General features: G+C 60.7%; 97 protein-coding genes and 1 tRNA gene (1 of these 98 running past the window's edge). 50 read left to right on the top strand and 48 right to left on the bottom strand.

Annotated features, from left to right (window positions below):
• A protein-coding gene (gene leuS / locus ACVWYF_RS00490) for a leucine--tRNA ligase (RefSeq protein WP_457063572.1) crosses the window boundary here: on the top strand, positions 1–1,822 show its 3' portion. The gene continues 962 nt to the left of window position 1, outside the view; 1,822 of the gene's 2,784 nt are visible here — the last part of the coding sequence; its start codon lies beyond the left edge, outside the window; the stop codon is at positions 1,820–1,822.
• A gap of 185 nt (positions 1,823–2,007) precedes the next feature.
• The gene (locus tag ACVWYF_RS00485) at positions 2,008–4,590 is read left to right on the top strand and encodes a M14 family metallopeptidase (protein ID WP_457063571.1); all 2,583 of its coding nucleotides are present in this window, start codon (positions 2,008–2,010) and stop codon (positions 4,588–4,590) included.
• 116 nt (positions 4,591–4,706) lie between these two features.
• Here the strand turns inward: ACVWYF_RS00485 and ACVWYF_RS00480 are convergent, their stop codons facing one another.
• From ACVWYF_RS00480 to ACVWYF_RS00470, 3 genes are all read right to left on the bottom strand, one after another.
• Positions 4,707–5,057, bottom strand: coding sequence for an MmcQ/YjbR family DNA-binding protein (locus ACVWYF_RS00480; protein ID WP_457063570.1), 351 nt, complete (start codon positions 5,055–5,057; stop codon positions 4,707–4,709).
• An 11-nt stretch (positions 5,058–5,068) separates the two neighbouring features.
• The gene (locus ACVWYF_RS00475) at positions 5,069–5,242 is read right to left on the bottom strand and encodes a DUF6728 family protein (RefSeq protein ID WP_457063569.1); all 174 of its coding nucleotides are present in this window, start codon (positions 5,240–5,242) and stop codon (positions 5,069–5,071) included.
• A 143-nt stretch (positions 5,243–5,385) separates the two neighbouring features.
• Positions 5,386–6,114, bottom strand: coding sequence for a phytanoyl-CoA dioxygenase family protein (locus ACVWYF_RS00470; RefSeq protein ID WP_457063568.1), 729 nt, complete (start codon positions 6,112–6,114; stop codon positions 5,386–5,388).
• A gap of 86 nt (positions 6,115–6,200) precedes the next feature.
• Between ACVWYF_RS00470 and ACVWYF_RS00465 the strand changes: the two genes are divergently transcribed.
• Positions 6,201–6,674, top strand: a complete 474-nt coding sequence (locus tag ACVWYF_RS00465; protein WP_457063567.1) for a nuclear transport factor 2 family protein — start codon at positions 6,201–6,203, stop codon at positions 6,672–6,674.
• A gap of 7 nt (positions 6,675–6,681) precedes the next feature.
• Here ACVWYF_RS00465 and ACVWYF_RS00460 read toward each other — a convergent pair whose 3' ends face one another.
• Both ACVWYF_RS00460 and ispG read right to left on the bottom strand, forming a co-directional pair.
• Positions 6,682–6,966, bottom strand: a complete 285-nt coding sequence (locus tag ACVWYF_RS00460) for a hypothetical protein (protein WP_457063566.1) — start codon at positions 6,964–6,966, stop codon at positions 6,682–6,684.
• Between the two features lie 12 nt (positions 6,967–6,978).
• Complete coding sequence (gene ispG, locus ACVWYF_RS00455) at positions 6,979–8,973, bottom strand: (E)-4-hydroxy-3-methylbut-2-enyl-diphosphate synthase (protein WP_457063565.1); 1,995 nt, start codon at positions 8,971–8,973, stop codon at positions 6,979–6,981.
• 161 nt (positions 8,974–9,134) lie between these two features.
• Here ispG and ACVWYF_RS00450 point away from each other — a divergent pair, with 161 nt between their 5' ends.
• Together ACVWYF_RS00450 and ACVWYF_RS00445 are read left to right on the top strand one after the other, a co-directional pair.
• Complete coding sequence (locus ACVWYF_RS00450; protein ID WP_457063564.1) at positions 9,135–9,620, top strand: TlpA disulfide reductase family protein; 486 nt, start codon at positions 9,135–9,137, stop codon at positions 9,618–9,620.
• 39 nt (positions 9,621–9,659) lie between these two features.
• Complete coding sequence (locus ACVWYF_RS00445) at positions 9,660–10,265, top strand: thioredoxin family protein (RefSeq protein WP_457063563.1); 606 nt, start codon at positions 9,660–9,662, stop codon at positions 10,263–10,265.
• 133 nt (positions 10,266–10,398) lie between these two features.
• On the opposite strand, the gene ACVWYF_RS00440 is transcribed toward ACVWYF_RS00445, so the two are convergent.
• The 3 genes from ACVWYF_RS00440 to ACVWYF_RS00430 form a co-directional block, all read right to left on the bottom strand.
• Positions 10,399–11,370, bottom strand: a complete 972-nt coding sequence (locus ACVWYF_RS00440) for an NAD(P)H-quinone oxidoreductase (protein WP_457063562.1) — start codon at positions 11,368–11,370, stop codon at positions 10,399–10,401.
• Positions 11,371–11,485: 115 nt separating this feature from the next.
• Positions 11,486–12,406 (bottom strand): PAS domain-containing protein, encoded by a 921-nt coding sequence (locus ACVWYF_RS00435; RefSeq protein ID WP_457063561.1) that lies wholly within the window; start codon positions 12,404–12,406, stop codon positions 11,486–11,488.
• Positions 12,407–12,453: 47 nt separating this feature from the next.
• Positions 12,454–12,819 carry a hypothetical protein gene (locus ACVWYF_RS00430; RefSeq protein ID WP_457063560.1) on the bottom strand — a complete coding sequence of 122 codons (366 nt, stop codon included), beginning with the start codon at positions 12,817–12,819 and terminating at the stop codon, positions 12,454–12,456.
• Between the two features lie 187 nt (positions 12,820–13,006).
• Here ACVWYF_RS00430 and ACVWYF_RS00425 point away from each other — a divergent pair, with 187 nt between their 5' ends.
• On the top strand, positions 13,007–13,549 hold the full coding sequence (locus ACVWYF_RS00425) for a hypothetical protein (RefSeq protein WP_457063559.1): 543 nt from the start codon (positions 13,007–13,009) through the stop codon (positions 13,547–13,549).
• Between the two features lie 166 nt (positions 13,550–13,715).
• Here ACVWYF_RS00425 and ACVWYF_RS00420 read toward each other — a convergent pair whose 3' ends face one another.
• The gene (locus ACVWYF_RS00420; protein WP_457063558.1) at positions 13,716–15,905 is read right to left on the bottom strand and encodes a glutamine synthetase III family protein; all 2,190 of its coding nucleotides are present in this window, start codon (positions 15,903–15,905) and stop codon (positions 13,716–13,718) included.
• A 247-nt stretch (positions 15,906–16,152) separates the two neighbouring features.
• Between ACVWYF_RS00420 and ACVWYF_RS00415 the strand changes: the two genes are divergently transcribed.
• Together ACVWYF_RS00415 and mtaB are read left to right on the top strand one after the other, a co-directional pair.
• Entirely contained in the window at positions 16,153–18,015 is a 1,863-nt protein-coding gene (locus ACVWYF_RS00415; protein WP_457063557.1) for an LTA synthase family protein, read from the top strand.
• 30 nt (positions 18,016–18,045) lie between these two features.
• Entirely contained in the window at positions 18,046–19,380 is a 1,335-nt protein-coding gene (gene mtaB / locus ACVWYF_RS00410) for a tRNA (N(6)-L-threonylcarbamoyladenosine(37)-C(2))-methylthiotransferase MtaB (RefSeq protein ID WP_457063556.1), read from the top strand.
• Between the two features lie 181 nt (positions 19,381–19,561).
• On the opposite strand, the gene ACVWYF_RS00405 is transcribed toward mtaB, so the two are convergent.
• Both ACVWYF_RS00405 and ACVWYF_RS00400 read right to left on the bottom strand, forming a co-directional pair.
• Positions 19,562–20,386, bottom strand: a complete 825-nt coding sequence (locus tag ACVWYF_RS00405; RefSeq protein WP_457063555.1) for a hypothetical protein — start codon at positions 20,384–20,386, stop codon at positions 19,562–19,564.
• Between the two features lie 71 nt (positions 20,387–20,457).
• Positions 20,458–21,699 carry an ABC transporter permease gene (locus ACVWYF_RS00400; protein ID WP_457063554.1) on the bottom strand — a complete coding sequence of 414 codons (1,242 nt, stop codon included), beginning with the start codon at positions 21,697–21,699 and terminating at the stop codon, positions 20,458–20,460.
• Positions 21,700–21,876: 177 nt separating this feature from the next.
• Between ACVWYF_RS00400 and ACVWYF_RS00395 the strand changes: the two genes are divergently transcribed.
• Together ACVWYF_RS00395 and ACVWYF_RS00390 are read left to right on the top strand one after the other, a co-directional pair.
• Positions 21,877–23,142 carry an asparagine synthetase B gene (locus tag ACVWYF_RS00395; RefSeq protein WP_457063553.1) on the top strand — a complete coding sequence of 422 codons (1,266 nt, stop codon included), beginning with the start codon at positions 21,877–21,879 and terminating at the stop codon, positions 23,140–23,142.
• Positions 23,143–23,371: 229 nt separating this feature from the next.
• Positions 23,372–24,169, top strand: a complete 798-nt coding sequence (locus ACVWYF_RS00390; RefSeq protein WP_457063552.1) for a phosphatase PAP2 family protein — start codon at positions 23,372–23,374, stop codon at positions 24,167–24,169.
• A 66-nt stretch (positions 24,170–24,235) separates the two neighbouring features.
• Here the strand turns inward: ACVWYF_RS00390 and ACVWYF_RS00385 are convergent, their stop codons facing one another.
• Positions 24,236–24,541: a hypothetical protein gene (locus ACVWYF_RS00385; protein ID WP_457063551.1), complete on the bottom strand. Its 306-nt coding sequence runs from the start codon at positions 24,539–24,541 to the stop codon at positions 24,236–24,238.
• 250 nt (positions 24,542–24,791) lie between these two features.
• Between ACVWYF_RS00385 and ACVWYF_RS00380 the strand changes: the two genes are divergently transcribed.
• From ACVWYF_RS00380 to fahA, 3 genes are all read left to right on the top strand, one after another.
• Positions 24,792–25,895 carry an Mrp/NBP35 family ATP-binding protein gene (locus tag ACVWYF_RS00380; protein ID WP_457063550.1) on the top strand — a complete coding sequence of 368 codons (1,104 nt, stop codon included), beginning with the start codon at positions 24,792–24,794 and terminating at the stop codon, positions 25,893–25,895.
• A 48-nt stretch (positions 25,896–25,943) separates the two neighbouring features.
• On the top strand, positions 25,944–26,159 hold the full coding sequence (locus ACVWYF_RS00375; protein WP_241935984.1) for a NifU family protein: 216 nt from the start codon (positions 25,944–25,946) through the stop codon (positions 26,157–26,159).
• Between the two features lie 180 nt (positions 26,160–26,339).
• Positions 26,340–27,626 (top strand): fumarylacetoacetase, encoded by a 1,287-nt coding sequence (gene fahA / locus ACVWYF_RS00370; RefSeq protein ID WP_457063549.1) that lies wholly within the window; start codon positions 26,340–26,342, stop codon positions 27,624–27,626.
• Between the two features lie 54 nt (positions 27,627–27,680).
• Here fahA and miaE read toward each other — a convergent pair whose 3' ends face one another.
• The 3 genes from miaE to lpxK are packed head-to-tail and all read right to left on the bottom strand — an operon-like array spanning position 27,681 to position 31,429.
• Positions 27,681–28,277, bottom strand: coding sequence for a tRNA-(ms[2]io[6]A)-hydroxylase (gene miaE, locus ACVWYF_RS00365; RefSeq protein ID WP_457063548.1), 597 nt, complete (start codon positions 28,275–28,277; stop codon positions 27,681–27,683).
• 10 nt (positions 28,278–28,287) lie between these two features.
• Positions 28,288–30,315 carry a putative porin gene (locus tag ACVWYF_RS00360; protein ID WP_457063547.1) on the bottom strand — a complete coding sequence of 676 codons (2,028 nt, stop codon included), beginning with the start codon at positions 30,313–30,315 and terminating at the stop codon, positions 28,288–28,290.
• Positions 30,316–30,370: 55 nt separating this feature from the next.
• On the bottom strand, positions 30,371–31,429 hold the full coding sequence (gene lpxK / locus ACVWYF_RS00355; protein WP_457063546.1) for a tetraacyldisaccharide 4'-kinase: 1,059 nt from the start codon (positions 31,427–31,429) through the stop codon (positions 30,371–30,373).
• Positions 31,430–31,559: 130 nt separating this feature from the next.
• Here lpxK and ACVWYF_RS00350 point away from each other — a divergent pair, with 130 nt between their 5' ends.
• The 14 genes from ACVWYF_RS00350 to groL all read left to right on the top strand — a co-directional run bounded on the left by ACVWYF_RS00350 (position 31,560) and on the right by groL (position 46,160).
• Positions 31,560–32,249: a DUF6992 family protein gene (locus tag ACVWYF_RS00350; protein ID WP_457063545.1), complete on the top strand. Its 690-nt coding sequence runs from the start codon at positions 31,560–31,562 to the stop codon at positions 32,247–32,249.
• 14 nt (positions 32,250–32,263) lie between these two features.
• Positions 32,264–32,953: a uracil-DNA glycosylase family protein gene (locus ACVWYF_RS00345; RefSeq protein ID WP_457063544.1), complete on the top strand. Its 690-nt coding sequence runs from the start codon at positions 32,264–32,266 to the stop codon at positions 32,951–32,953.
• 24 nt (positions 32,954–32,977) lie between these two features.
• Positions 32,978–34,099 (top strand): Nif3-like dinuclear metal center hexameric protein, encoded by a 1,122-nt coding sequence (locus ACVWYF_RS00340; protein WP_457063543.1) that lies wholly within the window; start codon positions 32,978–32,980, stop codon positions 34,097–34,099.
• The gene (locus ACVWYF_RS00335; protein WP_457063542.1) at positions 34,089–34,850 is read left to right on the top strand and encodes a zinc ribbon domain-containing protein; all 762 of its coding nucleotides are present in this window, start codon (positions 34,089–34,091) and stop codon (positions 34,848–34,850) included. The genes ACVWYF_RS00340 and ACVWYF_RS00335 overlap by 11 nt, the downstream gene beginning before the upstream one ends.
• A gap of 82 nt (positions 34,851–34,932) precedes the next feature.
• Positions 34,933–36,519: a tetratricopeptide repeat protein gene (locus tag ACVWYF_RS00330; protein WP_457063541.1), complete on the top strand. Its 1,587-nt coding sequence runs from the start codon at positions 34,933–34,935 to the stop codon at positions 36,517–36,519.
• 55 nt (positions 36,520–36,574) lie between these two features.
• The gene (locus ACVWYF_RS00325) at positions 36,575–37,852 is read left to right on the top strand and encodes an anthranilate synthase component I family protein (RefSeq protein WP_457063540.1); all 1,278 of its coding nucleotides are present in this window, start codon (positions 36,575–36,577) and stop codon (positions 37,850–37,852) included.
• Positions 37,853–38,007: 155 nt separating this feature from the next.
• Complete coding sequence (miaB, locus tag ACVWYF_RS00320) at positions 38,008–39,444, top strand: tRNA (N6-isopentenyl adenosine(37)-C2)-methylthiotransferase MiaB (protein ID WP_457063539.1); 1,437 nt, start codon at positions 38,008–38,010, stop codon at positions 39,442–39,444.
• A gap of 14 nt (positions 39,445–39,458) precedes the next feature.
• Positions 39,459–39,830, top strand: a complete 372-nt coding sequence (locus tag ACVWYF_RS00315) for a type II toxin-antitoxin system HicB family antitoxin (protein ID WP_457063538.1) — start codon at positions 39,459–39,461, stop codon at positions 39,828–39,830.
• 21 nt (positions 39,831–39,851) lie between these two features.
• A complete protein-coding gene (locus tag ACVWYF_RS00310; protein ID WP_457063537.1) occupies positions 39,852–41,150 on the top strand; it encodes a sigma-54 interaction domain-containing protein in 1,299 nt (432 codons plus the stop codon).
• A 31-nt stretch (positions 41,151–41,181) separates the two neighbouring features.
• Positions 41,182–41,667: an LptE family protein gene (locus ACVWYF_RS00305; protein ID WP_457063536.1), complete on the top strand. Its 486-nt coding sequence runs from the start codon at positions 41,182–41,184 to the stop codon at positions 41,665–41,667.
• A gap of 215 nt (positions 41,668–41,882) precedes the next feature.
• Positions 41,883–43,487: a hypothetical protein gene (locus ACVWYF_RS00300; RefSeq protein ID WP_457063535.1), complete on the top strand. Its 1,605-nt coding sequence runs from the start codon at positions 41,883–41,885 to the stop codon at positions 43,485–43,487.
• Positions 43,488–43,514: 27 nt separating this feature from the next.
• Positions 43,515–43,913, top strand: coding sequence for a preprotein translocase subunit SecG (gene secG / locus ACVWYF_RS00295; protein WP_457063534.1), 399 nt, complete (start codon positions 43,515–43,517; stop codon positions 43,911–43,913).
• A gap of 257 nt (positions 43,914–44,170) precedes the next feature.
• Positions 44,171–44,461: a co-chaperone GroES gene (gene groES, locus ACVWYF_RS00290; RefSeq protein ID WP_457063533.1), complete on the top strand. Its 291-nt coding sequence runs from the start codon at positions 44,171–44,173 to the stop codon at positions 44,459–44,461.
• Positions 44,462–44,513: 52 nt separating this feature from the next.
• Complete coding sequence (gene groL / locus ACVWYF_RS00285) at positions 44,514–46,160, top strand: chaperonin GroEL (protein WP_457063532.1); 1,647 nt, start codon at positions 44,514–44,516, stop codon at positions 46,158–46,160.
• Positions 46,161–46,498: 338 nt separating this feature from the next.
• Here the strand turns inward: groL and ACVWYF_RS00280 are convergent, their stop codons facing one another.
• The 5 genes from ACVWYF_RS00280 to dgt form a co-directional block, all read right to left on the bottom strand.
• On the bottom strand, positions 46,499–47,098 hold the full coding sequence (locus tag ACVWYF_RS00280) for a YdeI/OmpD-associated family protein (RefSeq protein ID WP_457063531.1): 600 nt from the start codon (positions 47,096–47,098) through the stop codon (positions 46,499–46,501).
• A gap of 31 nt (positions 47,099–47,129) precedes the next feature.
• Positions 47,130–47,579: a DoxX family protein gene (locus ACVWYF_RS00275; RefSeq protein ID WP_457063530.1), complete on the bottom strand. Its 450-nt coding sequence runs from the start codon at positions 47,577–47,579 to the stop codon at positions 47,130–47,132.
• Between the two features lie 78 nt (positions 47,580–47,657).
• Positions 47,658–48,221, bottom strand: a complete 564-nt coding sequence (locus ACVWYF_RS00270) for a Crp/Fnr family transcriptional regulator (protein ID WP_457063529.1) — start codon at positions 48,219–48,221, stop codon at positions 47,658–47,660.
• Between the two features lie 178 nt (positions 48,222–48,399).
• Complete coding sequence (locus ACVWYF_RS00265) at positions 48,400–49,284, bottom strand: hypothetical protein (protein ID WP_457063528.1); 885 nt, start codon at positions 49,282–49,284, stop codon at positions 48,400–48,402.
• Entirely contained in the window at positions 49,277–50,731 is a 1,455-nt protein-coding gene (gene dgt / locus ACVWYF_RS00260) for a dGTP triphosphohydrolase (RefSeq protein ID WP_457063527.1), read from the bottom strand. Before dgt ends, ACVWYF_RS00265 begins: the two co-directional genes overlap by 8 nt.
• 423 nt (positions 50,732–51,154) lie before the next feature.
• Here dgt and ACVWYF_RS00255 point away from each other — a divergent pair, with 423 nt between their 5' ends.
• The gene (locus ACVWYF_RS00255; protein WP_457063526.1) at positions 51,155–51,757 is read left to right on the top strand and encodes a helix-turn-helix domain-containing protein; all 603 of its coding nucleotides are present in this window, start codon (positions 51,155–51,157) and stop codon (positions 51,755–51,757) included.
• 126 nt (positions 51,758–51,883) lie between these two features.
• Positions 51,884–52,309, top strand: a complete 426-nt coding sequence (locus ACVWYF_RS00250) for a hypothetical protein (RefSeq protein WP_457063525.1) — start codon at positions 51,884–51,886, stop codon at positions 52,307–52,309.
• A 363-nt stretch (positions 52,310–52,672) separates the two neighbouring features.
• Here ACVWYF_RS00250 and ACVWYF_RS00245 read toward each other — a convergent pair whose 3' ends face one another.
• Together ACVWYF_RS00245 and ACVWYF_RS00240 are read right to left on the bottom strand one after the other, a co-directional pair.
• Entirely contained in the window at positions 52,673–54,256 is a 1,584-nt protein-coding gene (locus ACVWYF_RS00245) for a peptide MFS transporter (protein WP_457063524.1), read from the bottom strand.
• 184 nt (positions 54,257–54,440) lie between these two features.
• Positions 54,441–55,334, bottom strand: a complete 894-nt coding sequence (locus ACVWYF_RS00240; protein WP_457063523.1) for an AraC family transcriptional regulator — start codon at positions 55,332–55,334, stop codon at positions 54,441–54,443.
• A gap of 241 nt (positions 55,335–55,575) precedes the next feature.
• Between ACVWYF_RS00240 and pckA the strand changes: the two genes are divergently transcribed.
• On the top strand, positions 55,576–57,201 hold the full coding sequence (gene pckA / locus ACVWYF_RS00235) for a phosphoenolpyruvate carboxykinase (ATP) (protein WP_457063522.1): 1,626 nt from the start codon (positions 55,576–55,578) through the stop codon (positions 57,199–57,201).
• 78 nt (positions 57,202–57,279) lie between these two features.
• On the opposite strand, the gene ACVWYF_RS00230 is transcribed toward pckA, so the two are convergent.
• A complete protein-coding gene (locus tag ACVWYF_RS00230; protein ID WP_457063521.1) occupies positions 57,280–57,456 on the bottom strand; it encodes a hypothetical protein in 177 nt (58 codons plus the stop codon).
• A gap of 65 nt (positions 57,457–57,521) precedes the next feature.
• On the opposite strand from ACVWYF_RS00230, the gene ACVWYF_RS00225 reads away from it, so the two are divergent.
• Entirely contained in the window at positions 57,522–58,235 is a 714-nt protein-coding gene (locus tag ACVWYF_RS00225) for a 16S rRNA (uracil(1498)-N(3))-methyltransferase (RefSeq protein ID WP_457063520.1), read from the top strand.
• 12 nt (positions 58,236–58,247) lie between these two features.
• Here the strand turns inward: ACVWYF_RS00225 and ACVWYF_RS00220 are convergent, their stop codons facing one another.
• The 8 genes from ACVWYF_RS00220 to ACVWYF_RS00185 form a co-directional block, all read right to left on the bottom strand.
• The gene (locus tag ACVWYF_RS00220; RefSeq protein WP_457063519.1) at positions 58,248–59,336 is read right to left on the bottom strand and encodes a hypothetical protein; all 1,089 of its coding nucleotides are present in this window, start codon (positions 59,334–59,336) and stop codon (positions 58,248–58,250) included.
• 179 nt (positions 59,337–59,515) lie between these two features.
• A complete protein-coding gene (locus ACVWYF_RS00215) occupies positions 59,516–60,022 on the bottom strand; it encodes a hypothetical protein (protein ID WP_457063518.1) in 507 nt (168 codons plus the stop codon).
• Positions 60,023–60,111: 89 nt separating this feature from the next.
• On the bottom strand, positions 60,112–60,255 hold the full coding sequence (locus ACVWYF_RS00210; protein ID WP_457063517.1) for a hypothetical protein: 144 nt from the start codon (positions 60,253–60,255) through the stop codon (positions 60,112–60,114).
• Between the two features lie 108 nt (positions 60,256–60,363).
• Positions 60,364–61,077 (bottom strand): hypothetical protein, encoded by a 714-nt coding sequence (locus ACVWYF_RS00205; protein WP_457063516.1) that lies wholly within the window; start codon positions 61,075–61,077, stop codon positions 60,364–60,366.
• 74 nt (positions 61,078–61,151) lie between these two features.
• Positions 61,152–62,021, bottom strand: coding sequence for a cation diffusion facilitator family transporter (locus ACVWYF_RS00200; RefSeq protein WP_457063515.1), 870 nt, complete (start codon positions 62,019–62,021; stop codon positions 61,152–61,154).
• Between the two features lie 47 nt (positions 62,022–62,068).
• Positions 62,069–62,854, bottom strand: coding sequence for an alpha/beta hydrolase (locus tag ACVWYF_RS00195; protein ID WP_457063514.1), 786 nt, complete (start codon positions 62,852–62,854; stop codon positions 62,069–62,071).
• 87 nt (positions 62,855–62,941) lie between these two features.
• Positions 62,942–63,670: a hypothetical protein gene (locus ACVWYF_RS00190; RefSeq protein ID WP_457063513.1), complete on the bottom strand. Its 729-nt coding sequence runs from the start codon at positions 63,668–63,670 to the stop codon at positions 62,942–62,944.
• 90 nt (positions 63,671–63,760) lie between these two features.
• Positions 63,761–64,342: a Crp/Fnr family transcriptional regulator gene (locus ACVWYF_RS00185; protein WP_457063512.1), complete on the bottom strand. Its 582-nt coding sequence runs from the start codon at positions 64,340–64,342 to the stop codon at positions 63,761–63,763.
• A gap of 178 nt (positions 64,343–64,520) precedes the next feature.
• Here ACVWYF_RS00185 and ACVWYF_RS00180 point away from each other — a divergent pair, with 178 nt between their 5' ends.
• The 5 genes from ACVWYF_RS00180 to ACVWYF_RS00160 are packed head-to-tail and all read left to right on the top strand — an operon-like array spanning position 64,521 to position 69,831.
• Entirely contained in the window at positions 64,521–65,180 is a 660-nt protein-coding gene (locus tag ACVWYF_RS00180) for a DUF4159 domain-containing protein (RefSeq protein WP_457063511.1), read from the top strand.
• 60 nt (positions 65,181–65,240) lie between these two features.
• The gene (locus ACVWYF_RS00175) at positions 65,241–65,825 is read left to right on the top strand and encodes a biliverdin-producing heme oxygenase (RefSeq protein WP_457063510.1); all 585 of its coding nucleotides are present in this window, start codon (positions 65,241–65,243) and stop codon (positions 65,823–65,825) included.
• Positions 65,807–68,122 carry an ATP-binding protein gene (locus ACVWYF_RS00170; protein WP_457063509.1) on the top strand — a complete coding sequence of 772 codons (2,316 nt, stop codon included), beginning with the start codon at positions 65,807–65,809 and terminating at the stop codon, positions 68,120–68,122. The genes ACVWYF_RS00175 and ACVWYF_RS00170 overlap by 19 nt, the downstream gene beginning before the upstream one ends.
• A 4-nt stretch (positions 68,123–68,126) precedes the next feature.
• Positions 68,127–68,573 (top strand): response regulator, encoded by a 447-nt coding sequence (locus ACVWYF_RS00165; protein ID WP_457063508.1) that lies wholly within the window; start codon positions 68,127–68,129, stop codon positions 68,571–68,573.
• Between the two features lie 10 nt (positions 68,574–68,583).
• Positions 68,584–69,831 (top strand): sensor histidine kinase, encoded by a 1,248-nt coding sequence (locus ACVWYF_RS00160; protein WP_457063507.1) that lies wholly within the window; start codon positions 68,584–68,586, stop codon positions 69,829–69,831.
• A 54-nt stretch (positions 69,832–69,885) separates the two neighbouring features.
• On the opposite strand, the gene ACVWYF_RS00155 is transcribed toward ACVWYF_RS00160, so the two are convergent.
• The 4 genes from ACVWYF_RS00155 to ACVWYF_RS00140 form a co-directional block, all read right to left on the bottom strand.
• Positions 69,886–70,458, bottom strand: coding sequence for a 1-acyl-sn-glycerol-3-phosphate acyltransferase (locus ACVWYF_RS00155; protein WP_457063506.1), 573 nt, complete (start codon positions 70,456–70,458; stop codon positions 69,886–69,888).
• A 137-nt stretch (positions 70,459–70,595) separates the two neighbouring features.
• Positions 70,596–71,366, bottom strand: coding sequence for a patatin-like phospholipase family protein (locus ACVWYF_RS00150; RefSeq protein WP_457063505.1), 771 nt, complete (start codon positions 71,364–71,366; stop codon positions 70,596–70,598).
• Positions 71,367–71,462: 96 nt separating this feature from the next.
• On the bottom strand, positions 71,463–72,311 hold the full coding sequence (locus tag ACVWYF_RS00145; protein WP_457063504.1) for an MBL fold metallo-hydrolase: 849 nt from the start codon (positions 72,309–72,311) through the stop codon (positions 71,463–71,465).
• A gap of 103 nt (positions 72,312–72,414) precedes the next feature.
• The gene (locus ACVWYF_RS00140) at positions 72,415–73,362 is read right to left on the bottom strand and encodes an acetyl-CoA carboxylase carboxyltransferase subunit alpha (protein ID WP_457063503.1); all 948 of its coding nucleotides are present in this window, start codon (positions 73,360–73,362) and stop codon (positions 72,415–72,417) included.
• Positions 73,363–73,662: 300 nt separating this feature from the next.
• Between ACVWYF_RS00140 and ACVWYF_RS00135 the strand changes: the two genes are divergently transcribed.
• Positions 73,663–73,736, top strand: a tRNA-Asp gene (locus tag ACVWYF_RS00135).
• Positions 73,737–74,274: 538 nt separating this feature from the next.
• Here ACVWYF_RS00135 and ACVWYF_RS00130 read toward each other — a convergent pair.
• From ACVWYF_RS00130 to ACVWYF_RS00090, 9 genes are all read right to left on the bottom strand, one after another.
• Entirely contained in the window at positions 74,275–75,465 is a 1,191-nt protein-coding gene (locus tag ACVWYF_RS00130; protein ID WP_457063502.1) for an alginate lyase family protein, read from the bottom strand.
• A gap of 131 nt (positions 75,466–75,596) precedes the next feature.
• The gene (locus tag ACVWYF_RS00125) at positions 75,597–76,760 is read right to left on the bottom strand and encodes an alginate lyase family protein (protein ID WP_457063501.1); all 1,164 of its coding nucleotides are present in this window, start codon (positions 76,758–76,760) and stop codon (positions 75,597–75,599) included.
• A gap of 347 nt (positions 76,761–77,107) precedes the next feature.
• A complete protein-coding gene (locus tag ACVWYF_RS00120; RefSeq protein WP_457063500.1) occupies positions 77,108–79,567 on the bottom strand; it encodes a glycoside hydrolase family 2 TIM barrel-domain containing protein in 2,460 nt (819 codons plus the stop codon).
• Positions 79,568–79,644: 77 nt separating this feature from the next.
• Positions 79,645–82,305 (bottom strand): glycoside hydrolase family 2 TIM barrel-domain containing protein, encoded by a 2,661-nt coding sequence (locus ACVWYF_RS00115; protein WP_457063499.1) that lies wholly within the window; start codon positions 82,303–82,305, stop codon positions 79,645–79,647.
• A gap of 176 nt (positions 82,306–82,481) precedes the next feature.
• Positions 82,482–83,342 (bottom strand): SDR family oxidoreductase, encoded by an 861-nt coding sequence (locus tag ACVWYF_RS00110; RefSeq protein ID WP_457063498.1) that lies wholly within the window; start codon positions 83,340–83,342, stop codon positions 82,482–82,484.
• Positions 83,303–84,520 (bottom strand): hypothetical protein, encoded by a 1,218-nt coding sequence (locus ACVWYF_RS00105; RefSeq protein ID WP_457063497.1) that lies wholly within the window; start codon positions 84,518–84,520, stop codon positions 83,303–83,305. The genes ACVWYF_RS00110 and ACVWYF_RS00105 overlap by 40 nt, the downstream gene beginning before the upstream one ends.
• Positions 84,521–84,522: 2 nt before the next feature.
• Positions 84,523–85,713, bottom strand: a complete 1,191-nt coding sequence (locus ACVWYF_RS00100) for an alginate lyase family protein (RefSeq protein ID WP_457063496.1) — start codon at positions 85,711–85,713, stop codon at positions 84,523–84,525.
• 66 nt (positions 85,714–85,779) lie between these two features.
• Positions 85,780–87,207, bottom strand: coding sequence for a RagB/SusD family nutrient uptake outer membrane protein (locus tag ACVWYF_RS00095; RefSeq protein WP_457063495.1), 1,428 nt, complete (start codon positions 87,205–87,207; stop codon positions 85,780–85,782).
• A gap of 177 nt (positions 87,208–87,384) precedes the next feature.
• Positions 87,385–90,432 (bottom strand): SusC/RagA family TonB-linked outer membrane protein, encoded by a 3,048-nt coding sequence (locus ACVWYF_RS00090; RefSeq protein WP_457063494.1) that lies wholly within the window; start codon positions 90,430–90,432, stop codon positions 87,385–87,387.
• 315 nt (positions 90,433–90,747) lie between these two features.
• Between ACVWYF_RS00090 and ACVWYF_RS00085 the strand changes: the two genes are divergently transcribed.
• The 4 genes from ACVWYF_RS00085 (at position 90,748) to ACVWYF_RS00070 (ending at position 96,322) form a co-directional block, all read left to right on the top strand.
• A complete protein-coding gene (locus tag ACVWYF_RS00085) occupies positions 90,748–93,549 on the top strand; it encodes a substrate-binding domain-containing protein (protein WP_457063493.1) in 2,802 nt (933 codons plus the stop codon).
• Between the two features lie 253 nt (positions 93,550–93,802).
• The gene (locus tag ACVWYF_RS00080; RefSeq protein ID WP_457063492.1) at positions 93,803–94,825 is read left to right on the top strand and encodes a LacI family DNA-binding transcriptional regulator; all 1,023 of its coding nucleotides are present in this window, start codon (positions 93,803–93,805) and stop codon (positions 94,823–94,825) included.
• A 150-nt stretch (positions 94,826–94,975) separates the two neighbouring features.
• On the top strand, positions 94,976–95,398 hold the full coding sequence (locus tag ACVWYF_RS00075; protein ID WP_457063491.1) for a luciferase domain-containing protein: 423 nt from the start codon (positions 94,976–94,978) through the stop codon (positions 95,396–95,398).
• Positions 95,399–95,452: 54 nt separating this feature from the next.
• A complete protein-coding gene (locus ACVWYF_RS00070; protein ID WP_457063490.1) occupies positions 95,453–96,322 on the top strand; it encodes an NAD(P)H-binding protein in 870 nt (289 codons plus the stop codon).
• Positions 96,323–96,430: 108 nt separating this feature from the next.
• Here the strand turns inward: ACVWYF_RS00070 and ACVWYF_RS00065 are convergent, their stop codons facing one another.
• On the bottom strand, positions 96,431–97,084 hold the full coding sequence (locus ACVWYF_RS00065; RefSeq protein ID WP_457063489.1) for a transposase: 654 nt from the start codon (positions 97,082–97,084) through the stop codon (positions 96,431–96,433).
• 230 nt (positions 97,085–97,314) lie between these two features.
• On the opposite strand from ACVWYF_RS00065, the gene ACVWYF_RS00060 reads away from it, so the two are divergent.
• Positions 97,315–97,623 (top strand): winged helix-turn-helix transcriptional regulator, encoded by a 309-nt coding sequence (locus ACVWYF_RS00060; protein WP_457063488.1) that lies wholly within the window; start codon positions 97,315–97,317, stop codon positions 97,621–97,623.
• Between the two features lie 64 nt (positions 97,624–97,687).
• Here the strand turns inward: ACVWYF_RS00060 and ACVWYF_RS00055 are convergent, their stop codons facing one another.
• Positions 97,688–98,476: an NUDIX hydrolase gene (locus ACVWYF_RS00055; protein ID WP_457063487.1), complete on the bottom strand. Its 789-nt coding sequence runs from the start codon at positions 98,474–98,476 to the stop codon at positions 97,688–97,690.
• A 444-nt stretch (positions 98,477–98,920) separates the two neighbouring features.
• Here ACVWYF_RS00055 and ACVWYF_RS00050 point away from each other — a divergent pair, with 444 nt between their 5' ends.
• From ACVWYF_RS00050 to ACVWYF_RS00025, 6 genes are all read left to right on the top strand, one after another.
• Positions 98,921–102,148, top strand: coding sequence for a SusC/RagA family TonB-linked outer membrane protein (locus tag ACVWYF_RS00050; RefSeq protein ID WP_457063486.1), 3,228 nt, complete (start codon positions 98,921–98,923; stop codon positions 102,146–102,148).
• Between the two features lie 110 nt (positions 102,149–102,258).
• The gene (locus ACVWYF_RS00045) at positions 102,259–103,761 is read left to right on the top strand and encodes a RagB/SusD family nutrient uptake outer membrane protein (RefSeq protein ID WP_457063485.1); all 1,503 of its coding nucleotides are present in this window, start codon (positions 102,259–102,261) and stop codon (positions 103,759–103,761) included.
• A 205-nt stretch (positions 103,762–103,966) separates the two neighbouring features.
• Entirely contained in the window at positions 103,967–106,255 is a 2,289-nt protein-coding gene (locus ACVWYF_RS00040) for a glycoside hydrolase family 3 C-terminal domain-containing protein (RefSeq protein ID WP_457063484.1), read from the top strand.
• 412 nt (positions 106,256–106,667) lie between these two features.
• Positions 106,668–106,985 carry a BON domain-containing protein gene (locus tag ACVWYF_RS00035; RefSeq protein WP_457063483.1) on the top strand — a complete coding sequence of 106 codons (318 nt, stop codon included), beginning with the start codon at positions 106,668–106,670 and terminating at the stop codon, positions 106,983–106,985.
• A gap of 63 nt (positions 106,986–107,048) precedes the next feature.
• On the top strand, positions 107,049–108,278 hold the full coding sequence (locus ACVWYF_RS00030) for an acetate/propionate family kinase (RefSeq protein ID WP_457063482.1): 1,230 nt from the start codon (positions 107,049–107,051) through the stop codon (positions 108,276–108,278).
• Between the two features lie 160 nt (positions 108,279–108,438).
• Entirely contained in the window at positions 108,439–110,832 is a 2,394-nt protein-coding gene (locus ACVWYF_RS00025; protein WP_457063481.1) for a phosphoketolase family protein, read from the top strand.
• 264 nt (positions 110,833–111,096) lie between these two features.
• Here ACVWYF_RS00025 and ACVWYF_RS00020 read toward each other — a convergent pair whose 3' ends face one another.
• Together ACVWYF_RS00020 and ACVWYF_RS00015 are read right to left on the bottom strand one after the other, a co-directional pair.
• On the bottom strand, positions 111,097–111,531 hold the full coding sequence (locus ACVWYF_RS00020) for a BLUF domain-containing protein (protein ID WP_457063480.1): 435 nt from the start codon (positions 111,529–111,531) through the stop codon (positions 111,097–111,099).
• 251 nt (positions 111,532–111,782) lie between these two features.
• On the bottom strand, positions 111,783–112,118 hold the full coding sequence (locus ACVWYF_RS00015) for a thioredoxin family protein (RefSeq protein ID WP_457063479.1): 336 nt from the start codon (positions 112,116–112,118) through the stop codon (positions 111,783–111,785).
• Positions 112,119–112,383: 265 nt separating this feature from the next.
• Here ACVWYF_RS00015 and ACVWYF_RS00010 point away from each other — a divergent pair, with 265 nt between their 5' ends.
• Together ACVWYF_RS00010 and ACVWYF_RS00005 are read left to right on the top strand one after the other, a co-directional pair.
• On the top strand, positions 112,384–114,093 hold the full coding sequence (locus ACVWYF_RS00010; RefSeq protein ID WP_457063478.1) for a PAS domain-containing sensor histidine kinase: 1,710 nt from the start codon (positions 112,384–112,386) through the stop codon (positions 114,091–114,093).
• Complete coding sequence (locus ACVWYF_RS00005) at positions 114,071–115,117, top strand: response regulator (protein ID WP_457063477.1); 1,047 nt, start codon at positions 114,071–114,073, stop codon at positions 115,115–115,117. Before ACVWYF_RS00010 ends, ACVWYF_RS00005 begins: the two co-directional genes overlap by 23 nt.
• The last annotated feature ends 226 nt before the right edge of the window (positions 115,118–115,343 follow it).

Here is a 115,343-nt window from a genome sequence, read left to right as displayed (position 1 = left end):
TCCTGAACATGAGCTGGTGGATGAACTCACCACACCCGCCCAGCGCGCCGCCGTGGACGAGTACATCGCCGCCACCAAGCGCCGCTCGGAGCGCGACCGCCTGACCGACGTAAAGGCCGTGTCCGGCGTGTTCACCGGGGCTTACGCCCTGAACCCGGTGAATAACGAGCCCGTGCCCATCTGGCTGGCCGACTACGTGCTGGCCGGCTACGGCACCGGCGCGGTGATGGCCGTGCCCAGCGGCGACCAGCGCGACTACCTCTTCGCCCAGCACTTCAACCTACCCATCCCCGCCATTTCCGACGCCCAGCAGGGCCTCGACCAGCAGGCCGACCCCACCAAGGAAGGCCGCTACATCAATTCCGGCATCATCAACGGCCTCACCTACAAAGAAGCCACGCCCAAGCTCATCGCCTTCCTCGAAGAAAAGGGCCTGGGCAAAGGCAAGGTGAATTTCCGCCAGCGCGACGCCATTTTCGGCCGCCAGCGCTACTGGGGCGAGCCCATTCCGATTTACTACAAGGACGGCACCGCGTATGGCATCGCCGAAAGCGACCTGCCGCTGGTGCTACCCGAAATCGACGAGTACAAGCCCACCGAAACCGGCGAGCCGCCCCTCGGCCGCGCCCAAAACTGGCTCTATAAGGATAAATACCCCTACGAGCTGAGCACCATGCCCGGCTGGGCGGGCTCGTCGTGGTACTACCTCCGCTACATGGACCCCACCAACGAAGCCCGCTTCGTATCGGAGGAAGCCGAGCACTACTGGGGCAGCGTGGACCTCTACATGGGCGGGGCTGAGCACGCCACCGGCCACCTGCTCTACGCCCGGTTCTGGTACCTGTTCCTAAAGGATTTGGGCCTCGTCAGCAGCGGCGAGCCATTTCAGAAACTGATTAATCAGGGGATGATATTGGGCCGGTCGAATTTCGTGTATCGCATCAACGGCACCAATAAATTCGTGACGCTGGGCAAGAAAGACCAGTACGAAACCACCGCTTTGCACGTCGATGTGAGCATTCTGGAGAATGACATTCTCGACATGGAAGCCTTCCGGAAATGGCGGCCTGATTACAGCGATGCCGAATTCATTACGGAAGACAACGGCACGTACGTAAGCGGCTGGGAAGTTGAAAAAATGTCGAAAGCCAAATTCAATGTCATTAATCCGAATGACTTGATTGGCAAATACGGCGCGGACGCGCTGCGCCTCTACGAGATGTTCCTCGGCCCGCTGGAGCAGTACAAGCCCTGGAACACCAACGGCATCAGCGGCGTGAGCGGCTTCCTAAAGAAGCTCTGGCGCCTCTTCCACCCCGAAGACGGCCCCCTGGCCGTAACCGACGAGGCCGCCACCCCGGCCGAGCTCAAGGTGCTGCACCGCGCCATCCAAAAGGCCCAGGAAGACATCGAGAAGTTCAGCTTCAACACCTCCGTCAGCCTGTTCATGATTACCGTGAACGAGCTCACGGCCTTCAAGTGCCACAAGCGCGCTATTCTGGAGCCGCTGGTGCTGCTGGTGAGCCCGTACGCCCCGCACTTGGCCGAGGAGCTGTGGCAGGAGCTGGGCCACGCGGCCGGCAGCATCTCCACGGCCAGCTACCCCGAGTTCCGCGAAGAATTCCTTGTGGAAGACACCGTGACCTACCCGCTGGCCATCAACGGCAAGGTGCGCGAGCAGATGCAGTTTGCCGCCGCCGCCACCGCCGCCGAGATTGAAACCGCCGTGCTGGCGTCGGATTTCCTGGCGAAGCACGGCGAAGGCAAGTCGGCGAAGAAGGTGATTGTGGTGCCGGGGCGGATGGTGAACGTGGTGGTGTAAATCCCTGCTGAAACTGTTGGCAAGCCCCAGCGGGGCGGCATTCGTTGAACGAGTGTCGCCCCGCTGGGGCTTTTTCATTCTTTTTGCGTTGCTTACTACTGCTATGCCGCCCCGCTGGGACTCATAGACGAGAAGTGTACTTCATCTTTGCACACAACAACATTGGCATTTCATCCTACTTTCTAATGCATCTTTTTACTTCTGGACGACGGCTTCTTGGACTACTGGCTATACTCCTATCAGTCAGCTTCGCCGCCCGCGCCCAAACCACCGATGCCTCCGGCCCGCTGCTCACGCCCGAGCAGTTCCTCGGCTACAAGCTCGGAGCGCAGTTCACGCCCCACGCCGACCTGCTGCGCTACGTGGCCCACATCACCGCCCACGCACCCGGCCGCATGAAGCTTGTGCGCTACGGCAGCACCTACGAGAAGCGCCCGCTCGAAGTGGTGCAGATTGCCAGCGCCGAAACATTCGGAAAGCTCGAAGACGTGCGCCACAACAATCTGCGCCTCGCTGGCCTTGAAAGCGGCAGCGGCCAACGCCAAATGCCCGGCGTGTGCTGGCTGAGCTACAACGTACACGGCAACGAAGCCGTGAGCTCCGAAGCCGTGATGCAGGTGCTTTACGACCTGGCCAACCCGCAGGACCAGCAGATGCAGGACTGGCTCAATAACACCGTCGTCATCGTCGACCCCTGCATCAACCCCGACGGCCACGACCGGTACGTGAACTGGTACAACCGCGTCCGCAACCAGTCAGGCAACGCCGGCCCCGATTCCTGGGAACACCACGAGCCCTGGCCCGGCGGCCGCTTCAACCACTACTATTTCGACCTGAACCGCGACTGGGCCTGGCAAACCCAGCAGGAAACCAAGCAGCGCATCGCCCTCTACAACCAGTGGCTGCCCGAAGTACACGCCGATTTCCACGAGATGGGGCCGAACAACACCTACTACTTCTCGCCCGCCGCCAAGCCCTACCACGCCGACCTCACGGCCTGGCAGCGCAAGTTTCAGGGCGTGCTGGGCGATTACAACAAAGTGGCCTTCGACAAGAACAACTGGCTGTATTTCACCCGCGAAGTCTACGACCTCTACGCCCCCACCTACGGCGACACCTGGCCCAGCTTCAACGGGGCCATTGGCATGACGTATGAGCAGGGCGGCGGCGGCCCCGCCGGCGTGGCGTACGCCCGCCTCGACGGCGACACCCTGACGCTGGCCCAGCGCATCGCGCACCACCACGCGGCCAGCCGCGCTACCATCCAGGCCACCGCCGAGCGGCACGACGACCTGCTACGCGAGTTCCAGAGCTACTTCGCCAACGCCACCAGCAAGCCCCAGGGCGAGTTCAAGAGCTACGTGATGGCGGCCGGCAACGACCCCGGCCAGCTCCGCGCCTTCACCCAGTACCTCGACCGCAACCAGATTCGGTATGGCTACGCCCTCAAGCGTACCAAAACGCGCGGCTTCAGCTACACCAGCGGCAAAACCGGCGACGTCACCATTGAGCCCCGCGACGTGGTTATCAGCATGTATCAGCCCAAATCGACGCTGGTGAAGGTGCTGTTCGAGCCCAAGTCCCAGCTCGAAGATTCGCTCACCTATGACATCACCTCCTGGGCGCTGCCCTACGCCTTCGGCCTGAAATCCTACGCCGTGGCCGGCCGCCTCGATGCCTCAACTGGCGCGACCGCCACCGCCAGCGTGAAGGGTAGCGCCGCTACGGCCGACCGCCCTTACGCCTACCTCGCCCGCTGGAACTCTTTGCAGGACGTGCGCTTCCTTAGCCGCCTGCTGCAACAAAAAGTGAAAGTGCGCTACGCCGAAAAGGCCTTCGAGTCGGAAGGCCAGCAGTACGCGCCCGGCACGCTCATCATCACCCGCACCGGCAACGAAGGCCTCGGGGCGCGGTTCGACCAGCTGGTGCGCGCCCAGGCCGACTCGGCCGGCACCACGGTTATGGCCGTAAAATCAGGCTTTTCGACTACGGGACGCGACCTGGGCTCCAACTCGGTGCATTTTGTGAAGCAGCCCACCGTGGCCGTAGTAGCTGGCCCCGGCGTGGATGCCACGGCTTTCGGTGAGGTGTGGCACTTCTTCGAACAGCAACTGGGCTACCCGCTCACGGTACTCGGCACCGACTACCTCAGCCGCGTTTCGCTTAATAAATACAACGTGCTCATCCTGCCTAACGGCGGCGGCTACGGCGACGTGTACAACGACCGTAACCTCGAAAGCCTCAAAGCCTGGGTGCGTGACGGCGGCCGCCTCATCGCGCTGGAAGGCGCGGCCAAATTCCTGTCCGGCAAAAAGGATTTCCTGCTCAAGCCCAAAACCGCCGATTCCACCGCCATCAAAAAAGACCTCAAGGCCAACCCCTACCGCCTGCTGCGCCGCTACGGCGACGCCGAGCGCGAGGAAGCCGAGGATGCCGTGCAGGGCAGCATCTACCGCGTGCAGCTCGACAACACCCACCCGCTGGCCTTCGGCTACGGCGACACCTATTTTGCGCTGGTCCGCAATCCGCTCAACTACAGCTTCCTGGGTAAAGGAGGCTGGAACGTGGGCGTCATCAAGAAGGACAGCTATTCCGCCGGTTTCACCGGCACCAAAGCCCGCAAGGAGCTTAGCGACACGTTCGTGGTCGGCACCCAGGATTTAGGCCGCGGCTCGGTGGTTTATTTAGGTGATAACCCGCTGTTCCGCGCCTTCTGGCAGGGCGGCAAACTGATGTTTGGCAACGCGGTTTTCCTGGTCGGGCAGTAGCACACGTAGCTTGGACGCTGCAAGTCCGAGCCGCGAGCACAGCGAGCATCTTGCGTATGGATTCGTCCAGTTCCGTATGCTCGCTGCGCTCGCGGCTCAGACTCGCAGCGTCCAAGCTACATTTCCAGCGCCGCTTTTACGACTTTTGGCAATGAAGCCCGCACCAGGTCATACGAGTGGTTAATCAGCTCACGCAACTGGCCCCCAGGAATTCCGGTGCCGATGAGCACCGTGTTCCAGTGCTTCTTATTCATGTGGTAGCCGGGCAGCACATAGTCGTGGACCTCGCGCAGCTCGGCGGCGCGCTCGGGGTCGCACTTCAGATTGATGCTGCCGAAGGTATCGATATCGGTCAGGGCGAAGACTTTGCCGCCGACTTTGAACACCAGCGTTTCGGGGCCGAAGGGCGTCTCTTCGGTTACGCCGGCTTTCAGCAGGCAGTAATCGCGAAAATCCTCGATATTCATCCCGAATTTTCTTACAGCACGTAACGAAACAGCATCACCACCAAGCACACCAGGAACATCGCCAGGCTGAGCTTATTGATGAAGTGCATGGTCTTCATGTTGAAGTTGGACTTGCGATTCGGGTCATTTTTCCGGAAGTAGTAACCGAGGACCGGGCCGAAGTTGAAGAGGTTTTTGCCGTTCATAATCAGAGCAGATTGGGGAGTAGCTAAGGTAACACCCGGCGGGCCAGAAAGATTTGCAACGCGGCATGTATCACCTGCTTTAGCTTGTGCCTGGTTATAACGTTGTGCAGCCGGACCCAATGATGCGCAAGCCGAAGCATGTGCTACAAATCCCGCCGCTCGCGCCAGGCCAGCCCGGCCGGCAGTTCCACCGAGGCAAATTCCAAGTGCATCACCCGGCGCGACCGGTTGCTGGTACTGCGGTTGGAAGCGTGCAGTAGCAGCGGCTTCATCAGCATGGCCCCGCCGGCGGGCACGGCGCAGGTGGTGGCATTCGGCGTGTGGCTGGCAATGGCGGCGGCCGGCACCACGCCGTGTCGGTGCGAGCCGGGCACTACTTTCAGCGCGCCGTTAGTGGCGTCGCAGTTGTCGAGGTGGATGCGTAGAGTCACCACGTTTTCCAGCACCGCCATCGGCGGCTGCACGGAAATACCTTCGGTCTTACTGGTCCAGGGGCCGAAACCAGGCAGGTCAGCACGTTGGTCTACGTTTATCATCAGGTCCTGGTGCCAGGGCACGAGCCAGTTCGAGCCGGCGGGCTTGTCGAAATAAATGGCTTTCACGAGCTGGCAGCCCGCCGGAAACAGCCCGGCCAACAGCTCACGTAGCGCGGTTGAATAAAGCGGCGGCCAGAGGCCTGGAACTTCTTCCAGCAACTCCCGGATGGCAAATACTTCCTGGCTGCGCCGAAAGTTGGGACCATTACCCGCTGCGCTTTCCACAACGCGCAGCAAAGCGGCTACTTCGTCGGGCGCGTAGAAAGTGGGAAGCACGGCAAATCCTTCATCGGCAAACTGCGTGGCCAGCGGACCACGGTGAACGGCTGTTTCCATACGCCCGCAAAGCTACATTCGCCTCGCCGCCGGCTGCGCAACCCGTGCATCTACGGCGCGCCTTTAGCCATCTCAACGCTGTCCCGATGCACAAAATCCCTTCCTCTCTCCTGTTTGCCGGCTTGCTGGCTGCCGCCACGCCCGCCGCCCACGCCCAAAAAGCCCCCTCCGAAACGGAGGCTGTGAAGCAAACCGTCACCGCCTTTTTTGATGGCATGCGGCGCGGCGACAGCACTGCCGTACGCCGCACGCTGGCCCAGGCGGCCGTTTTCCACGGTTTTGGAGGCAAGCCCGGCCAGCCGCCCACGCTGGAAATCGAGTCCATCAATGGCTTTTTAAAGGCCGTGGGCACACCCCACCCCGCCGTCTGGGACGAGCGAGTGCAGTTCGAGCGGGTGTTAATTGATGCCAATTTGGCCAGCGTGTGGGCACCGTATGAGTTTTATCTGGGCAGCAAATTTAGCCACTGCGGCTACGACTCCTTTCAGTTAGTGAAGCTGGCCGATGGCTGGAAAATCGCGCACATTATCGACACTCGGCGTAAGGATAAGTGTAAGTAGCTTCTCCTTAGTCAGCAACAGCCATCACACCACAATTCATTTCTATTGCTCGCTGCAATATCTTCTGCAAAGCAGCAAATTGCTCGCTTTTAGTGGCCTGAACATGCTGTAACTTTTGCTTTGCTTGCTCACTTGACCAACGGAAGTCTTTAAAAAAATCTAGATGTGGTTCAATGATACGAGCATATTGTGCTTGCTCAAACTCCAGCATTCTAATTCCACCAGCATACTCCTCCTGCGTGAAAGAATAGCTGTTAGGCTCTTCGTCTTTGATTAAATAAAAATCAAGCATATAGGCAATCTATTATGCCCCAACCGGCTCCCCCAACAACTCCTTCTCAATCCACCGCCCATCCTCGCGCATGAGCTCAATCAAGTCATCAACTGCCCGTTCTTCGGGTACGGCTTTCTTGATGACTTCCTGGCCGCGGTAGAGGGCAATTTTTCCCTTGCCCACGCCTACGTAGCCGTAGTCGGCGTCGGCCATTTCGCCGGGGCCGTTCACGATGCAGCCCATGATGCCGATTTTGATGCCCTTTAGGTGGTCGGTGCGCTTGCGAATCATGGCCGTGGTTTCCTGCAAATCGAACAGGGTACGGCCGCAGCTGGGGCAGCTGATGTATTCGGTTTTGCTCATTCGGGTGCGGGCCGCTTGCAGGATGCCGAACGAGAGCTGGTTCAGCGTGTCGATGTCGCGCAGCCAAGCTTCCTGTTCCTGCGCGGGCAGGGCATCGGTGCAGAGCGAGATGCCGTCGCCGAGGCCGTCGATGAGCAGGCCGCCCACGTCAGTCGCGGCGTCGAGTTGCGTTTGGGCGGGGTTCTCTACGGTGTAGCAGCGGCGCACCGCCACCGGGCAGGTGATGCCAGCGTTTATCAGCTCGAAGAAGGCCCGGCGCAGCTCCGGCATGGCGTGGGCATTACTGGTTTCCAGGGTCAGTACCACTGTTTGGTCGATGCGCAGGTGCTGGAGTAGCTCGGAAGTGAGCGCGGCCAGGTCGGCCAGCAGGAAGTTGAGCTGCGGGTGGCGCTGTGCGGGCGTAGTGGCTATGTAAGCGTCGGGCGTCATCAGCGGGTAGTGCTCGGGGCGGTGGCCGGCGTCACGCCAAGCGGTGAAGGTCACGATTTCCTTCAGGCCGTTGGGCAGCATGTAGGGCACGGGCCGCTCACCGGTGTAGATATAGTCGGCCCCGAGGTCGCCCATCTGAAACTTGTCGAGGAAGGGCGAATACAGGTGGCCGGCGGCGCGCAGGTCAGCGTATTCGAGATGCGGCAGACGCGACAAATCGGCCACTACGCGCGGCACGTTCTGGCCCCCGAAATTAACCACCTCATGCGTGTGGCGGCGGAAATACTGAAACGGGTTGATGGGCTCCGCGCCCACCAGCGGCCTGATGGGCCGGGCCGTGGCGGCGCGGGCTGTGTAGCGGTCAATCAGCATGCGAGCCACCGGGGCTTCGGCCTCGGGGGCCTCGGTCAGGCTCACGCGTACGGTGTCGCCCAGGCCGTCCTCCAGCAGCGTGCCGATGCCCACGGCGCTCTTGATGCGGCCGTCTTCGGCCTCGCCAGCCTCCGTCACGCCCAGGTGCAGCGGGTAGGGCTGCAGGCCTTCCTCGTCGAGCTTTTGCACCAGCAGACGGTAGGCCTGCACCATCACCTGGGTGTTGCTGGCCTTCATGCTCAGCACCACGTCGTAGTAATTTTCTTCCTCGCAAAGACGCAGAAACTCCAGCGCCGACTCCACCATGCCCAACGGGGTATCGCCGTAGCGGCTCAGAATCCGGTCGCTCAGCGAGCCGTGGTTGGTGCCAATACGCATGGCCGTGCCGTGCTGCTTGCAAATCTGGACCAGCGGCCGGAACCGCTCGCGGATGCGCTCCACCTCGGCCGCGTAGGTAGCGTCGGTGTATTCAATCTCCTCGAATTTCTTTTTGTCGGCGTAGTTGCCGGGGTTCACGCGCACTTTCTCCACGATGCGGGCGGCCAGCTCGGCGGCATTAGGCGTGAAGTGAATGTCGGCGATGAGTGGCACGTTGCAGCCGCGCTTGCGTAGCTCCTTCTTGATTTCCAGCAGGTTCTGGGCCTCCTTCATGCTGGGCGCGGTGATGCGCACGTACTCGCAGCCGGCCTCCACCATGCGCAGGGTCTGCTCCACCGAGCCCATGGTGTCCATCGTGTCCACGGTGGTCATACTCTGCACGCGGATGGGGTAGTCGCCGCCCATGGGCACGCCGCCAATGTTGACCACGCGGGCCACGCGGCGCTTGTATTCGGTGAGGCTGGGGCAATACGTTTTGTTCATGAGCAAAAAACCGGGGGAAGCAGGCGAAAGTTGCGCGGCAGCACAAAGGTAAAGCAGTTCGGGGCGGGGTGTGACGTGGCTGAGCCGCAACTTCTGGCTGCGCTTCGCTGTCTGGTAGGATACGGAGGTGCCCCCTGCCTATGTTCCCGGCCCAGCTACTTATGCTTCTTTCGAAACCCGCGCTGCTCAGCGCCAGCTTGCTGCTGGCAGCTCCGGCGTTCGCTCAAAACGTCGCCGTGCTCAAGTTTCCCGAGCTGCAAAAGCGCCTGGCGCGCCCCACGGACACGACCTACGTGGTAAATTTCTGGGCCACTTGGTGCGGGCCGTGCGTGAAGGAACTGCCCAATTTTGAGCAATTGCGCGTGGCGAATGCCGGCCAAAAGGTGAAGGTGCTACTCGTGAGTCTGGATTACGCTTCGCAGCTCGATAAGAAGGTGAAACCCTTCGTGAAGCAGCGCGGACTGAAATCGGAAGTGCTGCTGCTGAATGAGCCCGACCCCAACGAGTGGATTGACAAGGTGGATGCAAAATGGTCGGGTGCCCTGCCCTTCACGCTCATTTTCAACAACAACACCAAGCAGCGCGTCGCCTTCGAACGCGAGCTTTCAGCCGCTGAGCTCACGGCGGCGCTGAAGAAATTTGAGTAGTTGTTATCTTTCAATATCAACCCGTAACCGTCCCACGCCATGAAAAAGACCCTGTCCCTTCTCGCCCTTTGCTTTGTGCTGCTGAGCGGCTTCATCCTGCGCCCGCTGGCCGAGGGTTACAAAGTGGGTGACAAAGCGGCTGATTTCAAGCTGAAAAACATCGATGGCAAAACGGTGTCGCTGGCCGATAACAAAGCCGCCAAAGGCTACATTGTCGTCTTCACCTGCAATACCTGCCCCTTCGCTAAAGCCTACGAAAGCCGCATCATCGCCCTGAATACCAAGTACGCCCCGCTGGGCTACCCCGTGGTGGCCATCAACCCCAACGACCCGGCCGTGGCCCCTGGCGACTCCTACGCCGCCATGCAAACCAAGAAATACGCCTTCCCCTATCTCGTTGATGAAAGCCAGCAAGTAGCCAAAACCTTCGGCGCGACCCGCACGCCGCACCTCTATATTCTGACCAAAAAGGATGCAGATTTCGTGGTTTCCTACATCGGGGCCATCGATGACAATTCAGAAGATGCCAAGCTGGCCAAAACCAAATACGTCGAGAATGCGCTGACGGAAATCCTGGCCGGCAAGCCCGCTACCACCAATGAAACCAAGGCCATTGGCTGCGGCATCAAGTGGAAACGGGCGTAAGCCAGCAGGACAGGATTAATTAGAACGTCATGCTGAGCGCAATCGAAGCATCTCTACTGCAATAGTAAATGATTACTTCAGCGGTAGAGATGCTTCGATTGCGCTCAGCATGACGTGCTTTCTATTTTCAGGCTCAGCCAACTTCAAGCACAATTTTGCCAATATGCGCGCTGCTTTCCATCAGTTTATGCGCCTCCGCCGCGTCTGTTAACGGGAAGGTTTCGTAGATAACCGGCCGGAATTTTCCGGCTGCAATCAGCGGCCACACATGCTCCTCCACGGCCGCCGCCAGCGCTGCCTTGAAATCGGCCGAGCGGGGCCGCAGCGTGCTGCCCGTGATGCTCAGCCGCCGCCGCATCACCTCCAGCGCGTTGAATTCGCCCTTGCCGCCCTGCATGGCATTCACGAAAACCAGGCGGCCGTCGTCCTTCAGCAGGCGCAGGTTTTTGGCGATGTAGTCGCCGCCAACCATGTCGAGAATCACATCGACGCCTTCGGCTTTCAGCACCTCCTCAAAATCCTGGGTTTTATAGTTGATGGCCCAGTCGGCTCCCAGTTGGCGGCAGGCGTCGCACTTGGCCTCGTCGCCGGCCGTAATGGCCACGCGGCTGCCCAGCGCCTTGGCCAGTTGGATGGCCGTAGTGCCAATGCCGCTGCTGCCGCCATGCACCAGCAGCGTTTCGCCGGGCTGCAAGCCCCCGCGCTGAAACACGTTGTGCCACACCGTAAACACCGTTTCGGGCAGGGCGGCGGCTTCGGTCAGGCTCAGCTCGGCCGGCACTGGCAGGCAGTGGCGGGCATCCACCACGGCGTATTCGGCGTAGCCTCCGGCGGGCAGCAGGACGCACACGGCATCGCCGGAATGCCAGCGGGTTACATCGACTCCGCTGGCTTCCACGGTGCCCGCTATTTCCAGGCCGGGCACCGTGCCGACTACGTCGCCACTGCCGGCATATTTGCCCTGGCGCATTAGCACATCGGGACGGTTTACGCCGGCGGCGTGTACCCGGATGAGCACTTCGTGTGCCGCTGGCTGCGGCCTGGGCTGCTGTTGCAACTGAAGTACCTCGGGGCCGCCGGCCCGCTGGATTACAATGGCATTCATATAGTAGATAGTGCTGGGGCAAGCTGAGCCGCCCAATGAATTGATATGTGCCAGGGCTACTAACGAAAAACGGCTCCGAAGAGCCGTTTTAAGCAATATTTAATTATGCAATACGCTATTTTCCAGCGCCTTCGCGCAACTGTTTCACTTCACGCTCCAAATCCAGGGTGCGGAACATCACCTTGGCTTCGAGGTCGGAATACGCGGTTTCGAGTTGCTGCTGGAGTTCGCGCATGGCCGTTACATCGGTGTTGGTACCCAGCCAGCGTGCCAGCTCACCCTTCTCGTTGCGAATCGGCTCGGCCCGCGTCAGAAACCAGCGGTACTGGCCGTCGTTGCCGCGCAAGGGAAATGTAACCTCAAACGGCTCGCCAGCCGCCCAGGCATTGGTCACAAATTTCACTACCCCATCCACATAGTCAGGGTGATGAACTTTATCCCAGCCCCAGCCCTGCATTTCTTCCAGCGTGGTGCCGGTATAGTCGTACCAGCGCTGGTTGTACCAGTAAATGTGGCCGTCGGGTTTTGCCATCCAAGCCAGCTGGGCCATGTTATCGGCTAGGGTGGTAAACTCTTCCTCGCGCAGCTGTTGGGCTTGCTGGGCTTGTTTCTGGTCCTGAATATCGGTGCAGGTGCCAAACCAGGCAATGATGTTGCCAGCTTCGTCGCGGCGGGGCCTTGCCTGGCCCAGAAACCAGCGGTAAGCACCATCCTGGCCTTTGAAGCGGTATTCAATCTCGTAATCATCACCAGTAGCCAGCGAGTGCCCCCACACTTGGCGGGCGCGGGCCTGGTCGTCGGGATGCAGCAGGTTATTCCACATATTCGGCCCCACGCTGTCGGTCAGCGTGTAACCGGTATAATCAATCCAGCGCTGGTTGAAATAGGTATGAAAGCCGGTAGGGTCAGTTATCCAGACCAGCTGCGGAATTAAATCGGCCAGAAACGTAAACTGCTCCGGGCCAACCAACCCATTTTCAGCAGTTGCGGGAAATGCTGAAGCGGGTAACGGATTAACAGAAGGGGAAATACTCACGAACGAATGGGAAATGAGGGTTCGGAAATAGCTTTTCGAAATGGGAATCAGGCGCGGTCGAGCTGCATCTCCATGCCCGAGGCGAAATACAGATTCAGCTGGCTGCGCAAGCCATCGGCCGAGCGGCGCAGCCGCGTGACCAAGGCACGGGTGGCTTCATCGGGCAGCTCAAAATTGAGGTACGGGCGGTTCATCAGCTCATCGCGCATCACCTCCCAGCTACCCGTCTGGCTGGGGCCGGGCGGGGTTGGCCGGGCCTCCAACTGGCCCGGGGTGAGCACCAACCGGTCGGCCAGCGCCAGCGGACTGCCGGGGTCGTTGCGATTCAGCACGCGGTTGGCTACCTGCCATTCCCCGCCAAAATAATCGTCGGGCAGGTGTTGTAAATTTATATCCAGCAGCAAATCAGACATACAAAGGAAAAAACGCTACTAACGGGCAGCGAAGTAACAAGCAGCAAATGGAAGCGTTAGCTAATTGCCGTAAAAACGGTAAAATTCAGTAGTTACCGCGTCTTTGCTTACCAGGCTGGCTAACCAAACCCGCCTGCGTTGCGTTCCTAACCCGAGCGATTTAGCGCCCAATATTCTGCTTCAACCCATGAAAAAACCACGTTTTCTGCCCTCGCTGCTGGGTGCCGCCCGCTTCACCGGCCTGGCCGCCTGGCAAACCGGCCGCCTGTTCCGGCAGCTGGCCGCCCGCGCCCTCGACAGCGTGCAGGACGTACTGCGGGCCGAAGTGGAAAAAGGCAACCTCAAGCTGGTGGCCGATTTCCTGGCCGATAAAGCCCTGCCCGCCGCCCGCGTCCTGCTCGTCGAGCAAATGACTGTGCGTCTGCTGCTACGTTTAGGCCTGCGCGGTGCCCTGGCTTCTAACGTGGTGGGCTGGGTGCTGCCCTTCGTGATTGAAAAGCTGATTTCTGTAGGCAACAAAAGCGGCTTATTCGATAAGCTGAAGTCCAATCCCACCATCAGCGAAGCCCTCGACAAGCTCGATGAGCTGCGCAACGCCACCTGGAAGATGCTGGTGCCCGACCCCGGCAGCAGCGCCGAAGTGGTAGCCAATGAGGCCAACGATGCGCTAACGCCTCGCCTGCCATTGCTCCTGGCCGCGCCAGTGACCAAGCCTGTTAAAACAGCCTAGCAGCACTACCAACCAGCATACTACAATAAAATCCAAGCAGAACCTGACTGCAAACGATTGCGGGAGATTACCAAAAAAAGCCACCTCACCCGAGATGGCTCTTTCAAAACCGGGGCGCGGCGAGAATTCCCACCCAACACCGGACCCGATTCCGTCCGCTGACGAATTACCGGCTGAACAATAGTTCGCGGTACTTCACCAGAGGCCAGTCCTCGTCGGCCACCATCTGCTCCAGTTTATCAACGGCGCGGCGGATGGGGTCGAATTTTGGTTTTACTTCTTCGCAGTACGCTACGGCCAGGGCGCGGGCGTCTCCGATTTTGTTGGCTTGCTTACGCGCCTCCGTCATGGCGTCGGCGTTGGTTTTGATGGTCGAAACGTAGCGGGAAATGGCTTTAATCATTTCCAGCGTTACCTGGCTGTGCTCGTCGTCGAGGCCGAGTTCGCGCAGGCCGCGCACGTTGTTCACCAGTTTGGTCTGGTACGAAAGCGCGGTTGGGATGATGTGGTTGATGGCCAAATCGCCCATTACGCGGCTTTCAATCTGGATTTTCTTCTGGTATTCCTCCAGCAGGATTTCGTGGCGGGCGTGCAGCTCAATTTCCGAGAAGATGCCGTGGCGGGCAAACAGGTCGGCCGCATCTTCCCGCACAAGGGCATCCAGGGCCTGGGGCGTGGTGGCAATGTTGCTGAGGCCACGCTTTTCGGCTTCTTCCTTCCACTCGTCGGAGTAACCGTTGCCTTCGAAACGAATGTTTTTCGAAGATATTACATACTCGCGGAGAATTTCCACGATGGCCACTTCTTTTTTCTTGCCCTGCTCAATGAGTGCATCCACCGACTGCTTGAAGTCAATGAGTTGGTCGGCGACGATGGTGTTGAGCACCGTCATGGCCGAGGAGCAGTTGGCCGACGAACCCACGGCGCGCAGCTCGAATTTGTTGCCGGTGAAGGCGAACGGCGAGGTACGGTTACGGTCGGTGTTGTCGAGCAGAATGGCCGGAATCTTGTCGATGCCCAGTTTCAGGTAAATGTTGTCGCCCTTATCAAGCGGCAGCTTGGCGGTGCGCTCCAGCTCGTCGAGTACGCCGTCCAGCATCGAACCCAGGAACACCGACATGATGGCCGGCGGGGCCTCGTTGGCCCCCAGGCGGTGGTCGTTGCTGGCCGAGGCGATGCTCGAACGCAGCAAGTCGGCGTAGCGATGCACCGCTTTGATGGTGGTGATGAGGAAGGCCAGAAATTGCAGGTTTTCCTTGGGCCGGCGGCCGGGTGCGAGCAGGTTTACGCCGGTGTCGGTGCTCATTGCCCAGTTGTTGTGCTTGCCGCTGCCATTCACGCCGGCGAAAGGCTTCTCGTGCAGCAGCACTTTGAAGTTGTGGCGCTCACCCACGCGGGCCATCACGTCCATCAACAGCTGGTTGTGGTCCACGGCCAGATTGGCATCCTCAAACGTGGGGGCGCACTCAAACTGATTGGGGGCCACCTCGTTGTGACGGGTCCGCAGCGGAATACCGAGCAGGTTGGCCTCTTCCTCAAACTCCAGCATGAAGCCATGCACCCGGGCCGGAATCGAGCCGAAATAATGGTCGTCGAGCTGCTGGCCTTTGGCCGGCGTGTGCCCAAACAGGGTACGGCCGGTCATCACCAGGTCGGGGCGGGCATCGTACAACGCTTTGTCAACCAGGAAGTACTCCTGCTCGATGCCGAGCGTGGTGTTCACGCGGTTTACGTCTTTGTCGAAATAGTGGCAAACATCCAAGGCCGACTTTTCCAGCAGTGCCAGCGACTTCAGCAGCGGGGCTTTGTAGTCGAGCGCCTCGCCGGTGTAAGCCACGAAAATTGTGGGAATGCAGAGCGTTTTGGCTCCTACCGTCTCGATGATGAAGGCGGGCGAAGTAGGGTCCCAGGCGGTGTAGCCGCGGGCCTCAAACGTGTTGCGGATGCCGCCGTTGGGGAACGATGAGGCATCGGGCTCCTGCTGCACGAGGGCCGAGCCCTTGAAGTTTTCAATCGGCCGGCCGTCCGAATTCAGGTCGAAAAACGAGTCGTGCTTTTCGGCGGTAGCACCGGTCAGGGGCTGAAACCAGTGCGTGTAGTGGGTGGCACCCTTGGCCATGGCCCAGGTTTTCATGGCCGAAGCCACGGCATCGGCCACGTTGCGCTCCACGGTAGCGCCCTGCTTGATGGCGGCCTGGAGCTTTTTGAAATAATCGCCGGGCATGGTGGCCCGCATGGCTTCCAGGTTGAACACGCTTTGCCCGAAGCTGTCGGAGCGACGGGCGGCGGCGGGCTCCACGGTAATGGGGCGGCGCTGATTAACGAGTTCTAAGGCTTTAAAGCGGAGGATGGCCATAGGAATTGACTACCAAACGGGGAAATAGTGAGCTGGATGAGTTCGTATTGTGAGGGCAAAGATAAATGATGAATCATAAATCATGACGACTTACCCTTAATTTTTAACTCTTTTTCTCAGATACCACCTTCTTTTTAGCCAATCGACTTATTTTTTAAGCCTGTTTTTAAAAAGTCAGCTCCTCAACCACAAAACTGGTAATGGCGCAATGTTTTTTGGGCGTACCGTCGGGCTCTATCTTTAGGCCGTGAAAAACCGCTTTGCGTTCCAGCCGCGCTACTTTTTTTTCTGGCTGGTGTTTTTTGAGCTGTGCCGGGGTCTGTTTCTAGGATACCAATACAAGGCGACGGCGCAATTGTCGGTGGCGGAGGTGCTGGGAAGTATGGGGCATGGGCTGCGGCTGGATGCTTCGGCGGCCGCGTATGTGTGTCTGATTCCATTCCTCTTATTTGTGATTGGCAGTCTGCTGCCCCGATTCCACTTGCAGCGGCTGCTGGCGGGCTATTCAGCCATTATTGGCATTGTACTGGCATTTTTGGTTACGGCCGACCTGGAACTATATCGCGTGTGGGGGTTTCGGCTCGATGACACGCCGATTCAATACCTGAACTCGCCGCAGGAAATGGCGGCCTCGGCGGGCAGTGCGCCCATTGGCCTACTGCTGCTGCTGTTGCTGGGCCTGGTGGGCGCGGGCACCTACCTATATAAGGTTGTGGTGGGACGGCTCGCGCCGCTGCCCGCGTGGTTTGGGCGCGGGCGGGCGGCGCTGGCCAGTCTGCTCTACGCCGCGCTGCTGGTGGTGCCGCTGCGGGGCGGCACCCAGCAAATTCCGGTGAACCAGAGCGACGTGTATTTTTCCACCGTGGCCTTCGCCAACCACGCGGCGCTTAATGCGCCGTGGAATATGATAAGTGCCCTGGTACTGCGGGCGGCCGAGCAGCCCATCAAGCCTTTCATGCCCGACAGCACGGCGCGCCGCCTGGTGGGCGGTCTGTATCCGCTGGCCGTGGGTGCGCCAGCCCGGCCCGATTCGTCGGCGCTGGTGCTGAGCGAGTCCCGGCCCAACGTGCTGTTTATCATCCTCGAAAGCTTCACCTCGAAGTTTGTGGGCAGCGTGGGCGGCGAAAAGGGCGTGACGCCCAACCTCGACAGCCTAGCCCGGACGGGAATTCTGTTCAACAACATCTTCGCGGCCGGCGACCGCAGCCAGAAAGGACTCGTGGCGCTGCTGTCGGGCTATCCCAACCAGCCGACGACCAGCATCATCAAGTTTCCACGCAAAACGGAGCGCCTCCCCCACCTGGGGCGGTCGCTGGCGGCGGTGGGCTACCGCTCGCACTATTACTATGGAGGCGAGCTGGCATTTGCCAACATGCGCAGTTACCTGCAAGCGGGTGGCTACGAGAAGTTTACGGAGCGGGCCGATTTCGCTACGGCCGACCAAAACTCGAAATGGGGCGCGCACGATGGCGTGCTGTTCGACCGCATTCTCGGCGACCTGCGCCAGCAGCCGCAGCCGTTCTTCGTCACGGCTTTCACGCTCAGCAGCCACGAGCCTTTTGAGGTACCGATGAAACCGCACTTCCCTGGCACTAGTGAGGTAGAGCTGTTCCGCAACTCGGTTTATTACACCGATTATACTCTAGGCAAATTCCTGCAGGAGGCCAAAAAACAGCCCTGGTACGCCCATACGCTGCTGGTGCTGGTGGCCGACCACGGCCACCAGCAGCCCGGCAACTCGTCTAACCAGAGCCCCGATAAATTCCGGATTCCGCTGCTGCTGGCCGGCGGCGCGCTGCGGCCCGAAGCCCGCGGCCGGGTAGTAAGCACGCTAGGCTCGCAAACGGACGTGGCCGCCACGCTGCTGCACCAGCTGCAACTGCCGGCCACCGCCTTCGTCTGGAGCCGCGACCTGCTGGCTGCGCACAACCCGCCTTTCGTGTACTACTGCTTCAATAATGGTTTCGGGGCTGTTTCGCCGCAGGGCACCATCACCTTCGACAACGTGGGCAGCCACGTTATGGACCGCGACCCCGGCACCCCCGCCAGCCAGCTCCGCCTGGGCCAGGCCATGGAGCAAGTATCGCTGGAAGACTTTGCGCGCAAGTAGAACGCGCCCGGACCGTACCTTTGCGGCACTATGCCTACCCCCCAATCCGTCGCTTTTTATACCCTCGGCTGCAAGCTGAACTTCTCCGAAACGTCGGCCATCGGCCGGCAGTTTGAGGAGAAGGGCTTCCGGAGAATTCCTTTTGAGGCCGGGGCCGACCTCTACGTTATTAATACCTGCTCCGTCACGGACCACGCCGACCGCAAGTGCCGCAAGGTGGTGCAGCAGGCCCTGAAGCACAACCCCGAGGCCTTTGTGGCCATCGTGGGCTGCTACGCCCAGCTCAAGCCGCAGGAAATAGCGGCCATTCCCGGCGTGAGCGCCGTGCTGGGCGCGGCCGAGAAATTTATGCTGGTCGATATTCTGGCCGATTTCCAGAAGCCCGCCGCCGGGCAGCCCGGCGCGGTACACGCCTCGCCCATCTCAGAAGCTACTGAGTTCGTAGCCGCCCACTCCTTCGGCGACCGCACCCGCACCTTCATGAAAGTGCAGGACGGCTGCGATTACACTTGCTCGTTCTGCACCATTCCGCTGGCACGGGGCGGCAGCCGCTCGGGCAGCGTGGCCAGCGTGGTGGAGCGCGTGGAGAAGCTGGCCGAAACCGGCGTGAAGGAAATAGTGCTCACCGGTGTGAATCTTGGCGATTTCGGCCTGCAAGGCCCCGAGCGCGAGCGCCGCGAAGACTTCACCCAGCTGGTACAGGCGCTGGACCAGGTGGCCGGCATCCGCCGCTTTCGCATCAGCAGCTGCGAGCCCAACCTGCTCACCGACGAGATTCTGACCACGGTGGCGGCCTCGGCGCGTTTCATGCCGCACTTCCACATCCCGCTGCAAAGCGGTTCGGATAAGATTCTGGGCCTCATGCGCCGCCGCTACCGCCGGGCGCTCTACGCCCAACGCGTGGCCCGCATCAAGGAACTGATGCCGCACGCCTGCATCGGGGTCGATGTCATCGTGGGCTTTCCCGGCGAAACGGACGCGGATTTTCTCGACACCTACAATTTCCTGAACGAGCTGCCGATTAGCTACCTGCACGTATTTCCGTATTCGGAGCGGGCCGATACACTGGCTCCCACCCTGCCCGGCCGGGTGCAGGACCGGGTGCGGCACGAGCGCACCACGCAGTTGCGCAGCCTTTCAGAGAAGAAAAAGCGGTTTTTCTACGAAGAGCACCTCGGCCTCGAAACCGAAGTGCTGTTTGAAGATGACGTGACCAATGGCCAGATGGAGGGTTTCACGCCCAACTATATCCGCGTGGCCGCGAAATACGACCCGCTGCTGGTGGGCGAAATGAAGCCGCTACGCCTCACCAGCATGAATGCCTTCGGGTTGATGGAAGCAGAGGAAATGGGCATTCTCGTCTGAACCGCAGATTCTGCTGATTAAACGGATTGAACAGATTCTACTTGGGTAGCTTAAAGAGCTTTTTTCGAATACATAAAACAGCGAGGGCTACCCAATGGGCAGCCCTCGCTGTTTTATTTTCATGGTTCTTCAGACGAATGCCAGAATCTGTTCAATCCGTTTAATCAGCAGAATCTGCGGTCTAGACCATGCTCTGCCGGGCCATGGCCAGCATTTCGCGCAGCATAGTTTGCTGCTCCAACAAGTGCTGGTTGCGCATTTCGGACAGGGCCAACTGATGCTGGAGGTGCTGCGCGTGCAAAGCGGCCGCCACATAAACTTCGGGTGCGGATATGCTGGCAACCGGGGCGGGTATTAATGGTGCCGGGACCGGGGCAAGCTGTGGTGTAGCCGATGCCGGCACCTGAGTCAGCGGCTCGCTTGGCGCAGTTGGGACTGGGGCGGCAGACGCAACAGGAGCAGCCCGAGCTTCGGTAGTAGCAGCAGTTTGAGGGGCCACGGGAGGTTCTGCCACGACAGGCGCGGTTGGAACTGGCGCGGGCTGGGGTATTGGAGCCTCATCAGGGACCGAGTCTCCGTTGGCGCGCACGGGCTGATTGGCGGCGGCAGCCAACGCCAGCGTAGCCGCTATTTCGGCAGGCTGAAGCCGGGAGCCGGCCATGCCCGGCCTGGGACGCCGTGCCGCGTGGACCTCCACATCGGATAAATCAATGGGCTCGAAAGCGGCTTCCGGCGCAGGGGCTGCCGCTACGGCTTTAGGGGCGTGCTCGCCGCTGACCAGCATGGGACCGCGGCCCAGCAAAAGCCAGTCTCTGGACACATTTGGATAAATTTCAAAAACCTTGCACAGCAGGTCGTAACCCGGCTTGTTACGCCCATCGATGAGGTGCTGCACCACGCTGGCCGTCTTGCCTAGGGAAATGGCAAAGCTATTTTTGGTCAACCCAAACTGCTGAATGAGTTGCGCAAAGCGCTGGTCGATAGGAACGGAAACGGGCACAGCCATACACTTACACAAATGAGTAGTTGTGCAAATGTATAAGAAATCAGCTTAGTTGGGCCCGATTCGCGGTTCGGCTATTCGTAGCGCAGCGAATCAATCGGGTCCAATGCAGCGGCTTTGCTGGCGGGGTAGTAGCCCGAGGCCATGCCCACCCCCACGCAGATAACCAGGCCTGCCGCCATCCAGCCCCACGGCACCAGGAAGGAACCCGAACCCACGAACTTGGCCACCAGGTTGCCGCCCAGCACGCCGAGCAGAATGCCCATGCCGCCGCCCATCAGGCAAATCACAATGGCTTCCATCAGAAACTGAAACCGGATTTGGCGTGCCGTTGCGCCCAGGGCTTTGCGGATGCCGATTTCGCGGGTGCGCTCCGTTACCGATACCAGCATGATATTCATGAGGGCGATGCTGGCTCCGAGCAGCGTGACGAAGGCAATGATACTGCCGCCGGCCTTCATCTTGCCCGAAATCGAATCCAGGTCGTTGGCCAGCGACTCGCTGCTTTCGACCACGAAGCTTTCCTCCTGGCCCAGCTTGTCGTGCCGCACGGCGCGCATGATGCCGGTGGCCTGGCCCATGATGAAATTGAGGGTGCTGTGCTGGTCGGTGGCCGTTTTTACGTCGTAGGTGAGGGCGCGCTGGCGGGGCATCTGATTGCCGGTTTCGAGGGGCAGCAGGGCAATACGGTCGGCCCCGCCGCCCCCACCGGCCCCGCTGCCGCTTTTTTCGAGCAGGCCCACTATCAGGAAGCGGCGGCCCATGGCGGCCACGTACTTGCCCACCGGGCTCTGCTTCGGGAACAGCTTGGTGCGGATTTCATCGCCGACTATCATCACATTGGCCCCGCTGTTGAGTTCGGCCTGCGAGAAGGTGCGGCCGCTGGCCAGGTTATAGCCTTCGATTTTCAGGTAGTTTTCGTCGCCGGCCACCACCTGCATGTTGGGGTTGGTCTTGGTGCCGTTGGCTTTCATCTCCACGGCCCCGGCGATAAAGGCCGACACGCCGACCTGGGCATCGTCGCCCATGGCCTTTTTATACTGCTTGGCTTGCAGGAAGGTGATGGGCGGGTACTGCTTGGCCTGCACGCCGCCGCGCCGGCCGCGGTTGCTGTAGCCTTTGGCGTGCAGCTCGAAGGAGTTGGCCCCGAGGCTGGCGAAGGTTTCGGACAACGAATTCTTCATCGCATCAATGCCTGTGAGGATGCCCACCAACGCAAACAGCCCGATGCTCAGAATAAGGGCCGTGAGAATGGTGCGCAGCAGGTTGGCGCGGATGGAGCGGAAGGCTTCGCGGACGTTTTCGAAAGGGCTCATGGGCAGGGACTTTGGCCGGCGGGGTGGGCGCTGCTACGGAAATGCGCCCGCCCGTAGCGGGCTGCTACGGCGGCCGCACGGCAGCGCAAGGACGCCAAAGTTCGGCGGCCGACGCTTAACTTGAACCACTGGCGCGGCAACCTCGTTGGTTTGCTGCGTTTCTTTCCCCCAAAAACTATGCTGCTCAAGCGTTTTTTGTTGCTTTTGCTCGTGGCCGTGGCTCCGCTGGCGGCCCGCGCCAACCATGTGTTCATCCCGATGGATAACACCCAGAAAGAGTGTCTGAAGGCCTACGGCGTGGCGTTCTGGCTGCTCCAGCGGGAAGTGCCGGTCGACTGGCTGCTCAATTACCGGGGCGGCTCTTTCGCCTTCGAGAGCACGCCGGGGGCCGAGAACGAGCTGGCCGTGCGCGGCGTCAGCTTTCAGGTAATCAGCGAGGCGCAGTACACCGGCATCCTCCAGGAAATAGCCGACCCCAACGCCAACATGGACGTGATGAAGCTGGAGAAAGTGCCCAAAATCGCGGTATACACGCCCAAAGGCAAGCAGCCATGGGATGATGCCGTGACCATGGTGCTGGCCTACGCCGAAATTCCCTACACCCAGATTTACGACGACGAGGTGCTGAAGGGCGAGCTGCCCAAGTACGACTGGCTGCACCTGCACCACGAGGATTTCACGGGCGAGTACGGCAAGTTTTACGCCACCTACCGCAACTACCCCTGGTACCAGCAGCAGGTGCGCGACGCCGAAGCCGCCGCCAAGCGCAACGGCTTTGCCAAAGTGAGCGTGATGAAGGGCACGGTGGCCACCAAAATGCAGGAATTTATCGCGGGCGGCGGCTTTTTATTCGCCATGTGCTCAGCCACCGACAGCTACGACATTGCCTTGGCCGGCCTAGGCATCGATATGGTAGAAACGATGTACGACGGCGACCCGGCCGACCCCGCCGCCCAATCCAAGCTCAACTTCAACCGCTGCCTGGCCTTCCAAAATTTCCAGCTAGTGCGCGACCCGTACTTCTACGAGTACTCCAACATCGACATGCAGCCCAATGAGCGCGGCCTGGGCGAGCAGAACGACTACTTCTCGCTCTTCACCTACTCGGCCAAGTACGACCCGGTGCCCACCATGCTCTGCCAGAACCACGACAAAACCATCCACGGCTTCATGGGCCAGACCACGGCCTTCCGCAAAAGCCTCATCAAGTCCGACGTCATCGTGATGGGCGAAACCAAGCAAACCGGCGAGGCCCGCTACATCCACGGCACGCTGGGCAAGGGCACTTGGACGTTCTACGGTGGCCACGACCCCGAGGACTACCAGCACCTGGTGGGCGAAGAACCCACCGATTTGGCCCTGCACCCCAACTCGCCCGGCTACCGGCTGATATTGAACAACATCCTCTTCCCGGCGGCCAAAAAGAAGAAGCAGAAAACCTAAGCCGCACCGCCCCACACGCCAGGCCCCAACTTTCAGGAGTTGGGGCTTTTTTATTGAATGGGAATTTCCGGCAGTGCCCGCAAATGCTTTTTTGTAGTGCCTGGCAATTTGCCTTGGCGGTGCTTTACCACTTGTTCGCCCCGCGTGGCACGTCATTCGCCAATTTCTCTTTTATCAAAAAAGGCTGATTAATACTTAACTTTCAGAACCTCATCAATATCCTTGCGCTTTGTTTTCACGCTTAAGCTTATTCCTGTTAATTGTGGGCAACTTGGCTACTCACCCAGCACAGGCCCAGCAGCCCACGAATTTGCCTGCTGATTCAGCCATTTACATCCCCCGGCCCACCAATAAGGCCCGGGCCGTAGTCCTGCGCATTGCCGGGCCATCGGCGCTGGTGGCCTTGGGCGTGCTGGCCCACAGCCCCCGCTACAGCGCGGTGCTCTGCCAGGCCAAGCAGGACGTGCAGGCCGAAACCCAGGAATTTTTCGGCGGCTTCGACGCCCATGGCATCGATGACTACTCGCGCCATGCGCCCCTGGCCCTGGCCTACGGCCTGATGGCCACCGGCCACCACGGCGAGCGCTCGGCCGTGGGCTTCACGCTCATCTACTTGGCTGCCCACGAGTTGGACGAAGGCATCGTGAGCAACCTCAAACGCATCACCGCCGAGCCACGCCCTTACAATGCCCAAGATTTGAGCTCCTTTCCCTCGTCGCACACGGCGCAGGCCTTCCTCACGGCCACTCTGCTGCACGAACAGTATGGCCGCCAGTACCCGTGGGTGAGCGTGAGCGGCTACGCCGTGGCCACCGCCACCGGGGCCATGCGCCTGATGGGCAACAAACACTGGGCTACCGACGTGCTGGCCGGCGCGGCCATTGGCTTTCTTTCGGCCGAAACCGTGTGGCATCTTTACCCCGCTTTCACCAAGATGCTGCCGCCCCGCCTGGCGCACAAGATGCTACTGGTCCCCACCTACGTGCCCGGCGCAGGAGCCGGGGCCGCGCTGGCCTTCCGGCCCTAACTGGATAGTAGCAGTAGTACGCGCATCCGTGGTTCGTATGGTAGTAGCCGTTGGCGGGGCACCCATTTACCGGTAATTCATATTCTGCGATGGTGACGGGGCCGCCAGGGTTGCTGTCATGCACCAGCCCGCCCGCGTGGCGGTGTTGCTGGCCTGCAACTGCACATACAGCTTGTCCGGCGCGGTGGTCATCACAGAATTGGGGCGCAAGGTCAACGAAGCAATTTCTGGCTGAAGACCGGGCAATGCCACTTTGGCCGCCTTGGGCACTATCAGCTCAAATACTACCAGTTGCTCCAGGTTTTCTTCGCATTGGGCGCAGCACACAGCTTGCGTACCGCCAAGTCCAGCATCTTGGTCACGATGTTGCATAAGGATTGCAGGAAAAAGGTGAATTAATAGCAGGCCGGAAAGCAAAGGGACTTTTTTTTGTAAATATGACATATGTCACCCAAACAATCACAATATAAATAAAATAATTTTAATTATTTTATTTATTGTCATAGTCATATAATATTTCAACCTCAATCGCAGGTTTCTGGCAATGTCACGCTTCCGAACCACGCCGGGCCTTCCGGGGTTATCTTTGCGGTACGCTGCCATTTGGCGCATTGCCTCCTCCATGACCATAACCAAAGAAGCCGTTCTCAAAGCGCTGAGCTACGTGGAAGAGCCCGACCTGGGCCAGGACCTCGTGACGCTCAACATGATTGAGAACATTGAGATTGACGGCCTCACCGTCGCGTTTACCGTGGTGCTCACCACGCCCGCCTGCCCACTCAAGCAGCTCATTCACGATGCCTGCGAGCGCGCCATCCACACGATGGTGGACAAGGATGCCAACGTGGTAATTACCATGACCTCGCGCGTGACCACCCTGCGCAACAACCGCGGCGACCTGCTACCCGGCGTAAAAAATATCATCGCCATTGCCTCGGGTAAGGGCGGCGTGGGCAAAAGCACCGTCACGGCCAACCTGGCGGTGGCCCTGGCCGCTACGGGGGCCAAAGTGGGGCTGGTGGATGCCGACATTTCCGGCCCCAGCATGCCCGTCATGTTTGGCGTGGAAGACCAGGCCCCGCACGTTTTTCAAGGTCCAAACGGCAAGAACCTGATTCAGCCCATCGAGAAATACGGCGTCAAGCTGATGAGCATCGGCTTCCTGGCCCCGGCCGAAAGCGCCATTGTATGGCGCGGGCCGATGGCTTCGTCGGCACTCAAGCAGTTCATTACGGAAGTGGACTGGGGCGAGCTCGACTACCTGCTGCTCGACCTGCCGCCCGGCACTTCCGACATCCACCTCACGCTGGTGCAAACCGTGCCCGTGACCGGGGCCGTCATCGTGACCACGCCGCAAAAAGTAGCCCTGGCCGATGCCCAAAAGGGTTTGCAAATGTTCCGCCAGCCCCAAATCAACGTGCCCGTGCTGGGTGTGGTGGAGAATATGGCTTGGTTTACGCCGGCCGAGTTGCCTGATAATAAATACTTCATCTTTGGCGAAAACGGCGGCCAGCGCCTGGCCGCGCAGCACGATGTGCCGCTGCTGGGCCAGGTGCCACTAGTGCAGAGCATTCGCGAAAACGGTGACCAGGGCCAGCCCGCCGTGCTCGACCCCGAATCGGTGGTGGGCAAAATGTTCTCCGACCTAGCCGAAGCCGTGGCCCGCCAGGTAAGTATCCGCAACAACGTGGCCCCTAAAACGGCCGTCGTTCAAATGAACCCCTAACTACCCGTGCAAACGACCATTCCCCATCCCACTTTCGACCATCCGCTGATGCCCCGCATCGAAGCGGCGCTCGACACCCTGCGCCCCTACCTGGCCACCGACGGCGGCAACGTGCGCGTGGCCAACATCACCCCCGAGGGCGTGCTGCAACTGGAATGGGAAGGGGCCTGCGGGGCCTGCCCCATGTCGCCGATGACCCGCGCCGGCCTGGAAGACACCGTGAAAAAGGCGGTGCCTGAAATCACGGCCGTCGAGGCGCGGTAGTTTTTTTCTTGCTTCAGCAGAACGTCATGCGGAGCTGGCCGAAGCATCTCTACCGCGCAAGTAATTAGTTGCTTGCGCGGTGGAGATGCTTCGGCCAGCTCCGCATGACGTTCTGGCTTATCGGCCGCCCTCAACCCACGGCCTGCCCTACTTTTACTGCCCGAAACGTCTCCTGCTTCCATGTCCAACGCCCTCAATTCGCCTTCGCTTCATTCCTGGATTGATATCCACCCCAAAAGTGACTTTCCCATCCAGAACCTACCCTTCGGCGTGTTCGAGGACGATGAGCGCGGACCACATTTGTGCGTGGCTATCGGTGGCTATGTTTTTGATTTGTACGCGGCCAGCCAGTTTGGTTTTTTTGAGGATTTGGAAGAGTTGGGCGATGCCCAGCCGAAAGTATTTCGGCGGAAGTCGCTCAATGCGTTTCTGCGGCTGGGCCGGCCGGCCTGGCGCGCCGTGCGCCAGCGCGTGAGCGAGTTGCTGCGTCACGACGAGCCCCGCCTGCGCGACAACGAGCTGGCCGTGCGCGACTGCCTCCTGCGCCAAACCGAAGTACGGATGCTGCGCCCCGTGAAGCCGGCCAATTACACCGATTTCTACAGCAGCATCGAGCACGCCACCAATGTGGGCACCATGTTCCGCGACCCGGCCAACGCGCTGCTGCCCAACTGGCGGCACCTGCCCATCGGCTACCACGGGCGCACCAGCAGCATCGTGGCGTCGGGCACCGATATCCGCCGGCCCAACGGCCAGCGCAAGGCTCCGACCGAAGACGCGCCTACGTTTGGCCCCAGCCGCCAGCTTGATTTTGAGCTGGAAATGGCTTTCGTAGTGGGCACTGGCACCGAGCTGGGCACTACCGTTCCCATCGACGAAGCCGAAAACCACATCTTCGGCCTGTGCTTGTTCAACGATTGGAGCGCCCGCGACCTGCAAAGCTGGGAATACGTACCGCTGGGGCCGTTTCTGGGCAAAAACTTCGGCAGCAGCATGGCCCCTTGGGTGGTGACGCTGGATGCGCTGGAGCCCTTCCGCGTGGCCGGCCCCGCGCAGGAGCCCGCCCCCCTGCCCTACCTCAGCCAGAGCGGCGCGCACAACTTCGACGTACACCTCGAAGTGGCCCTCACGCCCACCAACGGCCCCGAAACCACCATCAGCCGCGCCAATTTCGGGCTGATGTACTGGAGCATGGCCCAGCAGCTCACCCACCACGCTTCCAACGGCTGCAACCTCGAAGCCGGCGACCTCTACGCCTCCGGCACCATTTCCGGCCCCACGCCCGATTCGCTGGGCTCGATGCTGGAACTGTCGTGGCGCGGCACCCGGCCCGTGCCCCTGGCCGATGGCTCGGAGCGGAGTTTCCTGCTCGATGGCGATACCGTGACGATGCGCGGCTACGCGGAGAAGGACGGTATTCGCATTGGTTTTGGCGAAGTGCGTGGCACGGTACTGCCGGCGCTATAAACTATTGAGTTTTGAGAGTTGAATGCACCAAATGAACTCAATTCTCAACGCTTCTTAGTGCATCCGGTCGTCGCGCACGGGCAAATTGGTCACAATTTCGCCTTCGATTACCAGTAATTCCTGCAACCGCTCTTCTACCAGTTTCGGGTCGCAATATTCTTTGGCCAAATCAACGTAGCTCACGAAATGCGCGGCTTCGGAAACCATCAATTCGTAATAAAATTTACTTAATTCCTGGTCGGCGATATTTTGCCACAGCAATTTAAACCGCTCGCAGCTACGCGCCTCAATTAGCGCCGAAACCAATAGCTGGTCCATGAGCTGGCGCTCGCGGGCACCGCCTTTGCGGACGTGGGCCAGCAGCTGCACCACGTACTCGTCTTTGCGCGGACGGCCGAGGGCAAAACCGCGTTTGCGCAGCTCCAGCAGCACTCGTTCGAAGTGGCTCCACTCCTCGGCCACTAGGTCGGTGAGCTCGTCGACGAGGCGGGTTTTCTCGGGGTAGTGGATAATCATGCTGATGCCGGTGCTGGCGGCTTTCTGCTCGCACCAGGCGTGGTCGACCAGAATATCCTCGATATTTTTCTCCGCGATATTCACCCAGCGCGGGTCGGTGTTAAGCTTTAATTTGAGGATGGTTTTTTCTTTCATATTACTCTTTCTAATTAAAGAAATTCCACTTCAAACCGAACTGAAACCGGCGCGGATACCCCGTGTAAAAAGGCGAGGCATAATAGCCGTCATAGGTAAGGCTCTGGTTGACGTAGGCCATTTTCAGGAATAGCGAGACGGCTTTGATATCGGCCACAAAAAACACGTCGGCAATGGCGTGGGCACCGATGGTGAAATGGTCCTGCTGGTAGAATTGCTGGGCCGTGGGATTATAGGTATAGCCCCGGAACGCCGACTGATAATAGACTTCGGCCCCAATCTGATTGAACAGCGCCTTGCGGAAGATATAACTCTCGTAAAATACCCGCGAATTGGTGACCAGGCTGGGGATGCGCAGGCCTTCGGTGTCGTTGCCGCCCTTGGTGAAGGTGGCCTGGTTATCGAAGCCCACCCGGCCCAGCATGGCCCGGTGCCGGGCGAAGGCAATGACGATATTACGATTCGTGCCGAGCTGCTGCGGAGCGCCCGCAGTGCCGTAATACACCAGATTGGCAATGTTGACGGCGCTCACGCTGGCCTCGAAGCGCTGGCTGGCGAGCAGGCCCAGGCTGGGCAGCTTGAGTTGCAGGCGGCCCGTGAGCTGCTTGGTGTTGGTGTTTTTGTCAAACGGAGCATCGACGGCATTCGTGGCGGGACTGGTGTAGTTGCCGCTCCAGTGGCTCCAGGCGTAGTGGTTGCCGACGAACTCCTGCTGGGTGAGCGTGGGCGAGTAGGAATTGACCAGCGCTTCGGCCGAGAGCGGGCCGGTACGCACATTGCCCCGAAACCAGTATTCGGGTTTGAAATTATCCGAATTCAGGCCTCGCACAGGCAGCAGGTACACTTCGCCGGCCGTTTCTACGGCGTAAATCGTGCGGTAGTTGAACGCGGCCGTGCCCCCGACAAAGAACTGGTTGAACAGACGCGATGGGACGGGCTGGCGCAGCATCAGGTTGGCAGTAGTGGAGCCGGTGAGCAGCGTCTGGCTGACCAGGGAAGCCTCCCGGTCGCGGGCGTAGAGGCGGTACTCCACAGCTTTGGTACGCCCCAGCACGCCCACGGTGTTTTCGACCTGGCGGTACTCGGCCCGGTCGATGGTGGCAGTGGGGCTATTGAAGGAGCTGGGGAAAAACGTGCGCTCCAGCGTGCCATCGGAGCGGGGCGTTTCCAGGTTCAAATCGGCGAAGTTGTTGTACTGGCGCTTGGCGTCGAAGGTATGGTACACGGTGAGGCCGCGCCCGAGCAGGCGGTAGGTCTGGGTGAGGTAGAACTCGTCGCGGTCCTCGTTGTTGGCGGCCTGGGTGAGCCACACCTGTTGCTCGCGGTATTTGAAGAGGTCCTGCGGCGTGTTTTCGCCGTCCAGCGGCTTGATGCCGCCCTGCTCCAGGGCGCGGTGGCGCACGTTGCTGAAATTGAACAACAGGTGGTACCGCTCGTTCTCGTTCTGGTAGCGGCCGAAAAACAGCAGGTTGGAATGTTCCACCAAGCCATCGCGGGATTTGTTGGTGCCTACCACTTTATTGGAAGCAATGCGCTCGTAGGCCACGCCCACGCTGAAGTTCTTTTTCAGGCTGCGGCTGTAGCTGATTTCAAACACCTGCTCGCCTTCCCCCGACTGCACCACCCGGAAAAACGAATAAGGCGAGCGCGAATCGTAGTACGGCACCGTACGGGCATCGCGGGCGTATTTATCGAACACATTGCGCCCGAAGCGGGCCCCCAGCTCCAGATTGGGCTGGTAGAGCAGCGGCCGCGAAGCCGAGCCCACCGTGCCCAAATCCTGCTGAAAGGTGGTATCGTGAAACCAGAACCGTGCTTGGGGCGATTTGGTCAGCATGGTATCGAGCGGCGTGCCGGACGTGGAATCGCGCAGCACCTCGGCCTCGTAGATGAGGCGCGTGGTTTTGGGGCCATACAGCACCTTGGTGGAGTCATCAACCACTTGGGCATGGGCGGCAGGCCCGGCCAGCAGCAGTAGGAAAGCAAGGGGCCACAGGCGCGACCAGGAACGTAAAAAAGGTAGTTGCAGAGCCTTCAAGGAAGAAACAAAATAGGGCGGAGCGCAACGGCGCACCCGGCCAGGTCAAAATAAATCAAGCACCCACAACGGGCGCGGGTGGCAACAGCCGGCGCAGAGCCACGCCGCCATCGCCCGGAAACGCCACCCGCACCGGAATGGTATAGAGCGGCAGGCTGGCGCGGGCGGCCCACAACGCGGGAGCCAGCAGGCGCGTGGCGTCCTTTTCCGTCGTAAAAATAGGCCAGCCCGGCTGCCAATGCGCCCGCACCGCCGTCAGGTCGGCCGGGGTGAAGGCGTGGTGGTCGGGGAATTGCGCGTGGTATTGGATTTTATAGCCCTGTTTCTCAAGCTCCTCCCGCAACGGGCCGGGTTGGGCAATGCCCGTCAGCAGTACGGCCGGGCCAGCGGCGGGGGGCATTGGCAAACTCGTGGCAGGGGCGTCCGGCAACGCTTGGGGCTCAGCGTATGCGTAAGCGGAGAAGAGCACGGGCACCTCCGGCCGGCTGTAGCGGCCAATCTGCTGCGTTACGGCCTGTTGGTCAGTTTCTGACATATCGGGCGGGCATTTGGTTACGATGACGACATCGGCCCGGGCGGCCCCGGCGCGGCTCTCGCGCAGGCGGCCAGCGGGCAGCACGTAGTCCTCATAAAAGGGCCGGGCCAGCTCCGTGAGCAGAATATTCAAGGTGGGGCGCACGGCCCGGTGCTGGTAAGCGTCATCGAGGACGATGACGGTGGTTTCCGGGTGTTCGCGCAGCAGTAAATGGGCACCCAGCCGGCGCTCCTCGGCCACGGCAATTACCACGTTGCGGGCCGCGAACTGCCCGAAATACTGCCAGGGCTCGTCGCCCACGGTCGCGGCCGAATCGTCGGGGCCAGCCAGGCGCGGGCCTTTGGTCTGGCGGCCGTAGCCCCGGCTGAGAATGGCCGGGCGGTGGCCCTGCCGCAGCAATTCTTCCACCAGCCAGCTTACGTGGGGCGTTTTGCCGGTGCCGCCCACGCGCAGGTTGCCCACGTTGAGCAGCGGCACGGCGAAGGTTTCGGTCCGTTTCCAGCCAATGTCGTAGAGCCAGTTGCGAAGGGCCATTATCGCGGCGTAAATCCAGGCAAGCGGCAACAGTAAATAGGCCATAATGAACTGCACGCACGAACTATTGCCGAAGCAACGGCTCGCAAAAGTACGGCGGTTGCGGGGCTACCCGCACAAAGATGCCGCGAAGCGGTTGCTCGCAATTATTTCCCCCACGCTATTCACCACTGCCATGCGCTTGTTGTTTCTGCTTGCTTGCCTGCTAACGGTGGCCCAGCCGGTCCCGGTGCGGGCTCAGGCCCCCGTCGATTCGTTGCACCAGCCACTGCCCGCGCCTTCGGTTGCCCTGGCCGCTTTTGCTGCTGAGCGCACCCAACTCCACCAGCGTGCGCTGACGGTACTGGGCGGCTGGGCCGTGGGCAATTTGGTGGCAAGCGGCATTGCCACGGGCCAAACGGAAGGCTCAGTCCACTATTTCCATCAGATGAATATTGGCTGGGGGGCCGTGAACCTGGCCCTGGTGGGCACCGGCTACTTGGCCGCCCGGCGGGCCAGCCGCCAGCCGGCCGCTGACCGGGCCACCAACGTGCGCGCCCAGCTGCGCACCGAAAACCTTTACCTGTTCAACGCCGGCCTCGATGTCGCCTACCTGGCCACGGGCTTTTACTTACTCGAAAAAGGCCGCAACCCCACCGCCCCGGGCTCGGCGGAGCGCTGGCGGGGCTACGGGCAGTCGTTGCTGCTACAAGGCGGCTTTCTGCTTTTGTTCGACGGGTTTCAGTTTGCAACCCACCACCAGCACGGCACCCGCGCCCTCTACCCGTTACTAAGTCGAATTAGCATTGGCCCCGGCGCGGTGGCCCTGGCGTGGCCCCTAGGTGCGCCGGCGCACCGCGCGGCCACGCCAGCTATTTTTCAATAATGCCTTGATAATCCATGCTAAGCCTGGCCACTTCCCTTCCCCATTTCCTGCGCGCATTTCCCCTGCCCACGGCCTTGCCGGCGGGCGTAGAAGCGCAAAGTCCTTTCCGCGAGCCGGCCGTGTTCGACTTACTGAGCCAATTCGCCCATAAATTTTACAATGAAGCGTTGCCCCGCGTGGCCGTGCTGGGCATCAACCCCGGCCGGCTGGGCATGGGCCGCACCGGTGTGGCCTTCACCGACCCCACGGCCCTCACTGAGTTCTGCGGCATCGAACACAACCTACCCCGCCAACGCCCCGAAACCTCCACCCAATTCGTGTACAAGGTCATTGCGGAAATGGGCGGCCCGGCGGCATTTTATCAGCACTTTTACGTGGGGTCTTTGTACCCGTTGGTGCTGCTGAAAAATGGGTTGAATTACAATTATTACGACTCCCCCGCCCTCACCAAATCCCTGTGGCCGGATATTCAGCTTTCGCTGCGCCAGCAGGTTCAGGAGTTAGGTTTGCGGCGCGATGTGGCCGTGAGCCTGGGCAAGCGCAACGGCGAATTCCTCAAACGCCTCAACGCCGAGCTGGGCCTGTTCGATGAAATTATCGTGCTGGACCACCCGCGCTACCTCATGCAATACCAAAGCCGCAACATGGCCGCCAACGTAGCGCATTATGTAGCAGAACTGGGCCGACTCCTACCCAATTCATAATTCAAAACTCATAATTCCAATAAAGTGCCCACCGTTCAAGACCTTGCCCGCCTGCTGGAAGCCGCCGCACCCCTTGCCTACCAGGAAAGCTATGACAACGCCGGCCTGCAATGCGGTGACCCTCAAGCCGAAATCACTGGCGTGCTGATAACGCTGGACTGCACCCCGGCCGTGGTGGCCGAGGCCGTGCGGCGCGGCTGCAACGTGGTGGTGGCCCACCACCCGGTCATTTTCCGGCCCCTCAAGCGCCTCACCGGGGCCAATGAAGTGGAGCAAACCATCATCGCCGCCCTCAAAAACGACGTGGCCATCTACGCCGCCCACACCAATCTCGACAACGTGCGCGGCGGCGTCAACGACAAGCTGGCCGAAAAACTTGGCCTGCTAAAAACACGGGTTTTGGCCCCGCAAAGCGGCACCCTGGCCCGACTCATCACCTACGTGCCCAACCGGCCCGAGGACCAGCAAACCGACCTTGCCGGCCGCGTGCTGGCCGCCCTCTACGCCGCCGGGGCCGGCCAGGTGGGCCAGTATTCCGACTGCAGCTTTCGCACCGAGGGCACCGGCACCTTCACGCCCGGCGCGGGCACGCAGCCCGCAATCGGCACCCAAAGCCAGGCCGAAACGGTGGCTGAATTGCGCCTCGAAGTGCTGCTGCCGCTGCACCGGCAGGCGGCCGTGCTGCGGGCCTTGCGAGCCGCTCACCCCTACGAAGAAGTTGCTTATGAATTGATTAAGCTCGAAAACGTGCATCAGGAAATAGGCGCCGGCCTAGTGGGCGAGTTGCCTGAGGCACTGGCTCCGGCCGCGTTCCGGCAGCAGCTGAAGCGGCAGCTATTGGTGCCCGTAGTGCGCCACACGGCCTTTGAAAAGCCCATCAAAACGGTGGCCATCTGCGGCGGGGCGGGCGCGTTTCTCATTGGTGCGGCGCGGGCCGCCGGGGCCGATGCTTACGTGACCGGCGATGTGAAATACCATGAGTTTTTTGGAGCCGAGGGCCAGCTGATGCTCTGCGACGTGGGCCATTTTGAGAGCGAACAGTTCACCGGCGAAGTGTTTCGGGATTTGCTAACAGCCGGATTTGAACGTACTTTTGCGGTCTTAATCGCTGAAACCCCTACGAACCCCGTTCAATATGACTGCTAAAAGTGCCGCCGTGGCTCCCGCCGACGTTCCCGTAGCCGCTAAGCTCGAAGCCATGCTCACCCTGCAGCATCTCGACTCGCAGCTCGACGAAATCCGGCGCGTGCGGGGCGATTTGCCCGAGGAAGTGAGCGACCTGGAAGACGAAATTGCTGGCTACGAGGTGCGTGTGAAGAAATTCGACGAGGACATCCAGGGCCTGAACGACTTTATCAAGAGCCGCAAGCAAGCCAGCAAGGATGCCGAAACGCTCATCAAAAAGTACGACGAGCAGCAGCAGAACGTGCGCAACAACCGCGAGTTCGAAGCTATTGCTAAGGAAATTGAGCTGCAGCGCCTGGAAATCCAGATTGCCGACAAGAAAATCAAGGAGTCGCAGTACCAGATTGACGTAAAAAACGCTGAAATCAGCGGTACGAAGTCGAAACTGGACGAGCGCCGCAAGGACCTCGACACCAAAAAAAGCGAGCTTGACACCATTATTTCGGAAAACGAAGAGGAAGAGCGTGGCATCATGGCCCAGCGCGAGGAAGCCACCAAGCCGGTGGAAGCCCGCCTGCTGACGGCCTACACCCGCATCCGCGGCAACGTGCGCAACGGCCTGGCCGTGGTGCTGGTGCGCCGCGACGCCTGCGGCGGCTGCTTTAACACGGTGCCGCCCCAGCGCCAGGCCGACATTATTTCGCACAAGAAAATCATCGTGTGCGAGCACTGCGGCCGGATTCTGGCCGATGTGGAAGCCCGTATCGCGTAGCTTTCGGTGGCTTTATGAATTGAAAAAAGGAACGGCAGTGCCGTTCCTTTTTTGTTGCCGCGCTTTTGGGCTTTGTTGTTTCATGGTTGATTGCACCTTCTCCGTTGCTGCTTTTTGCGCCCGTGCTCGCCGGGCGGGGCTGGTATTGGCATTGGCGGGCGGCCCACTGCTCGCGCGGGCGGGTTTGCTGAATGCGGCTGGACACCTTGAAATCTATCAGATAGCAGATAACGACGGACAGGCCGAAACCCAAAACCAAAAGCCCGAAGCCCTTACCACCAATAGCCGCCGCGCCTACACCGAAGTGCTGAAGCTGCGCCTCGACGCGGCCCGCGCCCTGCTCCGGTCCGAACTGGCCAGTGTGCCTACCGCCCCCGCGCCCCTGCTGGTGGCCAACTGCGCCGATTTCGTAGAGCTGCTCATCACCCAGGACGCCAGCCGTTACGATGCGCTGACGGCCTCCCAGGAAGCCCACCTTGCTGCGCTGGATGATGCGCCCGCCAGCGCCCTGCGCGATTACGCCCGGGCCGAAATTACGCTGCACCTGGGCCTGAGCCAGCTGCTGTTCAAGCACATGGTGATGGGCGGCTACCACCTGCGCAGCGGCTACCACCAGATGCAGGACGTGGTGAAGCATTACCCCAACTTCCTACCGGCCCGCAAAACGCTGGGGATTTGTGAGTTTGCCGTAGGTTCCTTGCCCGAGGGCTACCACTGGCTGCTGCGCCTGCTAGGCCTCTCGGCCAACTTAGACACGGGTTTGCAACGCCTGGGCCAGGCCGCTGCGCAGCCCCATGATTTCCAGCTTGAAAGCCAGATTTTCCTGGCCCTGATTCGGGAGAGCTACTATAAAAAACCGGCCGAAGCATTGCGTCTGGCTGAGCAGCTTACCACCCAACAGCCAGATAACCTGCTGTTTGCCTACCTGCGCACCAGCGTGGAAAAGCGGCAGCACCACGGTGCCACGGCCCTGGCCGCCTACCGCGCCCGCCCCACCGGCCCCGGCTACCTGCCCACCGCCTACCTGCACCACATGGCCGCCGACCTGCTACTCTACCGGGGCGAATACGCGGCGTCGGAGCGCGAGAATCTGACGTTTCTGCACGAGTTCCGGGGCCAGCACTACCGCAAGGATGCGGCGTTCAAGCTCTACCTGGCCATGTGGCTGAGTGGGCAGCCGGCGGCAGCAGCCAAGTACCGGGCGCTCATCAACCAGCCCGGTCCGGCCGACGTGGAAGAGGACGTATACGCCCAGCACTACTACCAGGAGGCCACGGCCCTCAACCCCATCCTCACCAGGGCAAGGCTGCAATCCGATGGGGGCTACGACCGGGAGGCGCTGAGTACACTACGGGCCTTCCACGCCACCCAGGCCACACTTTGGCGCGACCGCATTGAGGCCCCGTACCGCCGCGCCCGCGCCTACCAGGGCCTCGGCCGGCTCGATTCGGCCTGGTTTTATTTCGAGCAAACCCAGACCGAGGCCGGCCCCAAAGCGCCCTATTACTACGCGCCCCAGGCGGCACTGCAACAAGGCTACATGGCCCAAAGCGTAGGCAACAAGCCCACGGCACGCCTGTATTTTCAGCGGGCGCTGAATTACCCCTGGCACGAATACAAAAACAGCACCGACGCCAAAGCCAAACTGGCCCTGCGGGAGCTGAAGTAGCCCGACCTTTACTGTCGCAAACTGCCGCATCAACCGCCACCCTGCCTTTTCTGCTGTGCCCGCCACTGCTTCCGTAACTGTTCCGCTGCATGAATTGCCCGCCGACTTTCGGATGCGGGCGCTACACTGGGGCGCGGCATTTTCTCATTGCACCTACTTCGAGCCCAACGACCTGGATTATCCGCATGGCGCGTTTGAGCGCGTGCTGGCAGTGGCGCCGGCTGGGGTCGAAAGCACTCATTCGCTGGCTGATTTATCCGGGCATTTTGACTCGAATGCGCCACGCGTTGGTTTCCTGACCTACGATTTAAAAAACGACATCGAGGCACTGCACAGCGAGAATTTCGCGGGCTTTGCCTGGCCACGCCTGCATTTTTTCACTCCCTCAACCTGGCTCGTGTGGCGGGCCGATACGCTGGAAATTCACGGACGGGCGGACGGAATTTTGGACCAGATTCTGGCGCAGCCCGTGCTGCCGGTTGCGGTGCTGGCCGTACCCGCGCTGCGCCCGCGCCTGCCCAAAGCCGATTACCTGCGGGCCGTGGAAGCCGTTCGGGAAGACATTCTCAACGGGGAAGTGTACGAGTTGAACCTCTGCCAGGAATTCTACGCCGAGAACGTGGCCTTAAGCCCCGTGGAGGTTTTCTGGCAGCTCATGCAGGCATCGCCCGCACCATTCGCGGGCTTCGTGCGCTGGCACCATCATTTCCTGCTCTGCGCCTCGCCCGAGCGGTTTCTGGCGCACCGACAGGGTCAGCTGATTTCCCAGCCCATCAAGGGCACCATCCGGCGCGGCCCCACGCCAACGGCCGATGAGCAGCAGCGCCAAACCCTGCTGCACGACGAAAAAGAGCGCGCCGAAAACCTGATGATTGTGGACCTCGTGCGCAACGACCTCGCCCGCGTAGCCCGCACCGGCTCCGTGCGTGTGCCCGAGCTCTTCGGCCTCTACCCTTTTCGCCACCTCTGGCAGATGATTTCGACCGTCACCGCCGACCTGCGCCCCGGCATCGACTTGGCCGAAATTCTCCGCGCTACCTTCCCCATGGGCTCGATGACCGGCGCGCCGAAAATCCGCGCCATGCAGCTCATCGAGCACTACGAAAGCAGCCGGCGCGGCCTCTACAGCGGCAGCATCGGTTACGTGGGGGCTGATGGCAATTTCGATTTCAACGTTGTTATTCGCTCCCTGCAATACCGCCAGGACACCGGCTACCTCAGCTTCCAGGTCGGCTCCGCCATCACCTTTGACTCTGACCCGGAGCGCGAATACGAGGAGTGCTTGCTGAAAGCCAGGGCTTTACTGGAAGTGCTGGGCACAAGCATTGAGTAGGGTGCGGGGCTGGCCCCCGCCCGTCGTTGGACATCTTGTTTAGGTTCTGTTCAACGGCGGGCGGGGGCCAGCCCCGCACCCTACATTATTCTGCCATTCTGTCATTTTACTCCCGGCTGCCGTATCTTTGTGCTCCGCCGAAAAGCGTTTAGAATATGGCCCAACCCCTGTTAACCCTTGATTTTTTAGATAAAGCCGCCCCCAGCGCCGAGGCTACGCCCAGCGGCGAGGTGCGGGTGACGGCCGCTACCCGTACCGGCCGCCAGCGCAAGCTCTATATCGAGAGCTACGGCTGCCAGATGAATTTCTCGGACTCGGAAATCGTGTCGAGCATTCTCTTCGACGAAGGCTTCGATACCACCGACGACCTCGCCAATGCCGACCTCGTGCTGCTCAACACCTGCTCCATCCGCGAGAAGGCCGAGCAGACGGTGCGGATGCGCCTCCGGCAGATTAACTCCCACAAAAAGCGCAAGCCCGGCATGCTGGTGGGCGTGCTCGGCTGCATGGCCGAGCGCCTGAAGAGCAAGTTTCTGGAAGAAGAGAAAATCGTGGACCTCGTGGTGGGCCCCGATGCTTACCGCGACTTGCCCCAGCTCATCAGTCAGGTTGACGGCGGGCAGAAGGGCGTGAACGTGCTGCTGAGCCGCGAGGAAACCTACGCCGACATCACGCCCGTGCGCCTGAATTCCAACGGCGTGTCGGCCTTCATCAGCATCATGCGCGGCTGCGACAACATGTGCTCGTTCTGCGTGGTGCCCTTCACGCGGGGCCGCGAACGCAGCCGCGATACCCACAGCATTATACAGGAAGCCAGCGACTTGGTAGCGGCTGGCTACAAGGAGGTGACGCTACTTGGCCAGAACGTGGACTCCTACAAGTGGGCCAGTGCTGATGGCACCGAGCACGTCAACTTCGCCCAGCTGCTGGAGCGCGTGGCCCTCATCAGCCCCGCGCTGCGGGTGCGCTTCTCCACCTCGCACCCCAAGGACATCACCGATGAGGTGCTGCACACCATGGCGCGCCACGAGAACATCTGCAAGTACATCCACCTGCCGGCCCAGAGCGGCAACTCCCGCGTGCTGGCCCTCATGAACCGCACCTACGACCGGCCCTGGTACGAGGCGCGGGTGAACCGCATCCGCGAAATCCTGGGTGACGACTGCGCCATCTCAACCGACATGATTGCCGGCTTCTGCTCCGAAACCGAGGAGGAGCACGAGGATACCAAGAGCCTAATGCACTTCGTGCATTACGACATGGCCTACCAGTTTTTTTACTCGGAGCGCCCCGGCACGCTGGCCGCTCGCAAGCTGGCCGACGACATTCCGCTCGAAACCAAGAAGCGCCGCCTGCAGGAATTGATTGATATTCAGCAAGTATACAGTGCCGAGCGCAACGCCCGGTCCGTGGGCAAGGTGCATAAAGTGCTGGTCGAGAACTTCTCTAAGCGCTCAAAAGACGACCTGAGCGGCCGTAATAGCCAGAACCAGATTGTCATCTTTCCGAAAGGCAATTTCAAGAAGGGCGACTACGTGAATGTGCTGGTACACAGCAGTTCGGCCAGCACACTGCTGGGCGAAGTAGTGTAGTAATCATTCTACTATTGAACCTCAAATCACAGAAAGTAATGGGTGGTGCATCATTGTTCATTTGGCAGATTATCTGTTTTGCAGTAATCGGGTGCATTGGCTTTCTGATAATAAGATTGCTGATTATCAGCAATTTCCCCCGGAATAAAAAGTCCAATATCTTACCGCCTAGCCTCGATTTATACCCGGTCGTTATTAACTGGAGCAGTGCTGACCGCAAGTATTTGGCTGAAGTGCCCGACCTACCTGGATGCATGGCCGACGGTGCCACCAAAGCCGAAGCTTTAGCAGCCTCTGCTTTAGCCATCAGCCAATGGATGATTTTCGCCCACGAACTGGGACGCGAGATTCCGGCCCCGCGCGAACGTCTGCAAATAGCTGCCTAGTAGCATTAACCCGCTTTTCCTTTGACAACGCAAGAAATCCAATCCATCAAGCTCCGGTTCGGCATCATCGGCAATGCGCCGGCGCTGAATTACGCCATTCAGGTGGCCGCGCAAGTCGCACCCACCGATATGACGGTGCTCATTACCGGCGAAAGCGGGTCGGGCAAGGAGTCGTTTTCCAAAATTATCCACGCCTTATCACCGCGCAAGCACGGGCAATTCATTGCCATCAACTGCGGTGCCATTCCCGAAGGCACGATTGATTCTGAGCTATTTGGCCACGAGAAAGGCTCCTTCACCGGGGCCAACGAGGCGCGCAAAGGCTACTTTGAAGTCACCAACGGCGGCACCATTTTCCTGGATGAGATTGGCGAGATGCCGCTCGGCACCCAGGCCCGCCTGCTGCGCGTGCTGGAGAATGGCGAATTTATCCGCGTGGGTTCCAGCAAAGTGCAGAAAACTGACGTGCGCGTAGTAGCCGCCACCAACGTGAACCTGCTCGACCGCGTGCAGGCCGGCACCTTCCGCGAAGACCTGTACTATCGCCTCAACACGGTGCCCATCACGGTGCCGCCGCTGCGCGAGCGCGGCGAGGATATCTACCTGTTGTTCCGCAAGTTTGCTTCGGATGCGGCGGAGCGCTACCGCACGCGGCCCATCACGCTGCTGCCCGACGCGGTGCCAGTGCTCACGCGCTTCCGCTTCCCCGGCAACATTCGCCAGCTCAAGAACATCGCCGAGCAGATGTCGGTGCTCGAAACCGAGCGCGACGTGGATGCCCGCCGCCTCGCGCCCTACCTGCCGCAGGACCAGGTCAGCCGGCTGCCCATGCTGCTGGGGCAGGGCACGCCCGACGGGGCCACGGCCGGCTACTCGGAACGCGATTTGCTCTACAAAATCCTGTTCGACATGCGCCGCGACATGACGGACCTCAAGAAAATGGTGCTGGAGCTGGCCACCGGCCAGCGCCCCCACGAGGCCCAGGAACTGCTCCGCCAGAACAGCCATCTCTTCAACAATAGCAATACGGCTCCTGCCGGCGCGTTTGACAGCAGCCAGGCTGCCGAGTATTTCCTGCCCGCCGCCCCCAACGCCTACAACAACGAGCCAACGACGAATTACGACGACGAAACCCCGGTGGAAGATATTCCGCACGAAACCGAAGAGGAAACACTCTCGCTCGACATCAAGGAACGCGAGATGATTCTCAAGGCGTTGAAGAAACACAACAACAAGCGCAAATACGCCGCTCACGACCTGGGCATCTCGGAACGTACCCTGTACCGCAAACTCAAGCAATATGACCTGGAGCAAGTGTAAAGCCGTTTTTTGTTCGGTAGCAGTGCTTTGCATGCTGTTGGGCCTGAGCAGCTGCGGCGTGTATTCGTTCAACGGCACCAACATCGACCCGGCGGTGCGCACCATTTCCATTGCCACGATTCAGAATAACTCGCCCTCCGGCCCGGCCTTTCTGACGCAGCGCTTCACGGAGGATTTGAAGGACTATTTCCAGCGCAACACCAACCTGAAAATTGTGCCGCGTGATGGCGACCTGCAATTTGATGGCAATATTGTGGCCTACGATTTTGCGCCGGCCTCCATTCAGCAGGTCAATGGGGTGTCGCAGGCCGGCTCGAACCGCCTCACCATCCAGGTCAAAATCCGCTTCACCAACACCAAAGACGACAAGCAGAGCTTCGAGCAAGTGTTCCAAAATTTTGATGACTACGCGGCCAACCGCAACATCTCCACCATCAATAATGACCCCACCGCCGTGCGTACCACGACGGATAAAATTATTACCGACATTTTCAACAAGTCAGTAGCTAACTGGTAGTCGGCGAATAAATTGGGGCTTGAAGCAGTTGGTCAACGGGGAAATTAGGCGCTGAATTTTCCGAATAATATCGATTAACAGCACGGTAGCAGCCGAGGTATCTGCGTAAATTAGCGTAATGTTGCACCCCCATTAATGGGTCCGGGACATTGATTTACGGCTTTTGACCGGAAATTAATCGCCTTTCTTACTGCTTCATTACCGCCTTTCCACCCGTGACCCGCGCTACACTCCTGCACGTTCTCGAACGCCCCACCGCCCTGGGTCCGGCCGAAGTGCGCGAGCTGGAGCAGCTGGCCCAAGCCTTCCCCTACTGCCAAACAGCCCACCTGCTGCTGGCCAAAGCCGCCCACGACCAGGGCACCATGCTGGCCGGCCAGCGCCTGCGCCGCGCCGCCACCTACGCCGCCGACCGCAGCCTGCTGCGCCGCCTCATCGAGCAGGTGGAGCCGGAGCCGCTCCCTGCATTCTTTTCGGTTTCCGAGGCTGCGCCCGCCATTGAAGTCCCGGTCTTGGCCGTGATTGAGCCAGCCCTGGCTGCCGAAGCTGCCCCGGTTCTCATCCCGGAACCGGTGGTATTAGCCGCCGCCGAAATCGCTACGCCACCACTGGCAGCCGTGGTAATTGAGGCGACGCCCGAACCTGTGGCAGCCGTTGAGGAGCATCAGCCAGCGGCAACGAGCCCAGTAGTTCCGGCAGCTGCTGCTGAAACAGAACCCGTATGGCCACTGGCTGGGGCCGCGCAACTGCCCGTAACACCGGCGGCTATCAGTGAAGCCTTGCCTGAAGTGGTTTCAATAGCCGAGCCAGCAGCTCCCGCGTCCGCTGTTGTAGCAGTACCGACGGTATTGCCGGAAGTGGCGCCCGTAGCTGTGGAAGTACCGACAGCTCCACCGCTAGTCGCGCACGAGGTGCATTCGGTAATAGCTGAAGCAGTAGCCCCAGCGGTGGAGCTGATTCTGGCAGATTTGCCCGTATTGCTTGACCAGGAACAGGCCGTCATAATAACTGACAACCGGCCCGAAGCAGTGGAAACAACCACTGCACTACCTATCGAAGCGCCTCCCGCAATTGAAATAGCCGACGAACTACCCGCCCAGGCTCCCGCCATTCGGCCGCCGGTAGAAGTAGGCGAAGCCCGGTTTGAGTTTGGTTTGGCCGATGCGCCGCCAGCCGCCGTGCCCGCCTACGAGCTGCCCGGTTTGATTGACGAATGGGCCGCCTCGGCCGTGACGCGCAGCCTGGGCAGCCCCGGCGCGCTGGCCCTGGCGATTCCGGCTCCGGCCGCTCCCGTTTTCACGCCGGCCGCCTTCACCGGCGATGCCGTGGTGGGCTATGCCTTTGGCGAAAGCAGCCGCCTGGGCCTGTCCATGCAACTACTCGACTTGCTGACTGCCAGGGCCGAAGCCGCCGAAACTGCCACCGCCGTGGTGGCCGCCGCTCAGCCGCCGGCCGTGCCGCTACCTCCCACCGGCACCTTCTTCGAGCCCGACCCGCTGCTGCTCGACCACTGGGCCACGCACTGCCCGGTGCCGCCCGAGTTGCCTTCCACGGTCGACCTCATCAACAATTTCCTCAAGCGCCAGCCGCGCCTCACGCGGCCTGGCATGCTGCCGCCCGCGCCCGGTGGCCAGCCCGATTTGAGCGTGCGCAGCACCCGCGCCGAACCCGACCTCGTTTCCGAAAATCTGGCCCGCATCTTCGTGCGGCAGGGCAAAGTGGCCCGCGCCATTGAGATTTATGAAAAGCTCATGGTGAAGCAGCCGGAAAAAATGGCGTACTTTGCAGCCCAAATAGAATCATTGCAACCTTCAGCGTAATTTGCTTTTTCAGCTTCTTTACCCCTCATGTACACTGCTCTAATCATCCTCATTCTCCTGGTGTGTTTCCTGCTGGCCCTCGTAGTGCTGGCCCAAAACCCCAAGGGGGGTGGAATTTCCAGCCAGTTTAGCGCCGGCGGCGCGGCCAGCATGATGGGCGTGAAACGCACCGGCGACCTGCTCGAAAAGCTCACCTGGGGCTTCGCCATTGGTCTGGTGGTGCTATCGCTCGGCTCGCACATGCTCACCTCCACTGGCGGTGGTCCGGTGCGCAGCGTGAACCAGCAGCGCGCTCTGGAAACCAAGCTGCCCGCGCCTACCGCCCCAACTGGCCCGGCCCCGGCTGCCCCTGCTCCTGACGCAACCGCGCCGGCTCCTGCGCCCGCTGGCACCACGACGCCAGCACCGGCCAACAAGCCTGAGTAATCGAATCTCCCTTTTTGAACCGACAAAAGCCGGTGCTTCTCTAGCGAGAGGCACCGGCTTTTTCGTGGGGCGCAGCGTGGCCCAACGCTGTACCGATGCGCAGCGGAACCGGCCACTGCTACCGGCGATTGCGCCACTTCTGCCACATTCCACCGATAATACCTGCCCATTTTGTCAGGTTTATGGCGCTGGCACGGGAAATGAGACAGCGCTCAACAACAAGATTTTCCATCTAATCCAATCCAAACACACCCAAAATGGCACTTAGCATGAAACCGCTGGCCGACCGCGTAATTGTTCGCGCTGCCGCCGCCGAGGAGAAAACCAAATCCGGCATCATCATTCCCGATACGGCCAAGGAAAAGCCCCAGCGTGGCGAAGTAGTGGCCGTGGGCGAAGGCAAAACCTCTGATGCCGGCGCCATCATCGCGCCCCAGGTGAAAGTAGGCGACCAGGTGCTCTACGGCAAGTACGCCGGCACCGAAATCACCGTCGACGGTGAGGACCTGCTCATCATGCGTGAGTCGGACATTTTCGCGGTGCTCTAGGCCCGCCGAGAATCCATCATTCTTAATTCATAATTCTTAATTCCCTCCCGCAGTGGCTAAGAACATCCAATTCGACACCGAAGGCCGCGCCCGCTTACAGGCCGGTGTGAACAAACTGGCGAACGCCGTGAAAGTGACCCTCGGCCCCAAAGGCCGCAACGTCATCATCGACAAGAAATTCGGCGCGCCCTCGATTACCAAGGACGGCGTGACCGTGGCCAAGGAAATTGAGCTGCGCGACCCGATTGAGAACATGGGCGCTCAGCTCGTGAAAGAAGTGGCTTCGAAAACGGCCGACCAGGCTGGCGACGGCACCACTACGGCAACCGTACTGGCCCAGGCCATCTACACGGCCGGCTCGAAAAACGTGGCCGCCGGGGCTAATCCGATGGATTTGAAGCGCGGCATCGACAAGGCAGTGATTGCCGTGGTTGCTAACCTGAAAGCGCAGTCGAAGAAAATCGAAAACTCCGCTGAAATCGCCCAGGTGGGTGCTATCTCGGCCAACAACGACATGGAAATCGGCCAGATGATTGCCGATGCCATGGACAAAGTGGGCAAGGAAGGCGTCATCACGGTAGAAGAAGCCCGGGGCACCGAGACCGAAGTGAAAACGGTGGAAGGCATGCAGTTTGACCGCGGCTACCTCTCCCCTTACTTCGTGACCAACCCCGAGAAAATGGAGGTTGAGTTCGAGTCGCCTTACGTACTCATCTACGATAAGAAAGTGAGCACCATGAAGGAGCTGCTGCCCGTATTGGAGCAGGTGCTGCAGACTGGCAAGCCCCTCGTCATCATCTCGGAAGATGTGGACGGCGAAGCCCTCGCTACCCTGGTGGTGAACAAGCTGCGCGGCTCGCTGAAAATCGCGGCCGTAAAGGCTCCCGGCTTCGGCGACCGCCGCAAGGCCATGCTGGAAGACATTGCTACCCTCACGGGCGGTACCGTTATCAGCGAAGAGCAGGGCTACAAGCTCGAAAACGCTACCCTGGAATACCTCGGTACGGCCGAGAAAATCATCATCGACAAGGACAACACGACCATCGTGAACGGCAAGGGCGAGAAAACGGCTATTCAGAGCCGCATTGCCCAGATTAAGGCCCAGATGGAAACCACTACGTCGGACTACGATAAGGAGAAACTGCAGGAGCGCCTCGCTAAGCTGAGCGGCGGCGTAGCCATTCTCTACATCGGTGCCAGCACCGAAGTGGAAATGAAGGAGAAGAAAGACCGCGTGGACGATGCCCTGCACGCGACCCGCGCCGCCGTTGAGGAAGGCGTGGTACCCGGCGGTGGCGTGGCCCTGGTGCGCGCTATTGAGGCCCTGGCCGCAGTAGACACCCGCAATGCCGACGAGCGCACCGGCGTGAACATCATCCGCACGGCGCTGGAGTCGCCGCTCCGGACCATCGTGGCCAATGCTGGCGGCGAAGGCTCGGTAGTGGTGCAGAAAGTACGCGACGGCAAAGGTGATTTCGGCTACAACGCCCGCGAGGACCGTTACGAGAACCTGGTGGCCGCTGGTATCATCGACCCCACCAAGGTGACTCGTCTGGCCCTCGAAAACGCTGCGAGTATCGCCGGCCTGCTGCTGACGACCGAAGCCGTGATTTCGGATGAGCCCGAGCCTAAGGATGCTGGCCATAGCCACGGCGACGGTGGCATGGGCGGGATGGGTGGCATGGGCGGCATGATGTAAGTCGAGCCGCTTATAGCCCTCCGCTATAAGAACGAAAGCCCCGCTGGCAGTGCCGGCGGGGCTTTTTTGTGCGCGTTCGGGTAGCGTCTGGCCGTGGCATTGGGCCGCGCCCAGCGTGGGGGTCTACCGGCCGAATTTCCCAAACTAGAAGAAACAAAGCGCCCCGTCAGTGCCTGGTGGGGCGTTGAGTTGCTCACTTTCTTAGAAGCTGTTTGAGTTAATAAAAAACGGTCATGCTGAGCTTGTCGAAGCATCTCTCCCGCTTCTTTGAACAGCCCTAATGAAGCAGTAGAGATGCTTCGACAAGCTCAGCATGACCGTTTCAGAAGGAGTGTTAGCTAACTCAAACAGCTTCTTAGAGCGTCATTTATTCCCCTGCCATTCAGAATGTCTGGGGTGCACTTTTCAATTCGGGCCGCTCGGGTGTTGGCTTGCTTGGGGGCCGAAAAATGCAGCAGGTAGGCTCGTTGGCGGCCCGGCGTCAGAGCCGTGAATGCGGTTTTCAGGGCTGGATTTTCGGCTAGCTTGAGCTGCCACTCCGCCGGCGGGGCGAATTCGTCGGGCTTTTTGAACGCTACTTTGGCTCCGCTTTTTTCCACCTCTAGGGCCTCCTGGATGTAGGCTTTCAGGACGGGTGCCCGCTCCACCACTTCCCCAACGGTGGTGAACCGCAGCTGGCGCGCGGCCTGCACGTTCGCCGTTTGCTGGACCAACAGGCCCAGCGCATCCCGCAGCAATGCCCCTTTGAAGAACAGCACGGCGCAGTAGTCCTTGAAGACGTGCAGCAACAGGATGTTGCGGTTCTGGAACGTGTAGCACGGCACGCCCCACTTCAATTCTTCGGTCAGGCCGCAGGCCAGCACCACCGTTCGTAAGTGCTCCAGCTCTTCCAGCCACCGGTGGGCTTTGTGGAAATAGAAATCAACCTTGGGATTCATGCTCGAATTAGTTGAGTGTTTATGGCTGGGTTTATAGTTGCGCGAAATCGGCAGCAGACTGGACGGTGCCTGCGGCATCGGCCGGGGCCGCGAAAGTTGGCGCGGGAGCCAGCCGGCGGCTGGCGGGGCGAAGCTGCCAGGAGGCCACCGTGAGGCCGGCAAATACAAACGGGGCCAGCGCCGCCAGCGGCCCTTCGCCGCTGGCCAGGTGCGACGCGACAGCCCCCGTGAGCAGGAAGAAAAAGCCCGCGTAGGCCCATTCCTTGGCCAGCCGCCAGCCCGGCAGCAGGAGCACCAGCACCCCGGCCACCTTCCACACGCCCACCAGCGTCAGCACGTAGAGCGGGTAGCCCAGGTGCCGCATGCCGTCCACGTTGAGTTGGGCGCGCAGCAGCTGGGCCGTGGCCCCGGCCAGCATGCCAAAGGCCAGCAGGCCGGTTACCAGCCAGAATAAGACCGGGCGGGAGCGGGGAGTTTCCATAGGGCGTAGCGTTTGGATGAAGTTGGCCCCAAAGCTACCCGCCGGGGTTTTCCGGCTATTTATCAAATGATAAAAAAGCTACTGCCCGGCCCGGATGCGGCTCAGCGACACTTGCGTGATGCCCAGGTAGGCCGCCAAATCGCCCAGGCTGATGCGCTGCAGCAAGGCCCCTTTCTCCTGCACAAACAGGCGGTAGCGCACGGTGGCGTTTTCCTCCAGCATCTCGCTGATGCGCTTCATCATGCCCACGGAAGCAAACGCCAGCAGCTGCTTGAACAGGGTTTCGATGGCGTGGTGCTGGCGGCAGAGACGCTCGATGTCGGGCCGCGCAATGCGGTATCCCGTGGTGGGCTCCAGGGCCAGCAGCTGGTATTTGGAGGGGGCGCTGGTCAGGTAGCTGTTGATTTCCGTGAACAGGATAGGCTCCTTGAAGAAATTCATAATAAATTCCTTGTCCTCCTTGTAGAACGACGACTTCACCAGGCCGTGCTCGATGAAGTGGTAGTGCTGGCTGGTTTGCCCGGCCCGCAGCAGGCAAGCGCCTTTGGGGAATTCCTGCGGCACCAAGGCGCGCAGCAGCTCGTCGCGGGCCGGCAGGTTGAGCCGCACGATTCGGTCGGTATAAGTCAGGACAGGGTGCATAGGGGCAAATGTGGCAGAATAGTCGCTATGCTGCGCGCCAAACGCCGCCTACTGGCCCGGGCAGTGCAACGCCTGGTGCAGGAGTAAGCGCCGCCGCTTGAGCAACGAAAAGCCCCGTCAGTGTCTGGCGGGGATTTTTGGTGGGATGAATTAAACGAGTGCTTAAACAGGAAGTATTCTAATACTTACTATTACAATCAGAAGCAGCAGAGGACCATAGGGACATTTGATGATTCTTGAAGAGACTCAGTTGGCTTGTGCCAGGGATAATTAAAGGCAAAGCTGTTTTCTTCTTAGTCGCTGCGTGGCGGTGTATTATCTCCAACCACTTGTTCATGTTATAGTCTACAATAACTGTCCTGCCGTAATGTCGACCTTGTAATCGGGCGAATTCCTGCATTGTATATCTATCGGCATGCTTGGCGATGTACTGCACCAATTTCGGACCTAACTTAAAACGCAGTCGTTGTGCAACTAATAGTGAACGCACGACACAGTACTCAGGAGAAGGATTGTGTTCGTAATTGATTTCTACTGTCCGAGTACGAAAAGCTGAAAAAAATCCGTGTTCGAATACCTCCCGGGTTCCATTGGGCTCGGAAGGCCACAACTGCATGGCTATTGCCTCAACATTAAGAAAAGTTGTCCGGGGTAAACAGTCAAAGGATGCTTCAAGGGAACTGCCCACTGGGTAGTGATGGAAGGCCCAAGTTTTTCCAAGTGGCCAGAGGTCAAATTCCCAGCCATCGTTTTTAAAATTCAGCCCTCCATAACGGTTTCGACGGGGATTCCAACGGCTTACCTTCTCATCTATGTCTTTGACTGCTTCGTCGCTTACTACCAAGTCAACATCACGCGGCTCCATCCCCGTAAGCAAGTCGCGCAACATACCGCCAAAAAGGAATAATGAATTACCTGAGCTCCGCAATTCGCCTAGCGTGCTGTGTAATTGACTAATCTTTTTGTCCTCTTTACGCTGAGGATTGGGTTCAAGGATACTTTCCAGTCGAAGATGTAACGACCGTGTCAGGTGCTTGGTGGATTGAGGGGGAGAGTTACGCATTGAACAACTCACGATGAAGCGTTATTGCGAAAGTGTCCGTCATGCCGCATAGATAATCAGCAATCAGTTGCAGTTTGCGGTACTCAGTTGGTATACGCGGTGTGCTAGAAGCCGCATCGTCATTAATCTCTTTTCGGTAAACAGCACGATAGTTCTCCGAAAGAAGAGCGTATGTTTTTTTGTCAAAGCCCTTCCTGTTCTCTTCATCTGGTACTACTCCACTCCAAAATAGGTCAAGCAACTCATTTATGACCCGCCGTCCCATCAACTCTACCTTGAGGATAGAAGGCATAGTAAAAATTTTGCTTTGAGCGAATTTTTTGCAAGCAGCTCGTAGTGTAGCAGTGCTACCAGCTTCTAGTAAATCATCCTCGAATTTACCAGACATGATGTCGTCGTACTTCTCATCGAAGACGTTGACAACAGCATCCATGTGCCTCCCAATTACAATCGTTCTAAGTATCTGAGCTAAAGCTTCCCCTTCTGCCTGCGCTGTTAGCTCCAGGTCCACCGCTCTCCGCTTACGCTTTTCCAAGCTTTGCTTCGACTGTTGCCATATCTCCTTAAACTGCTCAGAAGCCTCGCTTTTCCCCATAGCAGCTTCTAGTTCACCCCAAGTAAAGGCCCCCTTTTTGAAGCCATCTTCCAAGTCCACAGCAGAGTATACTATATCATCCGCCGCTTCAACTATAAAGGTGAGTGGATTACGCATGTCGCCAGTCCCGACTTCTTGGCGAACTTTCTCTATGATGTCCTTTTCGGAATAGAAAAACCCTGGCTTGCTATGGGCATGTCTACTTTTATTGCATTGGTCAGCCTTGGCGACATATTTCAGGGAAGCAGACAAAGTGCCCGCCGTTAAGTTCAGCCCATCGTAATCGCCCAACATTTGGAGTTTAGTCAGTAACCGAATGGTTTGCGGGTTACCATCAAAACGCCGAAAATCCTCGCTCAACTTAGTGCCTGGGATGGCGGCATTCAGCTTATCCCCCAGACTAGAGGTAGTGATATTAGGCTTATCCAACAGCTTGATAAACCAATCCTTCATCGCTTCTTCCCCAGAGTGGCCAAAGGGAGGATTACCAGCGTCGTGTATGAGCCCACAAGTGGCGACGATAGCAACGATATCGGCTTGTTGTTTTGGAGAAAGTGATGCTTTGGGCTCCAAAGTCTTACTGCAAATACGACGCGCCAGCCCTTGAGCGATGTTAGCAACTTCATGTGAGTGGGTCAGGCGAGTACGTACAGAATCGTTAGGCTCCAGAGGAAACACCTGTGCTTTGTCCTGTAGACGTCTAACCGGCGTCGAAAAAAGGATTCGGTCATAGTCACGCTGAAACTCGGAGCGGGTGTCGTCATTTGTGCGCAGAGTAGATGTTGATGGAGTCGCATCATTTAGAGCACTCACGCGCTTTTCAGATAGAAGTTTAGACCACTCGAGAATCATCGTAATTTATTAAGAGTCAAAGATTAGTTACTAGAGACACGGACCCAACTACCGAATACAGACAGTTATCCAAAGGGATTGTTAGTGATTAGCTACCCCAAAGAAACACGGAGCCACAAGACTGGGCAACTTTTATAAGCCAGCTTGCTCCCCACGGCCTGATTTAACAGTTTTTGCGCAAAAAAAACCGCCAGAGCTACTGGCGGGGCTCTTTGTTTCTCCAGCGGCTGAGGCGGCGGGCTGGCCGGGCGGGTGGTTAGTAACGCCAGCCGGCCCGACATGCGCGGGCCGAGCCCCTACCGGCAGCCTAGCTACCGCTACGGGGGGACTCAAAAAAATGGCGGCTAAAAGTTGAGTCCTCCCCGAGCGGGGACTCAAAATAAAGCGCCTGTAATTTTGAGTCCCCCCCGGCGTTAGCGCCCCATGACTGAGCTTCCCTACGCCCCCGATGAGCGGCTGACCACCACCCGCGCCCACTTCGGCCTGAGCCAGCGCGAGGCGGCCCATCTGCTGGGCACCACCCAAACCCGCATCAACCACGCCGAAACTGGCCGGCGGCCCCTGCCCTACGCCGCCGGCCAGCGCCTGCGGGCCCTGCACGCGCTGGTGCGGGCCGCCCCCGCCGGGCCGCCCGCCCCCGGCCCCGACGAAGCCGACGACCTGGGCCTGGCCATCGGCCGGCTGGCCGACTGCCGCTACGCCGCCGCCCGGCTGGCCTACCGCCTGGCCCAGGTGCTGCCCGCCCGCGCCGCCCCGGCCCGACAGCGGCTGGCCGCCGCCGTCGCCGTGCCCGCCGCCCTGGCCCTGGCCCCTGGAGCCGACCCGCTGCCGCCCCAGCGCCTCGGGGCGCAGCAGGCCCAGTGGGCGCTGCTGCTCAGCCAGGCCCGGCAGGAGCTGCTCGGCACCAGCGGCCGGGCGGCCACCCTGCTGGCCCAGGCCCGCCTGGCCGGCCTGCGCGCCGAAGCCGCCGTGCTGGCCGCCGCCCTCGAAGCGGGGGCAGAGAATTTGGAGGGGGAAATACAATAAACCGGAATGGCAGCGGTTTAGGGCTTCGTCAGCACGTCGGGCAGCAGGCCCGGCATGACGTGCTGACGAAGACTTGTTTGCCCGGCATTTTTTCCTTTCACTTTTTTCCACTTCAACCGTCTCCCCATGTCTTACACCGATGCCCAAATCGTAGCGGCGCTGCTCACCCAGGCCGAATGCGACCGATTGACGGTCTTCCTGACCAACAACAAATCCACGGCCGAGTACCAGCGCCTGGGCCTGACCAACTCCGTCACCAACTTCGACAGCGCCGAAGGCCGCGCCGCCGAAATCACGCGCCTCACCACCCAAAACGCGGCCCGCACCCTGGAGGTGGCCGCCATCACCGCCCCGGAAGCCCAGGCGAAGGCCAAAGCCGACCTGCTGGCCGACGAAACCCGCCTCAATAACCTGGTGCTGAAAACCTACCGCCAGGGCGGCGACGACAAGGCCGAACGCATGTTCGACGCCAACACGGCCGACAGCCGCGTGGCCCGCGCCGATGTGCTGCTGCCGCTGGTGGCGGCCCGCAAGGCCGGGCTGCCGGCTTAGCGCCCGGGCCGGGCAGCGCCCCGCCAGCGCCGGGCGGGCCAGCGCCCTTCCCCATCCTCCCCGAAAGCCCTCCCAGCCCTGCGGCCGGGAGGGCTTTTTTTGGCGCTTACCCGCGTCCCGAAAACCGGCCGGGCCGCTGTAGAGACGCATCCTTGCGTCTCCCGCTCGCACCGTTAGCGCCCCGTTCAACGCGGAGACGCAAGGATGCGTCTCTACAGCGTTCCCGCGTAACCACAGTAGCCAGGCAGCCACTGTTGCGTGACTACTTAACCCAAGTTGCGGGTACATTCGGTTCGAAGGGAAAGAAAAAGCCCCCGATGCAGCAGCATCGGGGGCTTATTCAGGGGCGGATGGCGGGTGCGCTTAGGCAGGCTCAACTGATGGAGTAACGCCGGTGGTAGGCTCGTCATCCATCATTTTGGTCAGCTTGCGGTAAATGAGCAATAGCAGGAAGGCCGTGGCACCGCACAGCACCACGAACACCATGAAGAACTCATACAGCCCGGTAATCTCGAAGCCCGCGAAGTGCGGAGCAGGCTTGCCCGGTTCGGGATAGAGCGCGCCCAGCGTGCCCGAAAACTTGTTGCCCGTGGCGATAGCCAGAAACCACACGGCCATCATCAGCGAGGCCAGGCGGGCGGGAGCCAGCTTGTTCACCAGCGCCAAACCAATAGGCGACAAGCACAGCTCGCCCCAGGTATGCAGCAGGTACATGGCCGTGAGCCAGAACATGCTCACTTTGGTGGTGGCAGTCACACCCTTTACCCCGAAGGCGATAACGAGGTAGCCAACAGCCAACAGAGCCAGACCATAGGCCATTTTCAGCGGGGAAGAAGGCTCCCAGCCGCGCTTGCTCAGCCAAGTCCAGAGCACAGCAAATACCGGCGCGAAGAGGATGATACCGAACGGATTGATGGTTTGAAAGAACGAAGCCGGCACAAGGAAAGAGCCCAGCTGCCTGTCGGTCTGTTTATCGGCGAAGGTGGTGAGCGAGTTGCCCGCCTGCTCAAACGCCGCCCAGAAGAAAATCACGAAGAAGCCGATAATGAGCACCACGTTGATTTTGCGGCGCTCGATGGATGTGAGGGATTTATCGGCCAGCACGGCAATGGGTACCACAACCATAGCCGAATAGATGAGCGAATCAATGATTTTCTGGTCGAGCACCACGAAATAGAGAAGCGCGAACACGCCAGCGAACAGGGCCACCAGCATCAGGTTCTGGCGGTTATTCACGGCGGCATCGCTGGCGCTCTGGACGGGCTGGCGCTCTGGCTTGGCCCCTAGCGGCGCGCCCTCGGGCGTTACCACGAAGCGGCCCTTCAGAAACTCAAATGTGGCCGTGCCCAGCAGCATACCAATGCCGGCCAGCAGGAAACCCCACTTGAAATCGGCTGGCCGGCCGGTATCGCCGAAGTAGCCGCACACGATGGGCGCAAAGGTAGCCCCCAGGTTGATGCCCATGTAAAAGATGGTGTAGGCCACATCGATGCGCCGGTCGCGGGCCGGGTAGAGGTTGCCCACCATGCTCGAAATATTCGGCTTAAAAAACCCGTTGCCGAAGATGAGCAGCGCCAGACCAGTGTAGAAGGCCATGTGCGAAAAGCTCACATTCTGGTAGGAGCTGGCCGACGCGAAGAGTACGAACTGCCCCAGCGCCATCATCAGCCCGCCCACCATAATCGAGCGGCGGTTGCCCCAGTAGCGGTCGGCGATGTAGCCGCCCAGTAGCGGCGTCAAATACACTAGGCCCAAATACGAGCCGTACAGGTTGGAGGAATCCGCCTCGCTAAACAGTAGCGCCTTCACCATGTACAGCTTCATGATGGCCCGCATGCCATAGAAGGAGAACCGCTCCCACATTTCGGTGGTGAACAGCACGGACAGCCCCTTGGGGTGGCTCGTGGATTCCGCAGATTGCTCCAGGGGAGCAGAAGTGGTTTGCATTGAGGGAAACTAGGGGTGAGAAATAAGAGGAAAACGGTTGAAAAGTGGCCCGCTGCGCAAGTGCTGCAATACGGGCACGGTAAATCTAGGAAAGTTTCGGCATTGTGACCGTAGCGCGAACTTTCAGTTCGCGTCCCCACGCCATTCCAGTAGGTCGTTCAGGGACGCGAACTAAAAGTCCGCGCTACTTCCCCGCGCCGTCGCTCCGGTACGCCTTGGCGCGGTAGGCTCCCGGCGAAAGCCCGGTCTGCTTGCGGAAAAACCGCGTGAAATAGCCGGGGTCCACAAACTGCAGCTCGTAGGCGATTTCGGCCACCGAGAGCGAGGTATATAAGAGGTAGTTGTGCGCCCGGCGGATGGTGTGGGCCTGCACAATCTGCTGGGCGGTTTTGCCCTTCACCGCCTGGCAGATTCGGTTGAGGTGGACCGGCGTAATCTTCAGCTCCTGGGCAAAGTCCGATATTTTCTTCTCGAACGGGGCGGTGCGCTCAATGGCTTTCTGGAACTCGCGGAAGTAGTGCAGGGCACGGTTCGGGCTTTCGTCCTGGCCCCGGCGGTGGTGCAGCAGCCGGAATATTTTCACGAACAGCAGCTTGAAATAGCCATTCAGCGCGAGCTGCTTGCCGGGCAGCTCCGAGTTGATTTCCTCGTGAATCTGCTGCTCCAGGGCCGATAAATCGGCGAAGCTGACTTCCGGGTTGAAGTCGGACAGAATGTGCAGCGCGTTGATTTCGACCAGCACGCCGGGCGTGGCTTGCAGAATGGTATCGAGTAGGGCCTCGGAGAGCGTGAGGGTGCGGCCCTTCACCTGCGGGCTGAAGGTGAAGCCGTGGACCGTATTGGCCGGAATGATGACCAGGCAGGGCGTGCGCAGCTCCACCGGCTCGCTGGCCTCGAAGGCGGCGCGGCCGGCTTCGAGGAAAAACAGCTGGAACAGGTTTTCGTGCAGGTGCGGCTTGAGGCCCCAGTCGGTGACGCGCTGCCGGGGCACGATGAGTTGGCTCTGGAGGTAGTCGTGCGAAATCCGGGCCTTGTGGTCGCCGTAGATTCCGTTGTAGCGCGCTATTTCGATGGCCATGACGAACGGGTTTTTATAGGGACAAAGGGAACCATCGGGACGGCCCGAATGGGCAGATGATTGAATTATTCTGGCCCGAAGGAGCTTACTGTGCCACCTGCGGCACGAACAGTCATTAGTTTGGCCATATCAGGTTTGATTTGTCCTGGTAAAGAAACGAATTGTTTCACTACCGGCCCGCCCGGCGATTCTACCTTTGTATCCTCAGTCACGAGAATTCCCACCCAACACTTTCATAGCCATGCAAGAAGCTTCCACCCTTGCCGCCGACACCCGCAATCGTTTGCAGCCTTTGGGCTTCAGCGAAACGGCTACTGTTCACCTCAACCTCCCCCCCGCCGCGCTCGTGGAGCACGCCCTGCGCAACGGCGAAGGCCAGCTCACCGATGCCGGCGCGCTGATGGCCGACACCGGCAAGTTTACCGGCCGCTCGCCCAAAGACCGGTTTGTGGTGAAGGACGCCAACACCGAAAACAGCGTGTGGTGGGGCGACATCAACATCCCCTTCGCCCCCGACAAGTTCGACCAGCTGCACCAGAAAATGGTGGCCTACCTGGCCGATAAGGAGCTGTACGTGCGCGAAGCCTACGCCGGCGCCAACCCCGACTACCAGCTCAAGCTGCGCGTGGTGAACGAGCAGGCCTGGCACAACCTGTTTTGCTACAACATGTTCCTGCGCCCCGAAGAAGGCGCGGACACGTCCTGGACGCCCGATTTCAGCATCATCTGCGCCCCCGGCTTTGAGGCCGACCCGGCCGTGGACGGCACCCGCCAGCCCAACTTCGCCATCATCAACTTCACCAGGAAGATGATTCTGATTGGCGGCACGGGCTACGCCGGGGAGATGAAAAAGGGCATTTTCGGGGTGCTGAACTACCTGCTGCCCCACGAGCACAACACGCTGAGCATGCACTGCTCGGCCAACGTGGGCAAAGGCGGCGACACGGCCATCTTCTTCGGCCTCTCCGGCACCGGCAAAACCACCCTCTCGGCCGACCCCAACCGCGGCCTCATCGGCGACGACGAGCACGGCTGGACGCCCGACGCCGGCATCTTCAACTTCGAGGGCGGCTGCTACGCCAAGGTGATTGATTTGAGCAAGGAGAAGGAGCCCGAGATTTACGACGCCATCCGGTTTGGCTCCATCGTGGAGAATACGCGCTTTATACCTGGCACCCACACCGTGGACTACGCCAATAAATCGGTGACGGAGAACACCCGCACCGCCTACCCCATCAACTTCATCCCCAACGCCATTGAGCCCGGCGTGGCCGATGCGCCGAAGAACATTTTCTTCCTCACGGCCGATGCCTTTGGCGTGATTCCGCCCATCAGCAAGCTCGATAAGAGCCACGCCATGTACCTGTTCATGTCGGGCTACACGGCCAAAGTAGCCGGCACCGAAATGGGCGTAACCGAGCCGCAAACCACGTTCTCGGCCTGTTTCGGCGCGGTATTCCTGCCGCTGCACCCCACCAAATACGCTGAGATGCTGGGCAACAAGATGGACGAGAACCCCGACATCAACGTGTGGCTCATCAACACGGGCTGGACGGGCGGCAGCTACGGCACTGGCCACCGCATGAAGCTGCCCTACACCCGCGCCATGATTACGGCCGCCCTCAACGGGCAGCTCGACGAGGTGAAATTCACCAAGCACCCCGTGTTTGGCATGATGGTGCCCGGCGCGGTACCCGGTGTGCCCACCGAAATCCTGGACCCGCGCAACACCTGGGCCGACAAAGAAGCTTACGACAAAACCGCGTCGGACCTGGCCGAGAAATTCGTGGTAAACTTTAAGAAATACGCCGAATTTGCCAATGAGGAAATCCTGGCCGGCGCGCCGCACGTTGCGGTAGAAGCCTAGGTTTCCGCAGTAGTTCACTCACCAGAAAGCCTCGTCGGTTGCAGCCGACGGGGCTTTTGCGTTTAGGAAATCTGGATACTACTTATTCAACTCTTCTTTTTTCTTTTGCCTCACACCTAAAAATGCTGCCGCTGCAAAAATGAGTGTACAAAGCTGGTGTAACCAGTCCGGTAAGCCGGCGATTACACCAAACGAGCTCAAAATATACAGCGCGATAAAAATACCAGTGAGGGTAAAATAGCCTTTTGAAGTCATCTTTTCTGATTTCCCCCAAAGCTATCGACAAGTGATGGGAAACAAAAACTCTCCAACTTTGCCCCATGCTCACCTGCTTCGCCCCCGACCTCACGCCCACCGCCGCCACCTACCAGCTCTCCGAAGAGGAAAGCAAGCACGCCGTGCGCGTGCTGCGCCTGGCCGCCGGTGATGCCGTGGAACTGCTCGACGGGCGCGGCGGCCACTACCGGGGTGAAATTGCCGAAGCCAACCCCAAGCGCTGCCAGCTCCGCATCACGCACCACGAACTCATTGCACCCCGCCCCTACTTCACCCACATCGCCGTGGCCCCCACCAAAAACCTCGACCGCATGGAGTGGTTCGTGGAAAAGGCCGTGGAAGTGGGCGTGGAGCGCATCAGCTTCCTGCGCTGCGCCCGCTCCGAGCGCCGCGAGCTGAAGCTGGAGCGGCTGGAGAAAATTGCCATCAGCGCGCTGAAGCAGTCGGGCCAGGCGTGGCTGCCGCAGCTGGATAGTTTGCAGGATTTCGGGGCTTTCGTGGCGGGCGTGATGCCCGAAACCACGTTCATCGCGCACCTGGAGGAGGGCGAGCGCACGGCGCTGACGCAGGTGGCCAGCGCGGGACCGGGCTGCTGCGTGCTCATCGGGCCGGAAGGAGATTTTACACCGCAGGAAATTGCCCTGGCGCTGGAGAAAGGAATTCGGCCGGTGACGCTCGGGGCTTCGCGGCTCCGGACGGAAACGGCGGCGCTGGCAGCGGTATTCACGGCGCATGTTGCACGGCCTTCTACACTATAAAAGACCGGAATATTAAGCAGCAGATTTCGCCGCTGACTTCGCCCCGCAGGACGCACAAAATGGCAGGTGCGCGAAGTTTTTGTGGCCGCAGTTGTGGCAGTCGACAAACAAGTTCAGGCCGCAGTGGCGGCAGAAATCCGTAACAACCTGCAAGGCTTCATTGCCAATGGTTTTGGCAGGTGCTTCCCACTTCTTGATGATAAAATCTTTTCCGCAGGATGGGCAAAAGTGGTTTTCTAGTGCCTTCTCAGCCACTTCGAGTTGCACGTTCCGGGCCCGCTCCTGGGTCGACGATTTTAATTCTTCCTGCTTTTGCTCCATGTAAGCGCGAATTCGCTTGATGGCATAATACCCCAACCCCACCGATAGGGCAATGCCGACCGTGTAACGGATGTAACCGCCGTAGCTGGGCAGGTATGGCACGAGGCCGACAAAAAAAGCGTACAGCGAAAAGAGCGAGAAACCGAAATACAACGGCCAGAATTTGTGCTTCCGGTAGCGCACAAAGAAGAAGATGCCGAGCCCCAGGATAGGCCCCACGAACAGCAGTCGGATGAGAAATATTTTCAGGTCGTGCCAACGCAGTGCGGCGTCGAAGCGAATTTGAGCCGACTGATTTTCCTTGTCTAGTTGCTTCTGAATTAACTCCTTCTGTTTATTTCTGGCATTAATCTGGAGTTTGCGGACGTTGAGTTTGGAGCGCCAGTCCTGCTCTATTTTATAATATTCATCGAGCTTTCGGGCGCGGTCTACCACCTCTTGGTCTTTATCCGGAGAGCCCAGCGTTTTGCGAGTTTTTATCCAGTTTTCGAACGACTGTTTTTCGTTGTCATAATTTTGCCGGGCCGTGGCAATTGTTTGTTCGATGGCCTCGTTTTTGTCTTGCAGTGTCTCGGCTTCCAACTGCAGGACGGCAAGCTGGTCCTCCAGGGCGGCGCGCCCCTTGCTTGCGAAGCTTTCGAGTTGGGGACGCTGGCTGGCGGGGTCCAGGTCGCCAATGATTTTTTCGGAAAGCGCAATTAAAAATCCGCACAAAACCAGCGAAATCAGGGTGTATACCAGTTTGGAGGTACGCTCCAGTTTGCTGCTGTTGAATTCCATAGTGGAGCCTAACGTAATAGGTTGTTTTTTTTGCGAAGGGCTGTGCAAGGCCGCTTTACCTGGTGCTGCGCCGGGGTATTAGGTCCGTCACGCTGGGGGCCTCACGGCAGCGCGAAGCGACGGCGGCACTAGCGGCAGTATTCGCGACGCAGTCGATGCGGGAAGAGTTAGGTTAGGGTTTAGTCGAACGAGAAATGGAAGTCTTGCTCTGTTCGGCGCTCTTGGTGCAGCTTTTCCCAGAGCCCGTACGTTAAAGTCATTTCCGATAACTGCTGTTGGGTAACATCTCTGAAATAAAATGCTAAAATCTGAAAGTCTCCTTCGGGGAGTTTTTCTATTTGGTCTTTGATTAGCGCATAAGCCTGAGGGTCTTTCTCAGCAATGGTGGGCCCATAAATTACGAGCCTGACTTTCCCGCCAGAATGCATGATATCTAAGCGTCTTGCCGGTTCATTATTGACTCGGTGCGTTATGCCCATGCTTAACACAGGTGGAAAATCTTTTCGCTCCGCAGCAGTAACGCTAAAATAAGCCACAACATCTGTCCCGCCGACGGTATCTACAATCTGCGCTTTGAGAAGCCTCAAATCGTAGATAGAAGTCGTCTGAGCCCGACTCGGATAACTTAGCAAACCGCCTGCAACTAAAGCCAGGCCAACAGATGCTATTCTGACTAGAATTCTCACTGATGAATTATATAGTGTGGTGGGAAAACGAGATAAACATAGCCTTACACAACCAGCACCGACGCATCCGCCTGCGAATCCACTGCGGTCTACGCTTCTAGGACGGCGGCTTTGGCCAGTTTCTTCTTGCGCCACGGGGCGTCCTGCTCCCAGTCGCCGGCCATGATGCAGCCGTAGGGCTGGATTTCGTCGATGACGGTGGCCGGGTTGAAATAGGTGATTTGCTGCTTCACGTCCTCGGCCTTTTTAACTATTTCACGTGGTCGACAGCTGTTCGCATCAGATTGGCAGCATACCTACCAGCCGCCTAAAGTAATCAGTTGGTGCCAACCGGCCGGCAATTACGGCTCGGGCTCATCGTATCTGATGGATGACTTGCCCTGCAGTTCCTCGAAATAAAAACAGTCGAAAGCAATTTGGGCCAGAATAATTTTCACCTGATTAATTTTTGCCTTCTCACCAAATGGCAGCCATAGCAGGAGGTTATCCTGACGGTCATCCAGCCGGAATCCCAACGCCTGCAGGTGCCGGATGTGCCGCTTTCCCAACGTGTAGGCGGCCCGGTGACGCCGCACCGCCGGCAGCGTGATGAGGAGGGTTCTTCGGAGTGGTTTGAAGATGAGGCAAAGCCGTTCTGACTCGCTCAGCACCAATGTAAAGGAGTCAATTTGTGCCTCAAACAGCTTCATTAGCGCTTGGTGCAGCGCGGTTGCTGGCGGCGCATTGGTTTGCTGCGTCGCCCGGGCCTCCAAAGCCGCCAGCTTCTGCCTTTCAGCCCCAATCCAGTCCCGGTAATGGTCCAGAACCCGTCCTGATTCGGATGCGCTCAACTCCTCAAGACCCTTGATGCAGCGAATGGCATACTGCTTCTCACCGTGCAAAGGGTCCTGCAGATTCAGCAGAATTTGCAGCTTCCGCCCTACCCGCCGCATGCCTTTCGCCAGGCGCTGGGCGGTACCGTAATCGCCTTCGGTCACGCACGCATCAATGGCGGCCGTCAGCGTACGATATTCGGCTTCACAGTAAGAAATAAGCCGTTTCAGCTTGCCGCTCATATTAGCAAATCAAAGGATTTGTGACGAAGCTAAAGCCAAATTAATTAGCAACCATCGTCGCATCGCCTTTCCTTTTATTCCTGCGGCTCAATATGAATCAGTACGTTGGCCAGTTGCGGCAGCTCGTGCCGGAGCGCATCCTGCAGCTGGTGGGCAATTTCGTGGCCGCGCCGCACGGTGAGGTCGCCGCTCACGGTGGTGTGCAGGTCGACGAGGTACTGCATGCCGGCTTTGCGCACGAAGCACTTTTCGGTGCCGCGCACGCCGTCCACGGTCAGCGCGACCCGGCGGATTTCGGCCACCAGGTCCTCGTGGGTGTTTTCGTCGAGAATTTCGCCGAGAGCCGGCCGGAAAATATGGTAGCTGTTGTAGAGAATCAGGCCGGCGGCCAGCAGCGCGGCCCAGTCGTCGGCCGCCTCGTAGCCCTTGCCCATAACCAGCGCAACAGAAATGCCCACGAACGCCGCCACCGACGTGATGGCGTCGCTACGGTGGTGCCAGGCGTCGGCTTTCAGGGAGGAGCTGTTCGTTTCCCCAGCTTTTTTCATCACCACCCGGAAAGAAATTTCTTTCCAGATAATAATGACGGCCAGCACAATAAGCGTCCAGGCTTTGGGCAGGGCGTGGGGCGTACCGATGTTCTGGATGCTTTCGTAGGCAATGATGGTGGCCGAGGTGATGAGGAAGCCCACCACCAGAAACGTGACCAGCGGTTCGATGCGGCCGTGGCCGTAGGGGTGGTTGTCGTCGGCCGGGCGGGCGGCATATTTCAGGCCCAGCAGCACCAGCACCGAAGCAAAAATGTCGGCCGTCGACTCGATGGCATCGGCCACCAAGGCGTAGGAATTGCCGAAGAAGCCGGCCAGCCCTTTAATCAGGGCCAGGCTGGTATTGCCGGCAATGCTGAAATAAGTGGCTTTGACGGCGGTTTCTTCGTTGGTCATGACCACGGGTACGGGCAGCTAACCAACGCGGTTTTCAGCATCGCGCCCTATTGCTGCTCCAACCAATTAATGATGTAGTCGGCGTCTTCTTTCCAGGTCGGCTGGCCCAGCACGAAGTGGTTGCGACCCGCAAATTCCGCATAGTCCAATACGGAGTCATTCTTTTCGTATTTCTCGAAATTTCGGAAATTGAGGTGGGCGGGAATAATGTTATCGATACTGCCGGAGGTGAGCAGCAGCGGCGGGTGGTCCTTTTCATAATCTACCTCGGCAGCGCTGCTCAGCCCGCCCCGCGCCACCACTTTCGATTCGGGAATCGTGTATTTTTCGTACGCGGCGCGCTGCACCTCCAGCGGCATTTCGTTCACAAACGCGTACTGCCAGTCCTCGAACGACATCAGGTAGGTTTCATCGAGCGAGGTGAAGATGCCCAGGGATTTCCAGCCCGCTTTCAGGAAGGAAAACTCGTAGGGAAACACGCCCAGCGTGGGCACCGAATGAATGGCCACGCCGGCCGCCGCCAGGTCGCGATTCACGATGAGCTGGGTCATGAGGCCACCCAGCGAATGGCCGATGACAATGGGCTTCTGCGGGTAGCGCTGCACCACGTTGGCGTAGTGGTCGACTACTTCGTTCAGGGTCAGGTTTGCCAGGTCGGTATCGTGGGGCTGCCGGGCGCGCAATTCGGCCGCCGTGCCGTCCTTGAAAGGCCAGGCCGGGGCCACAGTTTTATAGCCCTTGCTTTCGAAGTAAGTCCGCCACTCGTCCCAGCAAGTATTACTGACGAAGGCTCCCGTAACAAATACGACGTCTTTGGTGGTGATTGTGTTCATAGTTGGTGAGTGAAAGAAGGTTAGGCTTGACTATGGACTAGTCGCTGAATTTCAACACATCATTATATAAAACATATACTATATAAACTAGTTAATTCTTAAATTCTGTCCTGCGTTGTCACCATCCATTGGCTGGTCGTCGCCCGTAATCAGCTGCCGGATGGCGGCCAGATGCGCCAGCAGCACCAGCGGCACCACGCAGCCCGGCAGCCACGCAAACGGGAAGTGCAGAATGGCCACGTTGGGCTGCTCGAAAGCGAAGCGCTGCAAGGGCGTGGGGGCCGAAAGCAGCGCATTGACCACGATATTGAGCAGCGAAACCAGGCCGAGGATATTCCACAAAAGCAGCCCGCGCCGGCCCAGCTGCTTTGTATAAAAGGCGAAATAGCACACGATGGGAGCCGTGAAGCCCGCCAGAATGTCCCAGTTACGGCCCTCAAACGTCATGAGCTGCGGCACGGCCTTTTGCAGAAAGAGGCTGAACAAAACCAGCTCTACCGGAATGCGGACGACGTGCAGCACAGTCAGCATTTCGAGGCGCAGTCCCGCCAGCCAGCGGCGGCCGGCGGCCGTGGCCAACAGCGCCGCAATGAGCAGCAGCGGCGGCCCCAGCAGCAGCGCCAGCCGCGGCGGCAGCGTGTTGCTGACGGTGTAGAAGCCGCTTAAGCTCACCACGCCCTGCACCAGCAGCCACGCCAGGAGCACCAGCAACACACGTTTCGACCGGTGCGCGGCGAGGTAGAGCAGCCCGACCGCGAGGCCCGTGGTGAGGCCGAAAACGAGGCCGAGAAGCGTGGTATTGGGGAGCATGTGCATGGCCGGGCGGGTTGGTTTTTGGTACGCCACAAAGGAACTGGCGGCCCGCCCGGCGGAGCTTGCCAAATGGCAAGAAATGCGGTCCATCGGTTATTTCGGCGGGTTTCCCTTCCGAATCCGGCTCAGTGAAGTGTCGGTAATACCGAGGTAGGAGGCCACGGTTTTGAGAGGCGCGTGGCGGAGGATTTCAGGGCTGGTGCGCAGCAGGCTGTCGTAGCGGGCGGCGGCGGGCTCGGTTATCAGGGCCAGCATCCGGCTTTTGAGGGCCGCGTAGCCGCGCACCAACACCAAGCGACCGAACTCCCGGAACTCGGGCCGGGCGTGAAACAGCGCGTTCAGCTGCTGGTGCGTGATGGCCCAGCCCTGGCAGTCGGTGAGGGCCTGAATGTATTCCTGCGAGGGCGTGCGGTTGAAAAAGGACGCCACCTCGAACACCACCTGGCCGCTGGCATAGAAGCCGGTGGTCACATCGTGGCCGTCGGTATCGTAGGCAAAGGCGCGCATAAAGCCGCTGTCCAGCAAGAGGTAGTCGTCGCTGATGCGGCCGGCTTGCAGCAGGTACGTATTCCGGCCAAATTCCCGGGGCGTAAACTCTCCGGCAATTTCTTCGGCCTGCCCCGCGCTCACGAGGCCGGTGCTTTGCAAAAAAAGGGTTAATTTCTCGGTGCTCATCTCTCCGGCCCAAATAGTGGCTGCGGGGGTGGCCACCCCCGCCACAAGGTAGCGGGCGTGGTTACTTTGCAGCGGCCCGGCATCCGCACTTTGCGCCAGCCAGGCCGCTGGTGCCCGAACTTTCCCGCGCCGCCCGCAATTATAGCGCCTGGCAGCCTGCGCCTAATTTGTCCGTCTTATGCTCAAATACCTGCTTTTGTCCGCTTCGCTCCTGCTCACGACGGCCGCCGCGCCCGCGCCCAGCTTCCGCATTGCCAAGCTGCACTACGGCGGCGGGGGCGACTGGTACGCCAACAAAACCTCGCTGCCAAACCTCATCAGCTTCTGCAACCAGGCGCTGAAAACCAACATTGCGCCCGACGAAGCCACCGTGGAGCTCGACGCGCCGGAGCTGCTCTCCTACCCCTTCATTCACATGACCGGGCACGGCAACGTGAGCTTCACCGCTGCCGAGGCCCAGAACCTGCGCCAATACCTCATCGGTGGCGGTTTTCTGCACATTGACGACAACTATGGGCTCGACAAATTCATCCGGCCCGAGATGAAAAAGGTGTTTCCCGAGCTGGAATTCGTGGAGCTGCCGTATTCCCATCCTATTTACCACCAGAAATACCAGTTTCCCCGGGGCCTGCCCAAGGTGCATGAGCACGACGGCAAGCGAGCCCAGGGTTTCGGGCTGTTATACAAGGGCCGGCTGGTGTGCTTCTACTCCTATGAATGCGACCTGGGCAACGGCTGGGAAGATGCCGGCACCTACCCCGAAGATTCGCCCGCCGTGCATGATGCCGCCCTGCGCATGGGTGCCAACCTGGTGAGCTACGCCCTCACTCAGGACTGAGAAACGAGGGCGCGCCGCGTTCAATGGCCTACTTTCGCCTTGCTAACGTTGTCATTTTCTATGCCCAACCCTCCGGAAAGTCAGGCTATTTTGCCGCGCCTTCGCCACGAAACCAAACCGTTCCACGATGCGGTGGAACAAAACCCGTTCAACCGGGCCTTGGGCGCGGGCACGGTAACGGCCGCTGACACCGCCGAATTCCTGGCCAAAATGTACGGTTTTCTGGAACCGTACGAGGCGCAGCTATACGCCCACGCCGCCGCCTTCGGGCCGGCCTGGCAGCTCGACCAGCGCTACCGCGCGCCCCTGATTCTGGAGGATTTGGCCCGCCTGGGCCACGATGCCGCGCCGCCGCTCTACCCCGAGCTGCCGCCGCTCACCAGCCGCGCCCAGCTGCTGGGGGCTATGTACGTGCTCGAAGGCTCCACACTGGGCGGGCAGGTGATTGCGCGGCAGCTGGATAAGGCCGGTATTGCCGCGCACGCCTTTTTCACGGGCCGGGCCGGGCGCACCGGGCCGCTCTGGAAGGCCTTCTGCCAGCAGCTGACCGAGGCCACCGAAACCGGCGACGACGACCCGGCGGCCATCGTGGCCTCGGCCGTTCATACTTTTCAAGCGCTATCCGCATGGCTCAATCAGCGCTAAAACCCACCGACGAAAACCTGCCTGGCCAGCCCGTCACGCTCAACAACTGCGACCGCGAGCCCATTCACATCCCCGGCCTTATTCAGCCCTACGGCTTTTTGCTGTGCCTCGATGAGCTGAGCCGCCGCGTGGTGCAGGCCAGTGCCAACACCCTGGCGCTACTGGGCATGGCCCCCGAAACCCTCATCGGGGCCGGCCTGGGCACGCTGCTGGAGCCCGAGCAGCTGCTGGAAGTAGAGCGCGTTTGGGCCACGCTGGGGCCGGAGGCACGCCTGCTGGGCATGCGCCTTGGCCGCGTGGTGGGCCAGCCGGTCTACAAGCTCATCCTGCACCGCTACGATGACTTGCTGTGGGTGGAGGGCGAGCCGGTGGCCGATGCCGGCGTGAGTGCCTTTGACCTGCCCGCCCTCAACGTGAGCCTGGGCCGCCTGCTCGCGGCCGAAAGCGTACTCGCCTGCTGCCAGGTAATGGCCGAGCAGGTACGCGCCATCTCGGGGTTCGACCGGGTGGCCATCTACCGTTTCGCGCCCGATGACAGCGGCGAAGTCATGGCCGAGGACGTGCGCGAGGACCTGCCCCCGTGGCTGGGCATGCACTACCCGGCCACCGACATTCCGAAGCAGGCCCGGGCCATGTACCTCAAAAACTGGCTGCGCTTCATCCCCAATGCCCGGTATGCGCCGGTGCCGCTGGTGCCCACGGTGGCCCCCGGGGCCAGCCGCCCGCCCGATATGACGTACTCGGTGCTGCGCAGCGTGTCGCCCATTCACCTCGAATACCTGCATAACATGGGTTCAGAGGCTACCATGACCATTTCGCTCATTCAGGAAGGGCGGCTGTGGGGCATGGTGACCTGCCACCACCAAACCCCGCGCCTGGTGAGCTACGAGCTGCGCGACCTGTGCCAGTTTCTGGGCAAAACCGTGTCGGCGCTGCTCAAAAGCAAGGAGCAGCAGGACGAGCAGGCCTACCGCCTACGCATTCGGGAGGCGCAGGTGCGGCTCTTCGATTTGGTGAGCACGCAGGCGAATTTTATTGATGGCCTTCACCGCTTCCAAACCACGCTGCTCGATGTGGTGGGCTGCGGCGGGGCCGCCATCTGCTTTGATGGGGAGATTATTACCCTCGGCCACACGCCCCAGCCCCGCCAGATTGCGGAGCTTTTGGAATGGCTGCGCGCCCATAACCCGCACGACGTTTTCGTCACCGATTCCTACGGGCGGCTGAACCCGGCGGGCCAGGCCATCCGGGGCACGGCCAGCGGCATTCTGGCCGTGGCGCTGGCCCGCGAGGTGGGCGAGTACATCATCTGGTTCCGGCCCGAGCAGTTGCAAACCGTGACCTGGGCCGGCCGCAACGAAAAAAACCAGACCACCGCCGACGGCCAGGTTTTTCTCTCGCCCCGGCAGTCGTTTGAGGCCTGGAAGCAGACCGTGGAAAGCACTTCAGCGCCGTGGCTGCCCCTCGAAATGGAGGCCGCCCAGGAAATCCGCCTGCACATATCCGACATCCGGCTGAAGGTTTTCAACGAGCTGCAAGCCAAAGCCATCAGCCTGGCCCGGCTCAATGCCGAGCTGGAACGTAGCAACGAAGAGCTGGACTCCTTCGCCTACGTGGCCTCGCACGATTTGAAGGAACCCCTGCGCGGCATCCACAACTACTCGCTGTTCCTGCTGGAAGACTACGCCGACCAGCTCGACGCCGATGGCGTGAGCAAGCTCCAGACCCTGGTGCGCCTCAGCCAGCGCATGGAATCCCTGATTGAGTCGCTGCTCCAGCTTTCGCGCGTGGGCCGCGTCGAGATGACGGTCGATGCCGTGAATCTGAACGATGCCCTGGCCGACATTCTCGACCTGCTGCACCCCCGCCTGGAGCAAACGCACACCACCGTGGCCGTGCCCAGCCCCCTGCCCACCGTGCGCTGCAACCGCACCTCAATACACGAGGTTTTCAATAACCTGCTGACCAACGCCCTGCGCTACAGTAACCACCCCGAAAAGCACGTTACCATCGGCGTGGCCCCGCCCGAAATTCGTGGCCCCAAAAGCACCGGAAATCCCGCCGATTTCACCGTCATTTACGTACGAGACAACGGCATCGGCATCGACCCGAAGCACCACGACAACATTTTTAAAATTTTCAAGCGCCTGCACGCGCAGGATAAGTACGGCGGAGGCACCGGCGCGGGCCTGGCCATTGCCCGCAAAATGGTGGAAAAGCTCGGCGGTGAGCTGTGGGTTGATTCCACCCTCGGCCACGGCGCGACGTTCTATTTTTCGCTCTCCAATCACCTATAAGTCAATGAATCCCACCGCCCTCATCCCCATCCTCGTGGTGGAAGACAGCGCCGAAGACTTCACGGCGCTGAGCCGGGCCTTCCGCAAAAACGCGGTGCCCAACTCCGTGCTGCGCTGCGCCGACGGCGACCAGGCTCTCGAATACCTCAAGGGCTACGGCAAGCATCCGGACTGGCCCAGTCAGTTGCCCGTCATCATCCTGCTCGACCTTAACATGCCCGGCACCGACGGCCGCGCCGTGCTCGACGTGCTCAAGCGCGACCCCGCCCTGCACCCCATCCCGGTTATTGTGTTTACGACCTCGTCCAACCACAATGATGTTGCCGAATGCTACCGCCTGGGGGCCAACAGCTACCTCACCAAGCCGATTGGCTACGCCGCACTGGAAGAAAAAGTGCGCTTGATTATCCGTTACTGGCTGGAGGCCTCCGAACTTCCCCTGGCTGGTTAGCCAAGCGCCCGTGAAGCGAATTCTACTGATTGACGACAACCCGGAGGACCGGATGTTATATCGCCGCTTTTTGGGCCAGCAAGTTGGTTTTCAAAGCCTTGAGATTGTGGAAGCTTCTTCGGGAGTTGAGGGACTGGAGCAATTCCGCATCCGGCAGCCCGACTGTGTGCTGCTGGATTACAACCTGCCCGACACCGACGGCCTGGATCTGCTGGAGGCCTTGCGCAAGCTGGCCCCGCCCGACACGCTGTGCGTGGTGATGATAACCGGCGGCGGCAACGAGGCCCTGGCCGTGCGCGCACTCAACTCCGGGGCGCTCGACTACCTGGTGAAGCAGCAGTTCGACCGCGAGCTGCTGAACAGAACCGTGCTGCATGCCATCGAAAAAAACGAATGGCGGCAGTACATGGCACGCTACCACGGCGAGCTGCAGGGCGTGAACCGCGAGCTGCGCGATTCCCTGGCCGCGCTCACCGAAACCCGGCAGGAGCTGCACGAAAAAAACGCTCAGCTCAGCGCCGCCAACCAGGAAATCGGGGCGCGCAACCGCCTGCTGGCCCGCACCAACCAGGACCTCGACAACTTCGTGTACGCGGCCAGCCACGACCTGCGCCAGCCCCTCGACAACCTGCGCGGCCTCTTCGACGAGCTGCGCCGCACCGCCACCTTCCAGGACCCCGACGAGGCCGTGGTGCTGGGCCTGCTCGAAGACTCCCTGCACAGCCTGTCCACCACCATCACCGACCTGGCGGCCGTGGTGCAGGAGCAGCGCAGCCCCGGCGAACAGGCCGCCGAGCAAGTCGCCGTCGCCGGCCTCGTGGCCGATGTGCTGAAGGCTCTGCACCCTCAGTTGGTGGCCACCGAAGCGCATGTCGACACCGATTTTGCCGCCCTGCCGGCCCTGCGCTACGTGCGCAGCAACCTGCGCACCATTCTCATCAACCTGCTGGGCAATGCCCTCAAGTACCGGCACCCCGGCCGCCTGCCCCGCATTCAGGTGCGTACCTACCAGGCCGATAGCTGCCCGGTGCTCGAAGTGCGCGACAACGGCCTAGGCATGGACCTAGACCGCCACGGGGCCGAGCTATTTCAGCTGTTCCGGCGTTTCCACCCGCAGGTGGGCGAAGGCACCGGCGTGGGCCTGTTTCTCGTCAACCGACTGGTGCAGTCCGAAGGCGGGAATATCGCCGTTGAAAGCGAAGAAGGCCAGGGCACGGTGTTCCGGGTGTTTCTGCACGGCAACCGCGGCAACTGTTAAGAGACTGAAAGTCAGCATTACCAACAGTCAAGTCAAGGCATTTCTAACAAAAACTCAACGCACACCCTGCTGCGGGAAGCGGCCCGATTTAGTGCGGTAGAACGCTTTGATTTTAGCTTCATCGGCCTCATAATCGCCCGTCGGCCATACGGCCTCGCCGATGCCAGCCTCCTTTTTGGCGTAGTCCAGATACCCCAGCCGAATGGGAACGTGCGCGCCCAGCGCGGCAAAATAATAGCCCTTGCGCCAGCGCGGCTGGTAGGCCCGCGTGCCTTCCGGCGTGATGAGAATCACCAGCTCCTCGTGCGTATCAAACAGCTTCACCATACCATCCACGAGGCTGTTGTTGCGGCTGCGGTCCACGGCCAGGCCCCCGATGGCCCTCACCAGCCAGCCCAGCGCCCAGTTTTCGGTCCACTCCTTTTTCACGGTGAAGCGCACGGGCACCCCCATCAGGTAGAAGGCGGCCCGGGCCAGGATGATGTCCCAGTTGCTGGTGTGCGGGGCCGCAATCATCATGCTTTTCCTAATTTCGGGGTTGTGAATCTCGCCCAGATGCCAGCCGGCCACTTTGAACACGAGCGTGGCCATGGCGTGCCAGAAGGGAGATTTTTCGCGGGGAGTCATGGTACTTCGTGAGGTAAGCGTCAGCTTGCCGGGAATCAGCCGGCCACTGAATTAAAAAACAAAACTAGGCATTCGGGCCGTTTCGGCAGGTTCGGTCCCGGCCAGCAGCGGCCCGCCGGTGGCCGCGCAGGCTTGCCTCACGCCTGCACCAGCGCCTGCAGGGCAGCGGCCTGCCCCATGGTGTAGCGGTAGCCAATGTCGAACAGCTCGGGGCCGTGCTTGTAGCCCAGCGGCCGGTAATGGCGCAGCTCCGGCGGCTCCAGCAGCAGGTGGCACTGGCTTTTGCGGGCCGCCGTGTTGGCATTGATGGCTAGGTGCAGGGTGCGCTCGATGAGGCGACGGAAGGTGGGAATACGGGCTTCGGGATTGATGGGGTTGCAATGCACGCCCACTACGCGCAGGTCGGTTTGGCCCAGCAGCGGCTCCACGGGCAGGTTGTTGAGCAGGCCGCCATCTACTAGTTGCCGGCCCTGGTATTCCACCGGCCGGTAAATTATCGGCACCGCCGACGAAGCCAGCAGCGGCGGCAGCAGCGCCCCGGAGTTGAAATACACCGACTCGCCCACCATCAAATCTGTGGCCACCAGTGTGACCGGCAGCCGCAAATCTTCAAAATTGACCGTGCTGCCCAAGTGCCGGGCCAGTAGGTGCTCCACCGCATCGAGATGCAATAACCCAAACCGGCTAAACGCCGGCCGGGTAAGCCGAAACACATTGGTGCTCAGCAACAGCCGCAAAATCTCGCGGGGCGCAAAGCCCGCCGCGTAAAATACGCTGGCAATGGCCCCCGAGCTCACGCCCGCCAGCTGCGCCACCGGCAGTTGCAACTCGTCGAGGGCCGCCAGCACGCCCAGGTGCGCAATCCCGCGTGCCCCGCCTCCCGATAATGCCAACCCGAGCTGGGCCATGTGTAGTATTGGTTGATGATGAGTAAACGCCCGACCCGCCCGCAGTCGCGCCGCCTTGCCATTACGCAAAACCGGCCCGAATAACCGGTGGCGAGGCTACAAATCGGCCAGTCGCAGGGTTTGGTCCAGGCGGATGCCCTTATCGGTCAGGGCCACGGTGCAGGCTTCGTTGGTAGGGTCGTGTTCCAGCAGCAGCACCCAGTTTTCGGCGGCAGCGCGGCGCAGCACGGCTTCTTTTTCGGGCATTGTGATGAGCGGGCGCACGTCGTAGCTCATCACGTAGGGCAACGGAACGTGCGCGGCGCTGGGCAGCAAATCGGCCATGAAAGCCAGCGTACGGCCCTTATAATCCAGCACCGGCACCATCATCTTCTCGGTGTGCCCATCGGCCAATATAATTTCGCGGAACTGCGGCAGCGCGTCGGGCACGCCTTTTTGCAGGTCGATGAACTGCAAATGCCCGCTTTCCTGAATCGGCAAAATGTTCTCCTTGAGGAAGCTGGCCTTTTCGCGCGGGTTGGGCGTCACGGCCCAGTCCCAGTGCGCCTCGTTGCTCCAATAAGTGGCGTTGGGAAAAGCCAGCTGCAACGTTCCATCGGGCCGGCGCTGCACCGAGCCGCCGCAGTGGTCGAAGTGCAGGTGCGTCAGGAACACATCGGTGATATCGGTGCTGGTGAAGCCCAGCTTGCGCAGGGACTTCTCCAGGGTATCATCGCCATGCAGGTAAAAATGGCCCCGAAACTTTTCATCCTGCTTGTCGCCAATGCCATTGTCGATGAGCAGCAGCCGGCCGCCATCCTCAATGAGCAGGCAGCGCATCGCCCAGGTACACATGTTGTTAGCATCGGGCGGGTTCAGCTTCTGCCACATACTCTTGGGTACCACGCCAAACATGGCACCGCCATCGAGCTTGAAAAGGCCGGTATCGATGGTATGAATCTTCATAGGTCAGCGAACAGATATTAGTGAACAATAAACAATCCGTCAGTAGCACCTTTGGAGAACAGCACAGGACTGTTCATTGCTCACTGACAACGGTTCACTGAATTTATTCCACCACCACGCCCATCGCCGAGAACTTATCAATCCGCTGCGAAATACGGTCTTCCACCGAGATGGCACTCAACTCATTCAGCGTCTTGAGGAGCGTGCTTTTCAGCGTTTCAATCATCACCTCGGGCGCGGTGTGCGCCCCCCCCAGCGGCTCTTTCACGATGCCATCGACCAGGCCAGCCGATTTCATATCCGTCGCCGTGAGCTTGAGCGCTTCAGCCGCCTGCTCCTTATAATCCCAGGAGCGCCACAGAATACTGCTGCACGACTCGGGCGAAATAACAGAGTACCAGGTATTTTCCAGCATTAGCACCCGGTCGCCAATGCCAATACCCAGGGCTCCGCCGCTCGCGCCCTCGCCAATGATGACGCAGATAACCGGTACCTTCAGCATAAACATCTCCTTGAGGTTGCGGGCAATGGCCTCGCCCTGCCCCCGCTCCTCGGCCTCTAGGCCCGGAAATGCACCGGGCGTGTCAATGAGCGTCACCACGGGCACGTTGAATTTTTCGGCCAGTTTCATCAGGCGCAGGGCCTTGCGGTAGCCCTCGGGGTTGGGCATACCGAAGTTGCGAAACTGGCGCTGCTTGGTGTTGTGGCCCTTCTGCTGGCCGATAAACATGACGGGGTGCCCATCAATTTCGCCAAAGCCGCCTACCATGGCCTTGTCGTCGCCCACGGTGCGGTCACCATGTAGTTCCACGAACCTGTCGGCCATGCCGTCGATATAGTCTAAGGTATAAGGGCGCTCGGGGTGGCGCGAAAGCTGCACCCGCTGCCAGCGCGTGAGGTTGGCGTATGTTTCCTTTTTGAGGTCTTTAATGCGCTTTTCCAGCGCCGCTACGGCTTCGCCTACTTCCACGTCGCTGTCGGCAGCGAGTTTCTGCATTTCAAGGAGCTTGCCTTCGAGAGCGGCAATGGGTTGTTCAAAATCGAGGAGCATGGACTGCGAAGAATATTTGCGTGGAGTGGGAAAGCGAAAATAGCGGGCGGAAGCAGTCTGATGTGACCTGAACCCACGACCTGCGCCCTCACATGCCGCCGCACGGGCGGATAGCAAAGGTAAAACATCCACCGTTGGGGCAAGGCGCAAAAATTAATGTTCCTGAGAAACAACCCCCAAGCTCTCAAACGCCCCTTTTTTTGAAGAAATATTGGCCCCATCCTTGCGGGGCGCAGTTTTCTTGCCCTACCTTTGTATCACCAAAACGGAAAAGCACACGGCTTCTCCACCAAGGCAAACGGTTTGGTAGTTCAGTTGGTTAGAATGCCGCCCTGTCACGGCGGAGGTCGCGGGTTCGAGTCCCGTCCAGACCGCTCGTTTGCAACAAAACACCCTGTAAGTCATGTACTTGCAGGGTGTTTTTGTTTTTGGGTAAAACATAGGTAAAACAACAAGGAATTGTTGCTCTAAACCGTATTGTACGTTCGCAGCTTGTCTGACGAATATGATAATGGTAAAGAGGTGGTCTAGGTAAGAAAGCTATTGCAAAACCTATCTTCTACTGCCCCTGACTAAAATTGGTGGGGTTCCTCTAGACACAAATGATATACTTCAGCTTTCAAAGCCAAGTAATAACTGGATGATGTGACCTGTTCCAGAATTATTTCGTCAACCGTGGTACTCCCCAAAACTGGACAGTCAGAGCGGCTAGCCTAACTCGATTATGCCCCCAAACACACCCGCCATCGCTACACGGCCGAGTCCAGTGTCGAGGTGGCACTGACCTGTTCACCGAGCCCTTGACCGAGTAGCCGCCCACTGGACTATACCGCTGGGGTTGTAGCGCGAACGTTGTAGTTCGCGCTACAACCCCAGCGGTATAGTCCAGTGGGCACTGCGTAACAGTTGTACCTAATTCATCCAGATGAGGGGGTTGCGAATTGGTAGATTACGCACCACTTCGAACACTTCAGGCGCATGGTTGAGGTGCTGCCAGGTGCCGAGCCACGCCTGATTATTGAATTGCACCGCCCCGAAAACCAGAAATGGCTGTGCTACCGGCCAGTTGTCCCAATACATTACATCTTTAGGGAAGGGCCAAGTCGTTTTGTCCTTTACAAAAGGGTACAAGAATTCGATGCCCCGACGGATGCTGCGGCCGTCGGCGGTTTGAAATGTCCAGAGGTTATCGGCGGGTGTACTCAGGATTTGGCAAAGGGTAGCCATCGCATCGAGGTTGAAAAGGGAGTAGCCGTAAGGCTTGGTGCGCTTGGTTTCGAATGGGAAGCTGCCATCGGGAGCCATCTGGGTGGGCAGGTGTACGGTTTTGTATCGCTCACGGCACAAGGCCAAAAATTCCTGATTGGCGGTGAGACGGGCGAAGGCAGCTACCTGCATGGTCCAGCAGGTGCCGTGGTTGTTGGCCGCGTTCATCTCCTCCTTGGCGTTTGGGTGGGTATTAAGCCAGGTCAGGTACTCACTGAACCAGCTTTTGATGCCTGCCAGGTCATTTTTATCGAACTCTTTGGCCCCTTGCATTACTAGCACGCCCTGAGCCACCTCCATCAGCTGAATGGTATCAATAATGCCAATGCCGCGCCCTGTGAACCGGCCCGAAATGGCCTGCGCGTAAAGCAGCGAAGGATTCATCAGCGTCCTGGAATTGAGGAACCAGGCCCGTAAGTGCGTCAGCGCGTGGCGCACGTATTGGGTATCGCCAGTCAGCTTGTAGGCCGAGGCCAGCGCCCCAATGATGCGGCTGAAGCGAATCATGGACAAGCGGTGGGCCGTGAAATTACCGGGGTTGGTGAGGCCGTCGCGCTGGATGTATGGGCCAGCGGGGTGCTGCGGGTCGGGCCACCAATAATCGCCTTCGGAGAAGAAATCGTGCGGGCCGCCCGCGCTGCGCGGGCAGCTGCTTGCCGTGACCGTGATGGGTGCCTGCTGTAAGGCCCAGGCAGCTTCTTTTAGCACGTAAGTGCGTAGGGTATGCGTGGCTTCCTGCTGGAGCTTGTTAGCTGGTGGGACTGATTCAGCGGCGGTTTTGGCCACCGCCGGGCCGAGCAACAGGCACCATAGAAGCGTAAAAATCCGGAGTTGCATCAGACGCTTTTTAGACGGTTGAAATAGTAGGGGTATTTCCATCAAAAAGAACCGTCAGGCTGAGCGCAGTTAAAGTGAGCGCAGTTAAAGCCTGACGGTTCCTTTTGATGGAAATACCATAGCGCACTTACCTACCGCGCCGTGCCGATGCTGCGGTGGGTGAAGGAGGTGAAGCCCAGAAAGGTCTTGTCGCCGGGAGCACCGTAGGGGGCCTGGCGGTCGCGCAGGGAGGCAAGCTTGCTGGTGCCATAGTAGTTGCAGGCCGTTTCAATGCCGGGGAAAATCTGGCTGCCGCTGCAATTGCGGGAGTAGTTACCGGCCTCGGCATCCTCAAACTTGTTCCAGGCATTCTTGATGAGCTGGCCGTTGGCCTCATAGAGCGCCGTATTGCCTTGGATACGGGCCGTTTCGGCGGCGTAGGTCATGGCGCAAAGCGTGTACTGCGGATGCACGCAGTCGCGGTCGCGCTGCTCTTTGATGGCCCCGTCGGAATAGATGAGCTGCGGCATGATTTGCAGCAGGTAATCATAGCCAGAATCGTACACCGCCGTGCTGTTGAACCACACGCCGAGGGCCATTTTGGCGTAGCAGTACGAGGCCTGCCAGTTGTTGATGTCGGAAATGGCACCGGGCACGTTGTTGACGTAGTTGTTCTTCAGATTGTTCAGGAAATCGGAGAACTTGGCCACGTCCGTGGCCGACCAGCCCGCACCCGTTCCATTTACCTGGTAGTAGCGGATGATTTCGGCCGCTGCCACGAACGACGGCGATACCCAGGCGGCCTCCAAATACGTCTGGCGGAATTCCGTGGGGCTGCCATCGGGCTTGGGCGAGGTGGAGTAGCGCTGGAAGTTATAGGCATAGCCGTTCAGAATCTGCTTGGCCTGGCCGGCATAGGTGGCATTGCCGGTTTTTACCCAGCGCAGGGCGCAGGCATAGGCCAGAATGCAGTCGCGCCGAATCTGGTCTTCGGAGGGACTGCCGCCGCTGCCCACCGCGTACACCACTGCTGGAAAGGAGGTTGGCACCGGATATTGGCTCATGTAGTCGATGACCTTGTTGTAGCCGGCCGTGCGGGTAGCGTCGCCGGCATTGGCTTGTCCGGCCACCAAGTCGAGGCCGACGGCGCTCACCACCACGCCGGGGTGGCGGAAGGTGGTAATGGTGGAATCGGCGGTGCCCGTGGCCGCCGTGGCGGGCATGGCGGCCTGCTCCTTCTGGCAGCTGGCGAGCAGGGTGGAAGCAGTGACCAATCCCAAACGAGCGAGGCGCGGTAGCGCGGTGAAGTGCATCATGGTTATTCGTGGGAATTAAGGATGGAAACAAATGATTTTCAGGCTGCTCCGGGAGGTAGGCCATCGTCGGGGAGCGGCATAAAAGTAAAATCCTTTAAGCTCGTTAGGTACTTGGGAAAGCAGCTTTATTTACGGAATCGTTTGCGGAAAACAACACACGTTTAATCCTCATTTTTAATGAGTTAAAGCTGCACAAACAACCCCGGAACCTCACCCCTACTCCTCTGCACAAGGGTGGGGGGCCTGACAATTATGAACCAGGCATTTCCAGTGCTCCTTCTTTTTTGGAGCGGGGTCAGCGGGTGAGGGTCCGGTGTTGCACTGTGTATTGCTCGGTACTCACTGTTTCATAGATTCAAAAAAAACGTTTCCAACCCCTCCGAAGCCACGCTGGCCACGCTGCGCAGCCCGTTGGTGCGCACCCGGATGATGGCGCGACCATTGTAGGCCTGTACCTTACGCGAGCCGCTGCTGGTGCCCAAATCATCAAGCAAGACGCCGCCGCCAGTCAAACCAAAATGCACCCAGTTGGCCGCGTCGAGGCATTGCACGCCCTGGGAGTCGAATAGCTTCACTTCGATAGTAGCGATGCCGTTGGCTTCGGCGGTTCTTTCGAGGGTGAGGTGGGTGGGATTGGCCCATTTGGCGGTTTGATAGCGTTGGGTTATTTCGTCCTGCACGGTGGTTTTGCCCGAGTGGGCCACGGCGCGGAAGATATTTTCGCCGGGGTTGAGGGCCACCAGCCAGCGCAGGCCGGCGGCGGGAAAATCCTGGCTATTGCGTGTTTTTACGCCCTGGCTTTTGTCATTTACAAACAGCTCGACCTCAGCGCAATTCGAGTAGACTTTCACCATTTTCTGCTCGCCGGACTCGCCCCAGCGCACGGGCCAGGAATGGCCGTAGAGGTGTACCATCGGCGCGGTAGTCCAGTACGATTGGAAGACGTAGAAGGCCTCTTTGGGGGTAAGGTCGCGCTCCACTACGCCCTTTTGATTCATGTAGGGAATAGGGTTGTCGGGGCGCACGGGGGTGGAGAAATCCTTGAACGGCCAGTAGGCCGCACCGCTCAGCCAAGGCATGTTTTCCTGCTCCTTGAGGTGCCAGTCGACGAGGTTGCAGAGGTAGCTTTCGCTCCAGTCGCCGTCCTTCGAGACGCGGGCGCTGCCGCCGAAGAGGCTGGCGTCGCCCGCACGCTCGTCGGCCCCCTGGCCGCGGGTGATTTTGGCCAAAGCATTGTCGGGGGTTTCGGCGTGGCGGCCGGCGTGGCTGTCGCCGCCCCATTCCACATGCAGGAAGCGTTTCACGGCTTTGAATTCCTGCTCCGCGGCCTCCTTATAATCGGTGTAAATCCCTCGGTACCAGCCGGCCCAGATGGAGGGTGAGTACACGTCGGGAATATCCTTGCAGAAGTCGCAACGCCGGATGGCAGTGTAACGGGCGGGGTCGAGCTGGTGGGCCAGGTCGTTGAGCGATTTCAGGTACGTCCGGATTTTTTCCTTTTCGAACGCCGGAAAATCGCCGGCCCAGTCGTTCTCGTTGCCCAGCCCCCAGATGATGACGGCGGGATGGTGGGAGTGCTGCCGCACCATGTTGGTGAGCATCCGTCGACCCTGCGCCTGGTAGACTTCGCCGCCCAGCCCGCCCCGGCACCACGGAATTTCTTCCCACACAGTTATGCCCAGCGAGTCGCAGAGGTTCAGCACGACGCGCGACTGCTGGTAGTGGCCCAGGCGAATGAAGTTGACACCCATGGACTTCATCAGCCGCATTTCCTGGCGAATCTGGGCTTCGGTCATGGCGGCGGCCACGCCGGCGTGGTCTTCGTGACGGTGGGTGCCGCGCAGCAGCAGGCGCTGCCCGTTCAGCCGGAACGGGCCGTGCTCCACGAATTCAATGTGGCGGAAACCAACCTTTTCGCGGTGCTCAAACCGCTCGGGGCCGGTGCCCATCGTCACTTCCACGGTGTATAATTCCGGGTGCTCCGGCGACCACAGACGCGGGCTTTTTAGCTGGAAGCTGGCCAAGTCCAGCTCGCCGGTCTTTACTGAAGTAGTGGTTTGTGACTTCGCTGCCACCTTGCCGTCGGGGGCAAGCAAACGCACCCTCACGGGCGCGATGCCGGCCGCCAGTGGCTCCCGAAAAACCCCTTTTATGGTCAATGAACCCAGTTTTCCGGCGGCATCCACTTCGGCCTGCGCCACTATTCGCTCCAACGAAAAAGCTGGTTCGTAGGTGAGGTTGAGGTAGCGGTAGAGGCCGCCGTAGAGGTTGAAATCCGACAAGTCGGAGGGCATCATCTCCAGGTCGCGGGAATTATCGCAGCGAATGGAAAGCGGAATTTTGCCCTTGAATTGGTTTTTGAAAACGTCGGTTTTCTGGAAGTCGGCCACGGCCTGGGTGATGTCCACGGTCCATTCGTCGTAGCCACCAACGTGGCTACCGACTTCGGTGGTGTAGATGAAAACGCGGGTTTTCTGACCCGCTCCTTCGAAGTGCAGCAGGGTGCGGCCGTGGGCGTAAGGGTTCTGAATGGTGAGCTGAGCGCGGTACCAGCCGGGGCCTTGGTAGTAGTTCACGTCGGGGTCCACGGCGTCGCGGGCGTTGAAGCAGTGCGGCAGGGTCACGGGCTCCCAGAGCGGCACGCTTTCGGGGTTGCCGGCCACCACGGGCCGCACCGCCTCCCACACGCCGCCCAGGTCCTGGCGAACAAATTCCCAGTTCGTGGTCAGACGGGTGCTTTGCTGGGCAAGGGCGGGGAGGCTGAAGCTGAGAAGCAGGACGAGGAAGCGGAAGACGGTTTTTGCCATTGGTGGTTTATCTGATAAAAATGGTCAGGCTGCGCACAGTCGAAGCATGACCTTCTTGCTAGCTGCTTGGGTTGCCCTCATTCCACCCGTTTCACCTGAATCCCATTCAGCACCGCCTCGCCGGTTATGGCGTTGAAATCGAGCACGATGCCCTGGCCGCGTCGCACGCTCACGGGGAGTTTGAAACTCACGGCTTGCAGCGGCGGCAGGCCATTTTCGGGGCCTAAATCGGTGAGCACCGGCAGGCCGTTGAGGGAGACGTCGAAGCGGCGGGCAGCTTTGACGGGCACGGCCGAAGAGGCATCGGGTTTGGCGAGGTTGTAGGCAAGCTGCTCGGTGGCGGGCACGGCTTCCAGCTCGGCAAAGTGCAGAGTGACTTCGTATTGGCCGGCGGGCACATCGAGGCGGAACCGGGTGAGGCCCACGCGCTGGGTTGCGTACAAGGCGTCGTATTCGGTGCCGAGCATGTTGCGGTCGGAGCCGTAGGGCAGGCGGCCAGCGCCGGGCAGCGCGAAGGGCTTGCCCCCCACGTAGCCCCAGCCGCCGGGCGCGTAGGCCTGCTCCGGCAGCCAGACCTGGTTCAGCCGGGCATCGGTGAAAAAGCGCTGGTCGCCCAGGCTGATGTTGAGCTCGGTGAAGGGCAGTTTTTCGGAAGTCAGGTCGGCGGGAATTAGCTGGAAATGAATGTCGGCGTAGTCGGGCGGCGCGGGGCCGGCGCGGGCCGTGAGCTGGATGGGGCCGTTGCTGAAGGGCACTCGGAAACGCACGATGCCGAACTCGGCCGGGGATGTGCCCAGCGACTGACCGTTGAGCAACAGCTCGGCGGTGGGCTGATTGGTGTATAGCTCCACTGGCTGAGCGCAATGCAGGGAATCGGGGCCGGCGGCAAGGCCGCTGCGCAAAATCCAGGCGCGGGAGCCGATGCGTACAAACGGGGTTTTTAGCAAATGGGCCTGGTAGAACAGGTAGGCGTCTTTGGGCTGGCGGTCGGCGGTGAGCAGGCTTTTGTTGTTGGTGTGCGGCACGGCTTCCTGCCGGCTTTCGGAGTTGAATTCGGCCAGATTCCAGACGGTGGCCCCGGCCACAAAGGGCCGGGCCAGAATCTCCTTGAGGTAAAACTGATGGTAGCGGTTGGCGTACTCGGTGGTTTTGTCGAAGCGCAACGGGTCGAAGGAATGGAGCCGGGCATCGGCATCGGCCCCGAATTCGGTTACCAGCAGCGGCTTGTCGGGCAGCTCGCGGCGGTGGCGGTCCAGGAAATCGGGGAAGCCTTGGAAGCCGCCGGAGTACCAGCCGGCGTAGAGGTTCCAGCCCACCAGCATGGGAATTTGCAGCAAACCCGCCTGTTGGTAGAGGTCGAACGCGCTGTGGTTGACCAGCATGGTGTAGCGGGCGGGGTCCTCGCGGCGGGTCAGGGCGTCAAGCTCGCGGGCCAGGACGGCCACGCGGGCGAGGTAGGCTTTGCCGGGCTCGTTGTCCTTAGTGAGGCCGGTGGGCAGCCGCAGCAGCACCTCGTTCATGTAGGCCCAGATGATAACGCTGGGGTGGTTGTAGCCCTGCCGAATCATCTCCGTTTGCATGGTGCGGCAGTTTTCAAAAAAGGCCGGCGAGTCGGTGATGGCATTTACTACCGGGATTTCCACCGAGGCCAGGATGCCCAGGCGGTCGCAGGCGGCCAGCACGGCAGGGTCCTGCGGGTAGTGCGACACGCGCAGAAAATTGCCGCCCATTTGCTTCAGCAGCAGCAGGTCGCGCTCAGCCAGGGCATCGGGCAGGGCATTGCCGAGGCCGGGGAAATCCTGGTGGCGGTTGGTGCCGATGAGCTTGAGCGGCTGGCCGTTGAGGTAGAAGCCGGTGGCGGCATCGAAGCGAAACCAGCGCAGGCCCAGCGGACTGCTCACGGCATCGAGCGGCGCGGTATCGGCCGGGCCGGCCTCCCGCACGGTGGCCGTGACGTGGTACAGATACGGGGCATCGGGCGACCACAAATGCGGCCGGCGCAGGTTGGCAAACATCTGCCGAAACGCCCGCTTCTCCCCGGCCGCCAGCGTGAGGCTGCTGCGTTGCCGGGCCACGATGTTGCCAGCGTGGTCGCTCAGTTCGGTTAGCACCGTGAGGCGACGCTTGGTGGCCGATTCGTTCGCCAGCGTGCCCCGGGCCAGCACGCCCGCCGCCTCGGCCGACACGGTGGGCGTGCTCACAAACAGGCCGCTGGAGGCGTGATTATCGAGGTCGAAATGCACCGGGCTGGCGGCCATCAGGTACACGTCGCGGTACAGGCCGCCGTAAAACGTGAAGTCGGCTGAAAGCGGCGGCAAGGCCGGATTGGGGCTGTTATCCACTTTCACCACCACATCGTTTGAGGCTGCCTTATCGAATTTCAGCCATTTGCTGATGGGGATGCTGAAAGCCGTGTAGCCGCCCGCGTGGCGGCCGGCCAGCTGGCCATTCACGTACACGGCGGCTTCCTGGCCCGCGCCCTCAAAGTAGAGATAAACGCGGCGGCTTTGCCAACTGGCGGGGATGTGCAGCACCTTGCGGTACCAGCCGGTACCCCGGTAGTAACCGGGTTCGTCGTCGGTCACGTCGGCCGCGTTCCAGGTGTGGGGAATGGAGACTTGCTCCCAACCGGTGGGGGGCGCGGGCGTCCGGGCGTAGTCGGGGCCGTCGGCTTTGCGGAACTGCCAGTCAGAATTGATGGATTGGACGATGCGGGACTGGGCGGCTACCTGGCCCAAAGAGAGCAGCAGCAGCAGGAGCAGCGGGTAAAGAGCGCGACCGGCGCACCTCTCCCCTACCTCTCCTGTAGAGCGGGGAGCCGTAGCGGCGCAATCGTCAGGCCCCCCTCTCCGCAGGCGAGGGGCTGCCCCGGAGGGGTCTCGTGAGGTGAACGTATTGCCTGTCATGGGCCGGATTAAACGCCGCCGAAGATGGAAAAGCCGCCATCCACGCAAATCATGGAGCCGGTGACAAAGCATGAGGCGTCACTCAGCAGCCAGACCAGCGCGCCTTTCAGCTCGTCGGGGTGGCCGAAGCGCTTGAAAGGTGTTTGGCGAATGACCAGCTCGCCACGGGGCGTGAAACCGCCGTCGGGGGTGGTGAGAAGGGCGCGATTCTGCTCGGTGAGGAAGAAGCCGGGGGCCAGCGCGTTCATGCGCAGGCGGTCGCCGTAGCGGTTGGCCATCTCCACGGCAAACCACTGGTTGTAGCAGTCCACGGCGGCCTTGCCCATGTTGTAGCCCAGCACTTTGGTGATGGCGCGCTTCGAGTTCATGGAGGAAATATTGACGATGCTGCCGGAGCCCGATTCGGCAATGGCCGGGCCGAAAACCTGGGTGGGCAGCAGCGTGCCCCACACGTTGAGGTCCATCACGCGGCGCATGCCGGCGAGGTCCATCTTGAAGACGTCGGTGTCGGCGGCCAGCACGCCATCGGGGGCGTTGCCGCCGGCGGCATTCACCAAGCCATCAATCTGGCCGAAGGCGCTCATCATCAGGTCGCAGGCGGCTTGCAACTGGCCTTCGTTCAGCACATCGGCCACCAGCGCCAGTGCCCGGCCCCCCTGCTGGTTGATGGCAGCGGCGCGCTGCTCGGCCACGGCCTTGTTGCGGCCCAAAATGCCCACTGTGCCACCAGCTTCCACGATGCCTTGGAGGAAGGACTGGCCGAGAATGCCGGTGCCGCCGGTGACGACGACGACTTTATCTTCGAGCGAAAAGCTGACCGGGTGGGCAGCTAGTTGAGCGTGAGCTGGGCGTAGTTCTGGTAGCGCCATAGGGCTTCGAGGTAGTAGTAGTCGGCGTAGACCAAGGGCACGTCGACTTCTGATTTGGCGGGGAAATTTCCGGTGCTGTGCTTCAGCAGGAAGTTGTTGTTGGTGCCGGCCGCCGCCAAGTATTGGGGCGTACTCAGGCTGGCGAGAATGGCCGTGGCGGCGGCGAAATAGGGGGTTTTCTTCGGCGCATACTTACTCAGCTCCAGCATGCCGGAGGCCGCGGCCGCGGCGGCCGAAGCATCGCGCGGGGCCTTCGGGATGTCGGGCGCGTTGAAGTCCCAGTAGGGAATGTGGTCGGCGATGGGGGCAGTGTGCTCAACGAAATAGTCGGCGGCGTGCATGGCGGCGGCCAGGAATTTGGGGTCCCGGGTTTCGCGGTACACCATGGTGTAGCCGTAAATGGCCCAGGCCTGGCCGCGCGCCCAGCAGGAGTTGTCGGCAAAGCCCTGGTGGGTGCCGGCCGTGAGCAGCTTGCCGGTAGCGGGGTCGAAGTTCAGGACGTGACAGGTACTGAAATCGGCCCGAAACCGGTACTTCAAATCGGTGGTGGCGTGGGTTTTGGCAATTCGGTAGTAGGACGAGTCGCCGCTGAGGCGGGTGGCGGCAAAAAGCAGTTCCAGGTTCAGCAGGTTATCCACGATAACGGGGTAGGCCCACAGTTCCGTGTGGTGGTCCCAGGAGCGAATGGCACCTACCGTGGGGTTGAAGCGCTTCGAAAGGGACGCAGCGGCCTGTAGCAGCACGGCGCGGTATTGCGGGTTTTTCGTGAGGGCGTAGCCCTGGCCGTAGGAGTTGTTGAGGATGAAGCCGAGGTCGTGCGTGGTGGTCACGTTCTTTTCGGCCTCCAGGGTTTCGGTGAAAGCGGCGGCGCGGCGCGGCCACTGCGGCTGGCCGCTCAGGCGGGCGAGGTACCAGAGGCTGCCGGCAAAGAAGCCGCTGGTCCAGCTGCGCGAGTTGGTGAGTACGAGGCGGCCGTCGGGCTCGGTGCTGCGCGGGTGCCGGGTGCTGTCGGAGTGCTGGCGCAGGTAGGCGGTATACTGCGCCTCGGCGCGGGCCACGGCGGCGGCCACGGGCACCGCGGGCTTGGCCAGTGGCGGCTTCGCGGGCTGCTGCTGGGCCCGGAGCGACCCCAGCGTTAGCCCAAGCAGAGCGGCGGTTACGGCAAGAAAACGCTTCATGGTTAAAACATCCAGGGCACGGGGGTGAAGTCGGGGTGCAATGCGAATACCTCGGCCACTTGCAAATCCGGATAGGCGCGCCGCGCTTGCTCATACACGTTCAGTGCCAAGGCGTTAGAAGTACCGGCGGCATCGGCTTTTTCCATCTTTTTCTGGCCCAGCAGGTAGGGCCGGAACCAGTCCACGGCGGGGCGCAGGCCGCGGCCGTCGGGGGTGGCGTAATGCCAGAGGTCGAGGCCGACGTGGGGAGCCAGCAGGGCCAGGCGCACCCAGCCCTGCATATTCATGCTGGTGTAGTTCCAGGGGCGGGTGCGGGCCAGCTCCAGCGGCTGCGCGCCGTTGGGCATCAGTTGCACGGGTACGCGGGGCCAGGTTTGCTGTTGCAGGGTGGTTTTGGCCAGGGCGTCGTTGCCGGTGAAGAGGGCAAAATCCACTACCTGGGTGTCGTAGAAGGTGCCGTGGTTGTTTTTGGCTTCGCCTTCGGGCAGCGCGATGGGGCTGGTGGTGAGCCAGGTAGTGAAGTCTTTGAACCAGGATTTCAGCCCCGTCACCAAACCGGCATCCACGCTGGCGCTGCCGTTCAGCAAAGCCAGCGCCTCCGGCACTCCAACCAGATTGCGGGTTTCGATGATGCCAAAATTCCGCCCGTTGTTGATGCCCGGAATGCCCTGCCCGAAGTTCAGATTGGGGTTCATGCGGGTAGCCGGATTCAGGAAAAACACCCGTAGCAGGGTAGCCGCCTGGCCCGCGTATTGCGCATTGCCCGTGAAGTAATAGGCCAGCGCCAGCACCTGCACATCCGCGCACATTTTGCTCAGGTTCTCGCTATCCTTCATCGCCTCGGCCTCCGGGTTGTGCAGGCCGTCCTTTTGGATGTAGGGCTTGCCATCGGGCTTCGCGGGGTCGGGCCACCAGTAGGGGGCCTGGGAAATGTAGTCGTGCTTGTCGCCGCTGGGCGGGGTTTGGGGCTTGGTGGTGATGGTGTACGGTGCCTTTCCCAACGCCTGGCCGGCGGTGGCCAGCAGCTTTTGTACCTGGGCCGCTTCGGGCTGGCGGCCGGCTTTGTAGGCCGTTTTGTAGGCGGCCATCGCGGCCGGGTCGAGCAGGATGAACGCGGCCGGCGCGGCGGTTGCAGCCGCCAGCGCCGGCACGCTCATCGCCCACCACGTTAGGAAAAGAAGGACTACGCGCATGTTGGTTTTAGTTTACAAATGGTTTCAGCGGAAGAGCAGCCGGGGGTGAGGGGAACCCCTGCGCCGCTAGTTGTAACCCGGGTTCTGGGTCAGGTTGGGGTTCAGGAGCAGTTCCGGCTGCGGAATGGGAAATAGCAGGTATTTCACATCCACGGTGCGGTTGAAAATGGCGCGCTCCCGTTCCATGAGGCGGTTCAGGCGCACGAGGTCGAACCAGCGGTGGCCTTCCTGGCACAGCTCCCAGCCGCGCTCGCGCACCAGCATGTCCACAAAGGCGTCTTTGGTAGTGACGCGCGTGGCCGCCCATTGCGGCAAGCCGGCGCGCACGCGCACGCGGTTGTAGCCGTCGTACTTCAGCGGGTCGTTGGGGTTGAGGTTGTTGCGGGCTTCGGATTGCAGCAGCAGCACGTCGGCGTAGCGCGTGATGAGGTAGTTGGCGCGCGAGTCGTTGATGATGCGCTTGTCGTCCCGGAACTTGTTGAAGAAATAGCGGGCCAGCGTGGTGGTACCGGCCATGTTGCTGATGTTCCAGGCGCGGCGCACGTCGGTGGTGCGGTAGGAGCGCACTAGGCTGTCCTCCACCGTGAACGTGCCCAGCCCTTGCAGCTGCGAGGGCAAAAACTGCCGCACGATGATGCTGCCCGTGTTGGGCGGCAAGTCGAACTGAATGCTGAAAATGTGCTCCGGGCCGTTCTCCTTGTCGGGGTTGAACACGTCGCCGTACACCGGCAGCAGGCTATACTGGTTCGAACCAATGACGCGGTTGCAGGCGTCGAGGCCGCTCTGGCTGTCGGTAGCTTGGGCGGCGCTGGTGGTGGCGCGGGTCACATACACCTTCGCCAGCACGGCGGCGGCGGCACCACTCGACACGCGGCCTTTCTCGCCGGCTGCAATCTTGTCTTCGCGGTAGCAGTTGGCTTCGGCAAATTTCAGGTCCTCAATAATCTGGTCGTATACCTTGGCCAGGGGGGTGCGGGGGGGGCGCAGGTCATCGGCCGGGCCTTTCACGGTGGTTATGAGCAGGGGCACATCGCCAAAGCAGCGCACCAAATCGAAGTAGCCCTGCGCCCGCAGAAACCGGGCGTTGCCGATGATGTTGGCCTTGCGCGTAGGGTCCATGCCGATGGCCGGCACCTTCTCAATCACGTCGTTGGCCCGGTTTATCATCCGGTACGAGTTGGTCCACCAACTGTTGATTTCGGTGTTGGTGGGCGTGTAGGTGAAGCGCGAGAGCTGGGCACGCTCGTCGGTGCTGGAGCCCACCCGAATCAGTTCGCCGGGCAGTTCCGTGATTTGCCAGCCCGTGCGGCCGTAGTAAGTCTGGGGCAGCAGGGCGTTAAATACGCCGTTGAGGCCCGCAATGGCGTCGTTTTCGTTCTGGTAAAAATTGTCGGCCGCCAAAAAATCGGCCGGGTCTTCCTGGAGGAATTTTTGGCAAGCGCCCAGGCTCAGGCCAAGGGCCAGAATGCCGAGGAGGAGAATATTTTTTTTCATCGGGAGCTGCTGGGAAAGTCGGGAGGGAAATGGGGTGAAGCTGGGTTAGCGTCAGCACGTCATGCTGAGCGCAGCCGAAGCATCGCTGCCGCTTCGATGAAACAGCATTGAATACTAGTGCAGTAGCGATGCTTCGGCTGCGCTCGGCATGACGTTCTTTTTAATCGGCCTGCCACTCTAAAAGCCCAGCCGCACACCCGCGATGAACGTCCGGGTGCTGGGGTAGGCGTTGTAGTCGGTGTTCAGGCTCAGGTTGTCGCCGCCGAAGGAGTTTACTTCCGGGTCGTAACCGGTGTATTTGGTGAACGTCAGCACATTCTGGGCCGTCACGTACACGTTGGCCGATTTAATGACCTTGCTGAATTTGGGCAGCGTGTAGCCCAGCGTCACGGTTTTAAGGCGCAGGAAGCTTCCGTCTTCCACCACGTCGCTCACAATGCCCGTGCTGCGGCGCAGCGTGCTGCCGGCCCGCGGAATGGTGGTATTCGTGTTGGTGGGCGTCCAGCGGTTGGTCACGGTAGCCAACTTGTTGGTGGTCGTGATGCCCGATTCCAGCTCGTAGCGGTTCAGGTTGAGCACGTTGGAGCCCTGCACGCCCTGGAGGAAAATGCTCAGATTGAAGCCGCCGTACTTGAAGCCGTTTGTGACGCCGTAGATGAACTTGGGCTGAGCCCGACCGATGATGACCCGGTCGAGCGGCGTAATGGAGCCGTCGCCGTTCTGGTCCACGTAGCGCGGGTCGCCGGGGCGCACCACGGTTTTGGTGCCGCTGGCCGTAATCTCGTCCTGGTTCTGCCACAGCCCATCGAACTGGTAGCCGAAAAACGTGCCGATGGGTTCGCCCACGCGCAGCAGGCTCGTCTGGCCCAGGCCCGAGCCCACAAACAGGCTGGAGCTGGAGTTGCCCACGTAACGTTCATACTCGCCGTTGAGGTCGAGCACCTTGTTGCGGTTGGCCGAGATGTTGAGGTTAGTGGTCCAGGAAAACTGCTTGCTTTCAATATTTTGAGTAGTCAGGGCGAACTCCAGGCCCTTGTTTTCCACGCTGCCGGCGTTCAGCAGAATGCTGGTGTAGCCGCTGGTGCGGGGCGTAGACACCTGCAGCAGCAAGTCGCTGGTTTTCTTGTAATAAGCATCCGCCGTGATGACAATCCGGTTTTGCAGAAACGCCACGTCGATGCCCGCGTTGGCCGCCGCCGTCGATTCCCATTTCAGGTTTGGGTTCGGAATATTCAGCGGCACCAGGCCCACCAGGCGGGTGCTGCCCGAGGCATAAGAACCCGCGTCGTAACGGGCCAGCGACTGGTACGAGCCGATTTCCTGGTTGCCGGTCACGCCGAAGCCCACGCGTAGCTTCAGGTCGCTCAGCGCCGTGAAACCCTGCATGAACTTCTCGTCAATCAGCCGGTAGGCAAACGCGGCCGACGGGAAATAGCCCCATTTGTTATTCGTCCCGAAGCGCGACGAGCCATCGGCCCGCAGCGTGGCCGTAAACAGGAACCGCTCGAACAAGCGGTAGTTCACCCGTCCGAAGTACGAGGCCAGCGTGTTGGAGGGCCGGCCCGAGGTGGGCGTGAGCACCACGGCGGCCAAGGCCAGGTTATCGGAGCCCAGGGTGTTGGTGAAGAAGTTGGTGGCCGTGGTGGCAAAGTTGTCGCCGAAGAACTGCTGCTCGGTCACGCCCACCACCACGTTCAGGAAGTTGTTCTCGTTCAGCTTCTTGTCGTAGGTCAGCGTGTTCTCGTTCAGCCAGCTGTAGCGGTAGGTGGTGCTGCGCGTGGCCGAGCCGTTGGTGAGGCGGCCTTGGAAGATGTCGGAAGGCCGGAACTGATTGATTTGGTTATTATTGTAGTCGAAGCCACCGGTCACGCGGGCCGTCAGGCCGGGAATAATTTCGTAGTTGGCCGCCACGTTGAACAGGCCGCGGGCCACCGTGCGCTGGTCCTTCACTTCCTGGGCGTAGGCAATGGGATTGCCCACATCCTCCACGTAGGGCAGCGGGCCGTTGGAATACGTGTAGGCCCCAAAGGCATCGCGCACCGGCACTACCGGACTAATGCGCAGGGCATCAAGTAATACGCCCCCATTGCTGCCCCCCGAGGAGTTCACAAACGCCCGGTTCTCAAACGTGCCGGCCACCTGGCTCGAAAAGTTAAAGCTCAGCTTGGGACTGATTTTCTTGTCCAGATTCAGGCGCATCGTGGCTCGCTTGAAACCCGAGTTTAGCACAATGCCCTGCTGGTCAAAATAGTTGAAGCTGAGATTGTAGCGCGTTTCATCGGTGCCGCCGTTGAAGCCAAGCTGATAGTTGCTCATCGGGGCCGGGCGAAACAGCTCGCTCTGCCAGTCGGTGCCCTCGCCCAGCGAATCAATCTGGCCCTGGCGGTAGGGCGGCGGCAGCGTGGTCGAGCCGGCGTTCACGTCGTTCAGGTACTGCGCAAACTGCCGGGCGTTCATCAAATCGAACTTGTGCCGCACCAGCTGGATGCCGGAATAGCCCTCCAGGTTGATGGTGCCCTTGCCCACTTTGCCCTTTTTGGTGGTGATGAGGATGACGCCGTTGGCCCCGCGCGAGCCGTAAATGGCCGTGGCCGAGGCATCTTTCAGCACCTCAATGCTTTCGATATCGCTGGGGTTGATGGAATTCAGGTCGCCCGCGCCGGGAAAGCCGTCCACCACAAACAGTGGCTCGTTGCCGGTGTTGATGGAGTTGGTGCCCCGGATGCGGATGGACACGTTGCCGCCCGGCTCCGAGTTGGTCTGGGTCACCTGCACGCCACTCACGCGGCCCTGCAAAATCTGGTCGGCCCGCGCGATGGGCGTTTCCGCCACCTGCTCGGCCGAGATGGACGCCACCGAACCGGTAATATCGCGCTTGCGCTGGGTGCCGTAGCCCACCACTACCACCTCGTCGAGGCCCTGGGCCTGCTCTTTCAGCTGCACGCTGATATCGGCCGAAGCCCCTAGGGGCTGCTCTACCGATTCGAACCCGACGAAGGAGAAGACGAGTGTGCCGCCGCCAGTGACCGGCACATTCAGCTCGAACTCGCCGGTCGCATTGGTGGTGCTGCCCGTGGTGGTGCCTTTGAGGAGCACCGAAACGCCGGGCAGCGGCGTTTTATCGCCCGCATTCAATACCCGCCCCGTTACTTGCCGGGTCTGAGCATGGGCCACAAACGTTCCCAAGAACGCCAGCAATCCAATAATGAGTCGAAGTTTATGCATAACAGGTGGGATTCTTAGGTGAGTGCGGGCTCATTTGTTCAGTAAATAAAAAGCACTGTATCCCGCAGCCGGCTCTCAAAAAATGAATTTCTACGGAATCGTTTACGTGAAACACAGCAATTAAAAACTGTATTTCAGACACATAAGACCAAACAACTGGGTTGGCCACGGCCAAACCGCCGGCATTGGCGCATCAGGCATTTTGCAGGGCTGTGGCCCCACACAGCTGCCGGGGCCGGGTGGCAGCCGGGGGCAGTATATTTGGGTGAGTCGGGCAATCTGCTACACTCCTCTCCCGCCGCCTAAACTTAAGTTGTGATTAGAAGGACGTTCTTCCATGTACTGGCAGGGCTGCTGCCGGCCCTGGTGCTGCTGAGCGGCTGCCGGGCCACGCCGGCCGGGCCTCGCTCCTACCGCATCGGGTTTTCGCAGTGCAGCACGCAAGGACCCTGGCGGCAGGCGGTGCTGGCCGGCATGGAGCGCGAGCTGAGCTTTCACCCCGAAGTGCAGCTGCGCATGCTGGACGCCCAGGACAACAGCCAGCGTCAGAGCCAGCAAATCAAGGAGTTGCTGCGCGGCGGCATCGATTTGCTGATTGTATCACCCTACGAGCCCGGCCCCGTGACCCCGGCCGTAGAAGCGGCTTATCAAAGCGGCATTCCCGTGCTGCTGCTCGACCGGCGCATCACCTCACAGCAGTTCACGGCCTACGTGGGCGGCGACAACGTGGAAGTGGGGCAAACGGCCGCTCGCTACGCGGCCCGCCTGCTGCACGAGCACGGCGCGGTCATCGAAATTGTGGGGGCGTTGCGGTCGTCGGCCACGGCGGGGCGGCATCAGGGCTTCGTGCATGGCCTGGCAGCATATCCGGCTATGCACGTAGCGGCTCAGGTGAATGGCGACTGGAACATCACCACCCTAAAAGCACCCCTGAAAGCGGCTTTGCTGGCCCACCCGGAAGTGTCACTTATTTTTGCCCACAACGACAACATGGGCCGCAGCGCCGCCGAAGTGCTGCGGGAGCTGGGCCGCGCCAACCAGGTCCGCATCATTGGGGTAGATGGGCTGGCGCTGGATTTGGTGCAGCGTAAAGTGTTGCGGGCTTCGCTACTGTATTCCCCGGCCGGTGAGGACGCCATTCGCATGGCCTTGCGGATTTTGAACCACCAGTCTTTCAAGCGGGAGCACAAGCTGAGCACCGTCGTCATCGACTCGACCAACGTGGGCATGATGATGCAGCAGCAGGAGAAGCTGCTCACCCAGCAAAAGGACATCGAGCTACAACACGGCCTGCTGCAAGGCCTGCGCGCCACCTACGCCAGCCAGCGTACGGTGCTGTACGGCCTGCTGGTCAGCTTGCTCGCGGCGCTGGCGTTGGGCGCAGTGGCCTGGCGCTCGGCTCGCAACAACCGCGTGATAAACCGCCAACTGGGCCTGCAAAATGCGGAGAACGACCGCATCAACCGCCAGCTATTGAGCCGGAACGAGGAAATCAGTGCCCAGCGCAACCAGATTGAGGCCCTGGCCGAGCAGGCCCGCGCCGATACCGAGGCCAAGCTGCGCTTTTTCACCAATTTCTCGCACGAGCTGCGCACCCCCCTCACCCTCATTAGCGGGCCGGTGGAGGAATTGCTGAGCGAAGGCTCCGACCTGTCGGGGCCGCAGCGGCAGGACCTGGCCCTGGTGCGCCGCAATACCCAACGGCTGCTGCAATTGGTGAACCAGTTGCTGGATTTTCGCAAAATTGAGGTGGGCAAAATGGCCGTGCGCGCCACCGAAACCGACCTGGTGGCCTTCGTGCGCGAGCTGGTGGAGGCCTTCGAAAAGCCGGCCCGGCTGCGCGGCGTGCGCCTGCGTTTCGCGGCCGCCGAGCCGGAGCTGCTGGCGTGGTTCGACGCCAACCTGCTGGATAAAGTCTTTCTCAACCTGCTCTCCAACGCCCTGAAATTCACGCCCGAGCAGGGCCACATCACCGTGAGTCTGCAAGCCGATGAGGGCGGCCGCGCCTGGCGTGTGAGCGTGGCCGACACCGGGCCGGGCATCAGCGGGCAGGACCGGGCGCACGTTTTTGAGTGGTTTTACCAGGGCGAGCAGCGGGCGGTGGCCAAGGGCTCGGGCATGGGGCTGGCGCTGGCCCACGGGCTGGTACGCCTGCATCAGGGCGCGCTGACCTTCAGCAGCCAGCCGGGCCAGGGCAGCACGTTTACGGTGACGGTGCCCCGCGAATTGCCACCGGAATTGCGCGCCAGCGGCCCCGCCAGCCAGCCGGCCATTGCAATGGATGAACTGGAAAATCTGCCGGCCGATTTCGGCCCTGAAGCCGCGCTGGCCGCCCCCGAAACGAACAGTGACACGCTGGTGCTCGTGATTGAGGATAATGCCGAAGTCAACGACTTCCTGGCCCGGAAGCTGCGCGGCGATTTCCGGGTGCATACCGCCACCGACGGCCACAGCGGCTTCCGCCTGGCCACGGAGCTGGTTCCCGACCTGATAGTGTGCGACGTGATGATGCCCGGCTTGAGCGGGCTGGAGGTGGTGGCCCAGCTGCGGGCCGACTGGCGCACCTCGCACGTCCCGGTGGTGCTGCTCACGGCCCGCTCGGCGTCGGAACAGCAGCTGGAGGGCGTGCAGGCTGGGGCCGATTTATACCTCACCAAGCCGTTCAGCCCACGCTTTCTGCTCGAAAGCATCCGCACGCTGCTGGCCAACCGGGCCCACCAGCGGGCCCATTTCCGCCGCCAGCTGAGCCTGGACACGGCCACCGTGGCCCCGGCCAGCCCCGACCAGAAATTCCTCCTCAGCCTCACGGCGGTGGTGGAGGCCAACCTCACCAAAACCGACCTGAGCGTGGAAGAAGTAGCGCGCGCCCTGGACCTCACGCGCATGCAGCTCTACCGCAAAGTGAAGGCCTTGCTTGGCACCGGCGTCACCGATTTTATTCAGAGCCTGCGCCTTACCAAAGCCCGCGAACTGCTGCTCGACGAGCGGCGCACGGTGGCCGACGTGGCGTACGAGCTGGGTTTTTCCTCGCCGTCCTATTTTTCCACCAGCTTCCGGGCACGCTACCAGCTGTCTCCGTCGGAGTTCCGGGCGCTGCATGTGTCAGCCGCGCCGTGAAACAATCTCACAAGGGCTGTTGTAAAAATGAAACCGAGCCAGTAATTTTCTCGGTTTTCTCATTTATAAGCAATTGATATTTTGTGGTTTATACAAATAAAAGCACCTGAACAATAACTGTAATAAACGAGTAAGGCGTGAGGTAGCGGAGTAAGGATTTTTGTGAGAGCCGGTCCTACGGGCCGGCGGGTGGAAGGGGCCGGCCCAACGGCTTGTCCCACCATTCTCCTGCCTCAAAAATCCCACCCGTCTCATGAGCTTTGTCAATCTGAAACAGCTGGCCGGCGAGCTTGGCCTGTCGTCGTCCACCGTGTCGCGGGCCATGCGCGACAGCTACGAAATCAGCACCGCCACCCGCGAGCGGGTAAAAACCGTGGCGCGCCAGCTCAACTACCAGCCCAATCCTTTTGCGAGCTGCCTGCGCAACAATGTTACCAAAACCATTGGGGTTATTCTGCCGCAGGTCGACAACCACTTCTTCTCCCTGGCCATCAATGGCATCGAGGAAATAGCGCAGCAGAATGGCTACCACGTCCTCATTTACCTCACTCACGACAGCGGTGAGCAGGAAAAAGCCGTTTCCAAATATCTCACCAGTGGCCGCGTCGACGGCATTTTGCTGGCCCTGGCCAGCGGCACCCGCAGCGTAGGCCACCTCGAAAAGCTCAAGCTGCTGGGCGTGCCCATCGTGCAGTTCGACCGCGTGAGCGACACACTGCGCACGGCCACCGTCACCACCGACGACTTCGCGAGCAGTTACCAGGCCACTGAGCACCTTATCACCGCTGGCTGCCGCACCATCGCGCACTTGCTGGTTTCCGATAGCCTATCCATTGGCAGCAAACGGCTCAAAGGCTACCAGGCCGCCCTCGAAGCCCATCGCATTCCATATGATGCGGGCCTGACATTGAATGGCCGGGGCTCAAATGACGAGAACCTGCGCCTGATTACCCAGTTGCTGGAGCAGCGGCCGGACATCGACGGCATCTTCGCCGCCGTCGAGCGCCTGGCCCTGAGCAGCTACCAGGCCTGCCAGCGCCTCGGGCGCACCATTCCGGAGGCCATCAAAATCATTGGGTTCTCCAACATGGAAACGGCGTCGCTGTTGGCCCCCAGCCTCACCACCATCACCCAGCCGGCTTACGCCATCGGCAAGGCGGCGGCGCGCATCCTTTTCCACGCTATTCTCAAGCACAAGCCGGTGCTGCCGTCCCAAAGCCTGGAGCTGAAATCGGAATTGATTGCACGCGCCTCAACGGCCGTATCGTTTCACTAACGCACACACAATCCGCTTCTTCCAATGCCTCCCGGGCAGCTGCTGACCATTGAAGTGGACGGAATCCTGCGGCATTTGGGCTGGCTGGCGGCCTTTTCGCCCTGGCCTTCCGTAACTTGTTCAACCAATCCTGATTTACCGCTCCACCGCATGAAATTAGCCGCAAAGGGGCCCATTCAGCCCGCACCCATCCTTGCCGGGCCGGGCCAGCATACCGCCGACGCCATTCGGACCTGGCCCGACATTATTTCCGCCACCCACTGGGATTTGTTCAACCGCACCCGCGTCGACGGGGCCGATTTTTACGTCGGGGAAGCGGAATTGGGCCACATCCACCTCAACGGGGAAGTACACCTGGCCACCACTCCCGGCCTGGGCCTGCCGCTGCTGGCGCAGGGCCTGGCCAGCCCGTTTCCGTACGGCCAGGGCCCCGGCGACTGGGTGCTGTTTCGGATTCGCACCGCGGCCGATGCCGACCACGCGACCTGGCTGTTTCGGCTCAACTACGAGCGCCTGCAAGGCCAGCCGCTGGACGTGTTGACCGAGCGCCTGCGGGCCGGCCGCAGCCACTAGCCGCGCCAGGGGCGCACTACTCCCCTGCCCTAATTCTACCCAAATTTCACCCACATGCTTGTCATCACCGGAGCCAACGGCCAGTTAGGGGCCGCTATCATTGAAAAGCTCTTGCGCCTCGTGCCCGCCAATCAATTGGTGGCCAGCGTGCGCGAGCCCGGCCAGGCCACGGCCCTGGCCGACCGGGGCGTGCAGGTGCGGGCGGGCGATTTTGCCCAGCCCGTGAGCTTGCCGACGGCCTTCGCCGGGGCTAGCCAGGTATTGATTATTTCCGCCAATAAGCTGGGGGAAGAGGCCCGGCGGCTGCACCAAGCCGCCATTGAGGCTGCCCGCGCCGCCGGGGCCAACCGCATTCTCTACACGAGCCACATGGGAGCACGCCTCGATTCGTTTTTTGAGCCGGCCCTCAACCACGCCGCCAGCGAGGCCATGCTGGCCGGGCAGGGCGTCGCCTTCACCTCGCTGCGCCACGGCTTCTACGCCGAGAGCGCGCTGCACATGATTGGGCACGGGCTCCGGGAAGGTGTGATTCGGGCCCCCGAAGATGGCCCAGTGAGCTGGACTACCCGCGCCGACCTGGCCGAAGCCGACGCGCTGATACTGACGCAGGAAGGCCGGTTCGAGGGCATCACGCCGCCGCTTACCGCTCTCGCGGCCGTCACGCTGGACGAGGTGGCCGCCATCGCGTCGGAAGTGACCGGGCGCGAAATCAAGCGGGTCACGATTTCGGACGATGAATGGCGGCAGGCCACTATTGCACGGGGCGTCCCGGCTCCGATGGCCGAAATGCTGCTCGGCACCTACCGCTCGTCCCGGCGCGGCGACTTCGCGGCCGTGGACCCCACGCTGGCCACGCTGCTGGGCCGCCCCCCGCAAACGATGCGCGACGTACTGGCCAATTTTCTGAAGCCTACGGCCGACTGAGCGAAAGAGGAGTTGGATTAGCTGGAAATCCGTGCTACACACGAGCAAATGCGACTTTTAAAGCGTGTTTGGGAATTTAATCGGCGGTGGCAAGTCGCAACGTCATGGTCAAATTGGCGAGCAGTACCCCGACCACATGGCGGGCCGGGGTGCGCTTGTAATCCACGACAAGGCGTCGAAAGTAATTGAGCCAGGCGAAGGTGCGCTCGACGACCCAGCGCTGGGCCACCGGCACGAACCCCGGGCGGGAGTAGGCGGCCGGCTCGCCACCTGGTGCTGCCAGCCCACGGCCTGGACCTGCTGGGCAAAACGCCCCCGATAGGCGCTGTCGGTTAGCACCATCCGCAGTCGGCTGGCCCGAGCCGGGCGGAACTGGTCGCGCCGGGGCAAGAGGGCGTGGGCGGCGGGGCTATCGGGGCCGCTGGCCGCATGCACGATGACTTGCCCGATGCGGCCGCCCGTGTCGCAGAGTACCTGGCGCCTGCGGCCATTCATGCGCTTGTGCGCGTCGAGGCCGCGCTGCTGGCTCAAGCGCGGGGCCAACCTGACGCTTTGCACGTCGACCAAAGCCAGCCAGGGGGTGGGCAGCCGGTTACGCGCCAGTCGGTCCACCCGGTTGGCGGCCTCATCGAGCCGCTGAAACGTGCCATCGGTTTGCCAGCGGGCAAAATAGTAGTACACCGCTGACCAGGCCGGAAAGCAGGCCGGCTGGCTGCGCCACTGGCAGCCGGTGCAGCACACGTAACGCAGGGCGTCAACCATAAAGCGCACCGGAGCCTAGGAACTCCGGCCGCAACTTACGGGCTCGTTTCTTTGCGCTCCACCCAATTCCCAAACACGCTCTAAGCGGCCGGGTAGGCTGTTTGGTAGTCTGATTACCTCAAGTAATCAGCTTGCGCTTTGTTCGGGCCTTTCGCCAACTCCAGATTACCCGCAGGTAGTCTGATTACTTGATGGTAATCAAGCTATTCATTTCCTTCGCCCTGTAAAGCATGACTACTTCCGATAGCGCGCACTGCGCCCTCACGCTCCAGGCGCTGCGGCATGACTCGCTGGTTGTCAGCGGCAAGTGGAAGCTGCAGCTCATCGTCGCGCTGCTCGCGGGCACGCGGCATTTTCGCGGCCTGGAGCGCAGCGTGCCCGGCATCTCCACCAAAGTGCTGGCCAAGGAGCTGAAGGATTTGGAAGTGCATCAGCTCATTGCGCGCACGGTGTACCCCGCCTCCCCGTGGTGGTGGAGTACACCGCCTTGCCCTACGCGCACATCGCGAAGATGCCGTTCGCTGTACATAGCTTGCTGAACACGTTTTCTGAACCGATTCCGCTGACTCACCCTCCTCGCTCACTTGCTCACTATCAAGAGCCTTAAAACGCTATTGCCGCGCCTTCTTCAAACAGTTTATCCGCATTTTCCGGATTGAACGCATACAAAAATGGCGAACGGTGTTGCCCAATCTTCCGCCGTTCTTCTAGCTGCGTAACGAGGCCGAGGGCGAGCAGTTTTTTGCGGAAGTTGCGGCGGTCGAACTGCCGGTCCAGGATGGATTCATACAAGGAGTGAATTTCTGGCAGCGTGAATTTCTCCGGCAACAGGTTTTGCCCAATGGGCTGCTGGTAAAGCTGTGAGCGAAGCGTTATTAGCGCCTTGTCGATAATTTCGTTGTGGTCGTACTGCAACTGCGGAATGCTGTTGATGTCAACCCAACTGTGCCCTTCCACCAAAAACTCCGGGGTGATGGTGACTGCCTGATAATCCACGAGGGCGTAGTAACCAACCGAGAGGGTGCGCTTCGACAGCCAGTGGTCGTCGTTGATGGCGATGTTGACCTTCGCGTACGCCTTGTTGTGGTTGTTCTCGATTTCGATGCGGTTGAGCCGGGTGGGGCTGTCGCCGAAGATGTAGAACTGCTGCAAAAACAGATTGGTCAGCCGCGTTTTTTCATACAGGATGCGGTAAGCGGCATCGGTCAACGCTTCGTTTCGCTCCACATACCCGCCGGGCAAGCTCCAGTTTTCCTGGTCATGGTAGCGGATTAGCAAAATTTTTAGCTGCTGGTCGTGGTAGCCAAATATGACGCAATCAATGGACAGATGCGGTAAATAACGGTTGTGCCCGTTATGCACGAAATCAGCAACGTCTTCGGGATTATTCATAAAATAAATTTTCTATTGCGTAAAGTAAACACATTAGAAAATTGTGTTTACATTTACCACGCAAATATCGCAGAAAAGGCGCTTGGACTACCCCGCTTAAGCGCCCCTTATCAGCCCTGGGCTGATGCTTCCTTTCCCTACTGCCGCTGCCAGCTTCCCATTGGCGTTGCCCCTGCTCATCGAGTCCCGTGACTAGTATAACCCTGCCTTCCTGACCGGTGAAATTCCGCAATCGTTTCCAGCCAGTTTGTACGAGTCGAACACCTGACAACTCTTATTAAAGCGCTTTTGATAAAGCACTTAGACTAAGCAAGCTCACCTTTCATACCATTTATAAATGATTTCCAGGGTGCTGCCAGCACCCGGCTCGGCTTGCTTATTGACCATTGGGTTGGCATCAAAATCTCCGATTTTAACTAAAAATTCCCACTTAATCCCAAACGTATGCTTCCATTCTCTTACAAAACCCTTTTACGGAGTGCAGCGCTCTTTGGTGTGAGCGGCCTGCAATCGATTTCGAGCCCCGCTGTTGCGGAGCCGCTCCCCGCAACGGCGTCCTGGACCCTTAGCCCCGTGGCGGACGTGCCCGTGGCGGGCCGCGTGACCCAGCCCAACGGCGAGGGCCTGCCCGGCGTGACGGTGCTGGTGAAGGGCACCAGCATCGGCACCTCCACCGGGCCTGATGGCAGCTTCAGCCTCAGTGTGCCCGAAAACAGCGTGCTGGTTTTCAGCTCAGTAGGCTTTGTGAAGCAGGAAGTGCCGGTGACCGGCGCAAACGCGAGCCTGGCCATCCGGCTGGTCGACGACACGCAGGCGCTGAAAGAAGTGGTGGTGGTGGGCTACGGCACCCAGGAGCGCCAGAGCGTGACGGGGGCCGTGGCGTCGGTTTCGGGCCGCGACATTGCCTCCCAGCCGGTGGCCGACCCCGCGCAGGCTATTCAGGGCCGCGCGGCGGGCGTGCAGGTAGTGTCCAACGGAGGCGCGCCGGGCGGGCAGGGCGGTACGTCCATCCGGGTGCGGGGCATTACCTCGGCCGGCAATAACTCGCCGCTGTACGTGGTGGACGGTTTTCCGCTGCCCTCGGCGGTGGATGGCAATGGCAACGCCACGGGTACGGAGATTAACAGCATCAACCCGAATGACATTGAAACCATTGACGTACTGAAGGATGCGTCGGCCACGGCCATCTACGGCCTGCGTGCCGCCAACGGCGTGGTGCTGATTACCACGAAGCGCGGCAAGGCCGGCACTTCCAATATCAACATCGACGCCTATGTGGGCGTGCAAAACGTGTGGAATAAGGTGGGCCTGCTCAATGCGCAGCAGTATGCCGAGCTCAACAACGAGGCCCGCAACAACTACAACGCGCAGTTTCCGAACGATAAGCGGGACCTCAACTCTCGTTTTAACTCGCCCGCCAAAATTGCGGCGCTGCCATCCACTAACTTCCTGGACCAGATTTTCCGGCAGGCCAAGATTCAGAACTACTCGATTTCAGCTACCGGCGGCAGCGAAAAAGCGCGCTACGCAATAAGTGCGGGCTATTTCCAGCAGGACGGCATCATTATCGGGTCCGACTTCCAGCGCTTCACGTTGCGCACCAATGGCGAGGTGCAGCTGTCCAAAATCCTGAAAGTAGGCAATACGCTGGCCCTCAGCCACCAGGAAGAGCATCCACTGAACGGCGAAAACGACGAATTTGGTGGCCCCATCCAATTGGCCATTCAGGCACCACCTTTCCTGCCCGTATATAATTCGACCGGCGGATTTTACGAGTTCGGCAGCACGCCAGAAGACAACTTCGGCGAGGAAAACCCGGTGACGAAAGCCTTGCGGGCCACCAACAAAAACAACCGCAACCGCGCGACTACCACGTTCTACGCGGAGCTGGAGCCCCTGACCGGCCTGCGCCTGCGCAGCAGCGTGGGCGCTGACCTGCAGTTCAATCAGAACGACCAGTTCTCTCCTTCCATCTTCGGGTCGTCGAAATATAGCCCCCAGCTTTCCGGGGCCAGCAGCGCCTCCAACTACTCGCCCAGCTACCTGATTGAGAACACCGCTACCTACGACCGGACCATTGGCACCAACCACCACTTCACCGTGCTGCTCGGCCAATCGGCCCAGCAGTTCGACAACTTCTACCTGGGGGCCAGCCGCACCGGCTACCCGACCAATACCAACCGAGGGCTGGACCAGGGCCCCATTAATCCCCAGATAGCCAACAATGGCGGCAGCAGCCGCAGCCGGCTACTTAGTTATTTTGGCCGCCTGAACTACGAGTTTGCTGGCAAATACCTCATCCAGGCCATTGCCCGCTTCGACGGCTCGTCGGCCTTCGGCCGCGCCAATAGCGTTGGTTTCTTCCCCGGTGTATCGGCGGGCTGGCGCCTGTCGGAGGAAAACTTCCTCAAGGAAGTGGCCGCCATCAGCAACCTGAAGCTGCGCGCGGGCTACGGCAAAGTAGGCAACCCCTTGAACGCGGGCACCTTTGCCTACACCTCCCTCATCAACTCGTCGATAAGCTCGTACAGCGGGCCCGGTACGGGCTACGTATTCGGCACGGGCAGCCAGAACACGGCGCAGGGCAGCGTACCAACCCGCCTGGCTAACGCCGACATCGCCTGGGAAAACAATGTGCAGTACAACGTGGGCGTAGACCTGGGCCTGTTCCAGAACCGCGTGAGCGCCTCGCTCGACTTGTACACCCGCACCTCGCCCAACCTGCTGCTCTACGTACCGGCTACCTACGTCTCGGGTACCCGCGACGCGGTGCCGACCAACGCCGCCTCCTCCCGGAACCGGGGCGTGGACCTGTCCGTCACCACCAACAACTTTGTGAGCGCCAACCAAGGCTTCACCTGGAGCACCACCCTGAACATATCGGCCTACCGCAGCGAGATTACCTCGCTGGGCATTGGCAAGCCCTTCAACGGGCAGGGCATCCGGGGGGGGTCCAACCTGGTGCGCTACGACGTAGGCCAGCCCCTGGGTGCGTTCTACGGCTTCGTGGCCGATGGCATTATTCAGACCAAGGATGAGCTGACGGCGCTGAACGCGAAGTCGCCAACCGGGTTCTACCAGAGCTCGGGCACGGCTCCCGGCGACATCAAATTTAAGGATGTCAACGGCGACGGCGTGGTGAACGACGACGACCGCGACTTCATCGGCAATCCAAACCCGAAGTTCACGTATGGCCTGAATAATACACTCACCTTCAAAGGCTTTGACCTGAGCGTGTTCCTGCAAGGCTCGCAGGGCAACGACGTGTACAACCTGAACCGCTACTACTTGGAAGGGGGCCTGGCAGCGGCCTCCAACGCGGGCACCATCGCGCTGGACCGCTGGACGCCGACGCACACCAACACCACCGTGCCCCGCGCCGTGTTCAACGACCCGAACCAGAATAACCGCGTGTCGAGCCACTACCTGGAAAATGGCTCCTACATGCGCATCAAGCTGCTCACGCTGGGCTACACCCTGCCCCAGTCGGTGCTCACGACGCTGCACAGCCAGCGCATCCGGGTGTATGTCACGGCCCAGAATCTGGCCACTTTCACCAAGTACACCGGGTTTGACCCGGAGCTGGGCAACCAGGGCAACAGCCTGGGCGTCGACCGCGGCATCTACCCGCAGGCCCGCGCCTTCCTGGCCGGGGTCAACATCGGCTTTTAGCCCATGATGAAGGGTTGCTGATGCGTGTAACGCCTTTTCGCTTTGGCGCTAATCATCAACCCTTTGCCACTACCCCTTTTCTCATTTCTGACTCTTAACTTACCAAGTTGATGAACCCTTTATTTTTCAAAAAGCAAGTCCTGGGCACGATGCTGCTCACGTTGGGACTGCTCGGCACCAGCTGCACCAAAGACTACCTGGAGCTGACGCCGCGCAATGCGGCCTCGACGGAGACGTTTTACACCACCCAGACCGATGCCATTCAGGCCACGAACGCGGCTTATGCCCAGCTGCAACAGGCCGGCATGGTCAACCACTCGCTCTGGATGATGGACATCATGGCCGACAACTCCTACGTGGGCGGCGGCGGCGCGGCCGATGGCATCGAGTTTCAGCAGCTGGACAACTACACGATTCCGCCCAGCAACCCCGTCATCACCGACCACTTTCAGCGGGCCTACCTGGGCATCGGGGCCGCCAACCAGGTCCTGCTGCACGTACCAAACATTACGGCGATAGACGGGGCCATCAAGAGCCGGTGCCTAGGCGAGGCCCAGTTTCTGCGGGCCCTGTACTACTTCTATCTGGTGCGGGCCTACGGCGACGTGCCCCTGGTGCTGGCACCCGCCGCAAGCTCCGCCGCCGCCGCCAGCGTGAGCCGCGAACCGGCGGCGAAGGTCTACGCGCAGATTATAACCGACCTGACCGAGGCCATCAAGAACCTGCCGCTGCCCTCTACCTATTCGGACGATGACAAGGGCCGGGCCAGCAAGCTCTCGGCGATGGGCATGCTGGCGAAAGTGTATCTCACGCAGGGCGACATGACCAATGCTGCCAGCCAGGCGGACTTAACCATTACCGCGGCCCTGGCCGATGGCAAAGGGCTGTGGGCCAACTACGGCGACAACTTCAAGCTGGAAAACGAGAATGGCAAGGAATCGCTGTTCGAGGTGCAGTTTAAAAGTGGTCTCAATGGCTACATTCTGGAGGGGCCGGGCTCGGCTATCAACGAGTTCTGGGGCGCACGCTTTTTCGGCAGCCCCTACGTGGTGAGCAGCGGGGGCTACGGCTTCAACATCCCGGAGAAGGAATTTGCCGATGGCTACGAGGCCGGCGACCTGCGTAAGGCCGTGACGATGTTCGTGCCCGGCGACTTATACACGGACGGCCCCAAGGATGACAAAGGGAACGTGCAGGTGCAGCCCGCCAAGCTGGAGGGCGACCCCAACGGCTTTAACGTGCGCAAATTCTACGCCGGCACGTTGTCTACCATCTGGGATTCGCCCCTGAATGTGCCCATCCTACGCCTCGCCGATGTGTACCTGATTAAGGCCGAGGCCGGCGGTACCGGCGCGCTGGCGGCCCTCAACGCCGTACGGACCCGTGCCGGCCTGCCCCCGGCCACCAATACCAGCCAGGCCACCGTGCTGAAGGAGCGCCGCTACGAGTTGGCCTTCGAGATGGACCGCTGGTATGACCTGAAGCGCACCAAGACGCTGACCAACAACCCTAACCTGCTGGCCAAAGGCATCAAGCCGTTCAACGATTTGCTGCCGATTCCGCAGGTTGAGCGCGATGTGAACCGGAACCTGACGCAGAATACGGGCTATTAAGCTTGGGGTACGATACCCCAGCACAAGGCTTCGCTTTGGAAACCGCTGTAGAAAATCATTCAAAAAACCGAACCGGCCAGCCGCCAAGTGGTGGGAACAGCAAATCGGCTGGCCGGGGAAGTTTTTTCAGGTAATCCCAACCCTCCTTTACATCCGTGCGGCGAGCAGCAGCCACCGCCCGCCTTCACGTTCTCACACCCCGCTCATGCCCCACAAATTCTCACGCTTCCCGGTTTTCCTGGGGGCTGCTTTTTCTACGCTCGCGGCGGTTGGCCCGGCGGCGGCGCAGCGCATGCCCGTTGCCACCGCAGCGGCCAACCAACAGGCCGCCCTCACAGCCAACGACGCCAAAATTGATGCCCTCCTCAAGCAGATGACGCTGGAAGAGAAAATCAAGATGATCCATGCCAATTCGGCCTTTGCCTCGGGCGGCATTGCCCGCCTGGGCATCCCCGAGCTGATGACCTCCGACGGCCCCCACGGCGTGCGCCCCGAGCAGGGCCGCGACTGGCGCGGCGTGAAAGATGCCAAAGACGCCGGCACCTACATGCCCACCAACAACACCCTGGCCGCCACCTGGAATCCGGCCCTGGGCTACGCCTACGGCGCCGTGCTGGGCCAGGAAGCTAGTGCCCGGGGCAAAGACATGATTTTGGGCCCCGGCATCAACATCGTGCGCGCCCCGCTGAACGGGCGCAACTTCGAGTACCTGAGCGAGGACCCGTACTTGGTATCGCGCATGGTGGTTGGCTACATCAAGGGCGTGCAGGCGCAGGGCGTGTCGGCCTGCGTGAAGCACTACGCCCTGAACAATCAGGAAACGCACCGCGACGACATTGACGTGAACGTGAGCGAGCGGGCCCTGCGCGAAATCTACCTGCCGGGCTTCCGGGCCGCCGTGCAGCAGGGCGGCGTGTACTCGCTCATGGGCTCGTACAATAAGTTTCGGGGCACCTACGCCACCGAAAACGCCTACCTGATGAACACCATTCTGAAGGGTGAATGGGGATTCAAGGGACTTGTAATAAGCGACTGGGGCTCGGTGCATTCCACGGAGGAAGCTCTGCGCAACGGCACCGACCTCGAAATGGGCACCGACCTGGTGCTGATGAGCAAGGGCCTCGACCAGAGCGCCACGGCTTCGGGCGAAACCGGCCAGCCCGACTTGGTGAATGGCAGCAGTAAAAGCCTCTACAACCGCTTTTTCCTGGCGGACCCCGCATTGGAAGCCATCAAAAAAGACCCCAAGCTGCTGCCCCTACTCGATGAGAAAGTGCGCCGCATTCTGCGGGTGGAGTTTGCCACACATATGCTGGGTGGCACTAAGCGCCAGCCGGGCTCCTACAACACCAAGGAGCACCAGGCCACGGCCCTGAAAGTGGCCGAGGAAGGCATCGTGCTGCTGAAAAACGATGGCATTCTGCCCCTGAAAAAGACGGTGAAAACGGTGGCTATTATCGGGGCCAACGCCACCCGCGAAAATGCTGGCGGCGGCGGCAGCGCCCAGCTCAAGGCCAGCTATGAGATTACGCCCTTGCAGGGCATTAAGAACGCGCTGGGCAGCGGGGCCACCGTCACCTTCAGTCCCGGTTACACCATTGCCCGCGACCAGAAGGCCGACCCCAAGCTAATGGCCGAGGCCGTGGCCGCCGCCAAAGCCGCCGACGTGGTGATTTACGTGGGGGGCTCCTTCCACGGCTACGACTATACCAAGTGGAGCGACAACGCCTACGATGCGGAAGGCACCGACAAGCCCGACCTGAAGATGCCCTTTGGCCAGGACGAGCTGGTGCAGGCCCTGCAGGCCGCCAACCCCAACACGGTGGTGGTGCTGCTCGGCGGCGGGCCGATTGAGGTAGCGGCCTGGGCCGGCCAGGCCAAGGCCGTGCTCGAAGCCTGGTACCCCGGCATGGAAGGCGGCAACGCGCTGGCGCACGTCCTGTTCGGCGACGTGAACCCGTCGGGCAAGCTGCCCTTCACTTTCCCCGTGAAGCTGGAAGATGCCCCCGCCATGAAGCTGGGCGAGTACCCCAGCACCCCCGGCGAACCCCTGAAACAGACCTATAAGGACGACATCTGGGTGGGCTACCGCTATTACGACACCTACAACGTGGCCCCGCAATACGCCTTCGGCCACGGCCTGAGCTACACCACCTTCAAATACAGCGCCCTCACCGTAGCCCCCAGCACCAAAAGCGCCACCGTGAAGCTGACCGTGACCAACACCGGCAAAGTAGCCGGGGCCGAGGTGGTGCAGGTGTACGTGAAGGACGAAAAAGCCAGTGTGAAGCGCCCCGAAAAGGAGCTGAAAGGTTTCGAGAAAGTGTTTTTGAAGCCCGGTGAATCCAAAACCGTGACCGTGGCACTGGATGCCGGCGCGTTTCAGTATTACGACGAAGCCAAGAAAAGCTGGGTGCTGGAGCCGGGCAAGTTCGATGTGCTGGTGGGCAGCTCGTCGCGGGATATCCGGCTGACAGGCGGGGTGACGCTGTAGCGTTGGCCTACCCGTCACCTCACAATGGGACTATACCCCACAGCCCCCCTCTCCTGCGGAGAGGGGGGCTGTGGGGTATAGTCCCATTGTGAGGTGGAGGTAGCCGCGCACCTGTTTCGCCGCGAGGGAAAGGATGCACAGCTGCCGAGCAAAGCTGAATGCGCCCACCAGCCAGCCCCAGCCGCACGAGGTGCGCCGCGCCGGGCCCTGTTTGGCTCCCCGGCGCTAGCGGCCGGAGCTGCGCGACCATGAACGCCCGGAGCGCGTGGAGTGGGGCGGGGCGGACCTGACAAAAGTCATGGACGGCAGCGGGGAGTGTCATGTCAGGGCTGCGGGCTGGGGAGGACTTTTGCCCTATACTTCCCTCCTCCCCGTCCCGGACACTGCCTCCCACCCACTATTCCTTCTTCCCATGCAAAATGCTCAACGGATAATGCCCGACACGCCCGCCGAATGCGTGGCTGATGCTGACATCACTACGGCCATTGAAACGCTCCTCGCCACGAAGAAAGGGCTGAGCGCGCACGAGATTACCGTGCAGACCCGCGCCGAGATTGTGGAGCTAGCGGGGTTCACCAACAGCCTGCTTTCGCAGCAGCGGGCCGAAGAAATTGCGTTGGCCGTGCGCGGCGTACGCGGGCTGCACCGCACGCTGGCCGTGCGCACCGCCGGCGTGCCCGATGCACAACTGCAACACGCCACCAATTCGCACCCGGTGCCCTTGTGGTAGCCCTATCAGGCACTATTCCAGCTGCGGCTTAGTCGGCTGCTGCTCCATTTTCGTCCGCCGTTTATGAGCCAGAAAGCTGCGCGCACTGCCCGCCAACCAGCAACCCCTTCCGCTGTAGCCCGCGTGCTGGTTCTCAACGGCGGCTCGTCGAGCATCAAATTCGCGGTGTATGACTTGGGCGAAACCTCCGAGCGGTTCCTGCACGGCCACCTCAACCGCATTGGCCTGCCCGGCACCACGCTCACTGTAGCCGATGGCCGCCAACCGCCCACCACCTGCCCGGTAGCCGCCACTGACTCGCCAGCCGCCGTGGCTTTTTTGCTCGATTGGCTGGAAGCGCAGCCCGGCTTTCCCGCCATTCTGGCCGTGGGGCACCGGGTGGTACACGGGCTGGAACACCAGGAGCCGGAGCGAATCACGCCGGCGCTGCTGGCGGAATTACGGAAAATCAGCGCGTTCGACCCCGACCACCTACCCGGCGAAATCGCCCTCATCGAAGCCATCCGCCAGCGCCACCCGCGCCTGCCGCAATTTGCCTGCTTCGACACGGCTTTTCACCGCACCATGCCGCGCGTGGCCCAGCTGCTGCCGCTGCCGCGCCGGTTTGCGGCGCGGGGACTTCGGCGCTATGGGTTTCACGGCCTGTCTTACGCCTATTTGCTGGAGGAGCTGGGCCGGCAGGCGGGCGCGGAAGCGGCGCAGGGCCGGGTTATTCTGGCGCATTTGGGCAGCGGGGCCAGCCTGGCGGCCGTGCGTGATGGCCGCAGCCTCGATACCAGCATGGGCTTCACACCGGCCGCCGGCCTGGTGATGGGCACCCGGCCGGGCGACCTCGACCCCGGCGTGGCCGCCTACCTGATGGCCACCGAGAAGCTAACCGCACCGCAGCTCAACCACCTCATCCACCACGAATCGGGCCTGCTCGGCGTGTCCGAAACCAGCTTCGACATGCAGGATTTGCTGGCCGCCCAGGCCACCGATGAGCGGGCGGCCGAAGCCGTGGCGCTGTTTTGCTACCAGGCCCGCAAGTGGATGGGGGCCTTTGCCGCCGTGCTCGGCGGCCTGGATACGCTGGTGTTTGCCGGCGGCATCGGCGAGCACGCGGCCGAGGTGCGGGCCCGCATCTGCGAGGGCCTGGAGTTTCTGGGCATCGAGCTGGATGCGGCCCGCAACGCGGCTCATGCCGGCGTGATTTCCAGCGGGGCCAGCCGCGTCACGGTCCGCATCATTCCCACCGACGAGGAACGCATGATTGCCCGCACGGTGGGGCGGCTGTTGGCGTCAAAACATTAACAGGAAAGAGTTCCTGAACGTCATGCTGAGCTTGTCGAAGCAGCTCTACCGCTTCGCCTGAACCGTTTGCAACGAAGCGATAGAGCTGCTTCGACAAGCTCAGTATGACCGTTCTGAGGTCATTCTTAAACGCCCTGAAAATAAATAAAAACTCAACCCCATGCAAACCGAAACCCTTTTAGAAGCCCCCGCCGCCACGCCGCTCTCGCCGGAAATGCTGCGCCGCATCAACGCCTACTGGCGGGCAGCTAACTACCTCTCGGTGGGCCAGATATACCTGCTCGACAACCCGCTGCTGCGCGAGCCGCTGACCCTGGCGCACATCAAAAAGATGCTGCTGGGCCACTGGGGCACCACGCCGGGCCAGAACTTCATCTACACCCACCTCAATCGCGTCATCAAAGCCCACGACCTGAACATGATTTACCTGTCGGGGCCGGGCCACGGCGGGCCGGCGGTGGTGGCCGGCACCTACCTGGAGGGCACTTACAGCGAGGTGTATCCGAACATCGGCCAGGATGAGGATGGGCTGAAGCGGTTGTTTACGCAGTTCTCGTTCCCGGGCGGCATTTCGAGCCACGCGGGGCCGCAAACGCCGGGCTCGCTGCACGAGGGCGGCGAGCTGGGCTACTCGCTGAGCCACGCTTTCGGGGCCGTGTTTGATAACCCAGAGCTAATTGTGGCCTGCGTAATTGGCGACGGCGAGGCCGAAACCGGCCCGCTGGCCACCGCATGGCATTCCAACAAGTTCCTCAACCCGGCCCGCGACGGCGCGGTGCTGCCCATCCTGCACCTCAACGGCTACAAGATTTCCAACCCCACGGTGCTGGCCCGCATTACCCCCGAGGAGCTGGACCAGCTGCTGCGCGGCTACGGCTGGACGCCCTACTACGTGGAAGGCCACGAGCCCGCGCTGATGCACCAAGCCATGGCGGCGGCCCTCGACGAAGCCGTGGCCGACATCCTGGCCATCCAGGAGCATGCCCGCGAAACCGGCGACCTCACCCGCCCCCGCTGGCCCATGCTGGTGCTGAAATCGCCGAAAGGCTGGACCGGCCCGAAAGAGGTGGACGGCCGTCCCAACGAAGGCACGTTCCGCGCCCACCAGGTGCCGCTGGCCGTGTCGGCCAGTGCGCCGCCCGAGCACCTGGCCCAACTGGAAAGCTGGCTGCGCAGCTACCGGCCCGAGGAGCTGTTCGACACGGAGGGCCGGCTGCTGCCGGAGCTGGCCGAGCTGGCTCCCACCGGCGACCGCCGTATGGGGGCCAACCCGAACGCCAACGGCGGCCTGCTGCTGCGCGACTTGCACCTGCCCGATTTCTGCGACTACGCCGTGGCGGTGCCCGCGCCGGGCCAGGTGGAAGCCAGCGACACGTTCACCGTCGGCCAGTTCCTGCGCGATGTGCTGCGGCGGAACGCGGAGCCGCGCAATTTCCGGGTTTTCGGGCCTGATGAAACACTGTCTAACCGCCTGGAAGCCGTATTTGAAGCCACCGACCGGCAATGGAATGCCGGCACGGAAGCCAACGACGAATTTCTGAGCCCCGATGGCGGCGTGCTCGAAATGCTGAGCGAGCACCAATGCCAGGGCTGGCTCGAAGGCTACCTACTCACGGGCCGGCACGGGCTGTTCAACAGCTACGAGGCCTTCGTGCATATCGTGGACTCGATGTTCAACCAGCACGCCAAGTGGCTGAAGCTGACGCTGGAAATACCGTGGCGGCGCCAGCTGGCCTCGCTCAACTACCTGCTCACCTCCACCGTGTGGCGGCAGGACCACAACGGCTTCACGCACCAGGACCCTGGGTTTATCGACCACGTCATCAACAAGAAGGCCAGCATTGTGCGCGTGTATCTGCCGCCCGATGCCAACTGCTTGCTCTCGGTGATGGACCACTGCCTGCGCAGCCGCCACTACGTCAACGTCATCGTGGCCGGCAAGCACCCGGCCCCGCAGTGGCTGAACATCGACGCGGCCCAGAAGCACTGCACCGAGGGCATCGGCCTGTGGCCCTGGGCCAGCACCGACCAGGGCCAGGAGCCCGACGCCGTACTGGCCTGCTGCGGCGACGTGCCCACCCTCGAAACCCTGGCCGCTGCCACCATCCTGCGCGAGCACCTGCCGGAACTGAAAATCCGGGTCGTGAACGTGGTGGACCTGCTCAAGCTTCAGCGCAGCACCGAGCACTCCCACGGCCTGAGCGATGCCGACTACGACGCCCTGTTTACGCGCGACAAGCCGGTTATTTTTGCCTTCCACGGCTACCCCTGGCTGGTGCATCGCCTCACCTACAACCGCGCCAACAACCAGCACCTGCATGTGCGCGGCTACAAGGAAGAAGGCACCATCACCACGGCCTTCGACATGACCGTGCTCAACGAGCTCGACCGGTTCCACCTGGTGCTGGATGTGCTCGACCGCGTGCCCCAGTTGGGCAACAAAGGAGCCTACCTAAAGCAGCTGCTCAAGGACAAGCTCGTGGAGCACAGGCTCTACATCACCCGCCACGGCGAGGATATGCCCGAAATCCGTAACTGGAAATGGCTGGCATAGCGCCTAAAAGGAGGGAAAATGGTCATTGTTCAGCTTTCGTCCGCGCAGCCGAAGCATGACGGTCTGGTTGGGTAGGCTCTGAATCCGGGCAATTTCTAATTGACTTCTGCGCCATCTCCTTTTCGCCTGCCCATGACAGTTACCGTCTTCAGCACCCTGGCTTTCGAGTGGCCCTTTCTGGAGCGGGCCAACGGGGTGCGCTACGTGGTGGTGCGCGCCGCGTTGCCGGACTGAAGCCGTTCCGGCAGCGGCGCGATGGGGCTGTTACTGGTTGGCTGCCATTCCCACAAAGTTCAGCAGCAGCTCCAGCAGCTCGGGGCGGATGGTGGGGCGCGGGCCCAGGCGCGTACGGGCATTCAACGCGCTGGATTGCAGCAAGGTGTGCAGGTCGGCGGCGTGCGCAACGCGGGTGCCCATGCTCCAGTCGGCGAAGCTGCGTTCGGCGCAATTTCCTTCCCCAAGCACCCGGCATTGGTAGTGACGGGGGTCGGACAGGATGTGCTGGTAATACAGCTGCCGGACATCGGCATCCTCGCCCTCCAATATCTGAAAAAACCGGCCTTCGGGCGTGTGCAGCAACAGGCCCGTGATGTGCGCCTGCTGATTATGGGCGCGGGCCTGCTTCAACAAGGCCGTCAGCGCTGCCGGTTCGAACGGCACGAGCGCCTGGCTTTCGTAAATGAGGTGATAGAGGCCCATGGCAACGACAAGGAAATTGAATGACAACCTCCCGCGTGCCTGCCGTAGGCAACCACTTGGTCTGAAGGAAACTGACCGCGAAAACGCAGCCCACCGGCCCGCTTCTGCTTACTTCCCAACGAAATTGGCGACGAATAGATGCCTGATGCCGGTAAACCATTTAACCGAAGGGCCACACCGTTTCCGGTTTTAAAGAAAACCTGCTTCATAAACCCGTAAACCAACGTCTTCCTGCAAAAAACAACCGCCCGCTAGGCGACGGCCAACCCATTAGGCCCGAGCTTGCCTAGCAGCAGCGGCACGATGCCCTCGCCCTCGGGCAAGCCGCCCTGCCGCCACAGCTCCACCCCCTGCCGCATGAGCACGAAGCACGGCAAATCGGTGGCGTGGAAGCTGCGTACCACCACGGGGTGGCTCAGCTCGTCGACGGTGAGCACCCGGATGTCTGCCCCCAACTCCCGCTGCAAGGCCGCCAGGGCTGCCAGCGTGGCCACCCGCACCTGCGGGGCCGTGCCCACGGGGGGCAGCAGCACCAGCAGCGTCGCGGCATCGGCAGGCAACGGAGGCGCGGGGGAAAGGTTATTCATTGGACACGGGGAAAACCAGTAGCGGCAAAATTAGCAAACGGGGGTAGCAGCCCGTATGATGCCCATCAGGGTGGGGACTGACAATTGTCATACGCAGGGATAACAAGGAGGTGTGCAGAGGTAATCAGGTGTTCCGTAGCACGTCATGCAGAGCGCCGCGAAGCATCTTTACCGCACAAGTAATCAGCTTTGCCATTGCGGTAAAGATGCTTCGCGGCGCTCTGCATGACGTTCTTTTACTCGTTTGCTTCTGCCCAATTACTTAATGCCTACTAATGCCGACCTTGCCGGGCCGCCGGCTGCTGCCGGGCCGCCGGCTGCTGCCGGGGCCGGGGCTACGCTGCGGTTCACCTACTTCTTTCCCATGCTCGCCAGCTCTTCTTCCAGCGTCCTCACCGAGCTGCTCTACAACCAGGCCAAGGAATTCTTCGGGATTTACGACCCGGCCCTGGGCTGGTTTACGCAGGTGAACCCGGCCGGCGTGCGCCTGCTGGCCTACCCATCGGAAGACGTGTTTCTGGCCGACCCCGACCACTCGCTGCGCACCCCGCCCTGGACCGGCGCGCAGTGGGAGGCCCTGTGCGAGCAGGCCCGCCGCGAAGGCCACCACGCCGTGGAAGCCAACGTCCGCCGCCACACCGGCGACGCCTTTCGCGCCTACCTGGAGCTGACGTATTACCTGGACGGCCCAAAACCCTACTTCCTCATCCACATCACCGAGTTGAGCCGCTTGCAGCAAGCCGAGCGCGAGCTGGCCCACAGCGTGCGGCGCTTCGAGGCGGTGGTGACCAATGCCACCATCGGCATCATCGTGTGCGACCAGGCGGGCGGCATTGTGTCGGCCAACCAGCTGGCCGAGCAGCAGTTCGGCTACGCGCCGGGCCAGCTGCTGGGCCAGCGCATCGAGGTGCTGGTGCCCAACGCCGCCGGCCGGCACCACCAGCAGCTGCGCGAAAGCTTCAATGCCCACCCGCAGGTGCGCGGCATGGGCCAGCACCGCGTGCTGCGCGGCCAGCGCCTGGACGGCACCGACTTTCCGGTCGAAGTCAGCCTGAGCTATTTTCACCTCGACGAGGAGCTGTACGTAGTGGCCTACGTGCTCGACATCACCGCCAAACACGATGCCGCCCAGGAGCTGGTGGCCCAACACCAGCGCGTAGCCCGCCTCAACGCCGACCTGGAGCAAAAGGTAGCCGACCGCACCCACGCCCTGATGATTACCCTGGACCAGCTGGAAAAGCGGGGCCAGGAGCTGACGCAGGCCCTGGCGGCCGAGCAGGAATTGGGCGAAATGAAATCCCGCTTCGTGAGCATGGCCTCGCACGAGTTCCGCACGCCCCTGACCGGCGTGCTTACCTCGGCCGAGCTGATTGCCGACTACGCGCAAGGGCCGCAGAAGGACAAGCAGTTGAAGCACGTCGACCGCATCCGCTCCTCGGTGAAGCACCTGAACGACATCCTGGAAGAATTCCTCTCGGTGGGCCGCATCGAGGAAGGCCGGGTGGAAGCCACCCCGGCCACGCTGGACATGCCGGGGTTGCTGGGCGAGACGGTCGTGGACGTGCAGGGCCTGCTCAAAGCCGGCCAGCGCATCGAGTGCGCCACGGAATGCGCCGGCCTTATCCGGCTCGATGCCTCACTGCTGCGCAAAATTCTGGTCAACCTGCTGTCCAATGCCATCAAGTATTCGGGCGAAAACGCCGTGGTGCAGGTGCGGGCCGCTTGCCGGGCGGGACAGCTCACGCTCACGGTGCAGGACCACGGCGTGGGCATTTCCCGCGAAGACCAGGAACACCTGTTCGAGCGGTTTTTCCGGGCCCGCAACGTAAGCACCGTGCCCGGCACCGGCCTCGGGCTCTACATCATTGCCAAGTACTTAGAGCTGATGGGGGGCACCATCGCCCTGCGCAGCGAGCTGAACGTGGGCACCACCGTCACCCTCACCATTCCCTATGAAAACGATTCTGCTGATTGAAGACGACGTCATCATCCGCGAAAACACCGCCGAGCTGCTCGAAATGGCCGGTTACGCGGTGCTCACGGCCGAAAACGGCCAGCTGGGCGTAGCGCAGGCCCTGGCTACCAAGCCCGATTTGGTGGTCTGCGACATCATGATGCCCGTGCTCGACGGCTACGGCGTGCTCCAGATATTCAACCAGCACGCGCAGCTGGCGGGGGTGCCCTTCATCTTCCTCACCGCCAAAACCGAGCGCCTCGACCTGCGCCGCGGCATGGCCCTGGGCGCCGACGACTACCTGACCAAGCCCTTCGACAAAGCCGAGCTGCTGAGCGCCATCGGCGGGCGGCTGAACCGCTTCCAGCACCTCAAGCCCGAATACGCGCCCACCACGCAGGGCCTGGGCGAGTTTCTGGACGACGCCCGCGCCGTGGGCAACCTCGCCGACTTGTCGGCGGACCGCAAGGTCCACGCCGTGCGCAAAAAGCAGGACGTGTACCTCGAAGGCGACGAGCCCACGCGGGTATACTTCGTGCAGGCCGGCCGGGTGAAAACCGTGAAAACCACCGACGGCGGCAAGGAGCTGATTACCGGCCTCTACGGCCCTGGCGAGTTCTTCGGCTACCTGGCCCTGCTCGACCACACCCCGCACACGGACTCGGCCGTGGCCGTGGACGACGCAGAGCTTGTTTACATTCCGCAGGACGATTTCACGCAGCTCCTATTGCGCAACGCCGCAGTGGGTCAGCAGTTTATCCGCCTGCTGGCGGGCCGGGTGCGTGAGCGCGAAGCCCAGTTGCTGGCCATGGCCTACAGCTCCATCCGCCGCCGGGTGGCCGATGTGCTGCTCCGCCTGCACGAGCAGGCCGGGGCCGAGGGCAGCATTCAGCTCTCGCGCGACGACATGGCCGCCCTGGTGGGCACCGCACCCGAGTCACTGATTCGCACGCTGAGCGAGTTCAAAGCGGATGGGCTTATTGAATTGACGCCGAAAAATATCCGGGTGCTGGCGCCCGAAAAGCTACGCCGGGCGCGGTGGTAGGCGGGTTGGAGTGCTCTCGGAAAACGGAAACCACAGCACATTAAGGTGTGAGAAGCAACGGTCAAGATGGATGTGTTGCAAACGACCATTTATAAAATGCACAAGGGCATTTTCGGTTTATTTGAATCACCGTGGCTGTTGCAGAACCCGGGGTCGTAGAAGGGAGATGCAAGGCAAAAAGCTATTTCTCGACAAAGAAGTGACTCGTTTTCGGCTTTCCGAACGC

It is taken from the genome of Hymenobacter sp. UYAg731, assembly GCF_054061335.1.
The sequence above is the reverse complement of the archived record's forward strand: the minus strand, read 5'-3'. Positions and strand labels throughout refer to the sequence as shown.

What these genes read in the sequence shown, in the direction of transcription:
- secG (WP_457063534.1), top strand. Translation starts at nt 43,515, where the DNA reads ATGTACACTGCTCTAATCATCCTCATTCTCCTGGTGTGTTTCCTGCTG.
- ACVWYF_RS00045 (WP_457063485.1), top strand. Translation starts at nt 102,259, where the DNA reads ATGAACCCTTTATTTTTCAAAAAGCAAGTCCTGGGCACGATGCTGCTC.
- miaB (WP_457063539.1), top strand. Translation starts at nt 38,008, where the DNA reads ATGGCCCAACCCCTGTTAACCCTTGATTTTTTAGATAAAGCCGCCCCC.
- ACVWYF_RS00180 (WP_457063511.1), top strand. Translation starts at nt 64,521, where the DNA reads ATGCTCAAATACCTGCTTTTGTCCGCTTCGCTCCTGCTCACGACGGCC.
- ACVWYF_RS00090 (WP_457063494.1), bottom strand. Translation starts at nt 90,432, where the DNA reads ATGCATAAACTTCGACTCATTATTGGATTGCTGGCGTTCTTGGGAACG.
- ACVWYF_RS00040 (WP_457063484.1), top strand. Translation starts at nt 103,967, where the DNA reads ATGCCCCACAAATTCTCACGCTTCCCGGTTTTCCTGGGGGCTGCTTTT.
- ACVWYF_RS00460 (WP_457063566.1), bottom strand. Translation starts at nt 6,966, where the DNA reads ATGCTTGATTTTTATTTAATCAAAGACGAAGAGCCTAACAGCTATTCT.
- ACVWYF_RS00095 (WP_457063495.1), bottom strand. Translation starts at nt 87,207, where the DNA reads ATGAAAAAAAATATTCTCCTCCTCGGCATTCTGGCCCTTGGCCTGAGC.
- ACVWYF_RS00145 (WP_457063504.1), bottom strand. Translation starts at nt 72,311, where the DNA reads ATGAAGATTCATACCATCGATACCGGCCTTTTCAAGCTCGATGGCGGT.
- ACVWYF_RS00130 (WP_457063502.1), bottom strand. Translation starts at nt 75,465, where the DNA reads ATGCAACTCCGGATTTTTACGCTTCTATGGTGCCTGTTGCTCGGCCCG.
- ACVWYF_RS00420 (WP_457063558.1), bottom strand. Translation starts at nt 15,905, where the DNA reads ATGGCCATCCTCCGCTTTAAAGCCTTAGAACTCGTTAATCAGCGCCGC.
- ACVWYF_RS00070 (WP_457063490.1), top strand. Translation starts at nt 95,453, where the DNA reads ATGCTTGTCATCACCGGAGCCAACGGCCAGTTAGGGGCCGCTATCATT.
- groES (WP_457063533.1), top strand. Translation starts at nt 44,171, where the DNA reads ATGGCACTTAGCATGAAACCGCTGGCCGACCGCGTAATTGTTCGCGCT.
- ACVWYF_RS00195 (WP_457063514.1), bottom strand. Translation starts at nt 62,854, where the DNA reads ATGAACACAATCACCACCAAAGACGTCGTATTTGTTACGGGAGCCTTC.
- ACVWYF_RS00015 (WP_457063479.1), bottom strand. Translation starts at nt 112,118, where the DNA reads ATGAATAACCTTTCCCCCGCGCCTCCGTTGCCTGCCGATGCCGCGACG.
- ACVWYF_RS00230 (WP_457063521.1), bottom strand. Translation starts at nt 57,456, where the DNA reads ATGACTTCAAAAGGCTATTTTACCCTCACTGGTATTTTTATCGCGCTG.
- ACVWYF_RS00185 (WP_457063512.1), bottom strand. Translation starts at nt 64,342, where the DNA reads ATGAGCACCGAGAAATTAACCCTTTTTTTGCAAAGCACCGGCCTCGTG.
- ACVWYF_RS00470 (WP_457063568.1), bottom strand. Translation starts at nt 6,114, where the DNA reads ATGGAAACAGCCGTTCACCGTGGTCCGCTGGCCACGCAGTTTGCCGAT.
- ACVWYF_RS00190 (WP_457063513.1), bottom strand. Translation starts at nt 63,670, where the DNA reads ATGCACATGCTCCCCAATACCACGCTTCTCGGCCTCGTTTTCGGCCTC.
- ACVWYF_RS00245 (WP_457063524.1), bottom strand. Translation starts at nt 54,256, where the DNA reads ATGCAAACCACTTCTGCTCCCCTGGAGCAATCTGCGGAATCCACGAGC.
- ACVWYF_RS00305 (WP_457063536.1), top strand. Translation starts at nt 41,182, where the DNA reads ATGCTGTTGGGCCTGAGCAGCTGCGGCGTGTATTCGTTCAACGGCACC.
- ACVWYF_RS00010 (WP_457063478.1), top strand. Translation starts at nt 112,384, where the DNA reads ATGCCTACTAATGCCGACCTTGCCGGGCCGCCGGCTGCTGCCGGGCCG.
- ACVWYF_RS00265 (WP_457063528.1), bottom strand. Translation starts at nt 49,284, where the DNA reads ATGCGTAACTCTCCCCCTCAATCCACCAAGCACCTGACACGGTCGTTA.
- ACVWYF_RS00005 (WP_457063477.1), top strand. Translation starts at nt 114,071, where the DNA reads ATGAAAACGATTCTGCTGATTGAAGACGACGTCATCATCCGCGAAAAC.
- ACVWYF_RS00255 (WP_457063526.1), top strand. Translation starts at nt 51,155, where the DNA reads ATGACTGAGCTTCCCTACGCCCCCGATGAGCGGCTGACCACCACCCGC.
- ACVWYF_RS00110 (WP_457063498.1), bottom strand. Translation starts at nt 83,342, where the DNA reads ATGGCGCTACCAGAACTACGCCCAGCTCACGCTCAACTAGCTGCCCAC.
- ACVWYF_RS00075 (WP_457063491.1), top strand. Translation starts at nt 94,976, where the DNA reads ATGAAATTAGCCGCAAAGGGGCCCATTCAGCCCGCACCCATCCTTGCC.
- ACVWYF_RS00400 (WP_457063554.1), bottom strand. Translation starts at nt 21,699, where the DNA reads ATGAGCCCTTTCGAAAACGTCCGCGAAGCCTTCCGCTCCATCCGCGCC.
- ACVWYF_RS00050 (WP_457063486.1), top strand. Translation starts at nt 98,921, where the DNA reads ATGCTTCCATTCTCTTACAAAACCCTTTTACGGAGTGCAGCGCTCTTT.
- ACVWYF_RS00175 (WP_457063510.1), top strand. Translation starts at nt 65,241, where the DNA reads ATGCCCAACCCTCCGGAAAGTCAGGCTATTTTGCCGCGCCTTCGCCAC.
- ACVWYF_RS00375 (WP_241935984.1), top strand. Translation starts at nt 25,944, where the DNA reads ATGCCCCGCATCGAAGCGGCGCTCGACACCCTGCGCCCCTACCTGGCC.
- ACVWYF_RS00065 (WP_457063489.1), bottom strand. Translation starts at nt 97,084, where the DNA reads ATGGTTGACGCCCTGCGTTACGTGTGCTGCACCGGCTGCCAGTGGCGC.
- ACVWYF_RS00395 (WP_457063553.1), top strand. Translation starts at nt 21,877, where the DNA reads ATGCTGCTCAAGCGTTTTTTGTTGCTTTTGCTCGTGGCCGTGGCTCCG.
- ACVWYF_RS00165 (WP_457063508.1), top strand. Translation starts at nt 68,127, where the DNA reads ATGAATCCCACCGCCCTCATCCCCATCCTCGTGGTGGAAGACAGCGCC.
- pckA (WP_457063522.1), top strand. Translation starts at nt 55,576, where the DNA reads ATGCAAGAAGCTTCCACCCTTGCCGCCGACACCCGCAATCGTTTGCAG.
- ACVWYF_RS00100 (WP_457063496.1), bottom strand. Translation starts at nt 85,713, where the DNA reads ATGCGCGTAGTCCTTCTTTTCCTAACGTGGTGGGCGATGAGCGTGCCG.
- ACVWYF_RS00150 (WP_457063505.1), bottom strand. Translation starts at nt 71,366, where the DNA reads ATGGCCCAGCTCGGGTTGGCATTATCGGGAGGCGGGGCACGCGGGATT.
- ACVWYF_RS00425 (WP_457063559.1), top strand. Translation starts at nt 13,007, where the DNA reads ATGAAAAAACCACGTTTTCTGCCCTCGCTGCTGGGTGCCGCCCGCTTC.
- ACVWYF_RS00170 (WP_457063509.1), top strand. Translation starts at nt 65,807, where the DNA reads ATGGCTCAATCAGCGCTAAAACCCACCGACGAAAACCTGCCTGGCCAG.
- ACVWYF_RS00080 (WP_457063492.1), top strand. Translation starts at nt 93,803, where the DNA reads ATGAGCTTTGTCAATCTGAAACAGCTGGCCGGCGAGCTTGGCCTGTCG.
- ACVWYF_RS00475 (WP_457063569.1), bottom strand. Translation starts at nt 5,242, where the DNA reads ATGAACGGCAAAAACCTCTTCAACTTCGGCCCGGTCCTCGGTTACTAC.
- ACVWYF_RS00020 (WP_457063480.1), bottom strand. Translation starts at nt 111,531, where the DNA reads ATGGGCCTCTATCACCTCATTTACGAAAGCCAGGCGCTCGTGCCGTTC.
- ACVWYF_RS00240 (WP_457063523.1), bottom strand. Translation starts at nt 55,334, where the DNA reads ATGGCCATCGAAATAGCGCGCTACAACGGAATCTACGGCGACCACAAG.
- ACVWYF_RS00035 (WP_457063483.1), top strand. Translation starts at nt 106,668, where the DNA reads ATGCAAAATGCTCAACGGATAATGCCCGACACGCCCGCCGAATGCGTG.
- ACVWYF_RS00220 (WP_457063519.1), bottom strand. Translation starts at nt 59,336, where the DNA reads ATGGAATTCAACAGCAGCAAACTGGAGCGTACCTCCAAACTGGTATAC.
- ACVWYF_RS00105 (WP_457063497.1), bottom strand. Translation starts at nt 84,520, where the DNA reads ATGAAGCGTTTTCTTGCCGTAACCGCCGCTCTGCTTGGGCTAACGCTG.
- ACVWYF_RS00025 (WP_457063481.1), top strand. Translation starts at nt 108,439, where the DNA reads ATGCAAACCGAAACCCTTTTAGAAGCCCCCGCCGCCACGCCGCTCTCG.
- ACVWYF_RS00060 (WP_457063488.1), top strand. Translation starts at nt 97,315, where the DNA reads ATGACTACTTCCGATAGCGCGCACTGCGCCCTCACGCTCCAGGCGCTG.
- dgt (WP_457063527.1), bottom strand. Translation starts at nt 50,731, where the DNA reads ATGATTCTCGAGTGGTCTAAACTTCTATCTGAAAAGCGCGTGAGTGCT.
- ACVWYF_RS00270 (WP_457063529.1), bottom strand. Translation starts at nt 48,221, where the DNA reads ATGCACCCTGTCCTGACTTATACCGACCGAATCGTGCGGCTCAACCTG.
- ACVWYF_RS00330 (WP_457063541.1), top strand. Translation starts at nt 34,933, where the DNA reads ATGGTTGATTGCACCTTCTCCGTTGCTGCTTTTTGCGCCCGTGCTCGC.
- ACVWYF_RS00205 (WP_457063516.1), bottom strand. Translation starts at nt 61,077, where the DNA reads ATGAGCGGCAAGCTGAAACGGCTTATTTCTTACTGTGAAGCCGAATAT.
- ACVWYF_RS00385 (WP_457063551.1), bottom strand. Translation starts at nt 24,541, where the DNA reads ATGCAACATCGTGACCAAGATGCTGGACTTGGCGGTACGCAAGCTGTG.
- ACVWYF_RS00030 (WP_457063482.1), top strand. Translation starts at nt 107,049, where the DNA reads ATGAGCCAGAAAGCTGCGCGCACTGCCCGCCAACCAGCAACCCCTTCC.
- fahA (WP_457063549.1), top strand. Translation starts at nt 26,340, where the DNA reads ATGTCCAACGCCCTCAATTCGCCTTCGCTTCATTCCTGGATTGATATC.
- ACVWYF_RS00450 (WP_457063564.1), top strand. Translation starts at nt 9,135, where the DNA reads ATGCTTCTTTCGAAACCCGCGCTGCTCAGCGCCAGCTTGCTGCTGGCA.
- ACVWYF_RS00055 (WP_457063487.1), bottom strand. Translation starts at nt 98,476, where the DNA reads ATGAATAATCCCGAAGACGTTGCTGATTTCGTGCATAACGGGCACAAC.
- ACVWYF_RS00120 (WP_457063500.1), bottom strand. Translation starts at nt 79,567, where the DNA reads ATGGCAAAAACCGTCTTCCGCTTCCTCGTCCTGCTTCTCAGCTTCAGC.
- miaE (WP_457063548.1), bottom strand. Translation starts at nt 28,277, where the DNA reads ATGAAAGAAAAAACCATCCTCAAATTAAAGCTTAACACCGACCCGCGC.
- ACVWYF_RS00155 (WP_457063506.1), bottom strand. Translation starts at nt 70,458, where the DNA reads ATGACTCCCCGCGAAAAATCTCCCTTCTGGCACGCCATGGCCACGCTC.
- ACVWYF_RS00125 (WP_457063501.1), bottom strand. Translation starts at nt 76,760, where the DNA reads ATGATGCACTTCACCGCGCTACCGCGCCTCGCTCGTTTGGGATTGGTC.
- ACVWYF_RS00350 (WP_457063545.1), top strand. Translation starts at nt 31,560, where the DNA reads ATGCGCTTGTTGTTTCTGCTTGCTTGCCTGCTAACGGTGGCCCAGCCG.
- lpxK (WP_457063546.1), bottom strand. Translation starts at nt 31,429, where the DNA reads ATGGCCTATTTACTGTTGCCGCTTGCCTGGATTTACGCCGCGATAATG.
- ACVWYF_RS00140 (WP_457063503.1), bottom strand. Translation starts at nt 73,362, where the DNA reads ATGCTCCTCGATTTTGAACAACCCATTGCCGCTCTCGAAGGCAAGCTC.
- ACVWYF_RS00465 (WP_457063567.1), top strand. Translation starts at nt 6,201, where the DNA reads ATGCACAAAATCCCTTCCTCTCTCCTGTTTGCCGGCTTGCTGGCTGCC.
- ACVWYF_RS00440 (WP_457063562.1), bottom strand. Translation starts at nt 11,370, where the DNA reads ATGAATGCCATTGTAATCCAGCGGGCCGGCGGCCCCGAGGTACTTCAG.
- ACVWYF_RS00275 (WP_457063530.1), bottom strand. Translation starts at nt 47,579, where the DNA reads ATGGAAACTCCCCGCTCCCGCCCGGTCTTATTCTGGCTGGTAACCGGC.
- ACVWYF_RS00335 (WP_457063542.1), top strand. Translation starts at nt 34,089, where the DNA reads ATGACTGCTAAAAGTGCCGCCGTGGCTCCCGCCGACGTTCCCGTAGCC.
- ACVWYF_RS00345 (WP_457063544.1), top strand. Translation starts at nt 32,264, where the DNA reads ATGCTAAGCCTGGCCACTTCCCTTCCCCATTTCCTGCGCGCATTTCCC.
- ACVWYF_RS00250 (WP_457063525.1), top strand. Translation starts at nt 51,884, where the DNA reads ATGTCTTACACCGATGCCCAAATCGTAGCGGCGCTGCTCACCCAGGCC.
- ACVWYF_RS00430 (WP_457063560.1), bottom strand. Translation starts at nt 12,819, where the DNA reads ATGTCTGATTTGCTGCTGGATATAAATTTACAACACCTGCCCGACGAT.
- ACVWYF_RS00445 (WP_457063563.1), top strand. Translation starts at nt 9,660, where the DNA reads ATGAAAAAGACCCTGTCCCTTCTCGCCCTTTGCTTTGTGCTGCTGAGC.
- ACVWYF_RS00405 (WP_457063555.1), bottom strand. Translation starts at nt 20,386, where the DNA reads ATGGCTGTGCCCGTTTCCGTTCCTATCGACCAGCGCTTTGCGCAACTC.
- ACVWYF_RS00480 (WP_457063570.1), bottom strand. Translation starts at nt 5,057, where the DNA reads ATGAATATCGAGGATTTTCGCGATTACTGCCTGCTGAAAGCCGGCGTA.
- ACVWYF_RS00380 (WP_457063550.1), top strand. Translation starts at nt 24,792, where the DNA reads ATGACCATAACCAAAGAAGCCGTTCTCAAAGCGCTGAGCTACGTGGAA.
- mtaB (WP_457063556.1), top strand. Translation starts at nt 18,046, where the DNA reads ATGCCTACCCCCCAATCCGTCGCTTTTTATACCCTCGGCTGCAAGCTG.
- ACVWYF_RS00280 (WP_457063531.1), bottom strand. Translation starts at nt 47,098, where the DNA reads ATGAATCCCAAGGTTGATTTCTATTTCCACAAAGCCCACCGGTGGCTG.
- ispG (WP_457063565.1), bottom strand. Translation starts at nt 8,973, where the DNA reads ATGAACAAAACGTATTGCCCCAGCCTCACCGAATACAAGCGCCGCGTG.
- ACVWYF_RS00200 (WP_457063515.1), bottom strand. Translation starts at nt 62,021, where the DNA reads ATGACCAACGAAGAAACCGCCGTCAAAGCCACTTATTTCAGCATTGCC.
- ACVWYF_RS00225 (WP_457063520.1), top strand. Translation starts at nt 57,522, where the DNA reads ATGCTCACCTGCTTCGCCCCCGACCTCACGCCCACCGCCGCCACCTAC.
- ACVWYF_RS00485 (WP_457063571.1), top strand. Translation starts at nt 2,008, where the DNA reads ATGCATCTTTTTACTTCTGGACGACGGCTTCTTGGACTACTGGCTATA.